Annotated in this window: 118 protein-coding genes and 4 tRNA genes (2 of these 122 only partly in view); 86 read left to right on the forward strand and 36 right to left on the reverse strand. The window is 63.1% G+C overall.

Features of this window, described 5'->3' with window-relative positions:
- Positions 1-708: the 5' portion of an FAD-dependent monooxygenase gene (locus ASD80_RS10375; protein ID WP_056232423.1), read on the reverse strand. The gene continues 462 nt to the left of window position 1, outside the view; 708 of the gene's 1,170 nt are visible here — the first part of the coding sequence; it begins with the start codon at positions 706-708; its stop codon lies off the left edge, out of view.
- Between the two features lie 106 nt (positions 709-814).
- Positions 815-1,060, reverse strand: a complete 246-nt coding sequence (locus ASD80_RS10380) for a zinc-finger domain-containing protein (protein ID WP_056232425.1) — start codon at positions 1,058-1,060, stop codon at positions 815-817.
- Positions 1,061-1,212: 152 nt separating this feature from the next.
- Here ASD80_RS10380 and ASD80_RS10385 point away from each other — a divergent pair, with 152 nt between their 5' ends.
- The 3 genes from ASD80_RS10385 (at position 1,213) to ASD80_RS10395 (ending at position 3,225) form a co-directional block, all read left to right on the forward strand.
- Positions 1,213-1,977 (forward strand): alpha/beta fold hydrolase, encoded by a 765-nt coding sequence (locus tag ASD80_RS10385; protein WP_056232428.1) that lies wholly within the window; start codon positions 1,213-1,215, stop codon positions 1,975-1,977.
- A gap of 86 nt (positions 1,978-2,063) precedes the next feature.
- The gene (gene cysE / locus ASD80_RS10390; protein ID WP_056232432.1) at positions 2,064-2,900 is read left to right on the forward strand and encodes a serine O-acetyltransferase; all 837 of its coding nucleotides are present in this window, start codon (positions 2,064-2,066) and stop codon (positions 2,898-2,900) included.
- A gap of 109 nt (positions 2,901-3,009) precedes the next feature.
- A complete protein-coding gene (locus tag ASD80_RS10395; protein WP_056232434.1) occupies positions 3,010-3,225 on the forward strand; it encodes a DUF3126 family protein in 216 nt (71 codons plus the stop codon).
- A 61-nt stretch (positions 3,226-3,286) separates the two neighbouring features.
- Here the strand turns inward: ASD80_RS10395 and ASD80_RS10400 are convergent, their stop codons facing one another.
- Positions 3,287-3,964, reverse strand: coding sequence for a hypothetical protein (locus tag ASD80_RS10400; protein WP_156460404.1), 678 nt, complete (start codon positions 3,962-3,964; stop codon positions 3,287-3,289).
- A 99-nt stretch (positions 3,965-4,063) separates the two neighbouring features.
- Here ASD80_RS10400 and ASD80_RS10405 point away from each other — a divergent pair, with 99 nt between their 5' ends.
- Positions 4,064-4,384 carry a DUF6949 family protein gene (locus ASD80_RS10405; protein ID WP_056232441.1) on the forward strand — a complete coding sequence of 107 codons (321 nt, stop codon included), beginning with the start codon at positions 4,064-4,066 and terminating at the stop codon, positions 4,382-4,384.
- Positions 4,385-4,529: 145 nt separating this feature from the next.
- Here the strand turns inward: ASD80_RS10405 and ASD80_RS10410 are convergent, their stop codons facing one another.
- From ASD80_RS10410 to ASD80_RS10420, 3 genes are all read right to left on the reverse strand, one after another.
- On the reverse strand, positions 4,530-5,123 hold the full coding sequence (locus tag ASD80_RS10410; RefSeq protein ID WP_082555195.1) for a transglutaminase-like cysteine peptidase: 594 nt from the start codon (positions 5,121-5,123) through the stop codon (positions 4,530-4,532).
- Between the two features lie 475 nt (positions 5,124-5,598).
- Positions 5,599-6,231 (reverse strand): PilZ domain-containing protein, encoded by a 633-nt coding sequence (locus ASD80_RS10415; protein WP_056232447.1) that lies wholly within the window; start codon positions 6,229-6,231, stop codon positions 5,599-5,601.
- Positions 6,232-6,359: 128 nt separating this feature from the next.
- Positions 6,360-7,013: a PAS domain-containing protein gene (locus ASD80_RS10420; RefSeq protein ID WP_056232451.1), complete on the reverse strand. Its 654-nt coding sequence runs from the start codon at positions 7,011-7,013 to the stop codon at positions 6,360-6,362.
- Between the two features lie 184 nt (positions 7,014-7,197).
- Between ASD80_RS10420 and ASD80_RS10425 the strand changes: the two genes are divergently transcribed.
- Positions 7,198-7,935, forward strand: coding sequence for a rhomboid family intramembrane serine protease (locus ASD80_RS10425; RefSeq protein WP_056232454.1), 738 nt, complete (start codon positions 7,198-7,200; stop codon positions 7,933-7,935).
- 113 nt (positions 7,936-8,048) lie between these two features.
- Here ASD80_RS10425 and hisI read toward each other — a convergent pair whose 3' ends face one another.
- Positions 8,049-8,501, reverse strand: a complete 453-nt coding sequence (gene hisI / locus ASD80_RS10430) for a phosphoribosyl-AMP cyclohydrolase (protein ID WP_056232457.1) — start codon at positions 8,499-8,501, stop codon at positions 8,049-8,051.
- Positions 8,502-8,585: 84 nt separating this feature from the next.
- Positions 8,586-9,209 (reverse strand): GTP cyclohydrolase I FolE, encoded by a 624-nt coding sequence (gene folE, locus ASD80_RS10435; protein ID WP_056232461.1) that lies wholly within the window; start codon positions 9,207-9,209, stop codon positions 8,586-8,588.
- A 147-nt stretch (positions 9,210-9,356) separates the two neighbouring features.
- Here folE and ASD80_RS10440 point away from each other — a divergent pair, with 147 nt between their 5' ends.
- The 8 genes from ASD80_RS10440 (at position 9,357) to ASD80_RS10475 (ending at position 16,965) form a co-directional block, all read left to right on the forward strand.
- Complete coding sequence (locus ASD80_RS10440; protein ID WP_056232462.1) at positions 9,357-9,809, forward strand: iron-sulfur cluster assembly scaffold protein; 453 nt, start codon at positions 9,357-9,359, stop codon at positions 9,807-9,809.
- Positions 9,809-10,120, forward strand: coding sequence for a membrane protein insertion efficiency factor YidD (gene yidD, locus ASD80_RS10445; RefSeq protein WP_056232464.1), 312 nt, complete (start codon positions 9,809-9,811; stop codon positions 10,118-10,120). The genes ASD80_RS10440 and yidD overlap by 1 nt, the downstream gene beginning before the upstream one ends.
- Before the next feature lie 244 nt (positions 10,121-10,364).
- Positions 10,365-12,347, forward strand: a complete 1,983-nt coding sequence (gene thrS / locus ASD80_RS10450; protein WP_056232466.1) for a threonine--tRNA ligase — start codon at positions 10,365-10,367, stop codon at positions 12,345-12,347.
- Complete coding sequence (locus tag ASD80_RS10455) at positions 12,347-12,577, forward strand: hypothetical protein (protein ID WP_056232468.1); 231 nt, start codon at positions 12,347-12,349, stop codon at positions 12,575-12,577. The genes thrS and ASD80_RS10455 overlap by 1 nt, the downstream gene beginning before the upstream one ends.
- 140 nt (positions 12,578-12,717) lie before the next feature.
- A complete protein-coding gene (arfB, locus tag ASD80_RS10460; protein ID WP_056232470.1) occupies positions 12,718-13,149 on the forward strand; it encodes an alternative ribosome rescue aminoacyl-tRNA hydrolase ArfB in 432 nt (143 codons plus the stop codon).
- Positions 13,150-13,205: 56 nt separating this feature from the next.
- Complete coding sequence (locus ASD80_RS10465) at positions 13,206-14,552, forward strand: UDP-glucose dehydrogenase family protein (protein ID WP_056232472.1); 1,347 nt, start codon at positions 13,206-13,208, stop codon at positions 14,550-14,552.
- A gap of 9 nt (positions 14,553-14,561) precedes the next feature.
- Positions 14,562-15,572 (forward strand): NAD-dependent epimerase/dehydratase family protein, encoded by a 1,011-nt coding sequence (locus ASD80_RS10470; protein ID WP_056232474.1) that lies wholly within the window; start codon positions 14,562-14,564, stop codon positions 15,570-15,572.
- Complete coding sequence (locus tag ASD80_RS10475) at positions 15,562-16,965, forward strand: hypothetical protein (protein ID WP_056232476.1); 1,404 nt, start codon at positions 15,562-15,564, stop codon at positions 16,963-16,965. The genes ASD80_RS10470 and ASD80_RS10475 overlap by 11 nt, the downstream gene beginning before the upstream one ends.
- Before the next feature lie 153 nt (positions 16,966-17,118).
- On the opposite strand, the gene ASD80_RS10480 is transcribed toward ASD80_RS10475, so the two are convergent.
- On the reverse strand, positions 17,119-18,927 hold the full coding sequence (locus tag ASD80_RS10480; RefSeq protein WP_056232479.1) for a hypothetical protein: 1,809 nt from the start codon (positions 18,925-18,927) through the stop codon (positions 17,119-17,121).
- Positions 18,928-18,997: 70 nt separating this feature from the next.
- Between ASD80_RS10480 and ASD80_RS18745 the strand changes: the two genes are divergently transcribed.
- On the forward strand, positions 18,998-19,831 hold the full coding sequence (locus tag ASD80_RS18745) for an LCCL domain-containing protein (protein WP_156460405.1): 834 nt from the start codon (positions 18,998-19,000) through the stop codon (positions 19,829-19,831).
- Between the two features lie 173 nt (positions 19,832-20,004).
- Here the strand turns inward: ASD80_RS18745 and ASD80_RS10490 are convergent, their stop codons facing one another.
- On the reverse strand, positions 20,005-20,988 hold the full coding sequence (locus tag ASD80_RS10490; RefSeq protein ID WP_056232483.1) for a hypothetical protein: 984 nt from the start codon (positions 20,986-20,988) through the stop codon (positions 20,005-20,007).
- A gap of 164 nt (positions 20,989-21,152) precedes the next feature.
- Here ASD80_RS10490 and ASD80_RS10495 point away from each other — a divergent pair, with 164 nt between their 5' ends.
- The 4 genes from ASD80_RS10495 (at position 21,153) to ASD80_RS10505 (ending at position 24,245) form a co-directional block, all read left to right on the forward strand.
- Complete coding sequence (locus ASD80_RS10495) at positions 21,153-21,725, forward strand: nitroreductase (RefSeq protein ID WP_056232769.1); 573 nt, start codon at positions 21,153-21,155, stop codon at positions 21,723-21,725.
- A gap of 98 nt (positions 21,726-21,823) precedes the next feature.
- Positions 21,824-22,627 (forward strand): transglycosylase SLT domain-containing protein, encoded by an 804-nt coding sequence (locus ASD80_RS10500; protein WP_056232484.1) that lies wholly within the window; start codon positions 21,824-21,826, stop codon positions 22,625-22,627.
- 174 nt (positions 22,628-22,801) lie between these two features.
- Positions 22,802-22,954 carry a hypothetical protein gene (locus ASD80_RS18750; protein ID WP_156460406.1) on the forward strand — a complete coding sequence of 51 codons (153 nt, stop codon included), beginning with the start codon at positions 22,802-22,804 and terminating at the stop codon, positions 22,952-22,954.
- Between the two features lie 109 nt (positions 22,955-23,063).
- Positions 23,064-24,245 carry a DUF2336 domain-containing protein gene (locus tag ASD80_RS10505; protein WP_210168428.1) on the forward strand — a complete coding sequence of 394 codons (1,182 nt, stop codon included), beginning with the start codon at positions 23,064-23,066 and terminating at the stop codon, positions 24,243-24,245.
- A gap of 42 nt (positions 24,246-24,287) precedes the next feature.
- On the opposite strand, the gene ASD80_RS10510 is transcribed toward ASD80_RS10505, so the two are convergent.
- Complete coding sequence (locus ASD80_RS10510) at positions 24,288-25,064, reverse strand: NAD kinase (RefSeq protein ID WP_056232488.1); 777 nt, start codon at positions 25,062-25,064, stop codon at positions 24,288-24,290.
- 293 nt (positions 25,065-25,357) lie between these two features.
- Between ASD80_RS10510 and ASD80_RS10515 the strand changes: the two genes are divergently transcribed.
- The 11 genes from ASD80_RS10515 to ASD80_RS10565 all read left to right on the forward strand — a co-directional run bounded on the left by ASD80_RS10515 (position 25,358) and on the right by ASD80_RS10565 (position 37,098).
- Complete coding sequence (locus tag ASD80_RS10515) at positions 25,358-25,921, forward strand: transglutaminase-like cysteine peptidase (RefSeq protein WP_056232490.1); 564 nt, start codon at positions 25,358-25,360, stop codon at positions 25,919-25,921.
- A 317-nt stretch (positions 25,922-26,238) separates the two neighbouring features.
- Positions 26,239-26,631, forward strand: coding sequence for a hypothetical protein (locus ASD80_RS10520; RefSeq protein WP_056232493.1), 393 nt, complete (start codon positions 26,239-26,241; stop codon positions 26,629-26,631).
- 386 nt (positions 26,632-27,017) lie between these two features.
- Positions 27,018-27,761, forward strand: coding sequence for a sugar transferase (locus ASD80_RS10525; RefSeq protein ID WP_244488977.1), 744 nt, complete (start codon positions 27,018-27,020; stop codon positions 27,759-27,761).
- A gap of 302 nt (positions 27,762-28,063) precedes the next feature.
- Positions 28,064-29,125 (forward strand): GDP-mannose 4,6-dehydratase, encoded by a 1,062-nt coding sequence (gmd, locus tag ASD80_RS10530; RefSeq protein ID WP_056232496.1) that lies wholly within the window; start codon positions 28,064-28,066, stop codon positions 29,123-29,125.
- Entirely contained in the window at positions 29,125-30,066 is a 942-nt protein-coding gene (gene fcl / locus ASD80_RS10535) for a GDP-L-fucose synthase (RefSeq protein ID WP_056232498.1), read from the forward strand. The genes gmd and fcl overlap by 1 nt, the downstream gene beginning before the upstream one ends.
- On the forward strand, positions 30,063-31,025 hold the full coding sequence (locus tag ASD80_RS10540) for an NAD-dependent epimerase/dehydratase family protein (RefSeq protein WP_056232500.1): 963 nt from the start codon (positions 30,063-30,065) through the stop codon (positions 31,023-31,025). The genes fcl and ASD80_RS10540 overlap by 4 nt, the downstream gene beginning before the upstream one ends.
- Positions 31,022-32,290 (forward strand): glycosyltransferase family 4 protein, encoded by a 1,269-nt coding sequence (locus ASD80_RS10545; RefSeq protein WP_056232502.1) that lies wholly within the window; start codon positions 31,022-31,024, stop codon positions 32,288-32,290. Before ASD80_RS10540 ends, ASD80_RS10545 begins: the two co-directional genes overlap by 4 nt.
- A gap of 39 nt (positions 32,291-32,329) precedes the next feature.
- Positions 32,330-33,403: a polysaccharide pyruvyl transferase family protein gene (locus ASD80_RS10550; RefSeq protein ID WP_056232504.1), complete on the forward strand. Its 1,074-nt coding sequence runs from the start codon at positions 32,330-32,332 to the stop codon at positions 33,401-33,403.
- Positions 33,403-34,449 carry a glycosyltransferase family 4 protein gene (locus ASD80_RS10555; RefSeq protein WP_056232506.1) on the forward strand — a complete coding sequence of 349 codons (1,047 nt, stop codon included), beginning with the start codon at positions 33,403-33,405 and terminating at the stop codon, positions 34,447-34,449. The genes ASD80_RS10550 and ASD80_RS10555 overlap by 1 nt, the downstream gene beginning before the upstream one ends.
- A 23-nt stretch (positions 34,450-34,472) precedes the next feature.
- Complete coding sequence (locus ASD80_RS10560) at positions 34,473-35,711, forward strand: oligosaccharide flippase family protein (RefSeq protein WP_056232508.1); 1,239 nt, start codon at positions 34,473-34,475, stop codon at positions 35,709-35,711.
- Positions 35,712-35,772: 61 nt separating this feature from the next.
- A complete protein-coding gene (locus ASD80_RS10565; RefSeq protein ID WP_056232510.1) occupies positions 35,773-37,098 on the forward strand; it encodes a hypothetical protein in 1,326 nt (441 codons plus the stop codon).
- Here the strand turns inward: ASD80_RS10565 and ASD80_RS10570 are convergent.
- From ASD80_RS10570 to ASD80_RS10585, 4 genes are all read right to left on the reverse strand, one after another.
- On the reverse strand, positions 37,085-38,191 hold the full coding sequence (locus ASD80_RS10570) for an acyltransferase family protein (RefSeq protein ID WP_082555202.1): 1,107 nt from the start codon (positions 38,189-38,191) through the stop codon (positions 37,085-37,087). The genes ASD80_RS10565 and ASD80_RS10570 overlap by 14 nt on opposite strands.
- Before the next feature lie 15 nt (positions 38,192-38,206).
- Entirely contained in the window at positions 38,207-38,992 is a 786-nt protein-coding gene (locus tag ASD80_RS10575; protein WP_056232515.1) for a hypothetical protein, read from the reverse strand.
- A complete protein-coding gene (locus tag ASD80_RS10580) occupies positions 38,992-39,252 on the reverse strand; it encodes a spike base protein, RCAP_Rcc01079 family (RefSeq protein WP_056232517.1) in 261 nt (86 codons plus the stop codon). Before ASD80_RS10580 ends, ASD80_RS10575 begins: the two co-directional genes overlap by 1 nt.
- Positions 39,253-39,318: 66 nt before the next feature.
- The gene (locus tag ASD80_RS10585) at positions 39,319-40,131 is read right to left on the reverse strand and encodes a hypothetical protein (protein WP_056232519.1); all 813 of its coding nucleotides are present in this window, start codon (positions 40,129-40,131) and stop codon (positions 39,319-39,321) included.
- Positions 40,132-40,276: 145 nt separating this feature from the next.
- Here ASD80_RS10585 and ASD80_RS10590 point away from each other — a divergent pair, with 145 nt between their 5' ends.
- Positions 40,277-40,660 (forward strand): hypothetical protein, encoded by a 384-nt coding sequence (locus ASD80_RS10590; RefSeq protein WP_156460407.1) that lies wholly within the window; start codon positions 40,277-40,279, stop codon positions 40,658-40,660.
- A gap of 5 nt (positions 40,661-40,665) precedes the next feature.
- Here the strand turns inward: ASD80_RS10590 and ASD80_RS10595 are convergent, their stop codons facing one another.
- From ASD80_RS10595 to ASD80_RS10615, 5 genes are all read right to left on the reverse strand, one after another.
- The gene (locus ASD80_RS10595) at positions 40,666-42,795 is read right to left on the reverse strand and encodes a Wzz/FepE/Etk N-terminal domain-containing protein (protein WP_056232524.1); all 2,130 of its coding nucleotides are present in this window, start codon (positions 42,793-42,795) and stop codon (positions 40,666-40,668) included.
- An 80-nt stretch (positions 42,796-42,875) separates the two neighbouring features.
- Entirely contained in the window at positions 42,876-43,640 is a 765-nt protein-coding gene (locus ASD80_RS10600; protein ID WP_056232526.1) for a metallophosphoesterase family protein, read from the reverse strand.
- A complete protein-coding gene (locus tag ASD80_RS10605; protein ID WP_056232528.1) occupies positions 43,640-45,061 on the reverse strand; it encodes an O-antigen ligase family protein in 1,422 nt (473 codons plus the stop codon). Before ASD80_RS10605 ends, ASD80_RS10600 begins: the two co-directional genes overlap by 1 nt.
- Positions 45,058-45,753, reverse strand: coding sequence for a hypothetical protein (locus ASD80_RS18915; protein WP_056232529.1), 696 nt, complete (start codon positions 45,751-45,753; stop codon positions 45,058-45,060). Before ASD80_RS18915 ends, ASD80_RS10605 begins: the two co-directional genes overlap by 4 nt.
- A gap of 284 nt (positions 45,754-46,037) precedes the next feature.
- A tRNA-Thr gene (locus tag ASD80_RS10615) sits at positions 46,038-46,113 on the reverse strand.
- A gap of 295 nt (positions 46,114-46,408) precedes the next feature.
- Between ASD80_RS10615 and cysD the strand changes: the two genes are divergently transcribed.
- Together cysD and cysN are read left to right on the forward strand one after the other, a co-directional pair.
- Positions 46,409-47,317, forward strand: coding sequence for a sulfate adenylyltransferase subunit CysD (gene cysD, locus ASD80_RS10620; RefSeq protein WP_413813371.1), 909 nt, complete (start codon positions 46,409-46,411; stop codon positions 47,315-47,317).
- Positions 47,317-49,203, forward strand: coding sequence for a sulfate adenylyltransferase subunit CysN (gene cysN / locus ASD80_RS10625; protein ID WP_156460408.1), 1,887 nt, complete (start codon positions 47,317-47,319; stop codon positions 49,201-49,203). Before cysD ends, cysN begins: the two co-directional genes overlap by 1 nt.
- 96 nt (positions 49,204-49,299) lie before the next feature.
- Here cysN and ASD80_RS10630 read toward each other — a convergent pair whose 3' ends face one another.
- The gene (locus ASD80_RS10630) at positions 49,300-50,727 is read right to left on the reverse strand and encodes a mannose-1-phosphate guanylyltransferase/mannose-6-phosphate isomerase (RefSeq protein WP_056232533.1); all 1,428 of its coding nucleotides are present in this window, start codon (positions 50,725-50,727) and stop codon (positions 49,300-49,302) included.
- 186 nt (positions 50,728-50,913) lie between these two features.
- A complete protein-coding gene (locus ASD80_RS10635) occupies positions 50,914-52,131 on the reverse strand; it encodes an ROK family protein (RefSeq protein WP_056232535.1) in 1,218 nt (405 codons plus the stop codon).
- 223 nt (positions 52,132-52,354) lie between these two features.
- On the opposite strand from ASD80_RS10635, the gene xylF reads away from it, so the two are divergent.
- The 7 genes from xylF to ASD80_RS10670 all read left to right on the forward strand — a co-directional run bounded on the left by xylF (position 52,355) and on the right by ASD80_RS10670 (position 58,596).
- Entirely contained in the window at positions 52,355-53,401 is a 1,047-nt protein-coding gene (gene xylF, locus ASD80_RS10640; protein WP_056232537.1) for a D-xylose ABC transporter substrate-binding protein, read from the forward strand.
- Between the two features lie 113 nt (positions 53,402-53,514).
- On the forward strand, positions 53,515-54,834 hold the full coding sequence (locus ASD80_RS10645) for a sugar ABC transporter permease (protein ID WP_056232540.1): 1,320 nt from the start codon (positions 53,515-53,517) through the stop codon (positions 54,832-54,834).
- A 12-nt stretch (positions 54,835-54,846) separates the two neighbouring features.
- The gene (locus tag ASD80_RS10650) at positions 54,847-55,635 is read left to right on the forward strand and encodes an ATP-binding cassette domain-containing protein (protein WP_056232542.1); all 789 of its coding nucleotides are present in this window, start codon (positions 54,847-54,849) and stop codon (positions 55,633-55,635) included.
- A 51-nt stretch (positions 55,636-55,686) separates the two neighbouring features.
- Positions 55,687-56,367 carry a DUF1345 domain-containing protein gene (locus tag ASD80_RS10655; RefSeq protein WP_082555205.1) on the forward strand — a complete coding sequence of 227 codons (681 nt, stop codon included), beginning with the start codon at positions 55,687-55,689 and terminating at the stop codon, positions 56,365-56,367.
- Positions 56,368-56,429: 62 nt separating this feature from the next.
- Positions 56,430-57,557, forward strand: a complete 1,128-nt coding sequence (locus tag ASD80_RS10660) for an S-(hydroxymethyl)glutathione dehydrogenase/class III alcohol dehydrogenase (protein WP_056232546.1) — start codon at positions 56,430-56,432, stop codon at positions 57,555-57,557.
- Between the two features lie 62 nt (positions 57,558-57,619).
- Positions 57,620-58,090, forward strand: a complete 471-nt coding sequence (locus ASD80_RS10665) for an antitoxin Xre/MbcA/ParS toxin-binding domain-containing protein (protein WP_413813374.1) — start codon at positions 57,620-57,622, stop codon at positions 58,088-58,090.
- Positions 58,087-58,596, forward strand: a complete 510-nt coding sequence (locus ASD80_RS10670; RefSeq protein ID WP_056232548.1) for an RES family NAD+ phosphorylase — start codon at positions 58,087-58,089, stop codon at positions 58,594-58,596. Before ASD80_RS10665 ends, ASD80_RS10670 begins: the two co-directional genes overlap by 4 nt.
- Before the next feature lie 4 nt (positions 58,597-58,600).
- On the opposite strand, the gene ASD80_RS10675 is transcribed toward ASD80_RS10670, so the two are convergent.
- The gene (locus ASD80_RS10675) at positions 58,601-58,957 is read right to left on the reverse strand and encodes a cupin domain-containing protein (protein WP_056232550.1); all 357 of its coding nucleotides are present in this window, start codon (positions 58,955-58,957) and stop codon (positions 58,601-58,603) included.
- Between the two features lie 36 nt (positions 58,958-58,993).
- On the opposite strand from ASD80_RS10675, the gene ASD80_RS10680 reads away from it, so the two are divergent.
- The 3 genes from ASD80_RS10680 to ASD80_RS10690 all read left to right on the forward strand — a co-directional run bounded on the left by ASD80_RS10680 (position 58,994) and on the right by ASD80_RS10690 (position 60,962).
- The gene (locus ASD80_RS10680) at positions 58,994-59,545 is read left to right on the forward strand and encodes an AAA family ATPase (protein WP_056232552.1); all 552 of its coding nucleotides are present in this window, start codon (positions 58,994-58,996) and stop codon (positions 59,543-59,545) included.
- Entirely contained in the window at positions 59,538-60,002 is a 465-nt protein-coding gene (locus ASD80_RS10685) for a YaiI/YqxD family protein (protein WP_056232554.1), read from the forward strand. Before ASD80_RS10680 ends, ASD80_RS10685 begins: the two co-directional genes overlap by 8 nt.
- 78 nt (positions 60,003-60,080) lie before the next feature.
- Positions 60,081-60,962, forward strand: a complete 882-nt coding sequence (locus ASD80_RS10690; RefSeq protein ID WP_244488980.1) for a polysaccharide deacetylase family protein — start codon at positions 60,081-60,083, stop codon at positions 60,960-60,962.
- A 16-nt stretch (positions 60,963-60,978) separates the two neighbouring features.
- On the opposite strand, the gene ASD80_RS10695 is transcribed toward ASD80_RS10690, so the two are convergent.
- Both ASD80_RS10695 and rlmB read right to left on the reverse strand, forming a co-directional pair.
- On the reverse strand, positions 60,979-61,371 hold the full coding sequence (locus ASD80_RS10695) for a hypothetical protein (protein ID WP_056232556.1): 393 nt from the start codon (positions 61,369-61,371) through the stop codon (positions 60,979-60,981).
- A complete protein-coding gene (gene rlmB / locus ASD80_RS10700) occupies positions 61,368-62,123 on the reverse strand; it encodes a 23S rRNA (guanosine(2251)-2'-O)-methyltransferase RlmB (RefSeq protein ID WP_056232558.1) in 756 nt (251 codons plus the stop codon). Before rlmB ends, ASD80_RS10695 begins: the two co-directional genes overlap by 4 nt.
- 123 nt (positions 62,124-62,246) lie before the next feature.
- Here rlmB and ASD80_RS10705 point away from each other — a divergent pair, with 123 nt between their 5' ends.
- From ASD80_RS10705 to ASD80_RS10745, 9 genes are all read left to right on the forward strand, one after another.
- Positions 62,247-63,302, forward strand: coding sequence for a LacI family DNA-binding transcriptional regulator (locus ASD80_RS10705; protein WP_056232559.1), 1,056 nt, complete (start codon positions 62,247-62,249; stop codon positions 63,300-63,302).
- 140 nt (positions 63,303-63,442) lie between these two features.
- A complete protein-coding gene (locus tag ASD80_RS10710; RefSeq protein ID WP_056232562.1) occupies positions 63,443-64,330 on the forward strand; it encodes an ABC transporter permease in 888 nt (295 codons plus the stop codon).
- Positions 64,330-65,229, forward strand: a complete 900-nt coding sequence (locus ASD80_RS10715) for a carbohydrate ABC transporter permease (RefSeq protein WP_056232777.1) — start codon at positions 64,330-64,332, stop codon at positions 65,227-65,229. The genes ASD80_RS10710 and ASD80_RS10715 overlap by 1 nt, the downstream gene beginning before the upstream one ends.
- A 307-nt stretch (positions 65,230-65,536) precedes the next feature.
- Positions 65,537-66,961 carry an extracellular solute-binding protein gene (locus ASD80_RS10720; protein ID WP_244488981.1) on the forward strand — a complete coding sequence of 475 codons (1,425 nt, stop codon included), beginning with the start codon at positions 65,537-65,539 and terminating at the stop codon, positions 66,959-66,961.
- Between the two features lie 235 nt (positions 66,962-67,196).
- A complete protein-coding gene (locus ASD80_RS10725) occupies positions 67,197-68,366 on the forward strand; it encodes an ADP-ribosylglycohydrolase family protein (RefSeq protein WP_056232566.1) in 1,170 nt (389 codons plus the stop codon).
- A gap of 25 nt (positions 68,367-68,391) precedes the next feature.
- A complete protein-coding gene (locus tag ASD80_RS10730; protein ID WP_056232568.1) occupies positions 68,392-70,488 on the forward strand; it encodes an ADP-ribosylglycohydrolase family protein in 2,097 nt (698 codons plus the stop codon).
- 98 nt (positions 70,489-70,586) lie between these two features.
- Positions 70,587-71,645 carry an ABC transporter ATP-binding protein gene (locus tag ASD80_RS10735; RefSeq protein ID WP_056232571.1) on the forward strand — a complete coding sequence of 353 codons (1,059 nt, stop codon included), beginning with the start codon at positions 70,587-70,589 and terminating at the stop codon, positions 71,643-71,645.
- 151 nt (positions 71,646-71,796) lie between these two features.
- Positions 71,797-73,002 carry a CaiB/BaiF CoA transferase family protein gene (locus ASD80_RS10740; protein ID WP_056232573.1) on the forward strand — a complete coding sequence of 402 codons (1,206 nt, stop codon included), beginning with the start codon at positions 71,797-71,799 and terminating at the stop codon, positions 73,000-73,002.
- Positions 72,999-73,823 (forward strand): HpcH/HpaI aldolase/citrate lyase family protein, encoded by an 825-nt coding sequence (locus ASD80_RS10745; protein WP_056232575.1) that lies wholly within the window; start codon positions 72,999-73,001, stop codon positions 73,821-73,823. The genes ASD80_RS10740 and ASD80_RS10745 overlap by 4 nt, the downstream gene beginning before the upstream one ends.
- A gap of 150 nt (positions 73,824-73,973) precedes the next feature.
- Here the strand turns inward: ASD80_RS10745 and ASD80_RS10750 are convergent, their stop codons facing one another.
- The gene (locus ASD80_RS10750; RefSeq protein WP_082555207.1) at positions 73,974-75,116 is read right to left on the reverse strand and encodes an acyltransferase family protein; all 1,143 of its coding nucleotides are present in this window, start codon (positions 75,114-75,116) and stop codon (positions 73,974-73,976) included.
- Between ASD80_RS10750 and ASD80_RS18505 the strand changes: the two genes are divergently transcribed.
- Positions 75,115-75,516 carry a glycoside hydrolase family 108 protein gene (locus ASD80_RS18505; RefSeq protein ID WP_082555208.1) on the forward strand — a complete coding sequence of 134 codons (402 nt, stop codon included), beginning with the start codon at positions 75,115-75,117 and terminating at the stop codon, positions 75,514-75,516. The genes ASD80_RS10750 and ASD80_RS18505 overlap by 2 nt on opposite strands.
- Here the strand turns inward: ASD80_RS18505 and ASD80_RS10755 are convergent.
- From ASD80_RS10755 to ASD80_RS10780, 6 genes are all read right to left on the reverse strand, one after another.
- Positions 75,480-75,564 (reverse strand) — tRNA-Tyr (locus tag ASD80_RS10755). The two genes, ASD80_RS18505 and ASD80_RS10755, sit on opposite strands and share 37 nt — an antisense overlap.
- 194 nt (positions 75,565-75,758) lie before the next feature.
- Positions 75,759-75,832: transfer RNA gene (locus ASD80_RS10760), tRNA-Gly, on the reverse strand.
- A 162-nt stretch (positions 75,833-75,994) separates the two neighbouring features.
- Positions 75,995-77,215 carry a mannonate dehydratase gene (gene uxuA, locus ASD80_RS10765; protein ID WP_056232580.1) on the reverse strand — a complete coding sequence of 407 codons (1,221 nt, stop codon included), beginning with the start codon at positions 77,213-77,215 and terminating at the stop codon, positions 75,995-75,997.
- A gap of 62 nt (positions 77,216-77,277) precedes the next feature.
- Positions 77,278-78,561 (reverse strand): TRAP transporter large permease, encoded by a 1,284-nt coding sequence (locus tag ASD80_RS10770; protein ID WP_056232581.1) that lies wholly within the window; start codon positions 78,559-78,561, stop codon positions 77,278-77,280.
- 2 nt (positions 78,562-78,563) lie between these two features.
- Positions 78,564-79,085 (reverse strand): TRAP transporter small permease, encoded by a 522-nt coding sequence (locus ASD80_RS10775; RefSeq protein ID WP_056232583.1) that lies wholly within the window; start codon positions 79,083-79,085, stop codon positions 78,564-78,566.
- 57 nt (positions 79,086-79,142) lie between these two features.
- A complete protein-coding gene (locus ASD80_RS10780; RefSeq protein ID WP_056232586.1) occupies positions 79,143-80,123 on the reverse strand; it encodes a C4-dicarboxylate TRAP transporter substrate-binding protein in 981 nt (326 codons plus the stop codon).
- Positions 80,124-80,216: 93 nt separating this feature from the next.
- Here ASD80_RS10780 and ASD80_RS10785 point away from each other — a divergent pair, with 93 nt between their 5' ends.
- Entirely contained in the window at positions 80,217-80,921 is a 705-nt protein-coding gene (locus ASD80_RS10785; protein ID WP_056232588.1) for a GntR family transcriptional regulator, read from the forward strand.
- Positions 80,922-81,032: 111 nt separating this feature from the next.
- On the opposite strand, the gene ASD80_RS10790 is transcribed toward ASD80_RS10785, so the two are convergent.
- Positions 81,033-81,620 carry a HupE/UreJ family protein gene (locus ASD80_RS10790; protein ID WP_156460410.1) on the reverse strand — a complete coding sequence of 196 codons (588 nt, stop codon included), beginning with the start codon at positions 81,618-81,620 and terminating at the stop codon, positions 81,033-81,035.
- A 297-nt stretch (positions 81,621-81,917) separates the two neighbouring features.
- Here ASD80_RS10790 and ASD80_RS10795 point away from each other — a divergent pair, with 297 nt between their 5' ends.
- Positions 81,918-82,310 carry an MAPEG family protein gene (locus ASD80_RS10795; RefSeq protein WP_162247348.1) on the forward strand — a complete coding sequence of 131 codons (393 nt, stop codon included), beginning with the start codon at positions 81,918-81,920 and terminating at the stop codon, positions 82,308-82,310.
- Between the two features lie 56 nt (positions 82,311-82,366).
- Positions 82,367-82,442 (forward strand) — tRNA-Trp (locus ASD80_RS10800).
- Positions 82,443-82,485: 43 nt separating this feature from the next.
- Here ASD80_RS10800 and ASD80_RS10805 read toward each other — a convergent pair.
- Both ASD80_RS10805 and ASD80_RS10810 read right to left on the reverse strand, forming a co-directional pair.
- Positions 82,486-83,340, reverse strand: a complete 855-nt coding sequence (locus ASD80_RS10805; protein WP_056232593.1) for an NAD-dependent epimerase/dehydratase family protein — start codon at positions 83,338-83,340, stop codon at positions 82,486-82,488.
- Positions 83,341-83,390: 50 nt separating this feature from the next.
- The gene (locus ASD80_RS10810; RefSeq protein ID WP_056232595.1) at positions 83,391-83,672 is read right to left on the reverse strand and encodes a hypothetical protein; all 282 of its coding nucleotides are present in this window, start codon (positions 83,670-83,672) and stop codon (positions 83,391-83,393) included.
- 255 nt (positions 83,673-83,927) lie between these two features.
- On the opposite strand from ASD80_RS10810, the gene secE reads away from it, so the two are divergent.
- The 11 genes from secE (at position 83,928) to ASD80_RS10865 (ending at position 97,279) form a co-directional block, all read left to right on the forward strand.
- A complete protein-coding gene (gene secE, locus ASD80_RS10815; RefSeq protein ID WP_056232597.1) occupies positions 83,928-84,125 on the forward strand; it encodes a preprotein translocase subunit SecE in 198 nt (65 codons plus the stop codon).
- Positions 84,126-84,165: 40 nt separating this feature from the next.
- Positions 84,166-84,696: a transcription termination/antitermination protein NusG gene (gene nusG, locus ASD80_RS10820; protein ID WP_056232599.1), complete on the forward strand. Its 531-nt coding sequence runs from the start codon at positions 84,166-84,168 to the stop codon at positions 84,694-84,696.
- Positions 84,697-84,835: 139 nt separating this feature from the next.
- Entirely contained in the window at positions 84,836-85,264 is a 429-nt protein-coding gene (gene rplK / locus ASD80_RS10825; protein ID WP_056232601.1) for a 50S ribosomal protein L11, read from the forward strand.
- Between the two features lie 4 nt (positions 85,265-85,268).
- Entirely contained in the window at positions 85,269-85,961 is a 693-nt protein-coding gene (gene rplA, locus ASD80_RS10830; protein WP_056232602.1) for a 50S ribosomal protein L1, read from the forward strand.
- 308 nt (positions 85,962-86,269) lie between these two features.
- Positions 86,270-86,791, forward strand: a complete 522-nt coding sequence (rplJ, locus tag ASD80_RS10835; protein ID WP_056232604.1) for a 50S ribosomal protein L10 — start codon at positions 86,270-86,272, stop codon at positions 86,789-86,791.
- A gap of 71 nt (positions 86,792-86,862) precedes the next feature.
- Positions 86,863-87,237, forward strand: a complete 375-nt coding sequence (gene rplL, locus ASD80_RS10840) for a 50S ribosomal protein L7/L12 (RefSeq protein ID WP_056232605.1) — start codon at positions 86,863-86,865, stop codon at positions 87,235-87,237.
- 350 nt (positions 87,238-87,587) lie between these two features.
- Positions 87,588-91,730, forward strand: a complete 4,143-nt coding sequence (rpoB, locus tag ASD80_RS10845; RefSeq protein WP_056232607.1) for a DNA-directed RNA polymerase subunit beta — start codon at positions 87,588-87,590, stop codon at positions 91,728-91,730.
- Positions 91,731-91,808: 78 nt separating this feature from the next.
- Complete coding sequence (rpoC, locus tag ASD80_RS10850) at positions 91,809-95,993, forward strand: DNA-directed RNA polymerase subunit beta' (protein WP_056232609.1); 4,185 nt, start codon at positions 91,809-91,811, stop codon at positions 95,991-95,993.
- Between the two features lie 125 nt (positions 95,994-96,118).
- Entirely contained in the window at positions 96,119-96,562 is a 444-nt protein-coding gene (locus tag ASD80_RS10855) for a YdeI/OmpD-associated family protein (protein ID WP_056232611.1), read from the forward strand.
- A 179-nt stretch (positions 96,563-96,741) separates the two neighbouring features.
- Entirely contained in the window at positions 96,742-97,008 is a 267-nt protein-coding gene (locus ASD80_RS10860) for a BrnT family toxin (RefSeq protein ID WP_056232612.1), read from the forward strand.
- A complete protein-coding gene (locus ASD80_RS10865; protein WP_056232614.1) occupies positions 96,989-97,279 on the forward strand; it encodes a BrnA antitoxin family protein in 291 nt (96 codons plus the stop codon). Before ASD80_RS10860 ends, ASD80_RS10865 begins: the two co-directional genes overlap by 20 nt.
- A 379-nt stretch (positions 97,280-97,658) precedes the next feature.
- On the opposite strand, the gene ASD80_RS10870 is transcribed toward ASD80_RS10865, so the two are convergent.
- On the reverse strand, positions 97,659-98,126 hold the full coding sequence (locus ASD80_RS10870) for a YbjN domain-containing protein (protein ID WP_056232616.1): 468 nt from the start codon (positions 98,124-98,126) through the stop codon (positions 97,659-97,661).
- A 520-nt stretch (positions 98,127-98,646) separates the two neighbouring features.
- Between ASD80_RS10870 and rpsL the strand changes: the two genes are divergently transcribed.
- The 20 genes from rpsL to rpsH all read left to right on the forward strand — a co-directional run.
- The gene (gene rpsL, locus ASD80_RS10875) at positions 98,647-99,018 is read left to right on the forward strand and encodes a 30S ribosomal protein S12 (protein WP_056232618.1); all 372 of its coding nucleotides are present in this window, start codon (positions 98,647-98,649) and stop codon (positions 99,016-99,018) included.
- Between the two features lie 12 nt (positions 99,019-99,030).
- Positions 99,031-99,501 (forward strand): 30S ribosomal protein S7, encoded by a 471-nt coding sequence (rpsG, locus tag ASD80_RS10880; protein WP_056232623.1) that lies wholly within the window; start codon positions 99,031-99,033, stop codon positions 99,499-99,501.
- Positions 99,502-99,513: 12 nt separating this feature from the next.
- On the forward strand, positions 99,514-101,604 hold the full coding sequence (gene fusA, locus ASD80_RS10885; protein WP_056232624.1) for an elongation factor G: 2,091 nt from the start codon (positions 99,514-99,516) through the stop codon (positions 101,602-101,604).
- A 54-nt stretch (positions 101,605-101,658) separates the two neighbouring features.
- Positions 101,659-102,849 (forward strand): elongation factor Tu, encoded by a 1,191-nt coding sequence (tuf, locus tag ASD80_RS10890; RefSeq protein WP_056232626.1) that lies wholly within the window; start codon positions 101,659-101,661, stop codon positions 102,847-102,849.
- A 68-nt stretch (positions 102,850-102,917) separates the two neighbouring features.
- The gene (gene rpsJ / locus ASD80_RS10895) at positions 102,918-103,226 is read left to right on the forward strand and encodes a 30S ribosomal protein S10 (RefSeq protein WP_056232628.1); all 309 of its coding nucleotides are present in this window, start codon (positions 102,918-102,920) and stop codon (positions 103,224-103,226) included.
- A gap of 84 nt (positions 103,227-103,310) precedes the next feature.
- Complete coding sequence (gene rplC, locus ASD80_RS10900; protein WP_056232629.1) at positions 103,311-104,012, forward strand: 50S ribosomal protein L3; 702 nt, start codon at positions 103,311-103,313, stop codon at positions 104,010-104,012.
- On the forward strand, positions 104,013-104,633 hold the full coding sequence (rplD, locus tag ASD80_RS10905) for a 50S ribosomal protein L4 (protein WP_056232631.1): 621 nt from the start codon (positions 104,013-104,015) through the stop codon (positions 104,631-104,633).
- A complete protein-coding gene (locus ASD80_RS10910) occupies positions 104,630-104,923 on the forward strand; it encodes a 50S ribosomal protein L23 (RefSeq protein ID WP_056232633.1) in 294 nt (97 codons plus the stop codon). The genes rplD and ASD80_RS10910 overlap by 4 nt, the downstream gene beginning before the upstream one ends.
- 18 nt (positions 104,924-104,941) lie before the next feature.
- Positions 104,942-105,781: a 50S ribosomal protein L2 gene (gene rplB, locus ASD80_RS10915; protein WP_056232635.1), complete on the forward strand. Its 840-nt coding sequence runs from the start codon at positions 104,942-104,944 to the stop codon at positions 105,779-105,781.
- Between the two features lie 3 nt (positions 105,782-105,784).
- Positions 105,785-106,063: a 30S ribosomal protein S19 gene (gene rpsS, locus ASD80_RS10920; RefSeq protein ID WP_056232637.1), complete on the forward strand. Its 279-nt coding sequence runs from the start codon at positions 105,785-105,787 to the stop codon at positions 106,061-106,063.
- Between the two features lies 1 nt (position 106,064).
- The gene (gene rplV, locus ASD80_RS10925) at positions 106,065-106,445 is read left to right on the forward strand and encodes a 50S ribosomal protein L22 (RefSeq protein ID WP_056232639.1); all 381 of its coding nucleotides are present in this window, start codon (positions 106,065-106,067) and stop codon (positions 106,443-106,445) included.
- Complete coding sequence (rpsC, locus tag ASD80_RS10930; RefSeq protein WP_056232641.1) at positions 106,445-107,185, forward strand: 30S ribosomal protein S3; 741 nt, start codon at positions 106,445-106,447, stop codon at positions 107,183-107,185. Before rplV ends, rpsC begins: the two co-directional genes overlap by 1 nt.
- Before the next feature lie 15 nt (positions 107,186-107,200).
- Positions 107,201-107,614 (forward strand): 50S ribosomal protein L16, encoded by a 414-nt coding sequence (gene rplP, locus ASD80_RS10935; RefSeq protein ID WP_056232643.1) that lies wholly within the window; start codon positions 107,201-107,203, stop codon positions 107,612-107,614.
- A gap of 11 nt (positions 107,615-107,625) precedes the next feature.
- On the forward strand, positions 107,626-107,820 hold the full coding sequence (rpmC, locus tag ASD80_RS10940) for a 50S ribosomal protein L29 (RefSeq protein WP_056232645.1): 195 nt from the start codon (positions 107,626-107,628) through the stop codon (positions 107,818-107,820).
- A gap of 12 nt (positions 107,821-107,832) precedes the next feature.
- Positions 107,833-108,090 (forward strand): 30S ribosomal protein S17, encoded by a 258-nt coding sequence (gene rpsQ, locus ASD80_RS10945; protein ID WP_056232647.1) that lies wholly within the window; start codon positions 107,833-107,835, stop codon positions 108,088-108,090.
- Complete coding sequence (gene rplN, locus ASD80_RS10950; RefSeq protein WP_056232649.1) at positions 108,087-108,455, forward strand: 50S ribosomal protein L14; 369 nt, start codon at positions 108,087-108,089, stop codon at positions 108,453-108,455. The genes rpsQ and rplN overlap by 4 nt, the downstream gene beginning before the upstream one ends.
- Positions 108,455-108,766: a 50S ribosomal protein L24 gene (gene rplX, locus ASD80_RS10955; RefSeq protein ID WP_035102637.1), complete on the forward strand. Its 312-nt coding sequence runs from the start codon at positions 108,455-108,457 to the stop codon at positions 108,764-108,766. Before rplN ends, rplX begins: the two co-directional genes overlap by 1 nt.
- Entirely contained in the window at positions 108,759-109,316 is a 558-nt protein-coding gene (gene rplE / locus ASD80_RS10960) for a 50S ribosomal protein L5 (protein WP_056232651.1), read from the forward strand. Before rplX ends, rplE begins: the two co-directional genes overlap by 8 nt.
- A gap of 30 nt (positions 109,317-109,346) precedes the next feature.
- On the forward strand, positions 109,347-109,652 hold the full coding sequence (gene rpsN / locus ASD80_RS10965) for a 30S ribosomal protein S14 (protein ID WP_056232653.1): 306 nt from the start codon (positions 109,347-109,349) through the stop codon (positions 109,650-109,652).
- Positions 109,653-109,664: 12 nt separating this feature from the next.
- Positions 109,665-109,850, forward strand: the beginning of a protein-coding gene (rpsH, locus tag ASD80_RS10970; protein WP_056232655.1) for a 30S ribosomal protein S8. 213 nt of this gene lie beyond the right edge of the window; only the first 186 of its 399 coding nucleotides appear in the window; it begins with the start codon at positions 109,665-109,667; its stop codon lies beyond the right edge, outside the window.

Raw genomic sequence — 109,850 nt, forward strand, 5'->3', positions numbered from 1 at the left:
GGCGAACAGGGCCAAGTTTACCTGACCCCGATGGGGGAGGGGATAAGTGACCGCGTGAACGTCTCTCGCGAGGAAAACCGAAACCCGGTCGAGCGGCAATTTGTCTTTGATTGCAGAGGCTTGCAGCAGGGTACGCCAGGCGGCGCTGGATGTGTAGCGCGCCGGTGGGCCGCCGATTATTTCGGTGCGGGTGCGGGAATGGACGCCGTCGGCGCCGATGAAGGCGTGGCCGCGGCTGGTGCGGGTCTGGCCATTGGCCTCGTCGATGGACACGGTGACGCCGCGGGCGTGGGAGACCACGTCCCAATTGCGGGTGCCGAAGACGATATCGATATTGGCGAAGCGCCGGCAGGCCTTGTAGAGGGCATCGGCGAGATCGGCGCGGTGCATGACGGCATAGGGGGCGCCGAAACGCTGCCGCATGATGGCGCCAAGCTCCAGCGTCACCAATGGGACGGAACCGCAATGGGGGTAGATATCGATGCCCGATGGTTCGAGGGTGCGGGCGGAAATTGTCTGGTCCAGGCCGAGGTTGTCGAGGATTTTCCGGGCGTTAGGGCTGACCTGCAGGCCGGCGCCGAATTCGGAAAGGGTGGCGCTACGCTCGAGGATAACCACGGACGCGCCAAACTTGGCCAGCGCCAGCGCCAGCGTCATGCCGGTGATTCCCGCACCGGCGATATAATAGGTGCGGCCGGTGCCGGGCATGGCTTAGAGCGCCGGCCGTTCCGACGAAATCGGAACTGGCGCTCTGGCCTTTTGTTTTCGCATCGGATTTGTCCGAAAACCGCGTCGCACTTTTCGGTCCGATGCTTTAGGCCGCGTCGGCGTGAAAGATGGCGGAAAGCGGGTTGGCGGTACCGGGAGCCAGGCGCGAATTGAACACGTAATGCGTTGAACAATAAGAGCAAATCGCCTCATTGTCCTTGCCCATGTCGATATAGATATGGGGGTGATCGAAGGGCGGCAGGGCGCCGACGCACTGGAATTCCCTGGAGCCGACCTCGATCTGGCGAAGGCCTTCGGTATTGTGGAAATGGGGCGTGGTGCCGTGGGCCATGGCGAGAAAAACCTGTTTGATTTGGCCGGACCATATGCCAAGGACGGGGGCAAGGAAAGGCCCCGGAGACACTCTCCGAGCCAGTCCACACAACACCGCATCTGGCGGCTTAATGCTAACACACTGTTAGCATCGACGAGCGGAACCTGCGCATGGCGAGTTTTCAATCCGAGGGCCTGACACTGGCCTACGAGTCCTTTGGTTCGGGGCTTCCCGTGCTCTGCATTCATGGCTTTGCCTCGAGCGGCAAGGTTAACTGGATCGACACCGGATGGGTGGAGACGCTGACCGGGGCCGGCTATCGCGCCATCGTGCTGGACAACCGGGGGCACGGGAATTCGGACAAGCCGCATGACCCCGAGCGATACTATCCGGGGGATATGTCGCGCGACGGCGTGGCGCTGCTCGACCATCTCGGCATCGAGCGCGCCGCCATTCTGGGCTATTCCATGGGCGCGCGGATAAGTGCCTTCCTGGCGTTCGAACATCCCGAGCGGGTGGCCTGCGCCATTTTCGGCGGCATGGGGATGAACCTGGTCAACGGGCTCAGCGATGGCAATGACATCATTGCCGGATTGCGGGCGCCGACGCTGGGCGAACTGACCCACAAGACGGCGCGGCAGTTCCGCATTTTCGCCGACCACACCAAATCGGACCGGGAGGCGCTGGCGGCGTGCATGGAGACGTCGCGCCAGCCGATGGCGCGGGCGGATGTGCGGCGGATCAACGTGCCTGTGCTGGTGGCTGTGGGCGAGACCGACGAAATGGCCGGGCCGCCCGGTCCGCTGGCCGAATTGCTGCCGCAGGCGGAGGCCTTTGTTATCCCCAAGCGCGATCATATGCGGGCGACAGGCGACAAGGCGTTCAAGCAGGCGGGGCTGGGCTTCCTGGGCAGGAATTTCGTCTCGGACAGGTAAATGTGAACCAAACCGTGCGTCCGGGCTTTGTCCCGGAGCATCGAATGGCTTATATCGGTATTTCTCGATGAAGCGGAGAATGCGCCATGTCCAGCAGCGCCCGTAAGCCTGCAGAGATCAAAGCGGTCGATCCCGTCTGGGAGGCCGTGCGCGCCGGGGCGCAGCAGATCGTAGCGGCCGAGCCGTCGCTGGCCAATATGGCGATTTCCGCGATTCTCAATCACGACTCGTTCGAGCAGGCGCTGGCCCATCGGCTGGCGGCGCGGCTGGACCATGACGATGTATCGGCCGATCTGATCCGCCAGGCTTTTGCCGAGACGCTCATCGATGCACCCGAGATTGCGATCAAGGCGCGGGTGGACCTGGCGGCGACGCTGGAGCGCGATCCGGCCTGCCACCGGGCGATCGAGCCGCTGCTGTTCTTCAAGGGCTACCAGGCGATCCAGACGCACCGCTTTGCCCATGCCATGTTCAGGGCGGGGCGGCGGGACTTCGCGCTCTATCTACAAAGCCGGGCCAGCCAGGTGTTCCAGGTCGATATCAATCCGGCGGTGCCGATGGGCAAGGGCATCATGCTCGATCATGGGACGGGCCTGGTGATCGGCGAGACGGCGGTGGTGGGCGACAATGTGTCGATGCTGCAGAATGTGACGTTGGGCGGCACCGGCAAGTCCGACCAGGACCGCCACCCCAAGATCGGCAATGGCGTGTTGATCGGGGCGGGGGCCAAGGTGCTGGGCAATATCGTGATCGGCGACTGCTCGCGCATCGGAGCGGGCTCGGTGGTGCTCAAGGACGTGCCGCCGCGCGTGACCGTGGCGGGCGTGCCAGCCAGGGTGATCGGCGAAGCCGGCTGCGCGCAGCCGGCGCTGGTCATGGACCAGATGGTGCTGGTTCACGATCTGGCTTCGCCAACTGAGTAGCAAGGCAGCCAAGCAGCTTGTTCCCGCTAAAATGGCACCGGTCAGGGGTTGTATGCGTTGTCAGGGTGACTAGATTGCCGGCTCAACGCAAATCAGCAGGACACCGACAGTGAACCATCCCGAGATCATCAAGCTGCAGAAGTTCCTGCAACTGAAGTTCAACAACAAGAACATCGACGTGCGGCCGCGCGCGAAGCTCAACGATTCCGTCGAGGTGTTCATTGGCGATGAATCGATCGGGCTCATTCACGTGGACGACGAAGACGGCGACAAGTCGTATATCTTCAACATGTCGATTTTGGACATCGACCTGGATGAGGTCTGAAAGTGTCCCCGCGAGAGCGGGGATTTCTTTTTGGGGATCTCTACCCTCATAAGCCGATCTCTCACCACGCGCCGATGGCGGTGAGCCAGCGTTGCATTTCCCCGTCGAACTGGCGCCAGGATTGCAGGACGGTGGCGTCGAAGGTGTAGACGGCGGCGATGCCGCTGGGCAGGTAGACGGTGCGGACGCATTGGGCGACCCCGTCGGTGGCCACCGGGGCCACGCATTTGGCGACGAAGGGATTGGGCGAGAGCGCGTCGTACCAGACGCTTTCGCCGGCATAGCCGTTGCTGGCCAGCATCGGCTTGCCCACCAGGCCCGGCACGCCGCCCAGGGTTTCATCGGCAAACTGATGCAGGTAGACGCGGTCGAGCAGGCTGCTGCTGGCGCGGGCGCGGCTGCGTGGCAACAGGGTGACGCCGACCGGCAAGGGGGTCTCGACGCCTTCGGGGGCGTAGAGGATGCGCAGGTCGATCTGGCTGGTGAAGCCGTCGCGGATCTGCTCGCCATAGCGGAACCAGGATGTGGGGATCGCCAGCTCGCGTCCTGAAATCGTCTGCGAGATGGTATCGGCGTCATCGAGCGATGGCTGCGGGACGCGGCTCGATCGGCCCAGTTCATCGATGAGATAGGCCATGCCCACGGCGAGCAGCAGCACCAGGACGGCAATGCCGGCAAGATTGTAGGCCAGCGAGGCAGGGCCGGAATGGCGGCCGGCCGGAGCCGATTGCAAACTCATGTCCAGCGTTAACCAGTTCAGCCGAGGGGAGGTGACAGGCCATCAGGCGGGCAATATGCTTAATGAGGGGTTAATAGATGGCGCGGGGACGGACTGGGCATGACCAAGGAATTGCTGCTCGCGGCCTTCTTGATTGGCGTCGGCTTGTGCATAGCGGGGGCCGGAACGCATCTCTACCAGTGGCTTGCCCGGCAGCAGGCCATGCTGCGCTATGACGGCAAGAGCTTCGTCACCGCCATGGGCAACCTGGCGGTCAGCTTTGTCTGCGGGCCTTACATCATGCTGCAAATGGGCTGGCAGCATGAGGAGGACGGCACGATTTCGATGACCTCGGCGCTGGTTTCGGCGGTGGTGGCGTTCGGCTGGGCGTTTGTCACCGGGCTGCTGTTCATGGGGATTTATGTGGCGGTGCGGTTTTAGCGCCGCTGCTACCCAGGGATACAAACAATGAGGCCGGCTTCGGGTTGCGAAGCCGGCCTCATTCATCAGACCCCTATCAGGGATAGGCTTTGGGCGGGGTCCGGAAGGCGGCGGGAGTTGCGCTTCCCGCTTGTTCTTGTTGTGCTCAGTCGATCGCCGCCGTGGCGACGACGATCTCGCGGGTGTCGATCATGTCGACCCACTGGCCGGCATTGGCCTGGGACTGGCGCTTGATGAACTTGTAGGGGGTCTGGCTCCACAGATCGATCGAGCCGACCTGATTGTCGAGCACGAGATCGCCGCGATCGGTGCGGACCATCAGCACGGCATGGCCTTCGCCATTGGCCTGCTTGACCACGGCCATCAGCAGCGTCGAGGCGGGCCAGCCGGCATTGATGAGTTCGCGGCGCTTGGCCAGCGCATAGTCTTCGCAATCGCCGTAGCCGTTGGGGTAGGTCCAGAATTCGGCGACCTGGTAGAGTTCCTGGTCGGTGACCGGGACGATGGCCTGGTTGATGCCGGCATTGACGGAGAGCAATTGCTGCCACAGGCCCTCGGTCAGCGGTACGGCCGCGACGGGGTTGGCATTGGCGCGGCACTCGTCGGGGCGGCTCCGGCAGAATTCGGCATGGCCCACCGGAATTGAGGTGGTGCCGCCAACGGTCTGCACGAAAGCAACATTGGTGGTGTCGAAGGCCTGGGCCGGATTGCCGATGGCGAGTGTCATAAGGACACTCATGAGCGCGGCTCCCAGTCCTTTCCTGTTGAAACGCATTGTGTGATCTCCCTGATGGAGACCACGTTAGGCAGCGCAACTTAGGGCGATCGGAAAAGTGCCACGCAGTTTTTAAGCGTGTTTTATCGATTGGATTTGGATGGGGTTAACCATGGGGGCCTGCCCGAACTTCGGTGGCTCCCGTCCCCCCATCCTCATTCCCTCCTCCATCGCATTTTGGAAATTGAGAGACCACGACTCTCTCAGTCGACACCCTCCCCCTTGCGGGGAGGGATCAAGGGTGGGGGATGTTTAGCCCCGATTTATATCGTGGCTCCCAACACCCCCTCCCAGCCTCCCCCGTCAAGGGGGAGGTGCCGCCCGGTGGTGGTGGCGGAATGGTGCCAATCATATGCGATAGCCCTGCCCCTCAAGGGTGGGAAGGGGGTGGGCCACACCCAATGCATTTGGGAAAGCCAACAAGGGCCGTGCAGTCCCCTCAGTTCATGCGCAGGTTCTGCTGGATGACGGTCAGCATTTCCTGGGCCGAGGCGAATTCGACGGCAACGCCATTCTGGAAATGGCGGACGACGCGGGCGCGCATGCGGCCGAGCGTGACCGGCGTGCCCATGGCCGGACGCACATCGAGCTCGATGGCGGCGCCGGAGAGGGAAATGTCGATGATCTTGCAGTTGTAGCGGCGGCCATCGTCGAGGACGACGGTGGAATGGCGGATATCGGGGACGACGCGCTCGTGGCGGCGATCCTCGGGCAGGTTCAGCACATCCTTGTTGGCCAGCCAGGTGAGCTGGGCCGCCATCTTGTCGCGCTTGCGCGGCGAGGCGGCGATGTCCATCAGGAAGCCGCCTTCCATCTGGTTGAGGATGGTGCCCTCGATGCGGCCGACATGATCGACATAGGCGATGACCTTTTCACCGGCCACGCCGGCGACCGGGGCGATCACCACGGCATCGCCTGGGGACATTTCGAGGATCTGGCAGGGGAATTCGCGGCGGTCGGCCAGCATGTAGCGGCCGAGGACGGATACCTTCACACGCTGGAACTTGCCCGGTTCCGCGCGGGTGCGGACCGGGGCGATGTACTGGCTGGAAGGGAGGTCGTCGCTGAGCATTCGCCGGACCACTGACGCTTGTGTTTCCACAGCAAGCTAACGGGGTTTGGTTAACGCAAAGTATTGTGATGCGGGTATTTGCGCAGTTGGACACCGCGCAAATTGAAGAGATCGGGTAGAGGAAATACTTACTGTCGGCCGCCGTCGATGACAGCCAGGTGGGCGTAGCGGCGGGCGGTGCGGCCATAGACCACGGCGGGCATGGCTATGGGGGCGGCGCTGCCGGCGAAGCCCACGTCGTTGACCACGTTGGTCGCCACTTCACGCACCGAATCTTCCATCCCCATATCGTCCGGCCAGATCAGGCGCAGGCCGGTGATGCGCTGTTCGAGAATGGGCTGGACGCCGAGCCAGTAGGGCTCGTCCAGCGCCGTCATGGCGCCGAGCAGGCGGGTATGGGTCGAGCCGTTGTGACGCAGCGGCATCAGGATGGTCTCGAAGCTGACCTTGGTGTGGAGCGCGGTGGTGCCCTGAAAGGTCACCAGCGCCACCGCGTGATCCTCGGTGACGGCGCGGATCAGGGTTTCCATCGCGTCGTGATCGCGCTCGTGCCACAATGCCGAGAAGGAGCGGCCCTTGAGCTCGCGGCAATAGGCGGTGCAGAGGTGCGAACCGGCAAGGCGGAAGGAGAATTTCTCGCTCTCATCGAGCTCGAGAATGAAGGTATTGGCCAGGGCATCGCGGATGCGCGTGGGGTCGATATCCTTGCGGTCGGGGGCGCTGCGCGCACCACGGATGGAATTCCAGTAGTCGTAAAGCGTCCTGGTGCTCGTCTTTTGCATGGTTTTTTCTCGACCCGCCAAGTAGGGCGGGGCGCTCCCCCCTTGGAACGCAGCCGCCACAACCCGACTTTGGCAAAAGCGCGGGGCAAAAGCGCTCTTAAAGAACAGTTAAGGTTAACGGCCGCGGGCCAATGTGGAAAAGAACAGCGTAAGGCGCAGGGCGCCAGCGAGTCGGAGCGAAGTGATGAGTGAACAAGGTCAGGCGCCGGTAAATCCCCGTCAGCCGGGGCGGGAACCGGTCTTCCTGCTGCCGGGCGACGTTACGGCGGTCATCGGGGTGTTGGTGGCCATTCACCTGGCATCAACCCTGGTGCTTAACCAGGCGGGGCAGTTGCAACTGATATTCTGGTTCGCCTTTCAACCGCTGCGTATCATTGCGGGACTGGACGATATTTCGCTGGCCGTGCCGCTGATCTGGACGCCATTCACCCATGCGCTGCTGCATGCGGGCTGGGAACACCTGCTGGTCAATGCGGCCTGGCTGGCGATTTTCGCGACGCCGGTGTCGCGGCGCTACGGGGCAGGGCCGATGCTGGCGATCTTTTTCGTCTCGGCGGCGGCGGGCGCGGCGCTGTTCGCGGCGACGACGCTCTATTCGGGCTCATACCTCATCGGGGCGTCGGGCGGAGTGGCGGGGCTGACAGGCGCGGCCTGCCGGTTCATCTTCCAGCCGGTGATCGTGGCGCAGCATCCCGAGACGGGGGAGCGGGTGATCGTGGGGCGACGGCTGGCGAGCTTCGGCGACCTGTGGCGCGACAACCGGGCGCGGTTTTTCATCCTGATCTGGGTGGTGCTGAACGCGGCGGTGCCGCTGCTGCCGCTGGTTACGGGCATGCAGATGGCAGTTGCCTGGCAGGCGCATCTGGGCGGGTTTTTTGCCGGGATATTGATGGTGGGGCTGTTCGAGCGGAAGGCGGGGTAGGAGGATCGTGCCACGCCCTCCTTCGACAGGCTCGGGATGAGGGTGGTTCGACTCAGGATGAGGGTGGTTCGAGGTGCGAGCCCTTCGCGAGCCTCGAACCACGAGGGCGTGCCTCAATGGCCGTACACATCCCTGGGATCGAACAGCCTGGGTCGGCCGGTATCTTCCAGCGCAACCGTTCCGTCGCTGACCACTATCCGCCGGTAGAAGCAGCTCTTGCGGCCGGTGTGGCAGGCGGCGCCGCGTCCGGTCTGGTTGACCACGAGCACGATGGCATCCTGGTCGCAATCGGTGCGCAGTTCCACCACCTGCTGGAGTTCGCCGGAGGTTTCGCCCTTTTTCCAGAGCTTTCCGCGCGAGCGCGACCAGTAATGGGCGATGCCGGTTTCGAGCGTCAGCGACAGGGCTTCGGCATTCATGTGGGCCAGCATCAGCACGTCATTGCTGCCTGCTTCGATGGTGACGACGGTGACGAGCCCGCCCGTGTCGAAGCGGGGGGCGAAGGCGGTGCCTTCTTCAAGCTCGGCGTGGGAGAGGGGGGCGGGGTCGGTGAGGGTCAGGGCCATGGGGCTTCATACCGCTGCGGGACGGATTGATCCAGACGGAAGGCACTCAAGCCCGAGGGTGACGTGCGGTGGGTGTGGCACTAGTCAGCGCTTGCCGATCATGGCGAAGAAGCGGTCCTGCTCGACGCGGTCTTCGGCGAAGACGCCGGTGAAGCGGTGGGTGACGGTGGCGGCGCCGTGGGCGTGAACGCCGCGCATGGACATGCACATATGCTCGGCTTCGAGCATGACGGCGGCGCCGCGGGGGCCGAGATGTTCGTTGATGGCGTCGATGATCTGCGCCGTCAGGTTTTCCTGGGTCTGCAGGCGCCGGGCGAAAACTTCCACGAGCCGGGCGAGCTTGGAGAGGCCGACAACGCCGTCATGCGGCAGGTAGGCGATATGCGCCTTGCCCACGAAGGGCACCATGTGGTGTTCGCAATGGGAGCTGAAGGGGATATCCTTTACCAGGACAATATCGTCGTAGCCGCCGACTTCCTTGAAGGTCTTGGAGAGGATGGTCTTGGCATCCTGCTCATAGCCGGCGAAGAATTCGCCATAGGCGCGGGTGACGCGACCGGGGGTTTCGAGCAGGCCTTCGCGCGTCGGATCGTCGCCGGCCCAGGCCAGCAGGGTGCGGACGGCGGCCTCGGCCTCTTCCTGCGTCGGGCGGGCGGGGCGCCGGGCATCGGCGGGCAGGCTGTGCAGCGGGTTGACGCGGGCGTCCATCGGCGGTTCCTTTTCGCTTCGATGCGCATTGGATGCGCCAAGCGTGGATTGGTTCCCAAAGGGCACATACTTTGCGTGGCGGCCCGCTTCGGAGCCCCTATATAAGGGGTAGGCGCCAGAGCGACAAGAAACAGAATTGTGCGTTTGATGGAACTTAGCGATCTCTATTCCCAGAAGATCCTCGACCTTGCGGGCAATGCGCCGCAGCCTGGGCGGCTGGCGCAGCCCGATGCCAGCGCGCGCAAGGTGAGCCGGGTCTGCGGCTCGATGATCGAGGTGGATGTGCAGGTGCGGGACGGCGTGATCACCGGCTATGGGCACGAGATTTCGGCCTGCGCGCTGGGGCAGACCTCGGCGGCGGTGGTGGCGCGGGAAATTGTCGGGACACCGGTAGGCGAATTCCGGGAAATCCGCGAGAAAATGCACGCCATGCTCAAGGAAAATGGCGCGCCACCCACGGGCAAATGGGACGATCTGCGCTATCTCGAACCGGTGCGGGACTATTCGGCGCGGCATATGTCGACGCTGCTGGTGTTTGATGCGGTGGTTGAGGCAATCGAAAAAGCCGAGTCGATTGAATCGGTTGCGGCGGCAAGCTGATGGATCGAGTCATCGCCGGGTTCTGGCGCGTGGTGGACCTGCCGTTCAAATTTGCCGCCGTGCTGCTGATCAGCCTTTATCGCTATACGTTCTCGGCTTTCATGGGGCGGACCTGCCGGCATTTGCCGACCTGCTCGGAATATACGCGCGACGCGATCTGGCAATTCGGCTTCTGGCCGGGAGGCTGGATGGGGCTGGCGCGGTTCTGGCGGTGCCGGCCGGGGGGGACGCATGGCTATGATCCGGTGCCGGAAGCGGTGCCGGAGCAGGGGCGGTGGTACGCGCCGTGGGGGTATGGGCGGTGGCGGTAATGGTGCCACGCCCTTGTGGTTCGAGGCTCGCGAAGAGCTCGCACCTCACCATGAGGGCTACTTTGAACTCAGCGCTAACAGTAGCCCTCATGGTGAGGCGGGAGCGGAGCGACCCTCGAACCACGAGGGCGTGGCTTTGCGGCTGGAATTGCGCGGAAACCGTGCTAGACAGGCCGCCTTATCGGATTGAGCCGACACATAATCCGATATCACCCGCCAATTGTGGCGCTCTGGAGTATGAAAAATGACGATCAAGGTGACGTTCCCCGACGGTGCAGCTCGCGACTATGCGCGTGGCACGACCGGGACCACCGTGGTCGAATCCATCTCCAAGAGCCTGGCCAAGAAGACGGTGGCGATGCGCTGGAACGGCGTTTTGTCCGACCTGTCGGATGCGCTGGAAGAAGACGGCCGCATTGAATTCGTGACGCGGGACAGCGGGTCCAAGGACGTGCTGGAACTAATCCGGCATGATGCGGCGCATGTGCTGGCGGAAGCCGTGCAGGAGCTGTGGCCGGCAACGCAGGTGACGATCGGGCCGGTGATCGAGAACGGCTTCTATTACGACTTCAAGCGGGACGAGCCGTTTTCGGAAGAGGATTTTCCGGCCATCGAGAAGAAGATGGCCGAGATCATCGACCGGGGGGCGGCCTTTACCAAGGAAGTGTGGACGCGCGACCAGGCCAAGGAATTTTTCCGGGCGCGGGGTGAGGCGTTCAAGGTGGAACTGGTGGATGCCATTCCGGCCGACCAGAGCCTCAAGATGTATAAGCAAGGCCAGTGGATCGACCTGTGCCGCGGGCCGCATATGCGGAGCGTCAAGGATGTCGGGCCGGCATTCAAGCTGACCAAGGTGGCGGGCGCCTATTGGCGCGGCGACAGCAACAATCCGGTGCTGAGCCGCATCTATGGCACGGCCTTTGCGACCAGGGACGAGCTGGATGCCTATCTGCATATGGTGGAGGAGGCCGAGAAGCGCGACCATCGCAAGATCGGGCAGGAAATGGACCTCTATCACTTCCAGCCGGAAGCGCAGGGGTCGGTGTTCTGGCACCCGAAGGGCTATGTGCTCTATAACCAGATGGAGGCCTATATCCGCCGCCGGTTGAATTCGTCGGGCTATGTGGAGGTGAAGACCCCGCAGCTGATGAGCTCCAAGTTCTGGGAGGCTTCGGGCCACTGGGGCAAGTATCGCGAGAACATGTTCGTGGTGCCCGATGAAGTGCCCGGGACGGAAGAGGAAGGGCCGGTTCTGAGTGGCACGGGCGAGCTGATGGCGCTCAAGCCGATGAACTGCCCGGCCCATATCCAGATCTTCAACCAGGGCATCAAGAGTTATCGCGATCTGCCTTTGCGCATGGCGGAATTCGGTTGCTGCCATCGCAATGAGGCGCATGGCGCGCTGCATGGGCTGATGCGCGTGCGGCAGATGACGCAGGACGACGCGCATATCTTCTGCCGCGAAGACCAGATCCAGAGCGAGACCGAGCATTTCGTGCATCTGCTCTATTCGGTCTATGGCCATATGGGCTTCGACAATGTCGTCATCAAACTCGCCACGCGGCCGGAAAAGTTCGGCGGCACCATCGAGCGGTGGGATGCGGCGGAAAAGGCGCTGGGCGATGCGCTGCGGGCGACCGGCTATGATTTCGAGATCGCCGAGGGCGAGGGGGCTTTCTATGCGCCCAAGCTGGAATTCCACCTCAAGGACGCCATCGGGCGCTCGTGGCAGGTGGGGACGCTGCAGCTCGACTATGTGCTGCCGGAGCGGCTCGACGCGACCTATGTGGCCGAGGATGGTTCGCGCAAATATGCCGTGATGCTGCATCGGGCGATTTTGGGATCGCTGGAGCGGTTCATCGGCATGATGATCGAGAACTATGCCGGCAGGATGCCGATGTGGCTGGCGCCGACTCAGGTCGTCGTGGCGACCATCGTGTCGGAGGCGGATGGCTATGCCGAAAAGCTGGTGAGCCAGCTCAAGGCGGCGGGCATTCGTGCCGAACTCGACATTCGCAACGAGAAGATCAACTACAAGGTGCGCGAACATTCGGTCGGCAAGGTGCCGCTGCTGTTCGTGGTGGGCAAGCGCGAGGCCGAGGAGGGTACCGTTTCCGTGCGCCGGCTCGGCACCGAGGGCCAGAAGGTGGAGCCGTTCATGGATGCGCTGGTGGCGCTGATGGCGGAAGCCACCGCGCCCGACCTCAAGGCGGCAAAGGCAGCCTGATGCCGCAGCGGCCGTCCAATCGCGAAATCAAGGCCCTGACGCATCTCGGCGAAGAGAATGCGTTGGGGCCGGGCGACTTCAAGGATATCGGCGAGAAGGTGTTTGCCGGCATGCTGAAGAAGGGCTGGGTGGTGGAGGCCGAGGGGTTGCCGGGAAAGTATCGGGCGACCATCAAGGGGCTGACGGTGCATGAAGGCGAGATTATTTTCGCCGGAAGGTATCGGAACTAGCGGCCGGAAGAGTCTTTGTTGGATACCCCCTCCTAGGCTCCCCTGAAGGGGGAGGAACAGATCGGGGATTGGGTTCGATTGTGCCACGACCTCGTGGTTCGACGGGCTCACCATGAGGTCTACTGAGGACTCGTTGCCTGATGCCTGATCCCATTGTCATCACCCGATCCATCGCCATCGATCCCTCCGAGATCGAGGAGACGTTCGTGCGGGCGGCGGGGCCGGGCGGGCAGAATGTCAACAAGGTGTCGAGCGCGGTGCAGTTGCGGTTCGATCTCAACAATTCGCCCAATATTCCCGAGGGGATGAAGCGGCGGGTGGCGGTGCTGGCGGGGAAGCGGCTGACCAAGGATGGGGTGATCGTCATCACGGCCAATTCGCATCGCGACCAGCCGATGAACCGGGCCGATGCGCTGGAGCGGCTGGTGGGTCTGCTGGTGGCGGGGTCGCATGTGCCCAAGGCGCGGGTGGCGACGCGGCCGACGCTGGCCAGTAAAAGGCGGCGGCTCGAGGGCAAGTCGATCCGCTCGGAGGTCAAGAAGCTGCGCGGCAATCCATCCGACACGCAGTAGCGACAGGGACGCGGGCCGCCGCTATCATGGCGGTGTAGTTGCAGGAGGTCACAGCGATGAAGATCGCCATTGCTGGCGCCGGTTATGTGGGGCTGGTGACCGGGGCATGCCTCGCCGATTTCGGTCATGATGTGGTGTGTATCGACAAGGACGCGGGCCGGATCGCGGCGCTGCGGCGCGGGGAAATTCCGATATTCGAGCCTGACCTGGCCGGCCTGGTCGGGACCAATCTGGGCGCGGGGCGACTGTCGTTTACCAGCGAGCTGGCGGGGGCGGTGGCGGGCGCCGAGGTGGTGTTCATCGCTGTCGGGACGCCTTCGCGGCGTGGCGATGGCCATGCCGACCTGAGCTATGTGCATGCGGTGGCGCGCGAGGTGGCGGCGAGCGTCAGCGGCTTTACCGTGGTCGCCACCAAATCGACCGTGCCAGTGGGGACGGGGGACGAGGTGGCGCGGATCATCGCGGCGGCCAATCCTGAGGCCGACGTGGCCGTGGTGTCCAACCCGGAATTTCTGCGCGAGGGCGCGGCGATCGAGGATTTCAAGCGGCCCGACCGGATCGTGGTGGGGGTCGAGGACGAGCGGGCGCGGGCCGTGATGACCGAGGTCTATCGGCCGCTTTATCTCAACCAGGCGCCGCTGGTATTTACCGGGCGGCGCACGGCGGAGATGATCAAATATGCCGCCAATGCGTTCCTGGCCATGAAGATCACCTTCATCAACGAGATGGCCGACCTCTGCGAGGCCGCGGGCGCCGATGTGCAGCAGGTGGCGCGGGGCATGGGGCTGGACAACCGGATCGGGGGCAAATTCCTGCATGCGGGGCCGGGCTTTGGCGGGTCGTGCTTTCCCAAGGATACGCAGGCGCTGGTGCGGATCGGCGAGGATTTCGGCAGTCCGATGCGGCTGGTCGAGACCACCATCGCCATCAACGAGCAGCGCAAGCGGGCCATGGCGCGGCGGGTGATCGCGGCTTGTGGCGGGGAGGTGCGTGGCAAGACCATCGGCGTGCTGGGGCTGACCTTCAAGCCGAATACCGACGATATGCGCGAGGCGCCGTCGATCGATATTGTCAGGGGGTTGCTCGACAAGGGCGCGCGCGTGGTGGCCTATGACCCGCAAGGGATGGCGGCGGCGCGGGCGCTGATAGAGGGGCTGGAGTGCGGCGAGAGCGCCTATGATGTGGCCGAGGGGGCGGATGCGCTGGTGCTGGTCACGGAGTGGAACGAATTCCGTTCGCTCGACCTGGCGCGGCTCAAGGCGGCCATGGCGGCGCCCGTTCTGGTGGACCTGCGCAATGTGTATCGGCATGACGAGGTGGCGCGGCATGGCTTTGCCTATACGAGCATCGGGCGGCCGGTGGGTGCGGGCGATGGCGGCGGGCTGGCCGATGCGGCGGAATGAGAGCATGACGTGAAGATATTCGTTACCGGGACGGCCGGGTTCATCGGGTTTCACCTGGCGCGGCACCTGCTGGCTGCTGGACATAAGGTGACCGGTTACGACGGGGTTACCGATTATTACGACCCGGCGCTGAAACGGGCGCGGCTAGCCCTGCTGGCGCGGGAGGACGGATTCGTTGCGGTCGAGGGCATGCTGGAGGATGCGGCGGGACTGGGCGCGGCCCTGGCGCGGAGCGAGGCGGAGATCGTGGTGCATCTCGCGGCGCAGGCGGGGGTGCGATACAGCCTCGAAGCGCCGCAGAGCTATGTGCAATCCAATGTGGTGGGCACGGGCAATCTGCTGGAGGCCATGCGGGCTGCGCCACCGAAGCATTTCCTGTTTGCCTCGACCAGTTCGGTCTATGGCGGGAATACCAAACTGCCTTTTGCCGAGACGGACCGGGCCGACGGGCCGGTGTCGCTTTATGCCGCGACCAAGAAGGCGGGGGAGGCGATGGTGCATTCCTATGCCCATCTGTTCGGCATCCCATCGACCTGCCTGCGGTTTTTCACGGTCTATGGGCCGTGGGGCCGGCCCGACATGGCGCCGATCAAGTTCGCCACGGCGATCCTCGAGGGGCGGCCCATCGATGTCTATGGCCACGGGCGGATGCAGCGGGATTTCACCTATATCGACGACCTGGTGGCCGCTATCGACAGGCTGAAGGACAGTGTGCCGGAACTGGGCAGGCCGGTGGCGCATGACAGCCTCTCGGCGGTGGCGCCGTTCCGGGTGGTCAATATTGCCGGGGGCAAGCAGACCGAGTTGATGGATTTCATCGCGGCCATCGAGGCGGCGCTGGGGCGGAAGGCGCAGCTCAACCTGCTGCCGATGCAGCCGGGGGACGTGGTGGCAACGCAATCGGACACGGCGCTGTTGCAGGCGCTGATCGGGCAATTGCCGGAAACGCCGGTGCCGGTCGGCGTGAGGCGGTTTGTCGAGTGGTTCAGGGATTATCGTGGAGTGCGTGATGCCGGGTAGCAGCCTCAAATTCGGGACGAGTGGATTGCGCGGGCTGGCAATGGAGCTGGGAGGGCAGGCGACGCGGCGCTATGTGGCGGCGTTCCTGCGGCATCTGGCGGCGCGTGGTCAAGGCGCGGGGCGGCGGGTGTTTATCGGGCGGGATTTCCGGGCGTCGAGCCCGGCCATTGCCAGGGATTGCGCGGCGGCCATTGCGGCGGCGGGCATGGAGCCGGTGGATTGCGGCACGATCCCGACGCCGGCGCTGGCGCTACATGCCATGGCGGCCGGTTGTGCTTCGGTCATGGTCACCGGCAGCCATATTCCGGCGGATCGCAATGGGCTCAAATTCTATCTGCCCGATGGCGAAATCAGCAAGGCGGACGAGGAGGGCATCATGGCGGCGCTGCGGGACGAGACCATCCCGGACCTGGCAGGCGGCGTGGCGGACGAAGCCGCGGCGGCAGAGGAGCGCTATGTCGCGCGCTTTGCCGGATTGCTGCCGGAGGGCGCTCTGGCGGGGTTGCGGATCGGGGTGTTCGAGCATTCCACGGTGGCGCGCGATCTGTTGAGCCGCATCCTGCGCGGTTTCGGCGCCGACACGGTCGGCCTGGGCCGAAGCGAGGCGTTTGTCGCGGTCGATACGGAAGCCTTTGGCGACGGGGTATTCGCGCCGCTGGCTGGCTGGGTGGCGGAGCACAGGCTGGACGCCATCGTGTCGGCCGATGGCGATGGCGACCGGCCGCTGCTGATGGACGGGCAGGGCGACTTCGTACGCGGCGACGTGCTGGGGCTGATCGCGGCGCGCTATCTGGGCGCGCAGAGCGTGGTGACGCCAGTGACCTCCAATTCGGGGATCGAGCGGACCGGGGCGTTTTCGCGGGTCGTCCGGACCCGCGTCGGCTCGCCCTATGTGGTCGAAGCCATGGCGGCCGCGCCGGGCTCGGTCATCGGGTTCGAGGCCAATGGCGGGACCTTCGTGGGCAACAATGTCAAGGCGGCGGGGGCGGCATTGCCGCCGCTGGCGACGCGCGATGCGGTGCTGCCACTGCTCTGCGCGCTGGGGCTGGCGGCGGCCAAGGGCCGGAGCGTGGCCGAGGTGGTGGCGGATTTGCCGTTGCAGCACGCGCTGGCCGACCGGCTGCAGGACGTGCCGAGCGATCGCAGCTCGGCGTTCCTCGCGCGGCTGGCGGCGGACAAGGATTATGCAATGCGGCTGTTCGCGCCGCATGGGATCGCGGGGCTGTCGCAGATCGACGGGCTGCAATTCCGCACCGATGCGGGCGACATGGTGCATTTCCGGGCGTCGGGCAATGCGCCGGAATTGCGGTGCTATGTCGAGGGAAGCAGCGAGGCGGTGGCGCGGGAACTGCTGGCCTGGGGCATGGCGGTGGCGGCGCGGGAGGTGGCGTAGCCGGGTGATGACGACAGAAGGAGGCTCGGGCCAGGACGCCCATCCGCCCTGCTGATGGCGCAGGCCGGGGACAGCGGGATTGGGACGTCCTGGACGTGATCTACCCGTCGCGGGGCGGGAATGGAAAGGGCCGCTGCGAAGCGGCCCTTTCGTTTATTTCGCGCTGGCGTCGATGGTGACTTTGCCGATGAGGACCGCGGGGTCGTCCTCGGCGGCCATGAAGTCCATCAGGCCGAGGCCCGGCGGCTGCTTGGCGGTCATCTCGATGGTCAGGTATTTGGCCTTGCCGCTGACGAAGGCATTGAGCGCGGCGCCGACCTTCTGGGCTTCCGCAGCGCCGGCCAGCAGGCCGATCACGGTGCCTTCGGCGAGCCCGGCGAAGACCGGGCGCATGGTGGCCGGGTCGGACCCTTGGTCGGCGGCAGCGCGCGCCAGGATGATGTCGGAGAGGCCGCTATCGGTCACGTCGAGCTTGAGGTTGCTGATGGCGACGCCCATGGCGGCCATCAAGGCCTGGTTCGTGTCGACACCGAACAAGGCCTCGGTGGCATTGGTAATGGTGCCGGCCAGCTTGACGGTGGCGAGGTCGGCGCCGGTGACGGAGATGTCGTCGATGGCGATGGTGTCGTCGGCCTCGTTCCAGGCGGCGTCGATGGTGAAACCGGCATCGATGCTGGTGACGCCCAGATCGATCAGCTGCTGCAACTGCTCGTCATCGGTGGTTTCGGGCAGTTGGACGAGGATGTTGCTCGCCGTGGTCAGGATATCGGTGGGAATGCCGTTGAGATAATCGGCGAGCGACAGGTCGAAGCTGCCGATGCTGGCCTGGATGCGTTCGCCGTCGGCGTCGGGATCGGGCACGTCGACAGCGACATCGCTGAACGAGAAGCCGGCGAAGGCGGGAATGAGCGCGCGGGCATTGGCTTCGAGCCAGTCCTCGTCAATCGCGGCGGGCGCCGCCTGGATGGCGGCGATCGGGGAGGAGAGGTCCATTTCCTTGAAGGTAATGTTGCCCACCTGCACCGAACCGTCGCCCTGGACATCGACATTCAGGCCGTCCAGCGAAATGGCGGGATAGACGCCGGGTTGCATGCCGCCCATGGTCATGCCGGCAATGCTGAAGTCGATCGCCTGGCCTTCATCGTCGATGCCGGAGCAGTCGAAGCCGCCGAATTCGGCAGGGGACGACTCGAAGGCGGTGAACATGTCCGCATACAAATGCAGGAGAGTCCCGACCTGCTCGGGAGAAGGATCATCGCCGGAGGTTTCGAGGGATTCGACCAGGGTCATGATCTCGCCGAAGGAATAGTTCAGCGGCCGCGCCTTGAATTCGGCGGCGCTCATCGCGCCGATGGTGCAGCTGGCTTCGGGAGATTGGAGGGTGCCGCCCGCGAAGCTGAAATCGGTATAGATGGTCTGGAGGTCCGTGCGGCCGGCGGCATCGACCAGGCCGTACATGCCGAGCACGCCGGCGATATTGAAGCTGGAGGCGGCGAGCGTGCCGAATTCGGCGCTGCCATTGTCGCCGGCCTGGATGCTCATGCCGGAGAGGCTGACCGAGGCGGCCGTGCCATCGGTAATCTTGGACAGGACCAGATCGGAGAAGGTCACCGTCGCCTCGCTGGCCTCGCCGTCGATAGTGGTGGTGGCGGAGAGGGTGATCTCGGGGATGGTGATGCTGTCGGCAGTGAGGCCGGCGAGTGCATCGGCATTGTCGACCAGATTGCCGCTGAAGATGGCGCGCAGGGTTGCTTCATCGACATTGGAATCGACGGCGTCGATGGTGGGAATGTCGACGCTGACCTCGTGGGTTGCGCCGGCGACCTCGGTTTGCGCGGGCGGGGTGCCCTTGTTCTTGACTTTCTGGGCCAAGGCACCGCCGGCCGGCAAGGCGACGCTCAAGAGGCAGGCTGTGGCAAGAATGCCCAGGCGCTGCCGGGATTTGGTGCTGAACGGCGTCATGGTGTTTCTCCCGCTTTCTCGTGGCTGCAATCTGGGGCATCGGCCGCGCCGCTTCAATAGGCAAACGCGCTTGTCAGCGGCGGCGCTCCGGGCAATATTGCGCGTCATCGTTTCCAGCCATGAGCATGATACCGTGTGGTTCGTTTCCGTTGCCAGGGTTCTGCCGGTCGTGGCCATGACGCTGTTGCTGGGGCAAGCCGCCCTGGCGCAGGGCAATGGGCAGAGTTCGGCGAAGCTGGGCTCGCCGGCTGTCGCGGCGCCCGCCCGAGCCCAGCCCGATCCGGGAACGCTGTTCGCCTTTTCCGACGCCATTGGGCAGGTGCGCCAATTTTCGGTGGTGGGCAGCAGGACGGGCAGCGTGTGGGGTGATGGCGTCTATACCAGCGATTCCGTGCTGGCGGCGGCGGCGGTGCATGCCGGGCTGCTGGCGCCGGGCGAGAGCGGTATCGTGTCGGTCGAAATGGTCGAGGGGCTGGACGCCTATGAAGGCGCCGAGCGCAATGGGGTGACCAGCCTATCCTATGGCCGCTGGAACGTGGCCTATCGGTTTATCGGCGTGGCCGCGATCAACGCCACGGTGGCGCTGCCCGATCCGGGTGACCTGTCGGGCTTTCGCGGCCAGAACGGGGTGGTGCTGACATTCGAGGTGACGGGCGAGGCGTCCGGCGCCGTATGGGGCGACGGGGTCTATACCGATGATTCCCGGCTGGCGGCGGCGGCGGTGCATGCCGGGCTGTTGCAGCCGGGGCAGACCGGGCTGGTCGGGGTGGAAATCCTGGCGGGGCAGGCGGCCTATGCCGGGGCCGAGCGCAACGGGGTCTCGTCGGGGGCCTACGGGAATTGGCCGGGCAGCTTCCGCGTGGTGCCGCTGAGCGGCAAGGCGACGAGCAAGCTCTCGAACTGAGATTCCGGTTTCAGAAACTCTGCCGCGTCCCTTCTTCGTCATTGCCCGGCTTGTCCGGGCAATCCATTGCTCCACATACGCTGGAAGATGGATCACCCGGACGGGCCGGGTGATGACGATGGTTGGGATACCGGGAGGAAACCCGCATTGTGGGCGAGCGGGATGGGCCAGCCTCAATAGACCGTCGTGAGGACTTCGATTTCGCGGGCGGACCCGGCCTGGACTTGGAATTCGCGGTTGAAGACCTGCCCGCCCTGCTTTGCCAGCACAAGGTATTCACCTTCGGCCAGAACGGTGGAGGGGAAGGCGCCGAGTTCGGAAAATACCGTGGCGCCGTCGGCGGTCTTGACCGTCCATTCGACGTCGGCGATGGCCTCGCCGCCCGGTTCGGAGACCAGCTTGAAGGCGATCTGGCTGGCATGGTGGTAGAGGGTGGCGTCGGTCAACTGGCCGGCCTCGACCCGCAGATCGGCGCGGACCACCGCATTGGTCGTGCCGAAATACGATACGATGTGGTAGGTGCCGGCATTGAGGGTGATGATGTCGTTGGGCTTGAGCCCTTCGGCCACCAGGGCGCGATCGGTCTCCTCGCCGGCGGTAAAGACGTCGAATTTCAGCAGGCCGACGGGAATGGCGATATCGCCGGTGACGGCGGAATTGAGCCGTAGCGCACCGGCATCGAGAACGAAGGTCTTCTCGTTGGCGCCGGGAACGACCGACAGCGCCTCGCTGGTCTGGGCCCGGCCATAGGCGAGGTGGACCACATATTCGCCGGGCGGCAGATCGACGGTGGGAGCGCCCAGGTCGGACTTGGCGACCAGGGCGAGCTCGCCGCTGGCATCGGGCTTGGTATCAAAGATGCGCCAGACCACGCCATCGGGAATGGGCGCGCCATCGGGGGTGATGCGGGCGGTGAGGGTGACCGGCTGCGGCACGGAGGTCAGGGCCGCGATGGCGTCGGTGGCCGGCGTGGCGGCGCCGGGCTCGACCGCGGGGGGCTGGGCGGGCGGCAGGCTATCGGGGTCGGGGCGCGGGCGCGGCATGGGCGGCATTTCGGCCGCCGCATCCTGCGCGAAGGCAACAGCGGGGACCGATTGGGAGGCAGGCGCCGCGATGGCCAGCACAAGCAGGAGGGCGAGTAGTGGTCGCAAGCGCATCGGGTCTCCGCCAGGCTGGCTGAATCAATTTGCGCCCTCTTAGGACGCGATTGGGGAAAAGCTGTGTCACAGACAACACGCGAAGAAAACACCCGATGGCGGCGGCGGTGGATTTTGCTCCGGCTTCTGGGTACTTGTCGGGCCAGCCAATGGAGAGTCTGCCCATGCCTGCCAATGCCGCCCTGCGTGACTATCTGCTGACCCGCCGCTCGGTCGGCATTGCCTTTCTGAAAGAACCGGGACCGACGCCGGCGGAACTCGAACAAATCCTGACCATCGGGACGCGAGTGCCCGACCATGGCAAGATCACGCCGTGGCGGCTGATCGTCATCGAAGGCGAGGCAAGGCAGCGGGCGGGCGAGAAACTGGCCGAGATTGCGGCGCGGAACAATCCGGATCTGGATGCGGCGGGGCTGGAGATCGAGCGGCAGCGCTTCCTGCCGTCGCCCTTGACCATCGGGGTGATCTTTTCGCCCAAGTCGCATCCCAAGGTGCCCGAATTCGAGCAGTTGCTGTCGGCGGGGAACGTGGCGTTCAACCTGGTCCATGCGGCCCATGCGCTGGGCTTTGCGGCCTCCTGGGTGACACGGTGGTATGCGTTCGACGCGGAAGCCGCGGCTATGCTGGGCGCGCGCGAAGGCGAGCGTTTCGTGGGCTTCGTGCATATCGGCACGCCGACGGCCGTCATCGAGGACCGGCCGCGGCCGGCGCTGGCCGACATCGTCAGCCGGTTGTGAACAGGTATTAACGCTTCGGTCGCATTGGTTAACAGACTGTTAGCGTTTGCCGCGCTCTACTCGCAGATCAATCCATCTGTGAGTCGAGCCACCAATTCATGGGCGTCCAGCCAATTTCCGTTCCCCAGAGCCTGGCCTATGTGCTGACGGCGGCCGGCGACCGGAACGGCGTGGATTTCGACTACCTGCTGCAGACCGCGATGCGCGAGAGCAGCCTCGATCCGCAGGCCAAGGCGCAGACCTCATCGGCGGTGGGCCTGTTCCAGTTCCTCGAAGGCACCTGGATGCAGGTGATGAAGGAGGAAGGCCCGCGCCTGGGCTATGGCGATATCGCCGATAATATCGAGCGCTCGTCGGACGGGGACTATTTCGTGCGCGACCCCGCCAAGAGGGCGGAAATCCTCAAGCTGCGGGAAGACCCGCAGATCGCCTCGGACCTGGCGGCGGCCTTCACCAAGAGCAATGGCGACTACCTGAGCCAGCGTTTCGGGCGGATGCCCAGCGCAGGCGAGCTCTATATCGCCCATTTCCTGGGCGCGCAGGGCGCCGAGCGGATGTTTACCGCCGGGCTGCAGGACCCGGACCAGGTTGCCGCCGATCTCTTTCCCAAGCAGGCCGCGGCCAACCGGTCGATCTTTTATGCCGATGGCCATGCCAGGACGATCCGCGAGGTCTATCGCGCCCTGGTGTCCAGGCATGAAGGCGGGGAGGCCAGCGCGCCCTTCGTGGCCCAGCAGATGGCCGGCCAGCCCGTGGTGCCCGAAGCGCCGCTGGTTCCTTCACGGTTTTCGCCGGAAAACATGTCGTTTACCGGGTTGTTCAAGAACGAAATCGAGGATTTGCCGGCCACCGGCACGGGCGGCGAGGGAGGGGCGTTCTTCACGCAGCTCTATGCGCGTTAGCAACGATGGCGTGGCGCAGGCGTTTACCTATTTGTAGCCATTCTCAAAGAAGGGATGGGGCAAAGGGCAAGTCGATACAAAGCAATACAGGCGCATAGATAGAACCTTAACAAATAGATCGCGTAACTGGGGGCGTAGGGTAGAAAGCCTGTAGCCGACGCCAAGGAGGCGGAGATGAACCGGACCGTTGCCGTTGTGAGCGCCGAGCACCTGCTGCTGCCGCGTGGCTGGATCATCCTGGGCATGGCACTTTCGAGCTGGGCGCTGTTCGTGGCCCTGGCCGCGGGCATGAACCAGCTTTTCCTGGTGCTGCTTTCCTCGGTCTGACCGCGCCGGCCGTCTGCGGCCGGTTATGGTGAACCGTTCCTTAAGCCTTCCCTCCTAGGGTGGACTTCGCCGATGTGCGGAGAGTGGAATGGTTGCGTATCAGGAGTTCGTGTCACTGTCCCGATCGCTCGACAGCGAGGAACGTGGCAGCGCGGCTCACCTTTCGGCAATTGCCTATCTCAACCATGTGGGGCCGGCGGACGAGCAGGCCGCGCTTTATGCGGCGCTGATCGGGTTTCTCGACGATCCCTCGGTCAAGGTTCGCGCGGCGCTGGCCTATGGCCTGCTGCATTCGAGCGAAGCACCGCGCCCGATCATGCTGGCGCTGCTGCATGACAGCGCGGTGATCGCCCGCGCCGTATTGCAATATTCTCCGGTGTTGATCGATGCCGATCTCATCGGCCTCGTCAAGACGCTCGACCTGCCGATGCTGGTGGCGGTGGCCCAGCGCACGACAATGAGCCCGCGGCTGGCGGCGGCCATCATGGCGCGCGGTCATGACGCGGTCACGCTGCGCCTGCTTCGCCGGCGGGACATCGCCTTGGGCGATGCGCTGCTGAGCGACCTCGCCGCCACGCGGGCGGACCATGCCGAGATACGCGGCGCGCTGCTGGCGCGAACCGACCTGCCGGCGGCGGCGCGGCTGCTGCTGGTGCACAAGGTGGGCGAGGTGCTGCGCGGCGCACGGATCGTCAAGGGCGCGGTGGCCGAGGACCGCCTGAACCGCATCCTGCGCGATTGTGGCGACACGGCCCTGTCGGCCATCGGCGAGCGCGAGGCGCTGCGGACGGCCGGCGCCGGCTATGTGTCCGAGCTGATCGGGACCGACCGGGTCAATACCAGGATATTGCTGCATGCGGTGGTGACGGGGCATGTGATGTTCTTCGCCGCCTGCCTTGCCGAGCTGGCACAGGCGCCGCGCGACAAGGTTTTCGGCCTGCTGGAAAATGGCAGCCGGGCGGCGCTCAACGCCCTGCTGGTGCGTTGCGGACTGGGGGAGGGGGTGCGCAACCTGCTCGCCCGGCTGGTCTTGCATGCGCGGACCAGCGACCTGGCCGACGACGCAGCGGCGCGCCACTATGTGGTGACCGCGCTGACCGAGGAACTGATCGCCGAGCATGGCGGGGTCATCCCCGAGGATCTGGAAGAGGCCTTCGCCTATCTCAGCGAACAGAACATCCTGCTGGCCCGCAAGGCGGCGCGGGGCGTGATGGCGGCATTTGCCGGAGAGGCCAGCGGAGCGATGGCGCTGCCTGGAATGGAGCCGCGGCTGGCGCTGCCGGCGGCCTAATGGCGGCCTCATGCTTCGCCGGTGGGTGGGGCGATATCCGGACTAAAACCTGAACTGTTCGCTCAGTACGCGCTCTTCCAGGCTAGTGCCGGGGTCGAAGAGCAGGGTGACGGCGTGGCTGCGGTCTTCCCGGACGGTGACTTCGAGAATGTTCTGGAACTCGACATTGTCGGCCACGGCGCTGACCGGGCGCTTGGCGGCCTCGCGGGTGATGAACTTGACCTCGGCCCGGTTGGAGAGGATGGCCCCGCGCCAGCGGCGCGGGCGGAAGGGCGATATGGGGGTCAATGCCAGCAGTTGCGCCTCGATCGGCAGGATGGGGCCGTGGGCCGACAGGTTGTAGGCGGTGGAGCCGGCAGGGGTCGATATCAGCACGCCATCGCAGACCAGCTCGTCGAGCCGGGTCTCTCCATCGACGATGATCTGGATCTTGGCCGCCTGGTAAGTCGAGCGGAAGAGCGAGACCTCGTTGAGGGCCAGCGCCTCCTGGGTGTGCCCCGAAGCATCGAGCACCTGCATCGACAGGGGATAGATGCGCGTGCGCTGCACGGCGGCGAGGCGGCTATCGAGGCCATCCTCGGAAAAGGTATTCATCATGAAGCCGACCGAGCCGAAATTCATGCCATAGACCGGAATATCCGATCGCATGACGCGATGCAGCGTCTGCAGCATCAACCCGTCCCCGCCCAGCGCCACCACGACATCGGCCGCGTCGATGGGATGGTCGCCATAGCGCGCTCTGAGGCGGGCGGCGGCGGCATCGGCATCGGAGGTGCCGTTGGTCACGAAACAGATGCGATCAGTGGGCTGGCTGGACAAGGATGCGCTCCGCTCGGGGTATCGCGCCTGCCTATCATGCGGCGCGCAACGGGGCCAGCCGCCAGCCGGCGGGCCAGGGCCGCCGGGCCTGCGGCATTTGATTCAAGTTTGACACGAGCTTGAGCCGAATTGCGACGCCGGTTTCAACCCGCCGGTCGGTGCCCTGGCCTATCAGGCTGAGCCAGTCGGGACCGGAATCCCGGCAATTGAATAAAATTGTATCGAATTTTCGAATTCGACAGCAATTTGGCGCGCGCATCCTGGTGACATCAACTCATCAGGGATGGCCTAAAATGAACCTCAAGCTCACGGCAGTCGTGACTGGCCTTGCAATGGCAGTCAGCCTGTCCTCCATCGGCGCCGCCGCCGCCTACACGCCCAGCAAGGTCTCCAGCTTCGACCTCGTGACCCGGACCGCCGCCATCACGCCGCTGTCGCTGCAGTTCTTCTGCGCCCAGAACAAGAGCGAATGCGCGGGAGGCGGCCGCGGGCAGGTCACCATGTCCCCCAATCTCATGGCGGTGCTGAAGCAGATCAACGGTCACGTGAACCGCGCCATCACGCCGGAACGCGATACGGCCGATGTCTGGGAACTGAACCCGACCAGCGGCGACTGCGAGGATTATGTATTGTCCAAGCGCAGCGCGCTGATCCGCCAGGGCGTGTCGGCCGGCGCCCTGCGCATCGCCTATACCCATACCCGCCGTGGCGAACCCCACGCGGTGCTGGTGGTGCGAACCAGCCAGGGCGACTATGTGCTCGACAACCTGACGAACTCGATCAAGACATTGCGGGCCTCGGGCTACAATATTCGCACGATGTCCTCGCCCAACCCGACCCGCTGGACTGCCGGCTGACCATTGCGTCCTGGCGATTGCCCCCGGATTACTTCCGGGGGCAATCTTATTTCGGCCCCAATGGCCTGCAAGAAACGCATGACAGCTAACCTTTCCATGCGTGGCAAGCATGCCCCGAAAACCTTTTTCGGAACTGTTTTCCAGGAAAATTGTTTAGCGTCATAGAGTTGAGTTGACGAACGGTCGCAGGGTTGCTGTTTACCTTGATGGCGCTCCGCTGTTGCCGGGCCGGTAAACGAAGCTTAAACAATCGTTGACTACAGGGCTCGCGACAAGCTAAAAATGGCTTTGCGGCCAGGGATTTGAGGAAGATTAACATGCGTAAGCTGATCATGACTTTCGCGACGGCTGGTGTGCTCAGCGTGTCAGCCTTGTCGGCCGCCAATGCGGCCCCGGTGCCGGGTTTCGAGGCTCTGTACCAGGCGGCGTTCGCGGCCTGCACGCCCACGGGCGGCGTGGCGGCCAACCCGGCTGCCTGCGAAGCGGCAATCAACGCCTACTCGGCTGCGCTCATCGCCGCCGGCGTGGCGCCCACGGTGGCCTTGGCTTCCTTCACCGAACTGCGCGCAGAAGTGACTGCCGCTGGTGGTGGTGACGCCATCGAGGCGCTGTTCGAAGAATTGCTGCCCGAATCCGGTTCGGTTGCGCCGCCTCCGGGCGACACGCCTCCGGCCAATGATGGCAGCGGCACTCCCGCCAGCCCGACCTGATTGCAATACGGTTTTTAAAAGAGGCGCGATGCAAGTCGCGCCTCTTTTTGTTTGTGCCGGGCCGGCTTTTGCGGCGCTGCTGCCTCCGGGGGGTCTGCCATGAGGCAGGCGCATAGCTTCGGATTGGCATATTTTTTTGAGAAATCGTGGCTCTTTCGTTCCGAGTGCCACCCTTTTGTCGTGATTCTGGAAGTATTTTCTGAGTGTCATTAATGATGACACGCGATGTCATTGGGCGGGGCTTGGAAAAAGTTTAAAGTTTGGTAACCTAGTTTTGCGGCGTTTGAACTTTAGACAGTGAGTGGCTGTCCAGATTTGTGAGTATTGCAGTGAACAGTTTTGCGCACTCCGAAAGTCAAACCCCTTCTGCTTCACTCGGCGAAGCCGTGATCACTGACGGCACGTCGCTCGGCGAGCTCGATTTCAACTGGGCGTCAAAGCGCGCGCTGGGCTCTACTCAGAGCGGACTGACTTTATCATGGTCGCATGGCGCACCCGAAGCGGCGCCGGTGTCGACGATGCGCAATGCGCAACTGGTGGGCAAGCGGCTGTTCGATATTGTCGGCGCCTCGCTGGCACTGCTGCTGCTGCTGCCGCTCTTCGTCGTGGTCGGCATCGCCATCAAGGCGACCAGCCGCGGGCCGGTCTTTTTCCGCCAGTTGCGGGAAGGCCGGGGGGGCGCGCTGTTCACGACGCTGAAATTCCGCTCGATGAAGCTCGAAGACTGCGACGATACCGGCGTCACGCAGACGCGGAAAGATGACCCGCGGGTCAGCTCGATCGGCCGGTTCCTGCGCCGGACCAGCATCGACGAGCTGCCGCAATTGCTCAATGTGGTTGTGGGCGACATGTCGCTGGTCGGGCCGCGCCCCCATGTGCGCGGCATGGAAGCGGGCGGCAGGCCCTATCGTGAGCTGGTGCCCTACTACGACGCCAGGCTGGCCATGCGCCCCGGCATTACCGGCTGGGCCCAGGCGAACGGGCTGCGCGGCTCGACCGCCGATGCGCGGCTCGCCATCAGCCGCATCGATCACGACATCGCCTATATCCAGAATTTTTCGCTCTGGCTCGATGTAAGGACCCTGATCGACACGGTTCGCCACGAGTTCATCGGCGGGTCGGGCGAATAAGGTCGACTGCTTCACCTGTAACCATCGCATATCCCCAAGGATGCTGGACAAGGCGAAGGGGCCGGTCACCCCTTTGCATGCGGCCGGAACAGTGTCGGGAAGTATCAATTTGCCTTCAATACAGTGTGTGCCGGAAGGTTGTCGGGACGTTTCTTTGGCATGTGCAGAAGACCAGTGTGAGCAGTCACCAAATAGGAACCTTGTCTCGATAGTGTCAGGAAAACGTCATGGCGTGCCTGCTGAAATGGCATCCAGTGACAGAGCGGCGTCGCTGCGAAGCAGCACGGTATTGGAGTAGCTGAATGCGTAAAGTTGCGTTGGTAACGGGTATTACCGGGCAGGACGGGGCCTATCTGGCTCAGTTGCTGCTCGACGAAGGATATGTGGTGCATGGGGTCAAGCGCCGCTCGTCTTCGTTCAATACCGGGCGCATCGAGCACATCTATCAGGATCCGCACGATCCCGACCCGCGGCTCATTCTGCACTATGGCGATCTGACGGACGCGACCAATCTCATCCGTATCGTGCAGGAATGCCAGCCGGACGAGATTTACAATCTCGCGGCGCAAAGCCATGTGCAGGTTTCGTTCGAAACGCCTGAATATACTGCCAATTCCGACGGCATCGGCACGCTGCGGCTGCTGGAGGCCATTCGAATACTGGGTCTGCAGAACAAGACGCGCTTCTACCAGGCGTCCACATCCGAGCTGTATGGCCTGGTGCAGGCGGTGCCGCAGAGCGAAACCACGCCTTTCTATCCGCGCTCGCCCTATGCGGCGGCCAAGCTCTACGCCTACTGGATCGTGGTGAACTACCGCGAGGCCTATGGGATGCATGCCAGCAACGGCATTCTGTTCAACCATGAAAGCCCGCTTCGCGGCGAAACCTTCGTGACCCGCAAGATTACCAGGGCGGTTGCGGCCATCAAGCTAGGCCGGCAGGAACGCCTCTATCTGGGCAATCTGGATGCGCAGCGGGACTGGGGCCACGCGCGCGAATATGTTCGCGGCATGTGGCTGATGCTGCAGCAGGACAAGCCCGACGACTATGTGCTGGCGACGGGCGTCACGACGCGGGTGCGCGATTTTGTCGGCTGGGCCTTCGAGGATGTCGGAATCGATATCGAGTGGCGCGGCGAAGGCGTCGACGAGAAGGGCTATGATATGGACACCGGCCGGTGCCTGGTCGAAGTCGACGCGCGCTATTTCCGACCGACCGAAGTCGAACTGCTGCTGGGCGATCCGAGCAAGGCGCGCCAGCAACTGGGATGGGAACACCAGACTTCGGTTCGCGAGCTGGCGGCCGAAATGGTGCGGGAAGACCTCAAGGTTATGCAGACCTCGCCGGTCATGAAGGAAGCCTGATGTATCGGCTTGAGGGACGAAGGGTCTGGGTGGCCGGACACCGGGGCATGGTTGGCAGCGCCGTGGCGCGGCGGCTGGCCTCTGAGGGTTGCGAGATCGTTTCGGCGGATCGCAATATGGTGGACCTCAAGCGCCAGGCGGATGTGGAGGCCTTTGTCGGCGATGCCAGGATCGATGCCGTGGTCGTGGCGGCGGCCAAGGTCGGTGGAATCCTCGCCAACGAGACCCAGCCGGCCGAATTCCTCTACGACAACCTCATGATCGAAGCCAATATCATCGAGGCGGCCCATCGGGCGGGCGTGGATCGCCTGCTGTTTCTGGGGTCGTCGTGCATCTATCCGAAATTCGCGGCGCAGCCACTGACCGAGGATGCCTTGCTGACGGGGCCGCTCGAGCCCACCAATGAATGGTATGCGGTGGCCAAGATCGCCGGCATCAAGCTGTGCCAGGCCTATCGCGCGCAGTATGGACGCGACTACATTTCGGCAATGCCCACCAATCTCTACGGTCCGGGCGACAATTTCGACCTCCAGTCCAGCCATGTCATGCCGGCGCTGATCCGCAAGGCGCATGAGGCCAAGCAGGCGGGTGCCAGTTCGATCACGGTATGGGGCACCGGTACGCCGCGGCGGGAATTCCTGCATGCGGACGATTGCGCCGATGCCCTGGTCTTCCTGCTGCAGCAATATTCGGCGGCGGACCATGTCAATGTCGGCTTCGGCGACGATATCAGCATCCTGGACCTTACCCGGCTGGTCTGCGAGGTCGTCGGCTTCGAGGGAGAGATCGTCCACGATCTTACCAAAAAGGACGGAACGCCCCGGAAACTGATGAGCAATGCCCGCCTGCGTGAATTGGGCTGGGCGCCGCGGATTTCCCTGCGGGACGGAATTGTGGAGACCTACAACTGGTTCCTCGCCAATCAGGAGCGTTGGCAATGAGCCATACGGCAGTCATCTTTGGCGGGTCCGGCTTTTTCGGCACCCATCTCGCCCGGCAACTGGCTGAAGACCCTGCGGTGGAGCGCATCGTGCTGGCGGATATGCGCGAGCCGCGCTTTGCCCATGCCAAGGTCGACTTCGTGCATTGCGACGTGCGCGGGCCCATCGACATCGCGGTTGCGGGCGAGGTGGTCATTTACAATTTCGCCGCCGTGCATACCACGCCCGGCCATGAAGACTGGGAATATTACTGGACCAATGTGCGGGGCGCGATCGAGGTCTGCCGTTTCGCGGACCGGGTCGGAACCACGCGGCTATTCTTCACCTCGACGATGGGCATTTACGGGCCGCAGGAAGACCGTGTCGATGAGGACACGCCGCCGCTGCCGGTGACGGCCTATGGCAAATCCAAGCTGCTGGCCGAGAAGATTCATGAAGACTGGCAGGCGCGCGATCCGCAGCGGCGGCTGGTGGTGATGCGGCCCGCAGTGACCTTCGGGGAAGGGGAAAGGGGCAATTTCGAGCGCCTGGCCGGCCTCCTGCGCAAGGGGCGCTTCGTCTATCCGGTTCGCAAGGACACGATCAAGGCCTGCGCGCCGGTCGAGGAAATGCCGCGATGCCTGGCCTATATGGCCAGCTTCGACGAACCGGTCATCCGGTTTATCTTCGCCTATCCGGAACGGACGACAACCGAGGATATCAACAAGGCCTTCCACGACGCGGCGGGCTACCGACTGCCTGGCATCGTGGTGCCGGGATGGCTCATCTATACGGCAGCGTTCGGTTTTGAAATTCTGGGTAGACTGGGGTTGCGCACGTCAATCAACCGGGCGCGCGTCCGCAAGCTTGTCCAGTCCACCAATATCTATCCCAAGGAGCTGGTCGAGCGCCAATGGCGCTTCGAGTTGCCGCTGACCGAGGCGCTGCGGCGCTGGAACGAAACGAACGGTTTCCGATGACACAGACTTTCGACGCCACCTTCAAGATCGTTTTCCACGACTATGGCGGGCATGCCTTTACCGCGCATATCGCCCGTGAAATGGCGCGGCGCGGCGTGCGGACGCATTACATGTCGTTTGGCAGCTTCGCTACGCCGAAGGGCAAGGTGGACGGGCGAGGCGGCGATCCGGAATTGTTCAGCGCCGAGCAGTTGAGCATTTCGGCACCCTTCGACAAGGAAAACCTGATCCGCCGGCGGCAGCAGCAGATCGAATATGCCCGCGTCGCGGCGGCCAAGGTGCTTGAGCAAAAGCCGGATGTCGTCTTCTCGTCCAATTCGCCGCTCGAAGTGCAGCAGCACCTGATGCGGGCCTGCCGCACCATCGGCGCCAAGTTCGTGTTCTGGGTGCAGGACATCCATAGCGAGGCCATCGGGCAAATCCTCGGGCGCAAGAATGCCCTGCTGGGCCGCTTGGCCGGTTCCTATTACCGGATGCTCGAGCGCCGGCTGCTACGGCAGAGCGACGGCGTCATCGTCATCTCCGAAGCGTTCAGGGATATGCTGGGCGGCTGGGGGCTGGACGCTGCGCGCATGACGGTGGTCGAGAACTGGGCGCCGCTGGAAGACATACCGGTATTGCCGCGCGACAACGACTGGGCCTTGCGCCACATGCGCGCCGACCGCACCCGCATCGTCTATTCGGGCACCATGGCTCGCAAGCACAATCCGGACATGCTGCTGCATCTGGCGCGGAACCTCGACGTGGATGTCCACCTGTTCTCCGAGGGCGTCAACGCGGACTATGTGCGGCGGAGCGCGGCGGAGCAGGGGCTCGACAATGTGTTCGTCCAGGGCTGGGTGCCGGTGGATGACCTGCCCGGCATGCTGGCGGGTGCCGATATCCTCTACGCCGTGATCGAGCGCGAGGCGGGGGCATTCTCGGTGCCCTCCAAGGTGTTGTCGTATCTGGCGGCGGGCCGGCCGATCCTGGCGTCCATTCCGGCGGAGAACCTTTCCAGCCGCAAGATTGCCCGGGCCGAGGCGGGCCTGGTATCCTCGCCCGACGATGTCGAGGCGCTGCTGGCCGATGCCCGCACGCTGCTGGCCGATGCCCAACTGCGCCAGCGCATGGGGGCCAATGGCCGCCGTTATGCCGAAGCCGAATTCGACGTCACCGCCATTGGCGAGCGGTTCGTTACCATTATCGAAGAGGCCATGGGGCAGCCGCTGAACCAGCCATCACCGCAACCTGTTGCGCCGATCGGCGCCCGCTCTTCCGCCTGATCCGGCAGCGACCTGCCACTATCGAGGGTATTCATACATATGTCTTCTGCACCGCGCGTCGCGCTCGTGTCCGGCTTCTGGGGCCAGAATATCGGCAACGCCTTTTTCAATGTCGGCGGCCACTGGATTTTGCGCCAAATCTTCGGCGAGGATAATGTCGCCTTCATCCAGGACCAGCCCGGCTACCGCACCTTCCACAAGCAGGAAACCGGCAATCCACACAACGACATCGAGCTGCTGCGCTTCCTCGATGTCGACTACATCGTCATGCAGGGCCCGCTGATGACGGTGTCGCTGGAAAAGCTGTGGCGGCCGACGCTGGAAGCTCTCACCGCGCGCGGCACCAAGATCATTCTGCTCGGCGCCGCCTTCTTCAAATATACCGAGGCCGAGTTTACGGCGGTCAAGGCATTCCTGGCCGAGTTCAAGCCTGCCGTTATCAGCACACGCGACAGCCGTTCCTACGAAGTGCTCAAGAGCTGGGAGACCGATATTCCGCTCTATGACGGCATGGACAGCGCCTTTTTCGTGCCCAAGGCGTATAAGCCATTCGACTTTGCCGTCGACCGCTACCTGGCGCTCAATTTCGACCGCTTCCCCGAACCCGATATCAAGCTGGCGTCGACGCGCGACACGGCGGCGACGCATGCATTCGAGCATCGCGGCAAGTGGTGGAACCTGCACGTTCCCAAGCTGCAGGACTATCTCTCGCACAAGGGCAAGGCTGTGGCCTATCTGGGGCACCTGCTCGACCGGCGCAAGCTGCCGACCGAGGTGGATGGACTGATGGTCATGCGGCCCGAGCACCGGGTCAATCCGCATATGACTCGCAAGATTTACCAGCATCCCAACGCCGTCGCCTCGGACGAGCCCTGGACCTATTTCAACATCTACGCCAATTCCGAATTCGTGCTGGCCGACCGCGTTCATGCCTGCGTGGCGGCGTTGGCCTATGGTCGCGAGGCCATGCTGTTTACCCCGTCGCCTCGCCAGGCGCTGTTTGCGCGCGTCGGCGCGACGGATATTCGCGCGCGGCCGGTCAGGCTCGACATGGACTGGCTGGAACAGGAGCGGATGGATGAGGTGGCGTGGCTGAAGGACAAGTTGAGCTGATGACCCGATCGCCGGCGATCCATTTCGTCTGCGTCACGCCGCCGCCAGTCACCGGCATGACCAATGTTTCCGCCGCAATGGCCATACGTCTGGCCGAGAAATATCCGGTCGTCGGGTACCGCATCAATCGGCCGGAGGGGATATCAAATCGCCGCTGGTCGGCGACCAAGCATGTCCGGCTGATTGCCGGCGCAATGCAGGCCGCCCTGCGGGCCCGCAACGGGGACTATGTCTACATGACGCCCGATTCCGGGAATGGGCTGATCGGCAGCCTGATCATGCTGGCGATGCTGCGCATCATGGGCCGGCAAGTAGTCATGCACCATCACGTGTTCAGCTATCTCAACGAAACGTCCCTGGTCAGCCGGCTGTTCTTCCGGATCGCGCGGCATGGTGTGCGGCACATCGTGCTGTGCGGGCGCATGGGCGAGCTGATGCAGAGCCGCTATGGCGGCGGGTTCGAGGTGGTGGTGCAGTCCAACGCCGCACTGGTGGGTGCCGCTGCCAGCCGCCCCGAACGCCTGGCGCTGCGAACGATCGGCTACCTGAGCAACATCACGACCGACAAGGGCATCGACACGTTCCTGGCGACCGCCGAGCAACTGGCCGATCGCTATCCCGATCTCAAGGTTCTGATCGCCGGCCCCGCCGCCAGTGAAGCGGTGCGGGGGCTGGTCGAGCAGTTCGTGGCAAAGAATACGAAGAACCGGCAATATCTCGGGCCGGTCTATGGGGCGGACAAGGCGAAGTTCTTCGAACAGGTCGATGTGCTGCTGTTTCCGACGCGCTACAAGAACGAGGCCGAGCCGCTGGTGATCTTTGAAGCCGCGCGCGCCGGAACCCTGGTGATCGCCAGCGATCGGGGGTGCATCTGTGAGCAGATCGCCGACCGGGATCTCGTCGTTCCCGACGCTGACGACTTCGTGCAGCGCGCGGCGGGGCGTGTTGGTACGTGGATCGACGATCCGGCCGCTTTCGCCACGGCGTGGCGCACAACCGAGTCGATGCGGACGCCGCCCGACCTACCGGCGCTGCCGATAGGATGAACATGCTGACCAGGATAAGGCGCATGGCCGGAAGCAGGCTGGCCGGCAACCTGCTGGCCATCTATCTGGCGCGGATGGTCAATATCATCATACCGCTGGCCATGGTGCCGATCTTCGCCCGCGTGCTGGACCCGGCCACGTTCGGCCTGACGCTGCTGGCGCAGGCGCTGGGCCTGTGGATCGTCCAGGTCGTCGAGTTCGGCTATGATTTCAGCGCCACGCGGCGCCTCGCACGGGCCGACTGGTCGGAGGACGGCTGGAAGCTCATCGTCCGGGACACACTGTTCGGGCAGAATGTGCTGGTGCTGCTGTGCCTCGTGGGCTCCCTGGCCTTCCTGTTTCTGGTGGAAGGGTTTGCACAGTCGCCGCTGATCCTGCTGCTGGCCTGGGCCTATGGGGCCATGGCGGGCTATACGCCACGCTGGTATTTCTATGCGCGTGAGGAATTGGCCGGGTTCACCACGGTTTCCATATTGGGCAGGGCGGCGGGGGCCGTGGTTTCGGTCCTGGCGGCGATCTTCACCCGCAGCGGCGAGGGGATCATGTTCGGCTATGCGCTGGGCAGCCTCATTCCACTGGTCTGGTGCCTGTGGATCATCCTGCCCAGCATACGGCACCTGCCGCTGGATATGCGCGCCGGATTCGAAACGCTGCGCGAGGGCGGCGGCATTTTCGCGTTCAAGATTTCCAAGATGGTCTACAGCCTGGGCGGCGTAACGGTGGTGGGTATTCTCGCAACGCCGGCCGTTCTGGCGCAATATGCCTCGTCCGACCGGCTGGTGCGCGCGGGCATCAACCTGGCCACGTCGTTCACGATCGCCTTTTTCCCGCGGCTGTCCCAATTGGTGGAAACCGACCGCGCGGCCGCTCGCCGGATGTTCCTGACAATCACGTGCTTGTCGGTGGCGATGATGACGGTCGCGGCCATCGTGGTCACGTTCAACAGCGAACTCATCGTCGCGATCATCCTGGGGGATGGCTATGAGGCGGCGGCGCCCGTGCTGGCACTGCTGATCTGGGTGGCGCCGCTCAACATGTACCAATTCAGCGTGGGTACGCAGTGGATGATTCCCCTGGGCATGGAGCGTGCCTTCTCGGCTATCATCGCCGGCGCCGCCATCGTCTATGTGGGGCTCGCGCTCTGGGCCGTGCAGCATGGCGGGGAAGTGCTGGCGCAGGCCAATGTCGCGGCCGAATTCGTGCTTTGCCTGGCGCTTACCGGATATGTGATGCTAGTGCGCCGGCGCGGCGGCGACGCGTAAACCAAACGGTGGCTATCCTGTGCTAGACCAGCCGTTCCGGTAAAAGAGCCCGAGAGCCCAGATGAACTATGTGCTGGCCGTTGTCATTCTGCTGATCTGGCTCGCAGCCGTCCTGCGCCAGCGCCGGCTGTTGCCCGGAATCGTGGTTGCCTCGATTCTGGCGGTCAATATCCTGTCATTCTACCTGATCCAGTTCCTCCAACTGGCCGACCTGATCCACATCGAGCACAGCTATAAGTATAAGAGAATTTACCTGGGGGATGAGTATCCGTTTCTGCTGACGGTGGGGGGACTGCTGGTTGCCATTTGCGCACCGTATATCCTGGGTGCAGTCGATAGGCCGAAACAGCTTGATGGCGCCGGGGGGCAACCCTCCATGAGCGCAAACCAGCCCGTGCTGATTTTTGTTCTGGCTTGTTTTATCCTGACGATCTTTCACGCGATAACGACAAATCTAGCGTTTCTCGGCGAATACACGATATATCTGCAGTTTCGTGACCCCGCGAACTTGAATATCACCAATGATCTTGTCGCATTTTTTCACGGCAATATGGGCGCCGTGGGAATTCTATTGGGCGTGATCATTGCTACCTCCGGGCGGAAGTCGCTTTATACGGCATTCATGGCACTGTTTCCGTATTTCTATATCGTGGCATTTCAGGCCGCGAGCATCTCCCGCTGGCTCATCCTCCAGCTTGCCATTCCGGCTGTCATACTCGCATTCAGGACACGTTTCCGCTGGCCGCTGCTGGCGTTGATAATCCTGTCCATGGTGCCCCTTTATGGCTCGCTGCGCGTGGTGCGGGAAGACAACGTGCTCGGTGTCGACGCGCTGGTGTCCTCGATGTTCGATGGAACATCTGTAAACTCAGGCTTTATCGTCGACTCGATCGGCAATATATTTGGCGCTGGATTGAATGTTTCTGAAGCGCAAGGAAAGGTCGACGTAACTTTTCCGCTTAATTTTAACGTTTTGTCATTTTCTCCATTGCCGTCATCAATCGATGGATTTGACGACTGGCGTCAGTACACGCAGTGGATCAACATATACGGCCCATTCAACGTCTTTTCTGAACTCTATTGGATGGGTGTTGGTTGGTATATTTTGTTTGTTCTGTTGATGGTTGTTACCGTGCGATGGAATGACAAAGTCGACATGTTCCGGCGTGCTGGGCAGCTTACGCCTCTGCTTGCCGGTCTAGCGAATGTCTTGCTCTATTACGGCGTGCTGCTGACGACGCAATACCCTCTGCGAAGCGCAATGCGCTGGCCAGAGATTTCCGCCTTGCTCGCATTTTTGCTTGTGTCCCTCGCTTTGAGAACCCAGCGTCGCCGGACCGTTCGAGAGGCAAGACAAAATAGACCAGCAAACGCTAGGCCGGTTTAGCCCTCCGGGCCAGGGTGTGCTGTGCCATCGCTACCAGTGGCTTTTCCACGACGAGATGTACCGCGATGCAAAGAAGCACAGCAGCCAGCGAGGTCATCAGGATCACTATCCACATCGGACTTTCAGGGAATAATGACGCCCAAATGCCCAGTATTGCCGAAACAAAATGCAGGTGAAAAAGGTATATGGAGTAGGACGCGCTCCCAAGAAGCATGCCCACACGGCTTACTGTTCCAACCTCAATTTTTGATTTTATTGAGCAGAACATCAGAATTACGCTGATCGAGCCGGTCACCAAGACGCCCGGTACTGAGTTGAAACTCAGTTGCCAGAAGTAGACGGCCAGCGTCAGAATGGCAAATCCGCCTAACAAAATCGCGAAAAGCACACCACCCTGTAGCTTGATTTGACCGGATGGACGGAAATTCCAAAACAAGCCGAGGGCCAGCCCCATCCCAAACAGTATGTTGACGGGATGGGTTATGAAGTTGACCAGACTCATGCCCCAAGCTTCGTTCCCCCGGCCTACTTCGCCTACCAAGGGCCACGCGACAATGGGTGCAACTATCCAAGCCACGATTATCCAAGCCCTGCGTCTCGACCCTAAAAATGTCACAGCGAACAAGGTGTAAAAGAGCGCCTCATGGCGCAAGGTCCACACCACGTTGGGCTCGAGTTCACCAATGGGGAAAAGTGTGAGCGCTCGCAGCATGGGAAGTGGATCGAAATCCCCCCGGCCCAGCAGCTTGAGTGCCGCATATGCCAGGATCGCAACCCAAAGCAAAGGAATTATGCGAGCAAATCTCTTTTGAAAAAAAGCTCCCATCGAAATCTTCGGAGCATTGCTTTTATTCAAACTGATTACGGAAATAATAAATCCGCTAATAACAAAAAACAGATCCACTCCGACTGACCCGCTGTATAGGTATCCTCCAAGTATTTCTTTTGCGAAATATTTATCCAAGGCGGCAATTGCAGCTACGTGATTAACTACTACCGCAGTAGCAGCGATGCCTCTAAGATACTGTATCCCGACTATGTCTCGCTTAGGATCCATACTGTCTATAAGGGGGGCGCGAAACCAACGGAACATTTGTACCTCGTGCGATCACGGAGCGCCCACCGAAGTCAGATATGACCGAAGGGCTGACGTAGTTTGAACCACATTCGCACCGTCGAGGCACGACCCAAAGTGAGAAGCTGCTATCTGTTTTGTGCAGTGGTTGCCGCCGTTGGCGCCTGCCACCCAGAAGTTTGACGACGCTACCGTTGCTGAACCGTTCGGAGGGGTGGCTTGGTTTATGCCGTCCTTATGGATGCGATAGCTGACAGCACTGTTGCGCGCGAAAATTGTGTGTCCAACCGACGTTGCGGCCGCTGGCAAAATGGTGGGGGCAATGCCGTCGTTCATTCGGCCCGATATGGCGCTTGCGGCGGTGCGGGCGAAGATGCGGGCGTTGAGGTTGCCGATGTCGTTTTTGTCTTCGGCAACGTTGGTGAGGCACCAGACGCCGAGGTGGGCGTCGTTGAGGGTGAACTTGCCGCCGGCGGTGGCGGGATTGAAGCCGGTATCGAGATAGGCGTTGAAGCCGTTGCCGGTATAGCCGCGGTCCACTTCGAAGGCGGGGCCGTTGACCGGCGTCAGATTGTAGGCATCGGCCACCCAGTTGAGGCGTGCCGCCTGGGCGGTGTGGGCGGCCAGCATGTAGAAGGCGTCGAGCCGCGACCAGACGCCGGCCTGCTTGAGGCCGGCGATCAGCGTGTTGATCAGGCCCTTGCGGCGGGCGTCGGGCGGGGCAGCCATGCGGGCGAAAAGGGCCAGGGCTTCCGGCTCATAGGCCGGGCGGGAGCCCAGGGTGATGTCGAGGCCGAGGCCCGATCCGGTCATCGGCATCAGCTCAGCCCCACCAGATTGGTGGCGGTGCTGGCGGTGCCGATGCGGATGGCGCGGATCGGCAGGACGCTGCCGGCCGGAACGGCGGTGAAGGTAACGTCGGCGCCGCTCAGCAATCGTGCCGCCACATCGCCGGCGCCACCGACATAGATGGCCCGTGTCACCTCGGCAAGGTCGGCGGCGTCGCTCGGCACGATGGCGAAGCCGTGGGCGGCCGGTCCCTGGATGCTGGTGGCGTGGCCTTGGTATCTATCGGTCATTGGTATCCCCCTTATGTTCACGCATCAGCGTAACATCGGGGCAAAAGCGGGGGGATAAGTGGGCCGTCAGCGCGCGACGACGGTCAGGTCGGTGACCGTATAGGCATCTCCGTCGATGGCGACATGCCAATGGACGGTGTAGTCGGCGCCCGCCTCGAGGCCTTCGACCACGGTATAGAGCCAGCGCCGATTGTCGCGGCCGCGGAGAGGATAAAGGCGGACCGGGCCACCGGCAACCGGGGTGGTGAAATCGAGGCTATAGGTGCCGTCGGCCTCGGGCGCGTAGTTGGCCGGGCCCAGCAGCCATTGCAAGGCGACCGGATCGTAGATGCCAGTGCGGCGCAGATCGACCGGGCTGGTGGCGATGGCGGGCGAGCCGGCGAGTTCCATGCCGTTCCATGTCCATACCGAGCGGTCGGCCTCTACGGCGACCGGACCGAAGGCGAAGCCGGGCTCGCTGCCGTCGTCATCGTCGGCTGGTGGTTCGGGCCGCGGGGCAGGGGGCGGCGGCGCGGGTTCGGCGACCGCCGGCATGCTCGCATAAAGGGCCTCGGCAAGGGCTGCGACGCCGGTAGGGGTCAGCGGCCCGAGTGCGCAGATTTTGGCAATGCCGGCTTCGGCGCAGAAGGCGTTCAGCTCGCGAATGGTGGCGATGGTGAATTGGCCATTGGGCGCGGCGGAGCGAAACCCGCGCTGGCGCAGCTCGCCTTGCAGGACATGAACGAAGCTGTTCGGGTCGTCGGCGAAGATTTCCGCCAGCAGGGTGGCGCGCTCCCCCGGTGTTGCCGCCGCAGCCAGGGCCTGCTCGGCGGGCGATTGCGCCAGCGCCGGACCGGCACAGCAAGCAATGGCGGCCAGGATAGGTAGTAATGCGCGCATGGTGCCGTCCTCCGGAGCATCTTCCCAGAGAAGGTCGGACTAAACGCGGACACAGTCAACGGGCGCCAGTGCCGCCACGCGATTGGCGGTTGCCCGCCGGGGGCGCATGGCCGATATTCGGCGGGAATCAGCCGATGGAGCCGTCATGGTCTTGGGAATCAGGTTTCGGACCCGCGCGCAGCAACGAGACCAGCAGGGCGACCGGGCGCGCATGCAAAGCGTCCGCGACGCGGTGCTGGCGGCGCGGAACTCGGCGGAACGGGAGCGCGAGGGGCTGCGCCTGCGCATCGCCGAATGGTATGATCGGGCCGTCGCCATCATGGACACGTCGGGAGAATACGGCACGCGTTCTCCCGAGGATGAGAGCGAGATCAGTGCCGCGTCCAAGGAAGCGGCAGCGGCCGAGTTGCGCGTGCGCGAAATCGCCCGCTCGGTGGCGGTGTTCGACGACATCCTCGGCAAGCTCGATGAGGCCGAACAAGCCGCCGGGCAAGCGGCAGATGCGCCCGAGCCGGGCGGACAGGGCTAGAACCTTCAGTTGTCCTGGGCGTAGTAGCCGCCATATTTGCGCTCGTAGCCGCTGCGCGAAATGTCGACCTGATTGAGCACGACCACCGTCTTGGCTTGCTTGCGCGTGGCTTCGTCGAGATTGGCGAGCGCGCGGCGCGCGTCGGTCTGTGCGGTGGTGGCCCAGCGCAGCACGAACACGACCGCGTCGGCGAAACGCGCGATATAGCGCCCGTCGACCACCGGGGCGAGGGGCGGGCTATCGAGCACGATGACGGCGAAGGAATTGCGGGCGGCGGCAATCAGCCGGCCAAAGGCCGGGCCCGCCAGCAACTGGTCGGTGGGCAGGTCGCTGCGACGCGAGCCGACGATGAGCGTCATCTCGGTCAGATTGTCCTTGCTGACGATGTTCTGCACACCGACATCGCGCATGGCCTCGTCGGTGAGAAAGTCGAGCAGGCCCTGGGAGGATTCGAGATTGAGGTGGCGGTGGATGCTCGGCTTGCGCAGGTCGCAGTCGATCAGCAAGGTGCTGTAGCCGGCCAGCGAATAGGATCGTGCCAGGGCCAGGGCCGCAGTGGTCTTGCCTTCGTTGGGCGCGGTCGACGTCACCAGGATGACGCGGCTGCCGGTATTCTCCTCGTCGGGCCCGTACAAATCCTGATCCAGAACGGCGCGGATGCGCCGGATCGACTCGGCAAAGAGCGACAAAGGTGCGGTCACCATCATATTGGCGAGGCTTTCGCGTTCGGACTTGGCCCGTTCGCGCGGGACCGATGCCGCCACCTGCTGGTGCAATACCGATTCCACCTGTTCTTCGGTGGTGAAACCGCCGATCAGGTTTTCGCGCAGGAAGGCAAGCCCGCCGCCGAGGCCCAGGCCGGCCAAGGCGGCCAGCATGACGATGAGCGGTTTATTGGGGAAGGACGGGCGTTCCGGCGGCAGGGCCGGGGAGACGATGCGGCTGTCGGCGAGCTGCAGGTCGGCCTGGGCTTCGAGATCCTGGGAGCGCGCCAGCAGCGTCTGGTATTGGGTGCGGGCCAGTTCCGCGCCCTGCTGCAACTCGTAGAGGCGGGTGAGAACATCGGCCGACAGGGAGCTGCCCAGCACCTCCTGGCGCAGGCGCTGCCGCAGCGTGTCTTCCTGGGTCTGGTTCTGGGTGACCGACTCGCGCAGATCGCTGACCTCGCTGGTGGCCGTCTCGCGCAGCCGGTTCTCGATGGCCGCCAGTTCGTCGCGCAGGTTCACGGCGGTCGGCGTGTCGGAGCCAGCCTGGCTCAATTGGTCGGCCAGATCCTGGCGCTGCCGATCCAACTCGTCGAGCGCGGAGGATTGGAGGGTCGAGACGATGGAACTCCAGTCCTCGTTCGCCAGATAGGTCGTTACGGCCTCGGCCGAGCGCTGCGACTGATCGCGCGCCGCCTGGAGCTGCGACATCTGCTGCTGCATCTGTGCCAGGTCGGTACGGCCGCTGTCCTCTATGATGCGCTGCATGTTGTCGGATACGAAGCTATCGAACTGGCCTTCCGAACTGACGATAGCCTCGCGGGCCTGCCCGATGCGGGCCTGCAGGACGTTGTAGGAAGCCAGGACGCTGTCCACCTTGGAGGCCAGTTGGTCGGCGATGTAGGACTCGGCGATGGCATTGGTGATCCTGGCGGCCTTTTCGGCCTGCTCGGATCGCACCTGCACGGAGATGAGATAGGTGAGTCCGCGGCGCTGCACGCTGACGGCGGAGCGCAGCTGGGACAGGGCCTGGTTCACCGCCTGCTCGCCCGAAGGCGGCGCGGGCGTACTGAGGCGCAGGAAGGTCAGGACGCGCGGCCACAGGCCGATCGATACGCCGAATTCCGGATCGGTGACCAGGTTCTCGTCGCGAATGGCGCGGAGCAGCACATTGTCCGAGCGGGCAAGTTCGACCTCGCTGTCGATACGGGCACTGTCGGCGGCGGAACTGTTCATCTGCGCTTCGGGCGCGAGCAGATTCTTGTTGCTTGGATCGACCAGAATCAGCGCCGAAGAGGTGAAGGTCGGCGTCAGCGTGAAGGCGACCAGCGTGGCCAGCGCGACGACAGCGACCACGGTCACGACAATCAGCCGGAACTGGCGGCGCAGCAGTCCGAAGATTGCCCGGAGATTAAGTTCGTTCTCGTCCATGTGGCGAATCCTGGGCTAGACGTGCTGGTAACGGGCCGGCTGTGGCGAGCCGGCAGGGTGGCGATGCCTCGGGCGGCGTGTCAATTGGTGAGAAGCAGGACGGGCTCTTGCGGACGAAGCCGCGCCGCGGTCAGCCTGCCAGTGGCAAAGGCGCCGGTATCGACACAGATGCGCCCAGGCAGACAGACTGCCTCCGCTGCGGGTGTATGGCCGTGGACAACCATGCGATCCTGGACCGGTGGCGCGTTGAAGAATTCGTCTCGTATCCAGAGCAGGTCATCCTCACTTTGGCGTTCAACCGAGTCAATGCCGGGCCGCAGCCCGGCATGAACAAACACCACACCAGGCAATGACAGTGTTAGCGGCAAATCCTGCAAAAAAGCAACGTGCTCCTGCGGGATATGGCTATCGACGATTGCTTTGAGTTCCTTGCGTCCGGCGCGGGTAACTGCGGACATGGAAATGCCATAGGAAGAAAGCGTCTCCAAGCCCCCGAACTTCAGCCAGTCATCATTGGGAGCAGGTGTTTCGAGAAAGCGCAGCATCATCGTTTCGTGGTTGCCGGCGAGGCAGATGCGCCTGAATCCCGTGGGCGGGGTCGTGGTGAGGCGGTCGAGCACACCGGCGGAGTGGTTGCCGCGGTCGACATAATCCCCCAGCATCACGATCCATTTCTCTCCGGCGATGCCGGCGGCGTCGGTGGCGATATTGCGTTCCAGGTTGCGCAATTCGTCAAGGCAGCCATGCACGTCGCCGATCGCGTAGACCACCTCGGGCCAATCGGCGGCGCTGAGATGGCTGCGGGCGCTCCGGGGGGCAGGGCGCCTGAAGGGATTGAACAGCATCAGATGGTGCCAGCCTCCCTCGACCCTTTCGGCCGGACGGTTGCCGTGCCGGCAGCCAGCAATGCCACGAAGGTAAAGGCTACAGCTTCGATCTCGAGACTGAAATCGAGCAGGGAGTGAACGCCGCAGACGGTGATGGCGGCCAGTGCAACCGTCTGGCTGGACCAGGAGCCGCGTCCGGCGCGGAGCGAGGCCAGCATGCGCCAGGCCAGCAGCGCCACGGCGAGAAGCGGAAGCGAGCCGACGACCAGGCCCAGCTCCGCCCAGAGCGAAAGGTAGGTGCTGTGGGCCTTCTGCCAGACGAGATCGAAGCTGACCGGCGCCTGATGAACCAGCGGGAAGGCCTGCTCGAACGCCCCGCCGCCGAAGCCGGTCAGTGGCCGCAGGCTGATCAGGTCGATGACCTGGGCATAAAGGGCGCCACGAATCTCGACATCGGAATCGACCGCGCCGAGGCGATCGACCAGCCGGTTGCCATAGGTGACGAAGCCGGCGGCCAGCACCACGGCGATGGCGGGCACCGCATAGAGTACGGCCTTGAGCCGCCGCATGCCCCAGGCGGTGAGCAGGGCGACCACCACGGACCCCGCCAGCGTGGCCGCCAGACCCATGCGGGATCCGGTAGCCATCAGCGTGGCCAGGAGGGTGATATAGGCAATGAGGTAGAGCACGATCCAGGAGCCGTTGCCCTGGATGCGGCCATCGTCCTCGTGGCGCTCGGCCTGCCGCACCAGGATGCGACCGATCTGCGTCAGGGCGATGACGGCGCCCAGGCCCAGATAGGTGGCGAAGCTGTTGCGGTTGACGAATGTGCCGGTCGCCACATGCTGGTAGCCCCATTTTGGCATGCCCAGAATGGTGTCGGCGGTCGTCAGGTTGTAGAGGCCATAGGCCGCATAGCCCAGCGCGACGATCAGCAGGCTCTTGAGCAGCAGGGACCGGCGCTGGTCGTTGACGCTGATCTGCAGCACCAGAAAGAACAGCAGGCCGAAGGTCAACTGGCGGATCAGCATCAGGATGGTGGCGGTGGGTGCCAGGCTGATGGTTTTCGACGGGACCGTCACGCCATTGGTCGTGATCTCGCCCAGGCCAAGAAACTGGGCGATGGGCAGGGTCTGCACGAAGAGAAAGGCGCAGACAGCCACAAACAACGCCACTGGCAGCCCCAGGGCGGACATGCGCACGCGGAACTGCTCGCGCTTGCGGCGCAGGATCAGCGTATAGACAACGCCGCCCAGGCCGATCGCCACGGCCCACAGCCCCCAGAAGAACGGTCGATTGCTGCCGAGTGGGAGCGGCGCAACGGCCAGGATGGTCAGCAGGTACCAGAACATGACGGTATTGACGCCGGCCTGGCCGGTGCCCACGGTCGAACCACGGGGCTCGCCGATGCCGGCCCTGGAAATCTCTATCTGGGTCATGAGGCGGACTTGCTTTGTCTGAGGGTAATCCGACGATTGAGCGAATTGACGAACTTTTGCTGCCGTTCGACGGGTAATTGTTCCACGATCGCCGTCACGCGTTCGCGGAAGCTCTCCTGGTCGAGATAGCGCTGGGCGATCGAGAAAATGCCCCGATCGCTCAGCACCAGCATGGCGAGGTCGGCGTCGTTGCCGCTGCGCGTTGCCGGCTCCAACCGGTCGTAGTGGGTCTCGGCCAGGTCGACGCGATGTTCGGCGACCCATTGCTCGCTAGGCGCCACTGCCTGCGCCGTGCGCAGGAAGGTGTTGAACTCGTCCCAATTCTGCTGGGCCGCCGCGACGACCGCGCCAGTCACCCAGGCATAGGCGTCGGTCGGACGCTCCGCCACGGCCGCCGCGACGATATCGCGGCAATGCTGTTGCAGCGCCGCCTTGCCTTCGGGCGACAGGGCGCGCATCTCGAAGGCATTGGTGTGCTGCATGGCGCGATTGCAGTCGGCCAGCGTGCTTGTCTGGGTGGAGGGGGCGAGGCCGGGGGCGTTGCTGGTTGCCGGAAGCGCCAGCAAACGGCTGATGCTGGTGGTGCCCGGCGCGAAATAGACCGAGGCCTCCAGATAGGCGGCCCATCCGCCGAGCATGGCCAGACCCAGGCTGAGGGCAAAAATCGCGGAACGGTTTATCTGACTAGCCATGGCCCGGCTTTCCTCGTGCGGCGCGATGATTGTGACTTAGTGCCATTAAAGTTTACTTGCTTCGAGTGGGGACGGGCCTTGCTGAGCACATTACTGCAAATATGACTAACCGATGGCCACAGCGAAGGATTTTGCCTGCAACCGCACCATCTCCGGCGCTCCGCCCGCTATCCCTAGTGTCCTGAGCGTATATGTTCGAGGGGCGGACATTCACAATGTGGTCAAGGCGGGAATGGGCGAAGCCACAAGGTGGTTGCACCGGTCCGCGTTCGCCTTGGAGGAATTGGTGCCGGCAGCAGGGTTCGAACCCGCGACCCCCTGATTACAAATCAGGTGCTCTACCAACTGAGCTATACCGGCGCGCCCTGCGTGTAGCATCGCCCATGGGGCGCGACAAGGCGCTGCCGGTTGATGTTTTCCAGGTATCCGACCCCGGTGCGGCGGAACTTTTTTTCTTTGGTGGGCCGGCGTCGCGCATTTTACGCCGCTGCCCGGCGCGGTGTCGGGTGAGACATGTTCGCGTCGGCTGGATTGACAGATATTTATGCCAAAGGCCCTTCGGCGGCGCGGCTTCGGGCGGTTTTGGGCTTGATGCGGGGCGGGCTCCGGCCCTACCAACGGGCCTGAATTTGTACCCGCCTGGAGCATGGACACAGTGACCACCGGCGCCCTGACGCATCTGCAAAGCCTTGAAGCCGAGAGCATCGAAATCCTGCGCGAGGTGGCGGCAAGTTTCGAGCGGCCGGTGATGATGTATTCCATCGGCAAGGATTCCAGCGTCCTGCTGCATCTGGCGCGCAAGGCGTTCTTTCCGAGCCGGATTCCGTTCCCGCTGCTGCATGTGAATACGACCTGGAAGTTTCGCGAAATGATCGCCTTTCGCGACAGCATGGCGGAGAAATACGGGTTCGACCTGATCAGCCACACCAATCCCGACGGGCTGCGCGACAATATCAATCCGTTCGACCAGGGCTCGTCGCGGTTCACCGATATCATGAAGACCCAGGCCCTGCGGCAGGCGCTCAATGCGGGCCGCTACGACGCGGCCATCGGTGGCGCCCGGCGCGACGAGGAAAAATCGCGCGCCAAGGAGCGCGTCTTCTCCCATCGCAATGCCAACCACGCCTGGGACCCCAAGAACCAGCGGCCCGAGCTGTGGCGCGTGTTCAATACGCGGCTCAATCCGGGCGAGAGCATGCGGGTGTTCCCCATCAGCAACTGGACCGAGCTCGATGTGTGGACCTACATCTATTCGGAGGGCATCGAGCTGCCTTCGCTCTATTATGCCAAGTCGCGCCCGGTGGTCGATCGCTCGGGCACGCTGATCATGGTCGACGACGACCGCTTCCGGTTCGAACCGGGCGAGGTGCCGCGCCAGGAAGTCGTGCGTTTCCGTACCCTGGGTGACTATCCGCTCACCGGGGCGATCCGCTCGACGGCGGCGACGCTGCCGGAAATCATCATGGAAATGCAGGCCAGCCGCACCTCGGAGCGGGAAGGGCGGCTGATCGACAGCGACAGCGTCGGCTCCATGGAGAAGAAGAAGCAGGAAGGGTATTTCTGATGAGCCTGCCGATGGCGACCCCCGATACCGACATCGACCTGTGGCTCAAGCAGCAGACCGATAAGTCGCTGCTGCGTTTCCTGACCTGCGGGAGCGTCGACGACGGCAAGTCCACACTGATCGGGCGGCTGCTTTATGACAGCCAACTCATTCTCGACGACCAGCTGGCCAGCCTGCGCAAGGAAAGCCACAATCGGATCACGGGCGATGAGGGGATCGACTTTTCGCTGCTGGTGGATGGGCTCACGGCCGAGCGCGAGCAGGGCATTACCATCGATGTGGCCTACCGGTTCTTTTCGACCGACAAGCGCAAGTTCATCGTCGCCGATACGCCGGGCCACGAGCAGTATACCCGCAACATGGCGACCGGCGCCTCCAATGCCGACCTGGCGCTGGTGCTGATCGACGCCCGCAAGGGCGTCCTCACGCAGACGCGCCGCCATAGTTTCATCCTGTCGCTGATCGGGGTGAAACATGTGGTGCTGGTGGTCAACAAGATCGACCTGGTGGACTACGACCAGGCGGTATTCGACCGCATTGTCGCCGAATACCGCGCCTTTGCCGAGCCACTCGGTTTCAAGACACTGGCCGCGGTTCCGGTGTCGGCTTTGCGCGGCGACAACATTCTGGCGCCGAGCGTCCATACGCCCTGGTATGACGGCACGGCGCTGGTGCCCTATCTCGAAAGCATCGACGTCAGCGAGGATCGCACGGCGGAAAAATTCCGCTTTCCGGTGCAGTGGGTCAACCGGCCCGACCTCGATTTCCGGGGTTTCTCCGGTACGGTTGCCTCGGGCAGCATTGCGGTGGGTGACGACGTGTTGATCGCCTCGTCGCGCCAGCCGGCGGCCGTCAGGCGCATCGTCACCATGGACGGCGACCTGGACCGCGCCGTGGCCGGGCAGGCGGTAACGCTGGTGGTCGACCGCGAAGTGGATATCTCGCGCGGGGATGTGCTGTCACGGCCGGGCGAGACGCCGGAATTTTCCAACCAGTTCCAGGCGCGGCTGATCTGGATGAATGAGGAATCGGCGTTTCCGGGGCGATCCTACCTGCTCAAGGTGGGCTCGCAACTGGTGCCGGCCACGATCACCGATCTCAAGTTCCGGACCAATGTGAATACGCTGGAGCACACGGCCGCCACCAAGATCGATCTCAACGAGGTCGCGACGGTCACCATCGCCACCGACAAGCCGATTGCCTTCGATCCCTACGCGGCCAATGCGCTGACCGGCGGTTTCATCCTGGTCGACCGGTTGTCCAATGCGACGCTGGGGGCCGGGACCATCGAGTTCGGCCTGCGCCGGGCGCAGAACCTGACCTATCAATCCTTCGACGTGAATCGCGACGTTCGCGCGCGGATGAAGGGGCAGGCGGCCCGGATCGTCTGGTTCACGGGCCTGTCCGGTTCGGGCAAGTCGTCCATCGCCAACCTGCTCGAAAAGCGCCTCACCGCCGAAGGGCGCCACGCCTATATTCTCGATGGCGACAATGTGCGGCATGGCCTCAACAAGGATCTCGGCTTCACCGAGGCGGCGCGCGTCGAGAATATCCGCCGCGTTGCCGAAGTGGCGCGGCTGATGGCCGATGCGGGGCTGATCGTGCTGGTGTCGTTCATCTCTCCGTTCGAGAAGGAACGACGGCTGGCGCGGGAAATTGCGGGCGACATCGACTTCACCGAAGTCTATGTCGATACCCCGCTCGCCGTGTGCGAGGCGCGCGACCCCAAGGGCCTCTACAAGCGGGCGCGGGCCGGCGAGATCAAGAATTTCACTGGCATCGACTCGCCCTTCGAGCCGCCCCAGGCGCCGGAACTGGTGCTGCATGGCGGCGAGCAGGAACCGGTGACGCTGGCCGACGCGTTGCACGACTGGCTCAAACTCTAAGATCATTCGGCGCTAAAGCGCGTCGCGATCGTTCAGATTCGCTCTTTGCGCTTTAGCTCTTTCTCGAAACTGGGGGCCACTTTCGGGAGACATGCTTTAGGCGCGGCCGAATTCGTCCTCGATGCGGATGATGTCGTCCTCGCCGAGATAGGAGCCGGTCTGCACTTCGATCAGCTCCAGCTCTATCTTGCCGGGATTGGCGAGCCGGTGGACGCAGCCCAGCGGCAGGTAGATGGATTCGTTCTCGCTGAGCACGGTGATGGCGCCGTCGATAGTGACCTCGGCCGTGCCGCGAACCACGATCCAGTGTTCGGCGCGGTGATGGTGCTTCTGCAGGCTGAGCTTCTTGCCGGGCTTGACGAACAGGCGCTTCACCTGGAAGCGCTCGCCGTTGAGCACGGAAGAGTAGCCGCCCCAGGGGCGATAGGCCGTCTTGTGGATTTCGGTCAGGCCAATCGTATCCTTGCCCGCCCGGAGCGTCTTGACCATGCCGCCAACCCTCTGCGCCTCGGAGAGGCGGCCGACATAGACGGCATCGTTGGTGGCGATGACGGCGATATCGTCGAGACCGCTGACGGCGACATGGGGGTGGTCGCTGACCACGAGGGAATTGCTGACGCCATCGAGCGTCACCGCGCCCTGAGTCAGGTTCTGGGCCGCGTCCCGCTTGGCATTCTTCCACACGGCGTCCCAGCTGCCGAGGTCCGACCAGCCGAAGTCGACAGCGACGACGGCCGCCTTGCCGGTCTTTTCGAAGATGGCATAGTCCACCGAGATATTGGGCGCGGCGGCAAAGGCGGCTTCGTCGAGGCGAATGAAATCGAGGTCGGTCCTGGCGTTGGATACCGCGCCGCGCGCCGCGGTCAGAGTGTCATGGGCCAGCGCTTCGCATTCCTGCAGGAAGCTGCCGGCGCCGATCATGAACATGCCGGAATTCCAGAAATAGCCGCCTTCGCCCAGCATCTGCCCGGCCCGTTCGGCATCCGGCTTTTCAACGAATCGGTCGACAGGATGCGCCCCGCCGCCGACCGTGGCGCCGGCCTTGATATAGCCGAAGCCGGTTTCGGGATGGGTCGGCATGATTCCGAACGTCACCAGATGGCCGGTGGCGGCTGCCCTGGCGGCTTCGGCTACGGCGACGCGGTAACCGTCGTCCACGGCAACGTCATGATCGGAGGGCAGGACATGCAGGACGGCATCGGCGCCAAACTGGTCACTGGCGAAAACGGCGGCGGCGGCGATGGCAATGGCCGTGTTCCGCGCCACCGGCTCTAGCAGGATGCCGGCCAGCGCCATGCCGAGCTCGGCTGCCTGCTCGGCCACGATGAAGCGATAGTCGGAATTGGTGATGACCACTGCAGGGGTATAGCGAGTGCTGTCGCCGACGCGTTCCAGCGCATTCTGGAACAGGCTCCTGGGTCCCGTCAGCGGCAGGAATTGCTTGGGCCGGGCGGCCCGCGATATGGGCCACAGCCTGGTTCCCTGGCCGCCGGCAAGAATCACGGGAACGATCAAGTTAGTCATAGCGGCTTTGCCCTAGCTGGTTGAGAGACGACATGCAGGCGCGAGGCCATTCGATACTATGTATGGCCAAATTTGTTGACTGAATGTCCATCGGTGGTTAACCGCGCCGCGGGCCGATTCATACGGCAATACAATAGGATTAATACGACGATACAATATATCCGCCTTCCGTTTGGCTGCCATGCGTCAGGCGAGCGCGGCGATATCGGACTGGTCTATCTCGTTCAGGGTTTTCATCAGCAGGCCCTTGAACACCGGCTCCTTCTCGTCGCGATGGGCGACGACCTGGGGCGGGCCGTTGACCCGGCAGACCAGGGCGCTGGCGAGTGCGGCGTTGATCTCGGCCTGCATCAGGCCGAAGGCGCGGGCGCCGGGTCCGACAATGAGCACATGGGAGGGGTCGAAGACCGCCATCATGCGGCTGAGCCCGAAGCCGACGGCGCGTCCGGCAATATTGAAGGCATGGGTGGCGGCACGATCCCCGGCTTCGGCGCGGGCGATCAGGCCGTCATATTCGTGGCTTGGCACGGCGGGAGCCGGGGTGGCGGTTTCGGGCACGGAATAGGCGGTGCGCAGCACGCCGTAGTCGGAAGCGTAGGCCTCGATACAGCCCCGCATGCCACAGCGGCACAGCGCGCCATTGGGCAGGTGGTTCATGTGGCCGAATTCAGTGGCGCCTTCATCGCCGCGACCCATGATCTGGCCGCGAAAGGTCATGCCCATGGCGACAGTCGAGCCGACGAAGACAGTGGCGACACTGGCATCATGCAAGGCCGGATCGAGCCAGCGCGCACCCTCGGCAAGCAGCCGTCCGCGCTTGTGCAGCGCCACTGGCACGGCAAAGGCCGATGCCAGTTCATGGGCGAAGGGCCGGTTGGCCAGGTGGGCGATCGGCGACCATTTGAGCCCGTCGCCGTCACGATCGAGGATGCCCTGCACCGAGATCGCCACACGACGGAGCCCCGCGGCTTCGACCGGGTTGCGAGCCTGGAGCTGGCGCAGTCGCTCGGCGAGGAAGACGGCAGGCGGCGCATTGGCGAAGGTGGTAGGCGTGACCGGGGATTCGATACGGTCGACCAGCACGCCGCCATAGTCGACCAGTGACAGGCGGGCGCGATTGACGTCGACCTCGAAGAGGGCGGCGGCGCCGATATGGCGGTTGAAGCCGACCAGGGTGGCCGGACGGCCGCGGCCGCGGCTATCGGATTTTTCCGCGGGCTCCAGCTCGGCGATGACTTGCTGATCGATGAGATCATGCGTGATGGCGGTGATGCTGGCGTGGCTCAGTCCGGTGCTCGCCGCCAGCGCGGTGCGCGACATGGCTCCCTGTATACGCAGGGCACCGAGCACCAGGCCCCGGTTCTGACGCCGGACGCTGTCGCTATCGCTGACGTTCCGCGCCAACCACTTTACTCCTCACACCGACGCAACACACCATTCCTCCGCCGATATCGCAATCTCTATTTATTTCGGGTTTCGAAATTGAAGTTGACTCACCTGAGGCCGGCATGCCACATGTTTTTTCGAGCAGTGAAATTAATGCTCAGGGCGCTGGTGGAGAGTGCCCGCTGGGGCGAAGCCACCGGCACGTATGCGGGCAGGGAGCTGCCCGCGAGGGAGGACAGACATGAACAAGTTTCTCGCGGTCTTGCTGTGCACGACCGTCATTTCGGGTGTGGCCGGCGTGGCCAGCTATGCTCAGGACGATGTTGTCGTCGGCGTGAGCTGGAACAACTTCCAGGAAGAACGCTGGAAGACCGACGAAGCCGCTATCAAGGCGGTGCTCGATGCCGCCGGCGCAACCTATATCTCGGCTGACGCGCAGTCGTCGGCTTCCAAGCAGCTGACGGATATCGAAAGCCTCATCGCCCAAGGCGCTGACGCGATCATCGTGCTGGCCCAGGACAGCGAAGCTGTTGGCCCCGCCGTTGCCGCGGCCGTTGCCGAAGGCATTCCGGTGGTCGGCTACGACCGCCTGATCGAAAACCCGGACGCCTTCTACCTGACCTTCGACAACAAGGAAGTGGGTCGTCTGCAGGCTGCCGGCGTCGCCGCCGTCCAGCCGGAAGGCAACTACGTCTTCATCAAGGGCAACTCGGCCGATCCCAACGCGGACTTCCTGTTCGAAGGCCAGATGGAAGTGCTGCAGGCCGGCATCGATTCCGGCGCGATCAAGAATGTCGGCGAAGCCTATACCGACAACTGGAACCCGGAAGTCGCCCAGGCGAACATGGAACAGTTCCTGACCGCCAATAACAACGAAGTCGACGCCGTCGTCGCTTCGAACGACGGCACGGCCGGCGGCGCCATCGCGGCGCTGGCTGCGCAGGGTCTGGCCGGCTCGGTGCCGGTTTCGGGCCAGGACGGCGACCATGCCGCCCTCAATCGCATCGCGCTCGGCACCCAGACCGTCTCGGTCTGGAAAGACGCTCGCGAGCTGGGCAAGAAGGCTGCTGAAGTGGCCCTCGAGCTGGCCGGCGGCACCGCGCTCGACGCCGTCACCGGCGTCGTGCCGTTCAATGGCGGGCCGAAGGGCGTTGCCATGAACGCGTTCTTCATTGCCCCCGTCGCCATCACCAAGGACAACCTGAACGTCGTCATCGACGCCGGCTGGGTGTCCAAGGACGTGGTCTGCGCCGGCGTGGCCGCCGGTTCGGTTGCCGCGTGTAACTGAGGCACAAACGTAATATCCTGACGAAGTACGGTGCCGCGGCGTTCGCGCTGCGGCATCGTCGTGACAGGACAGCACCGCCGGATGGCGGGGCAGCCCAGCGGGGGAGACGCACCTTGGCAGAACAACACGCCATTCCAACCAATATCCATCCGAGCCGGTTCGTGCAGAATCCGCTGCAGCGCTTCCTGATGGCAACCGAACTCGATACGCGCCTGCTGGGCATGATCGGGGCTCTGGCGATCATCTGGATCGGTTTCAACATCTTCTCGGGCGGCCTGTTCCTGACGCCCCGCAACCTGTGGAACCTGTCTGTGCAGACGGCCTCGGTGGCGGTCATGGTCACCGGGATGGTGCTGATCATCGTCACCCGCAATATCGACCTGTCGGTCGGCTCGATCCTGGGCGTTCTCGGCATGGTGATGGGCGTGATGCAGACCAGTATCCTGCCCAGCCAGCTCGGCCTGGGCCTCGGGCATCCGATGATCTGGGTGTTGTCGCTGGCGGCGGGCCTGGTGGTGGGTGTCGGTATCGGGGCGCTGCAAGGCGCCATCATCGCCTATCTGCGGGTGCCGGCCTTCATCGTCACGCTGGGTGGCTACCTTGTGTGGCGCGGCGCGGCCTGGTGGGTCACGATGGGCCGTACCGTGGCGCCGATGGATCCGACCTTCCAGCTCATGGGCGGTGGCCCGGATGGTTCGGTCGGGGCGCTGTGGAGCTGGATTGTCGCCGTTATCGCATGTGCCGCCATTCTCATTGGCCTCTACTGGGGTCGGCGGCAGCGCCTGCGCTTCAACTTCCCGCTGCGGCCGATCTGGGCCGAGGCCGCGCTGGCCGTCATCGGATGCGGGCTGGTCATTGGCGCGGTCCTCGTGGCCAATGCCTATCCCTGGCCGGTGCGCATTGCCGAAAGATATGCCGAGGCCAACGGCATTGCGGTGCCCGAAACCGGCTTATTCATTTCTCATGGCATCGCCATTCCGGTGCTGATCGCCCTCGGCGTCGGCGTCGTGATGACCTTCATCGCCACCCGCACCCGGTTCGGCCGCTATGTGTTCGCCATGGGCGGCAATCCCGAGGCGGCGGAGCTGGCCGGCATCAATACGCGCTGGGTCACGGTCAAGATATTCATGCTGATGGGGGCGCTTTGCGCCATCGCGGCAGCTATCTCGTCGGCCCGTCTCAACGCGGCGACCAATGCGCTGGGCACGCTGGACGAACTCTATGTCATCGCCGCGGCGGTGATCGGCGGCACGTCACTGGCCGGGGGCGTCGGCACGATTGCCGGGGCGCTGCTGGGTGCGCTGGTCATGCAGTCACTGCAATCGGGCATGGTGCTGATGGGGCTCGACAGCCCGCTGCAATCCATCGTCGTCGGTGCGGTCCTCGTCTTCGCGGTGTGGCTCGACACGCTCTACCGCCGCAATAAACACTAGGGAGTCCTTGCCATGCTGGACGCCAGAACACCTCTCGTCGAGATGAACGACATTTCCATTGCCTTCGGCGGCATCCGGGCCGTGGACCGTGCCTCGATCGACCTGTTCCCGGGTGAAGTCGTGGGCCTGCTCGGGCATAACGGCGCCGGCAAGTCGACGCTGATCAAGATCCTCTCGGGCGCCTACAGACGCGATGCCGGCTCGATCCGCATCAATGGCGAGGATGCCACGATCAACAATCCACGCGATGCCAAGGCCTATGGCATCGAGACCATCTACCAGCAGCTTGCCGTGGCCGACAATGTCGATGCCGCCGCCAACCTGTTCCTGGGGCGTGAGATCACCACGCCGATCGGTACGCTCGATGATGCGGCGATGGAATCCAAGGCCCGCGAAGTGATGGGGCGGCTCAACCCAAATTTCCGCCGCTTCAAGGAGCCGGTGAAGGCGCTTTCTGGCGGCCAGCGCCAGTCCGTGGCCATTGCCCGCGCCATCCTGTTCAACGCCCGCATCCTGATCATGGACGAGCCCACCGCGGCGCTCGGGCCGCAGGAAACGGCGCAGGTGGGCGATCTCATCAAGCAGCTCAAATCCGACGGTATCGGCATTTTCCTCATCAGCCACGATATCCACGACGTCTTCGACCTGGCGGATCGGGTGGTGGTGATGAAGAACGGCCAGGTGGTGGGCAGCGCCCGCACCGGGGATGTGACCAAGGACGAAGTGCTGGGCATGATCATCCTGGGCAAGGTGCCGCCGGGTGCGACGCCGGGGCCGGGCGCGCAGAACGGGCTGGTTTGACGCTATCGGGCCGGCGGCGCACACTACGCTGTCGTCTCCTGGTAGTCTCAAATGCCCAAGAACCGCTTCTCCGTGTTGTTGCGCCGCATGTCACACAGGCACAGGCTGTTCTATCAGGCGTGTGGCGTGGGGCTCGCGGCCTTTTTGCTGACGATCTGGCTGGTGCCGGCCTATGCGGTCGGCATTTCCGGCAATGCGTTTTTCCTGTGTTACCTTGGCATGGTGGCGAGGAAGCTGCCGAAGCTGACGCCGGAATTTCTCACCAGGCATGCGCGTGAAGAAGATGCCCCGGTCGGCGGCATTTTCTTCATTGCCGTGGGTGTGGTGGTGGTTTGCGTGGTTTCCCTGTTCCTCGCCCTCAATGGCGGTGACTATCCCGATATCGGCGAGGTGGTGATCTCGGTGGCCTCTGTGCTGCTGGGATGGTTTGCCTTCCACACCATGGCAGCGCTGCATTACGCCTACGAATATTACGAGGCGCCCGAAGAGGCGGCTGGCGATACCGAGGTTGCCGGAGGCCTGAGCTTTCCCGGCGACGAAGAGCCTGATGGCGTGGCGTTCCTCTATTTTTCCTATGTGCTGGGCGCGGCCGTTGCGACCTCCGATATCAAGGTGACGTCGAACAGCATGCGGCGGCGCGTCATTGCCCACAGCACGTTTGCCTTCTTCTTCAATACTGTGATCCTGGCAGCCACGGTGAATGTGGCGCTGACGCTGGGCGGAGGACAGTAGGGCTCGGTTGCCCGCAAGGCAGGCCTGTGCCAAGTCATGGGGAACCGAACAGGAGAATCCCCATGAAGACCCGCGCCGCCGTTGCCTTCCAATCCGGCAAGCCGCTCGAAATCGTGGAGGTCGACCTCGATGGCCCCAAGGCCGGCGAGGTGATGATCGAGATCAAGGCGACGGGTATCTGCCACACCGATGACTTCACCTTGTCGGGCGCCGATCCCGAGGGGCTGTTCCCGGCCATTCTGGGACATGAAGGCGCCGGGGTGGTGGTGGATGTGGGGCCGGGCGTGACCAGCGTCAAGAAAGGCGATCATGTCATCCCGCTCTACACGCCGGAATGCCGCGAATGCTATTCCTGCCGCTCGGGCAAGACCAATCTCTGCACCGCCATCCGCGCGACGCAGGGGCAGGGTCTGATGCCGGACGGCACTTCGCGTTTTTCGTTCGAGGGTAAGCCGATCCATCACTATATGGGCTGCTCCACCTTCTCGAACTTCACCGTGCTGCCCGAGATTGCCGTGGCGAAAATCGATGCCTCGGCGGCCTTCGACAAGGTCTGCTATGTCGGCTGCGGCGTCACCACCGGCATCGGCGCGGTGATCAACACCGCCAAGGTGGAGATCGGCGCTACGGCAGTGGTGTTCGGGCTGGGTGGCATCGGGCTCAATGTGATCCAGGGCCTGCGGCTGGCCGGCGCCGACTTGATCATCGGCGTCGACATCAACAATGACAAGAAGGCCTGGGGCGAGCGGTTCGGGATGACGCATTTCGTCAATCCGAAGGAAATCGGGGAGGACGTGGTGCCCTACCTGGTCAATCTGACCAAAAGGCGCGGCGACCTGATCGGCGGGGCCGACTATACCTTCGACTGCACCGGTAACACCGCGGTTATGCGTCAAGCGCTGGAATGTAGCCATCGCGGCTGGGGCAAGTCGGTGGTGATCGGGGTAGCAGGCGCCGGCAAGGAAATCTCCACCCGGCCGTTCCAGCTTGTCACCGGCCGGACCTGGATGGGCACCGCCTTCGGCGGCGCCAAGGGCCGTACCGACGTGCCCAAGATCGTCGACTGGTACCTCGACGGCAAGATCGAGATCGACCCGATGATCACCCATACGCTGCGGCTCGAAGACATCAACAAGGGCTTTGAGATGATGCATTCCGGCGAGAGCATCAGAAGCGTGGTGGTGTACTGATTGACATTTTGCGACATGCGGCGTAATTATTGCGACACATGACGGAGGTTGTTATGCACGGTCTGGCCGAAGCTGCCCAAATGCCCTTTGTGAATGAGCCGGCGCGGGCCTCCAGCCTGCTGGGCGGCAAGCGGCTGCTCAAGCAAGTGGTGCATGACGGACTCGATGCCCATCAGCTTATCGCGGCCGGGCTACCCGGTGAGGCGTTGCGCTATCTCGAGGGGCAGTTGACCGTGCTCGATGCCATGGCCTTTGAAAAGGCAATCGGCATGAGCCTGCGCACGTTGCAGCGCCGCCGTGCCGATCCGGGCCAGCCGCTCAGCGTCGAGCAGAGCGGGCGGGTGTGGAAATTTGCTGAAATACTGGCCAAGGCCAGCGAGGTCATGGGCAGCCAGCGCGATGCCGAGGAATGGCTGAATGAGCCGGCAATCGGGCTCAATGGCCACAAGCCCCTCGACCTGCTGACCACGTCGGCGGGTGCGGAACTGGTCGAGACCTTTCTCGGCCGGATCGAATATGGGGTTTATGTGTGACGGCACCGCTGCCCGGGGCCCTCGGCGGAACCGAGCTGGTTGGCTGGCGCCTGGACGCCAGCCAATTTGCCGCGACCTGGGATAGCGGGGAGGGCGCCTACAGGTTTGGCGGGCGGTGGAGCAGCGCCGGCGTTCGCGCGGTCTATTGTGCGCTCGACGCCTCAACGACAATCCTGGAAGTCGCCGTGCATCGCGGCTTCAAGCGAATGGACACGATCCCCCATATCCTGACATCGCTGCATATTACCGACCCTGACGATGTGCATGTCGTCGCGGCATCGGCCCTGCCCAATCCGAACTGGTTGCGCTCGGGCCTGCCGAGTGCGGGGCAGCAGGCGTTTGGCGATGCGCTGTTGCGCGCGCATAAATTCGTGCTGGTGCCCAGCGTCGTGTCGCCCAATAGCTGGAACTTGGTCTTCGTCGCCGCCGTGGCCGCCGGTCGCTATGCCTTGCGGTCCCAGGAAGGCTTTGCGCTGGATACCAGGCTGCATCCGCCGGCCAAATAAGCCTCTATTCCAGCCACACAGTTTCAAAAGCCCCGGCCTCGTGAATGTCGATCTGCTCCAATGGTTCGGGCCCCAGGTTTTCGAATTTATGCGGCACGTTGGCTGGGCAGACGACGATCTGGCCGGCCGACGCTTCGATTGTCTCGTTCCCGACGGTGAACCGTACGTTGCCGTTGCGGATGATGAAGGTTTCGGGGTAGGGGTGTTGATGCAGGCGCGGCCCTCCGCCGATCTTTTCGGTGAAGACGAAGATCACGCTGATGCCGGCGCCATGGGCGCCGCCCTCGAACTCTCCCCGCCAGTTGCCGATGCCCGCCGTGGCATCCGCCCACGCGGCCTTGTCGATCACCTTTCCCCGCATCGCTTTTTCTCCTTCGTCATGTCACGAGGACGCATCATGACTCATCACGCCGACAATCTCTTCATCGTCACTGGCGCGCCCGGCGCGGGCAAGACCACTTTGCTCGCGGCCGCCTCGGCCGATGGCCTGCGCGTCGGGCAGGAAGCAGCGCGTGCCATCATCCAGTCCCAGGCGGCCATTGATGGCCCCGCCGTGCAATGGCGCGACCCGGCCATGTTCGCCGAGCTCATGCTGGATCGGGACATTCAGAGTTGGCAGGCCCTGCGGGACAGTGCCGGATCGGTGCTGTGCGACCGCGGTATCCCCGATCTCGTTGCCTATGCCCAAATGCTCAAGCTGAATGATGGTGCGCATTTTGGTCGCGCTGCCGCGCTCTACCGCTATAATCCGACAGTATTCTTCGCGCCGCCCTGGCGCGAGATATTCGCCACCGATGCGGAACGCATCGAAGGCTGGGAGCATGCCCAGCGTATCTATGGGCCAATGCGTGACGTCTATACCGAACTGGGCTATCGCGTGGTGGAGCTGCCTAAGGCGCCGGTTGCCGAGCGGCTGGCTTTCGTGAAAGGCGTCATCGCTCATGCCTGAACCGACCATTTTCGTCGATGCCGACGCCTGTCCGGTCAAGGACGAGGCCATGCGCGTGGCCGAGCGGCTGGGGCTGGTGGTTACGCTGGTCAGCAATGGCGGGGTGCGGCCGTCGCGCGATCCGATGATCCGCGTCGTGGTCGTGCCGGCCGGCGCCGACGCAGCCGATGACTGGATCGTCGATGCCGCGCAGCCCAACGACATCGTGCTCACCGCCGATATTCCGCTGGCCAGCCGGGCCATCGACAAGGGCTGCCACGTGCTGGGCTTTACCGGCAAGCCGTTCACCCCGGCCTCCATCGGCATGGCGCTGGCCATGCGCGATCTCAAGCAGCATCTGCGCGAGACGGGGGAAAGCAAGGGCTATAATACCGGCTTCCGCCCGGCCGACCGGTCGGCGTTTCTCAGCGCGCTCGATACGCTGGGACGCAAGGCTAAATCATTGGCAGGTAAGTAGTTCTTAAGATTTCGCGAGGGGAATGTTAACCATAATCGCGAAAAGTGAGCTCAGTTTTGATCGTGCTGAGTTCAGGCCGTGTCGCTTTCGCGTTTTGTTATGGGTCTTGTGGTTGCGGGCTTGGCGCTTGGGGGCTGTGCCAAGCCGCCCAATCCGCACGTCATATCGGCGCGGGCCGGGAACAATGCAGCGCTGATTACCAACAGCATCCTGCCGGCCTCACAGCCCATCACGCAACAGCCGATGCCCGAGCGCATCTTTGCCAGCGGCAATCTCGGCGGGCGCACGCTTGCCGTGGCGTCCACCGCCGACATCATCCTGCGTCCCGGCGAGGTCATCCTGACATTCGATGATGGTCCGCGGCCAGGCAAGACCACCGAAATCCTCGCCACACTGAACGATTTTGGCGTCAAGGCGACATTCCTGATGCTGGGTTCGGCGGCGCAGGCCCATCCGGGGCTGGCGCAGCAGGTGGCGGCCAGCGGGCATACGGTAGGCAGCCATACCTTCGATCATGTCGATCTGGGCAAGCTCAGCCGGCAGGCCGCGCTGGACGAGATCGCCAAGGGCGAGCGGGCGGTGCAACTGGCTTTGGCCGGAGGCGGGCAGGATCTGTCGCCGTTCTTCCGCTTTCCCTACCTGTCGCAAACGGGATTCCTGCGCACCAACCTGATGCAGGGCAGCATGGTGATCCTCGACGTCGATATCGACAGCAAGGACTATTACAAGGACACGCCCGAAGTGGTCGCCGCCCGCACGATGGAGCGGCTTGAGGCGCGCGGCAGCGGGATCATCCTGTTCCACGACATTCACCAGCGCACAGTCGAGACGCTGCCATTGTTCCTGGCGCAGCTCGAGGAACGCGGTTATTCGGTGGTGCGGCTGGTGCCCAAGGATAACAGCGTCTTCGGTCGCGACCTGATCACGGCCGATGCGCCGCTGCTGCGGGGAACGCTGTAGGAGCGAGCGGAAACCCTCAGCCTTCTTCGTCTTCCTCGACATCGGTCAGGTAGACCGAAATTTCGATATCGATGCCGTGGTCGGCAATGGCCGCGGCCACATGGGCGGGGAGGCGGGCGGACATGGCTTCGCCTTGCTCGGGATAGTCGAAGGCGAGGTCGAGCACCGCCTTGCCAATGCGACGGTCTTCCAGCATGGCCGAGATGGCCGGGCCGGAACGCTCCGCCAGTTCCAAAAGGGCCCGCACCGGATTGCTGGCAGGCACGTCGACCTGGGCGTAAAAGCTCGCCTCTGCGTCTTCCGGCTCGTAGCGGCTGGAGAGCTGCTTCAGCGCCGCGTCGAGCGTATATTGGTCGATGGTAACGCCGGAAAGGCGCAGGGCCATGGCGAAGGGGGCGAACTGGCTCATGGGGTCCGCCCGGCAGTGGCCGCGAAAAGCGCGATGGCGGCGGCGTTGGAGACGTTGAGCGATTTGATCGGGCCGGGCATGTCGAGCTTGACCATCTCGTCGCAGAGTTCGCGGGTGCGCTGGCGCAAGCCTTTGCCCTCGGCGCCCATGACGATGGCCAGCGGCTGATCGTCGGTACGGGGCTTGAGCCGATGTTCCGATTCAGAATCAAAGCCAAGCACTAACATGCCGCGCTGCTTGAGTTTTTCCAGCGCGTCACCCAGGTTGCGAACCTCGATCATCGGCACCAGGTCGAGCGCGCCAGAGGCCGATTTGGCCATGACGCCGGTCTCGCGCGGCGAGTGGCGGGCGGTGGTGATGACCGCGTCGGCGCCAAAGGCGCAGGCGGTGCGCAGGATGGCGCCGACATTGTGCGGGTCGGTGATCTGGTCCAGGACCACGACGAGTTTGAGTGGCTTGATGTCGTCGAGGCCGAAGCGGCTCACCGGGTCGACTTCGAGTGCGGCGCCCTGGTGGACGGCGTCGTCGCCGAGCAGGCGGTCGAGCTCCCTGGGGGTGGTCTCCTTGACGGTGACCTTGCCGATCTCGCCGGTTTCCTTGAGCCGCATCAGGGCGTTAGGCGTGGCCAGCAGCACTTTCTTGATGCGGTTTTTATTGTCCAGCGCGGCGCGAACCGTGTGCAGGCCGTAAAGGTAGACCGGCCCGGAATCGGGATCGTATTTCGGCTTGGGCGGGAATTTGTTGAAGCTCATGGCGGAGGCGTAGCGCCTTTGCGGCGGTGGGGCAAGGTGGGATTGGTGTTGACAATTCGTGCTGGCGCGGTAACGTTCCCATGACGTACTGTCCGATAGAAGGCGGCGTCGCAGGGATGGGTCATGAGCAAGAGACGCAATCGCCGGCCGACCATCATCGATGTCGCTGAGCGCGCCGGGGTGTCCAAGAGCACCGCGGCGCGGGCGCTGACGGGCTCGTCCAACATTACCGAAGAGACGCGCGAGAAGGTGGTCAAGGCCGCCGCGGCCGTGGGCTATGAGCGCAACCACCTGGCGGTGGGCATGCGGTCCGGGCGTTCTGGCATGCTGGGGCTGGTCATTCCCGATATCACCAATCCGTTCTGGGCCGAGGTGGCGCGCGGGGCGCAGGACCAGGCGGCCGAGGCCGGCTCTTCGCTGCTGGTCTTTTCGTCCGACTGGGATGTGGCGAAGGAAGCCGCGCATCTGCGGGCCCTGCGCCAGGCGCGGGTCGATGGCGCGATCATCAATCCGGTGGCCGACAATTTCGACGATCTCGACCGGTTCGGGCTGCCTTTCGTGCTGATCGGCTCCAGCGCCGAGCGCTTCGTCGAGACGTCCAGCGTGGGCTCGGACATCACGCAGGGCGTGCGGCTGGGCATGGATCACCTGGTTTCCAAGGGGCATGGCGCCCCCAGCCTGATCGTCGGTCCCAAGAACCGACTGGCGCGAGTGCGCTTCCTGCGCGCGGTGCATCAACACTGCATCGAGCGGGATATCGACCCGGCGATCCTGGCGATGGAGGAGGGCGAGTATACGGTCGAAGGCGGCAAACAGGCGATGCGCCGGCTGCTGGCGCGCGACCATGTGGGGCATGTGTGTGTCTTCGCAGCCAATGACATGATGGCCATCGGCGCCATCATGGCGGTGCGCGAAGCGGGCCTGCGCTGCCCCGAAGACATTTCGGTCATCGGCTTCGACGGCATTCCGTCGGGCGAATTCGCCTGGCCGGGGCTGACGACGGTGGCCAAGCCGGGCCGCGAGATGGGCGCCCGTGCCGTCGAGGGCCTGTTCAGCGAGATTGAACACCAGCCGGAACACCGGCGAATCTACTTGCCGTGCCGCCTGATAGAGCGAGGCTCACTCGCCGACCTGTCGGCACATGCTCCCCAGCGCGTAGCCGGGGCAGGGAGGGTCTGACCATGGTTGCCAGGAACAAGCAACGGACCGGTGTTGCCCTTGCAGATGGGAACGTTCCCGCACGGGAATCCGCGCCGGGCGCTGAAACGGTTCGCATCGAGGGCGAATTGGCTAACACACTGTTAGCATCGAGAACGGGCATGCGTGAAAAGGTGCGGCAGTGGTGGCCCTATTACGCGATGATGGCGCCAGGGCTGCTGTTTTTCTTCATCTGGCACTATGTGCCGATCTGGGAGGCCAAGATGGCCTTCGAGAATGTGCGCATCATCCCGCCCAATATCTGGGTGGGGTGGAAGAACTTCCAGGTGCTGTTCGCCTCGCCGATCTTCTACCAGGTGCTGGCCAATACGCTGATCATTTCGGGCATGAAAATCCTCTTCGTGTTCCCGGTGCCGATCATGGTGGCTTTGCTGCTCAACGAAGTGCGCAGCGGCAAGCTGCGCGGGGCGGTGCAATCGGCGATCTACCTGCCGCATTTCCTCTCCTGGGTGGTGATCGCGGGCGTGTTCATCGCGCTGCTGTCGCCCACCGACGGTGCGGTCAACCAAATCCAGACGGCGATGGGGTTCGAGCCGGTCAACTACATGACCAATACCGGCACGATCCGCTGGGTGCTGGTGGTGTCGGAAATCTGGCGTTCGGCGGGCTGGGACAGCCTGCTCTATCTCGCCGCCATCTTCGCCATCGATCCGCAGCTTTATGAGGCCGCGGAAATGGACGGCGCCAATCGCTGGCAGAAAATCTGGCACGTCACCATTCCGGGCATCGTGCCGACCATCGCCACGCTGTTCATCCTCAATATGGGGATGTTCCTCAGCGCCGACCTCAACCAGATCATCAACATGCAGAACGCGGTCAATGCGTCGACCATCGATATCATCGACACCTATGTCTACCGCATGGGGCTTTCGACCGGCGAATATGCGCTGGCCACGGCGGCCGGCCTGTTCAAGGCGGTGATCGGCATGGCGCTGGTGCTGGTGTCGCATTTCGTCAGCAAAAGGCTGACCGGCAAGGGGGTGTGGTGATGGCCAGCCAATCGCGCCGCACCCCGCTGGAGCGGGTCGAATATGTGCTGATCGTCTCGACGCTGCTGCTGCTGGTGGTGTTCACGCTGCAACCGTTGCTGAACCTGCTCGCCCTGTCGCTGTCGGACCCCAGCAAGGTGGCAGGATTTTCGGGCCTGTCGATCTTCCCGGACGGGTTCTCGCCCGATGTGTGGCTGTTGCTGCTGCAGCATCCCAATGTGCAGCGGGGCATTTTCAATTCGGTCTGGATGACGGCGACCAGCGTCTGCATCGGGGTGTTCGGCACGGCGCTGATGGCCTGGGGCATGTCGCGGCCGGGCCTGCCGGGCCGGCGGCTCATCTTCATCCTGGTGCTGGTGACCATTGTCTTCGAGCCGGGCATCATTCCGGACTATTTCCTGATGAAGCGCATGGGCCTGCTCAACACGCCCTGGTCGGTCATCATGTATAAGGCGGTCAGCGCCTGGTACCTGATCATCCTCATCCGCTTCTTCGAGGAAATTCCCAAGGAGCTGCTGGAAGCGGCGGAGCTGGACGGGGCCAACCCGTTCCAGACCTTCTTCATGGTGGTGCTGCCGCTGGCCAAGCCGGCTCTGGCCACCATTGCCCTGTTCTACCTGGTGCTGCACTGGAACGAGTTCTTCCGGGCGATGATCTACCTCAACGACCAGAGCAAATGGCCGCTGCAGGTGGTGCTGCGCCAGTTCGTCATCGAGGGCGACAAGATCGCCATCGTGGGCGCCAACAACGTCAACAACAATCTGGGCCTGGCGCAGATCAACATCCGCGCGCTCAAGGCCGGGATGATCCTCATCACCATCCTGCCGATCCTGGCGATCTACCCGCTGATCCTGAAGTTCTTCACCAAGGGGACGATGTCGGGAGCGCTGAAGGGATGAGGATGGAACACAACATCCAGGAGCTTTCGCCTCCCTCCCCCTTGAGGGGAGGGATCGAGGGGGGGGCCATTGGTGGTCCACCGAATTACCCCCTCCCCAGCTCTGCTACGGCCCTTCGGGCCGAGCGGCGCTACCAGCCATTCGAGCATAGCTCTCATGGCCTCCGATCCTAAAATCGCTCCACCGGAGCGATTTTGCCTGCGGCCGGCCCGTAGCCCCTCAAGGGGGAGGGCCGCAGGAGCCGACAGATTCAACCAATTCCGCGCAAGCGGTGACGACCAAACCAATAACTAGGAGGAGACTACCAATGACTTTGAAAAGACTGCTTATGGCGACAACCGCCTTTGCATTGCTCGGCACTATTGCTGCCCCCGCCATGGCGCAGACCACGCTGCGGCTGGTCAGCAAGGACCTGCTGACCACCAACCCCGATGACGTCAAGGAAATCGAGGCCATCGAGGCAGCGCTCAAGGCGCAGGGCACCGATGTCGATATCCAGATCGTCGACCTGCCCGGTTCGAGCTATGCCGATGCGCTGGGCGTGATGCTGCTGTCGGGCGATATTCCCGACATCATGTATTTCCAGGGCGGCGACCAGAAAATGGCCGAACAGGGAATCCTGGAAGACCTCAATCCGTGGATCGAGAAGTCGGCCCACATCAAGGATGCGCTGTGGCCGCACAATGTGGACCGTCTCGCCAACTATCCTTACCTGCTCTACGTCTACCCGCCGCGTGCGCCGCAGCCGGTGATCCGGCAGGACTGGCTGGACAAGCTGGGCATGGAGCCGCCGACCACGGTGGAAGGCTATGAGGCCCTGTTCCAGGCCATCCACGACGGCGATCTCGACGGCGACGGCACTGCGGGCAATACGCTGGGCCTGACCGGCTATGGCACCACGGCCGAACTCGATTCCGTCTTCAACCAGGCTTTCGGGGTGACCGGCACCTGGATGAAGAATGCCGACGGCGCCTGGGTCAATTCGCGCGTCACCGACGCGGAAAAGGCCAAGATCGAATTCTATGCAGGACTGGCCGCCAAGGACCTGTTCGACAAGGAATTCGTGACCAATACCTGGGACGTCAAGGAAGACAAGTTCTACACCGGCAAGGCCGGGGTGATCTTCGGCTCCTCGCCGGAAGTCATCGACATCTATACCGGCAAGATGCGCCAGGCCCATCCGGGCGAAGAGATCGATCTTGCCCTGCTGCCGGCGCCTTCGGGTCCGGGCGGACAGGGGCTGGCCGCGGTGGACGTTTCCAAGGAATCGCGCGGCTGGGCCATCTCCTCGCTGTCGGAAAACAAGGAAGCGGCCTTTGCCGTGCTCGATTTCATGGCCTCCAAGGAGGGCCAGGATATCGACCGCATGGGCTTTGAAGGCGTGCATCACAACACCGATGCCAGCGGGGCGGTGACCTATACCGACCAAATCTCGACCTGGTATGCCCGCTTCTTCAACGCCGCCAACTGGACCTCGCCGACCCCGCTGCTGAGCCCGACCGCCCAGCAGGCGCTGGACAATCTCAAGAGCGACTTCACGCCGGACAATGCCTTTGTGTGGCCGGCCGACTATGCCGCTGACGTGGACGCCACCGAGCAGGTCTATCGCTCGTGGGTGGCCAAGTTCATCACCGGGGAAGCCAGCTTCGACCAGTGGGACCAGTTCGTCAGCGAGTACAACGCTGCTGGCGGTTCGCGCATGGCCGAATATGCGGCGACGGTGCTGAAGTAAGGACGACGTGAGCCGCTGCTGATGACGTGCCGGCTCCATCGCCTCCCTCCCCCTTGAGGGGAGGGAATGAGGGAGGGGGTCCTTCTGTGGAACACGGAACTACCCCCTCCCCAGCTCTGCTACGGCCCTGCGGGCCGAGCGACGCTACCCTCCCCTCAAGGGGGAGGGTGGGCCAGAGCCGCGGGTTTCGGCGGAGAATGCACCGGCATGGTGTGTAACGAATGATGAGAGCAACATGACCCAATCCCTGCGATCCCGAGTCCGCGCCATGCTGCATGGCATTGCCCTGGGCGATGCGCTGGGTGCGCCGGTGGAGAAGCTGTCGGCTGCCGATATCCGCCGGCGCTATGGGCGGGTGACCTCGCTCGATACGGAATGGCACAAGATGAACCTCGACGCGGCGGCGCGGAACGGGCGGGTGCGCGGCAATGGCATCGTGACCGACGATACGCTGATGACGCTGGCACTGATGGATATCTATGGTGACACCAAGCGGCATCTCGACGCCTGGGACATGGCCGATGGCATGGTGCGCGAAATCGCGTGGACGCCGCGCTGGGTGCCCGAATTGCAGCGCGAGGCGATGCTGATCGACCGGCTGTTCTATCCGGAGAAATGGATTTTCCAGCGGCACCAGCTGGCCAATTGCGACCCGCGCCAGGGCGGCATCGGCAATATGGTGAATTGCGGGGCGGCCATGTATATCGCGCCTATCGGCGTGGTGAATGCGGCCAATCCGAAGGCGGCCTATGACGAGGCGGTGGCTTTCGCCTCGGGGCATCAGGAGAGTTATGGGCTGGAGGCGGCGGGCGTGATGGCGGCGGCTGTGGCGGCGGCCTTCGTGCCGGGAACCGATATCGAGACCATTGTCGACACCGTGCTCGGGCTGGCCAAGGACGGCACACGCAACGCCATCGCCGATATTGCCGGGATCGCGCGGCAATTGCGCGGTACGGGCGCGGACCATGAAGCGGTCTGCGCAGCGTTTCATGCTGCCATCGCGCGCTATTCCGTGATGGGCGACGATGTGAACCACATGCCCGAAAAGGTCGGGCGGCAGACCGATGCGTATCGGCCGAGCCGGTTGCAGGCCATCGAGGAATTGCCGCTGGCGCTGGGCTTCTGCGTCTTCAACGGGGGCGCGTTCCGCGCCTCGATCGAGGACGGGATCAATTCGGGGCGCGATACGGATTCCATCGGGGTGATGGCCGGGGCGATCCTGGGAGCGCTGCATGGCGAGGCGGTCATCGCGGCGGAGGACCAGGCCCTGCTCGACAGCGCCAACCGACTCGACCTGGTGGGATCGGCCGATGCCTTTGCGGCCACTGCCACCGATATTCTTGCCGCCGACCGCGCGGCGGCCGATGCCCGCCGAACCGCGCTCGGCGCGCTCGGCATTGCCTGAAACGACGAAACCTGAAAGACGCCCTATGCTCTCGGAACTGCAAATCCTCGAAAAGATCTATGCCGGCTTTATCGGCAAGGCCATCGGCGTGCGCCTGGGCGCCCCGGTGGAGCCGACCATCTGGAGCTATGAGCGCATCCAGAAGACCTATGGCGAGGTGACGCAATATCTGCGCGATTTCAAGAATTTCGCGGCTGACGACGATACCAATGGGCCGGTCTATTTCATCCGGGCGTTGCGCGATTATGGGCTGAAGGCGACGGCGGCCGATGTGGGCCGGACCTGGCTCAACTATGCCGCCGAGGAGCATGGCATGTATTGGTGGGGCGGGTTCGGGGTTTCGACCGAGCATACGGCCTATCGCAACCTGCGGGCGGGGATTGAAGCGCCGCAATCGGGCTCGATCGCGCAGAATGGCAGCACGGTGGCCGAGCAGATCGGCGGTCAAATCTTCATCGATAGCTGGGGCTGGGTGAACCCGGGCAATCCGCAGCGGGCGGCAGAGATGTCGGCCATGGCGGCGAGCGTGGCGCATGATGGCGACGGGCTGAATGGGGCGCGGTTCTGCGCGGCGGCGATTGCGGCGGCGTTCGAGGCGAAGTCGATTGACGAGATCGTCGAGACGGCGCTGGGGACGGTCGATCCGGCCTCGACCTATGCGCGGGTGTGCCGGGCGGTGATCGATTTTTTCAAGGCCAAGCCGGATGACTGGCGGGCCTGCCGGGACATGCTCACGGCGGACTGGGGCTATGACCGCTATCCGGGCGTTTGCCACATCATCCCCAATGCCGGGGTGACCATCATGGCGATCCTCTATGGCAAGGGCGACCTGCCGCGCACGGCGGAAATCGCCACCATGGCGGGCTGGGACACCGACTGCAATGCCGGCAATGCCGCGGCCATCGTCGCCACCTTCCAGGGGCTGCATGAAGGCTGGGACAAGTATCGCCAGCCGATCAACGATTTCCTCGTGGCTTCGGGCATCGTCGGGTCGATCAATATCGTCGATATCCCGAGCTTTGCGCGGGAACTGACGGTGCTGGCGCTGCAACTGGCGGGGCGCGAGGTGCCCAAGTTGTGGCTGGAGGATTTTACCCGGCGCGGGTTGCGGTTCGATTTCGACCTGCCGGGTTCGACGCATGGCTTCCGCACCGAGGGCTTCAACCAGATTTCGCTGCGCGCTTCGACCGAGCGGCATGTCGAGGGCTCGCGCGGGTCGCTGGAAATCCAGCTCGACCGGCTGGAGCGCGGGCAGGGGGGGCGGGTGTTCTGGAAGCCGTTCTATCGACGGACCGACTTTGACGACGAGCGTTATCGACCGATGTTTACCCCGGTGGTGGATGCGGGACAGACTGTGAGCTTCAAGCTGTGGCTCGATCCTTGGAATGGCGATGGCAATCTGCGCGTGGCGCCCTATGTGCGGCGGACCATGAGCGGGGCCATCGAGGAGACGGGGGCGTGGGATGTGCCCTCGGCCGAGGGGTGGCAGGACTATAGTTTCGTGGTGCCCGAGGGCGTGGAAGCGATCGACGAGATCGGCATTTCCATCGAATATTTCGGGCGGCTCAAATTTCTGGGGCGGCTGTTCCTGGCCGATTTCAAGGTTGAGGGCGCGGGCCACACAGTGATCGAGCCGGAGGCCGAGGTGCAGGAATGGGGCGCGATTTCGCGCTTCACCTATAATCGCGGGCACTGGACGAAACAGAATGACCGCATCCATGGGCATACGTCCGGCGATGCCGATATGTGGACCGGGCATTATTATGCGCGGGACGTGGTGGTGAAGGCCGATATCCGACGGCTGTCGGGCGTGTCGCAACTGGTGACGGCGCGGGTGCAGGGCACCGGGCGGTTCTATGCGGCCGGCTTCGAGGGCGACGAGGTGGTGATCCTCAAGGAGGATTTCGGCTCGACCGTGCTGGCGCGCGCGCCGTTCAGGGCGGAGACGGGGAAAAGCTACCAGTTCGCGTTTGCTGTGCAGGGTGACAGGCTCAGCTTTGCGGTGGACGGCAAGGAACTCATTGCCGCCGGCGATGACGCCTACGACTATGGCATGGTGGGTGTCCGGCTGGCTTCGGCCGGGCGGATGAGCGTTGGACGGATCGAGATCGTCGAAAGCTGAGGGGAAGGCCCCCTCACCCGATGCTTCGCATCGACCCTCGGGTCAAGCCCGAGGGCAGGCCCTGTCCCCGGAGGGGAGAGGTAAGAAAGGAGAACAGCATGTCGGAAATCGAACTCAAGCAGGTCGGCAAACGCTATGGCGATGTGACGGTGCTCAGCGACATTTCGCTCGAAATGGCGGATGGCGAATTCGTCGTGCTGGTCGGGCCTTCCGGCTGCGGGAAATCGACGCTGCTGCGGATGATCGCGGGGCTGGAGGATATCTCGGCCGGCCAGATCACCATTGGCGGCAAGGTGGTCAACAACATGCCGGCCAAGGAGCGGGACATCGCCATGGTGTTTCAGAGCTACGCGCTCTATCCGCATATGAAAGTGGCCGACAATATGAGCTTTTCGCTGCGACTGGCGGGAACGTCCAAGGCGGAAATCCGGCAGCGGGTGGGTGAGGCGGCGGAAATCCTGGGCCTCGAAAACCTGCTCGACCGGTTGCCGCGCGAGCTATCGGGCGGGCAAAGGCAGCGCGTGGCCATGGGAAGGGCCATCGTGCGCAATCCTCGGGCGTTTTTGTTCGACGAGCCTTTGTCAAACCTCGATGCCAAGCTGCGCGTGAAGATGCGCGGCGAGATCAAGCGGCTGCATCAACGGCTGGGCAAGACCATGGTCTATGTGACCCATGACCAGACCGAGGCCATGACCATGGCCGACAAGATCGTGGTGCTGAATGGCGGGCATATCGAGCAGGCGGGGGCGCCGCTGGAGCTCTACAACAATCCGGCGAACCTGTTCGTCGCTGGGTTTATCGGTTCGCCGGAGATCAACCTGTTCGAGGCGCGTTACGAGGGCGGGAATTCGATCACCATCAGGGGCGGGCAGACCATGCCGCTCGGGACGCCGCTCGACGTTGAGGCAGGCACCGACATCGTCTATGGCGTGCGGCCGCAGCAGATCACGCTGGGAGCCGAGGGGGTTCCGGCCAAGGTGCTGGTGGTGGAGCCGACCGGGGACGCGCAGGAGGTGCTGGCGCGGGTGGGCGACGAGGATATTTCGGTGGTGGTGCGGGATCATGCGCTGCTGAGCCCGGACGAGGTGGTTCACCTGGTGATCGATCCGGGCAAGCTCTTCATTTTTGACAAGGCGACGGGGTTGAGGCTGCGGTGATGGTATCTGCGATGCCTCAGGTTCGTGCTCCCTCCCCCCTTGAGGGGGAGGGTTGGGGTGGGGGGTGGTTTTGTGATTCCCTGAGGGACCCCCACCCTCGGTCCCTCCCCTCAAGGGGGAGGGAGGCGCAAGAACCGGTGCGTCGAGCGCAATGACCTTCACCCGTAAATCCTTCGACCCCACCGCGACCGGCCCGCTGGCCGGCATTCGCGTGCTCGACCTTTCCCGGCTGATGGCCGGGAATATGCTCAGCCTGCAACTGGCGGATTTCGGGGCCGATGTGGTCAAGGTGGAACCGCCCGAGGGCGATCCGCTGCGGGATTGGCGGGATGACGGGCACTCGCTGTTCTGGAAGACCTATGGGCGCAACAAGCGGTCGGTGGCGCTGAACCTGCGGCAGGCGCCGGCCATGGCGGCTTTGTGGACGCTGGTCGAGACGGCGGATGTGTTCATCGAGAATTATCGGCCGGGGACGCTGGAAAAGATGGGGCTGGCGCCCGACAAGCTGCTGACGCGCAATCCCGACCTCATCGTGGTCAGGATTTCCGGCTTCGGGCAGACCGGGCCCTATGCGCAATATCCCGGCTTCGGCACGCTGATCGAGGCGATGAGCGGCTTTGCCGACCGCACCGGTTTTCCCGACCGCGAACCGGTGCTGCCGCCGCTGGCGCTGGCCGACATGGTGGCCGGCATCTATGGCGCCTCGGCGACGATGATGGCGCTTTATGCGCGGCAGGCGGGGACGGCGCGGGGGCAGGTGATCGACCTGAGCCTGCTGGAGCCGATGTTCTCGGTGCTGGGGCCGGAAGCAGCGATCCATGCCGTCACCGGCAAGGTGAAACAGCGGGCGGGCAGCGCGTCGAACACAGCCTCGCCGCGCAATGTTTATAAATGTGCCGATGGCAAATATCTGGCGCTGTCGGGCTCGACGCCGGCGGTGGCGCGGCGGATATTCGAGATTATCGGGCGACCCGACATGAATGACGATCCGCGCTTTGCCACCAATTCGGACCGGGTCAGGCACCGGGCGCTGGTGGACGAGGCGATTGGCGGCTGGTTTGCGACGCGCGACAGCGCGGAGGCATTGGAAACCATGCGGCAGGCCGGCGCGACGGTGGGGCCGATCTTTGATATTGCCGATGCCATGGCCGATCCGCATTTTGAACAACGCGAGATTATCGTCGCGGCGGAAGACGACACGTTCGGCACGTTGCCGATGCACGATATCGTACCGAAAATGTCGGCTACGCCGGGCGTCTGGCGGCTGCCGGCGCCGGAGCTGGGGCAGCATAGCGAAGCGGTGTTGCGGGAAGCCGGGCTCGATGCGGACGCCATTGCCGCGGCGGTGGCGCCATGATCCGCTCGCTGCTCTATGTGCCCGGCCATTCCGAGCGGTTTCTGGCCAGGGCGCATGAGCGCGGTGCCGATGCGATCATACTCGACCTGGAGGATGCCGTGCCGCCCGAGCACAAGCTGGCGGCGCGCGAGCGGCTGGCCGAGAGCGTGCCGGCGGTGGGGCGCAATGGTGCAAGGGTGTTCGTGCGGATCAATGCCGGCGAGATGGCCCGCGCCGATGCGGCGGCGGCCTGCCGGGCGGGTGCCGAAGGGCTCTATGTGCCCAAGGTGCGCGATGCAGGGACGCTGGCGGAACTGGCGACGCTGCTGCACGAACTGGAAGTGCCGCTGCGGCGTGAACCTATGGCTTTCGTGCCGGTGCTGGAAGACCCCGGCGCGGTGCTCGATGCCAGGCTGATCGCGCGGGCGCCGCGCGTCCTGGCGCTGACCACCGGCGGCGAGGACCTGGCGCTGGCGCTGGGCGGCACTCCGACCCCGGATGTGCTGCGCCTGCCCAAGCTGCTGGTGCATTATGCCGCCAAGGCCGAGGGCGTGCTGTCATTCGGGCTGCTGCGCTCGACCGCCGACTATGCCGACAGCGACGCCATCGCCGCAGCGGCGCGCGAGGCGCGGGAACACGGCTTCGACGGCGCATCCTGCGTGCATCCGGCGCTGGTGCCGCTGCTCAATGCGGGATTTGCGCCCAGCGCCGAGGACCGCGCCTGGGCGGAGCGTGTGGTGGCAGCGGCCGCCGGCGGGGCGGGGGCATTCTCGGTGGATGGAAATATGGTCGACGCCCCGGTCATCGCGCGGGCACGGGCGATCCTGGCGGTCGGCCGCTAAAGCATCGGGAACAGGTGGTGCGAGACACGAGGTGTGATGACCGCAGACTCCTAGTCTATGAGGGCAACATGGCGCTGGCTGGACTTAACGCCATAAAATTGTAGCCGTATTTCGCGTCGATCTTCAGGGCGGAGGCTTCCGCCGCCGATGCTACTGGCAGGAAGCCGCCGTGTTTTCTGATGAAGAAGGCCCTGACCTGATCAAAGGCCGTGGCGCCGCCAGGCGCTGCGCCGGCCTTTCAATCAGATGCCAGCTCACCGTAGCCACGGCGCCAACCGTGGCCAGCACCACCGCGAAATATGCATAGAGGTCGAAATGGTCTTTTGGCCATTGCGTCCACACCAGAACGATCACGGGAAGGTGCCAGATGTAGATGCTGTAGCTGGCATCTCCCATCCTAACCAACCATTTGGGGGGCGTCGCTCGACGGGAGCGCTCAAGGGCCATGCTGCCATAGAGAACTAGCGCCGATGGCATTCCGAATATGAGCACACGATAGGGCGAAACGTCCTCTACCCAACGACCGCCAGGCCAAACCAAAACTACTGCGGCCGAAAACCCGAGCAACCCGGTGAGGATGGCAGTGAGAGCAAAGCGATCCGTTCGCGTCACCAAGGCAGCCACCGCCGCCCCTCCCAGAAACTCAAGCATCGTCAAGTTTGTGGCCATGTCTTTCGGGATCATGTCCAGTTGGCCGAATATCACGATGGAGCAGATTATCAGTGCGATCAATGGAAAGCGCCGCGCGCTGGTTCCTGGCAGCGAAAGCCAGAGCACAGCCCCAACGATGAGATAGAAACGAATCTCCATTGTCAGGGTCCATGCGACCGAAAGGATGGGCGGAAAGTCGTAAAGCGTGATCTGTGCCAGTGCAGTCTGAACCGAGTAAAACTGGCTATCGTTAATTGCCATCATCGCCAGGAGGGCAATCCAAAATACCGGGTAGATTCGAAGAGCGCGCCTGATCAAAAAGGCGGAAGCGGCCTGTCGCCCGCCTTGGGCGTGGCGCGTCACTAGGTACATCACGGCACCAGATATGCAGAAGAAAAGATCCACGCCTGCATGAGCCGAAGGCGTGGTTACCCTCTCAATTATGAACGCCATCCAGTCGGGCTTTGGTCCGCCCGATAGAAGCAAGTGGCCGATAACGACCATTCCTGCGGCAGCGCCGCGCAGGGCTTGGATGGACTCCCACTTGTTCTGATTTATCGACATACGCGGAATATCGCACCACCTCCCAGGCTTTGACCAGTCGAATACCTCGACACCCCAATATCGATAGGAGACCACCATGGACCGCAATTTCGCGCGGGCGCTTTCGGCTGTCCTCAAGCAGGAGGGCGGCTATGTCGACCATCCCGCCGATCCGGGCGGGGCGACCAATATGGGGATCACGCACAAGACGCTGGCGCGCTGGCGCATGGTCTCGCCGTGGTGGAAGCTGCCCAAAAGCGCGGTGATGGAATTGCAGCGGCCGGAGGCGGCGAAGATCTATCGGGCCAACTATTGGGACGCTGTGCGCGGCGATGATCTGCCATCCGGGCTCGACCTGGCGCTGTTTGACTTCGCAGTGAACAGTGGGCCGGGCCGGGCGGTCAAGATGCTGCAAACCATCGTTGGCGTCACCGCTGATGGGCAATGCTGCGGGGAGGGCGATGGTGGAGGGGACTGGATTCGAACCAGTGTACGCTAAGCGGTCAGATTTACAGTCTGATGGATTTAACCACTCTCCCACCCCTCCACAACAACGTCGCCTGGGTAGGAAAACGAAGCGCCGGGGCGCATCGTCGGGCGGTTTATGGTGGTCCGATGACAGTGTGTCAACACCCGTTTGGCAAAGCCCCGCAAAAAACCGGCGAGGCGGCGCGGTTGTGGTGAACGGGCGGGCAAAACCGCGTTCCCTGCGGAACATAACGGCTGAGGACTGGGGGATTTTGGAGCGGGTAGCGGGAATCGAACCCGCATATTCAGCTTGGAAGGCTGCTGCTCTACCACTGAGCTATACCCGCAAGGTCGGTGACCGACGCGCTAGCCAATAGCCCGGCATGGCCGTGGCTGACAAGGCCTGTGATGACGGAAATGGCAGGTGGCCCATGCGTCGGCGGGGCCGGAGAGGTGGATTGCCCGGACAAGCCGGGCAATGGCGATGGATGGGAACGCCGGCGGGGCGGTCAGGCGTCGTAGCGGACCCCGGCGTGATCGAGCGTGCGGGTGATACCGCGCAGTTCGGCGAGGCCCTTCATGCGGCCGATGGTGGGATAGCCGGGCTGCGCGGTGGTGCGGCCGAGATCGTCGAGGATGTCCTGGCCGTGATCGGGGCGCATGGGAATCTGCCAGTCGGCGCGGCCGGTGGCCTTGCGGCGGCGTTCCTCGGCCAGGATGACCGCGATCAGCGATACCATGTCGGTATCGCCTTCGAGATGCTCGGCTTCGTGGAACGAGCCCTTGAGGGCGGCGCTCTCGCGCTTGACGTTGCGCAGGTGCAGGAAATGCACGCGGTGGCCCAGCTCGGCCATGATGGCAGGCAGGTCGTTGTCGGGGCGGGCGCCGAGCGAGCCCGAGCACAGGGTCATGCCATTGGCCGGACTGTCGACGGCGTCGAGGATGGTCCTGAAATCGGCGCGGGTCGACATGATGCGGGGGAGGCCGAGCAGGGCGAACGGGGGATCGTCGGGGTGGCAGCAGAGGCGCAGGCCGAGATCTTCGGCCAGCGGCACCACCTGTTCGAGGAAGTCGATGAAGTGCCGGCGCAAGCGGTCGGCGGAGATGGCGCCATACTGGTCGAGATGGGCGCGCATGTCATCGAGCGACATGGAATCGGTGGAGCCGGGCAGGCCCATGGTGACGCTGCGCGCCAGGATGGCCTTGCCGGCGTCGTCGAGCAGGGCGAAGCGGCCGGCAGCTTCATCGACGATGGCATCGGTATAGTCGGCGGCGGCGCCTGAGCGGGCCAGGATGTGGATGTCGAAGGCGGCGAAGTCGTTGATATCGAAGCGCATGCAGGTGCCGCCATGGGGCAGGCGCCAGCGCAGGGCGGTGCGGGTCCAGTCGAGCACCGGCATGAAATTGTAGCAGATCACCTCGATTCCGGCGGCGGCGACATGCTCCATGCTGGTGCGATAATTGGCGATATGGGTGCGCCAGTCGCCGGTCTGCTTCTTGATGTCTTCCGAGATCGGCAGGCTTTCGACCACGTCCCAGTTGAGGCCCGAGGGCGAGCCGTCCTTGCCGGTGGCGATCTGGTGCTGGCGGCGGGCGATTTCATCGGGCGTCCACACCGCCCCGTTGGGGACGTGATGCAGCGCCGAAACCACGCCTTCGGCGCCGCTCTGGATAATGTCGTCGATGCTGGTGAGATCCTGCGGGCCGAACCAGCGCCAGGTCTGTCTCATGGTAGACTCCGGAAAGAGAAAAAGCGGGTCGCGCCGGGAAGAACGCGACCCACAGTGGGAGATCAGCTTCCGAATGCCAGGCGCGGCAGCCACAGCACCAGATCAGGCACGAACAGCAGCACGGCGATTAGCGCGACGACGGCGGCGATGAAGGGGATCGATTCGATGGAATATTCCTCGATCGACACATTCATCAGCGAGCAGACCGCGAACATGGCCGAGCCGCTGGGCCAGGTCATGCCGCCCAGGGTGACGATGGACATCATCAGGATGCCGAAATGCACCGGGTCCATGCCGATCTGGGTGATGATCGGCACGAAGATCGGCGTGAGCAGCAGCACCATGACGGTGCTGTCCAGCGCGAGGCCCGCCACCAGCAGGAAGAGCAGGATGACCAGCACGATCATGTTGGGATCGGTGATGCCGGCCAGCATCCAGCCCGCCAGTTCCTGGGGCACCTGCATGTAGATGGTGGCATAGCCCACCATGCCGCTCATCAGGATGATGAGCATGATGAGGCCGACATCGGAGGTGGCCTGGCCGAAGCTCTGCCACACCTTTTCCAGCGTCAACTCGCGATGGGCGAAAAAACCGATGGCCAGGGCATAGACCACCGCGGCCGCGCCGACTTCGGAGGGGGTGAACAGGCCGCCGCGAATGGCCAGCACCAACGCCACCGGGAAGAGCAGGGCCCATTTGGCATCCCAGCAGGCGACAGCGAGCGCCTTGAAGGTGGGGCGCTCGCTGTCGGCGACCACGTATTTGCGGCGCTTGGCGATGACATAGGTGGTCAGCATGAGCACCAGCATCATCAGGACGCCGGGAATGATGCCCGCCAGGAACAGCCGGCCGATCGAGACATTGCCGACAAAGCCATAGAGGATGAGGCCGATGGAGGGCGGGATGGTGGCGGTGATGAGCGAGCCGACGGCGATGGTGGCGGCCGCGAAGCCCTTGCCATAACCCTTGGCGATCATGGTCGGCCCGAGGATACGGGCTTCCATGGCGGCATCGGCCACGGCCGAGCCGGAAACGCCGCCCATGAGGGTGGAGAGCACGATGGCGACCTGCGCCAGCCCGCCCGACATCCAGCCCACCGAAATCAGCGCCACCTTGAGCAGGCGCGCGGTGATGCCGCTTTCATTCATCAGGTGGCCGGCGAGCACGAAGAAGGGCACGGCCAGGAGCGGGAAGCTCTGGCTCATCGAGGCGATCTTCTGCACCCCGATGGACATGGGCATGCCCTGGGTGGTCATGAAGAAGATGAAGCCGGAAATGCCGGTCGCAAAGGCGACGGGCATGCCGAGGATCATGAGAATAACGAAGGCGATACCGATCAGGGCCATGGCTAAAGCTCCAGCGTGGGTGCGCTGGCTTCGATCTCGGCCTGCGTGCGGTTATAGATGAGCAGTTCCTGCTGGCGGCCACGGAAGGCGCGGATCATGTTGTAGACCAGCGTGGCGCCGATCAGCACGCAGCCCACCGGCACGGCGACGGTAACCCAGGCATAGGACAGGCTGCTGTCGCCGAAGGTGCGCTCGTGGTTGAGCAGGGTCAGCTTCCAGCCTTCCACGGTCAATACGGCGAGGAAGGCGAGAATGACGAGAGAGCAGACGAATTCGAGCCAGAAACGGCGCTGGTAGCCGAGGCGGGACACCAGCACTTCCATGCCCAGATGCGATTTTTCGCGCATGGCCTTGTTGGAGCCGAAGAAGCACAGCCAGATGAAGAGCAGTTGCGCCATGTCCACCGACCAGATCAGCGGATGGCCGAAAAACCGCAGGACGGCGGCGGTGAAAACCAGGCCGGTGATGCCGGCGAGCAGGGCGAAGCAGATCGCCAGCTCGAGTTGAGCCAAGCGCTTGAGCATGATTCATTCCGATGGGTGAGAGGTTGCGGGCTCCCGTGGGAGCCCGCTGGAGATGTATCAGGGGGCGTTGGCGATCGCCTGGAGCTCATCGCGCAAAGCGCCGTAGCCGAGTTTGTCGTAGACGCCGGCCGTGGCTTCCTTGAAGGGCGTGACGTCGATCTCGTTGACGGTCATGCCCGCCGCGACCAGGTCGGCCTCGATCTGGGCCAGGGCGTCCTGGGTGCCGTAGGAGGCGATGTCGCCGGCCTTGAGCGCTTCGTCGCGCAGCACTTTCTGCAGCTCGGCAGGCAGGCTGTCGAACCAGGGACCGGAGGTAACCAGGCCGGTGATCAGGTTGATGTGGCCGGTCTTGGTCAGCACCGAGGTCACTTCATCGAGGTTGGCGCCCTGGCCGGCGGGAAGCTGGGCTTCCACGGCGTCGATGACGTTCTGTTCCAGGGCCGAATAGACTTCGGCGAAGGCCATCGGGGTCGGCACGGCACCCATGGCGGACACCGTTTCGGTCCAGACCGGGGCGCCGGGGGTGCGCATGCGCACGCCGGCAAGGTCGGCCGGGGTGTGAACCGGCATCTTGGTCCAGAGGTGACGCTCACCCTGCCACCAGTTGAACGACAGGACCTGATGGCCCGAGGTGTCATGCAGCTTCTTCACCCATTCCTCGAACTTGTCGGACACCACGACCTTGCGGATGCCGTCATAGCCCGAAGCCAGATAAGGTGCGCCGAGCACGCCGAACTCGTTGACGAAGGCAGCGAGACGCCCGCCATCAACCACCACGGCGACCGGCGCACCGGCGCGGGCCTGCTCCAGCACGTCCTCATCGGGGCCGAGCTGGGAATTGGGGAACAGCTTGACTTCGATGGCGCCGTTGGATGCCGTGGCGACATTGTCGCGGAAGGCTTCGAGGCCCTTGTAGAGCGGGTCCGAGGTGGCGAGCGCGGTATTGACGCTCAGGGTATAGTCAGCCGACAGAGCCGGGGCGGCGTAAGAGATGATCAGGCCAGCAGCAAAAGCCGCGGCGAGCGGTGTGAATTTCATGTGGTTCCTCCCTTGCGGCCGGGGCCGCTACGAGCCGGGCATCTATGCAACGGCTATGGAGAAATGGTAGTATGGTAGTATACGGGAGTCAATATGACGATGATTTCGCCACTGTCTGACAGCATCAGTCCGCTCGCGCGGCCCGCTACCGTGGGCAACAAGGTGTTCGAGGCCATGCGCCAGGCGATCATCCAGTTGCAGTTGCGGCCGGGCGATCCGCTGTCGGAAGCCGAGATGGCGCGCCAGTTCGGCGTGTCGCGGCAGCCAGTGCGCGAAGCCTTCATCAAGCTGGCGGAGGTGGGGCTGGTCGAAATCCGGCCGCAGCGCGGAACCTCGGTGGTGATGATCTCCCGGCGCGAGGTGGAAAATGCCCGCTTCATCCGCGAGGCCATCGAGGTGGCAGTGGCACGCAGGGCGGCGGAGGTGGCTGATTCGAGCCATCACGGCATGCTCGACGGGCTGATTGAACGGCAGCGCCTGGCCAACCGGGCAGGCGACCTGGCCGAGTTCCTGCGGCTCGACGAAGCCTTCCACCAGGCCATCGCCCAGGCGGCCGACTGCGAACGGGCCTGGCGCCTGCTGGAAAATCTCAAGGCGCAGATGGACCGGGTGCGCTACCTGTCACTGGCGGACGCCACGCCGCTCGAAACGCTAATCGAGCAGCATGCCGTCATTGCCGACAGCATTCGCCGGCACGACGCGAATGCCGCTGAAGCCGGCATTCGCCAGCACCTGAGCGAAATCCTGACCTCGCTGCCCAAGGTCGCGGCGGCCCATTCGGACTGGTTCACGGCTTAGGGGCCGTATTTGCGGGAATGACCCGGTGATGGGCGGGGAGACCAACCGCGGCCGCCCCCATCCAGCGCTGCGCGCCATCGTCTCCCCGAGGGGAGAAGAATAGGAGTTGTGCTACAGCCAGCCGGCCAGAATGCCGATGCCGCCGAGGGCGAACAGGCCGCCTGCGAGCTGCGCGGCTGTCTTGCCGAAGCGACCGACGATCCGTGCCATGCCCGATGCCGCGAAGATGCCGGAGAGGTGGAGCAGGGCGGTGGCGGCAACGAAACCCAACGCATAGGTCAATCCTGCGGCGGTTTCGGGCATTTCGGCGCCATGGGCATGGCCGTGGAACACGGCGAAGACACCCACAAGGGCCATGGCCAGCGCCACCGGCATTGGGCGGCCGAGGGCGGCAGCGGCGCCGATGACGACGCTCGAAAGGGCAATGCCGAGTTCAACGAAGGGCAGGCCGAGTTGGGCGATGTCCAGCGCGAAACCGGCCACCATCATGCCGACGAAGCTGAGCGGCACCAGCCACAGGGCCCGCCCGCCCAGCACGACGGCGAAGACGCCCACGGCGACCATGGCCAGGATGTGGTCGATGCCGCCGATGGGATGCTCGAAACCGTGCAGGAATCCGGCCGTATCGCCGATGCCGGTATGGGCGAAGGCGATGGTTGGGGAAAGGGCCAGAATGGCCAGGGCCAGCAAAAGACGCATCGTCATCCTTCCGGGGTGCCTCGCCCCTGAGTGATCGTGTGGCGCCCGCCGAAACTTCCGTAAACTCGCAAGGTATTTATGGGCCGAGCCGCGGGCCGTTGTAAATGGTGATCCTATCGGTACTCGCGTGCGTTAGAGGGGTACTCCACTCTCGCGCAGGCGGGAATCCACTCTGGAGATGGTTGGGCAAGAATGGATTCCCGCCTGCGCGGGAATGAGGTTGCGGGTGTTGGAATGACGTTGCGGGTGTTGGATTGACGTGGCGGGTGTTGGATTGATGGACAAAGGAATTTCATTGTGTTGCTGATCATTTTTCTCGTTCTCCTGCTGTTGCTGGTGCAGGTGGCGCTACCGGGCCGCTACCTTACCGCCCAGGTGGGGAGCGCCGGCCAGATGGGGCCGCGCGACGACCTGCCCAAGCCCAGCCGCGACCTGGCGCGGTCGCGCCGGGCGCTGGGCAACCTGCAGGAGACGCTGCCTATCTTCCTTGTGCTGGCGGTGCTCTCCATCGTGCTGGGCGAGCAGGGCTGGCTATCGCTGGCGGGCGGGGCGATCTATTTCGTGGCGCGCATGCTGCATGCCTATTGTTACATGAAGGGCCTGGTGCCGTGGCGCTCGCTGAGCTTCCTCGCCAGCCTGCTCGGCAATCTTTTGCTGGCGATTCCGCTGCTGCCCCATCTCTGGGGCTAGTATGCCAAAGGGTCTTGCGAAACGCGCCTATTGCCATTAGACACACCCTCGCCTGAAGGGGTTTAGCTCAGTTGGTAGAGCATCGGTCTCCAAAACCGAGGGTCGTGGGTTCGAGTCCCCCAGCCCCTGCCAGGCACAATCATTGACATTGCCGGTTCTATCGTCGGTGGGGCCCTCAGCCCAGTGCCGCCCGGATATCGTCCGCCGGCGCGTAGCCGAGCCAGCGGCGGGCTTCGTCGAGGTTCCATGCCGTGCCGGCATTGTTGCTGACGCCGCTGACCACGATGGCGCGGGCCGGCCAGGGGTCGGACGGCGCGGTGAGGGCCTTTTCCACGACCTGCAGGAAATCGCGGTTGGACAGCCACATGCCGCGATACCAGGTGGTGGCGCGGGCCAGTTCGGCCGCGTCAGCCTCCGCGGGGCCGATGCGGCGGCCGCCACCATGCGGGTTGACGGTTTCCGGCCGGTTTTCGCCCGGCTGTACCCAGCCGATGCGGATGTTGACGCCGGTCAGGAGCGCATTGGCGGAACGGGCCATGACGGCACGTTCGCTCAGCAGCTTGGAACTGCCATAGGCGGTGGGGCGATGGAAGGCCTCGCCGTCGAAGTAGCGGGTGCCGGGGCTGGGTGGCGTTGTGGCGCGCAGGGTTTCGCCTGGCGGCAGGGGGCTGTCCTTGTAGCCGCCCATGACGTGGTTGGAGGAGGCGAAGACGAAGCGGCAGGGGGCGTGGCCGACATGCTGGAGCAGGTTGAAGGTCATGTCGACGCTTTGCGCCGCCTCCTGCCAGCCGGAATCGGGCTGGGCGTTCTGCGCGGCGAAATGGACAACTGCATCGGCGGCTTCCACCGGCTCGATCCAGAGCCGGTCATGCGGATCGCGCAGGTCGCCGGCCACGGCGCGGAACTTGCCCTCGTCGGCCATGGGCTTGGGGTCGATGCCCGTTATGGCGGAGCACCAGGCCGCGGCCTGCAGATGGCGGGTCAGCTTGCCACCGAGGTTGCCCCCGGCTCCGGTGATGACGATTTTCATTTGGCTCTCCTCGGGGAGGAGGCTAGCAAACAGCGCGCGCGGCGAACAGGCTACTCGGCGGCGACCGGCAGCTTGTCGGTGTGGCGGGCCTTGAGGCGGTTGACCTGGTGGGCGGCGTGGGTGAGCAGGGCCGTGCGGACTTCGCTGGTGGAAACGCTGCCGACATCGGCCTTGACCTTGAGGTCGAGGGGATAGCGCGAGACGTTGCCCATGAAGCGCTCTTCGATCAGCACGCGCACGACGCCGGTGACGCGCCCGGAAATGGTCTGGTGCGGGCCGAAATAGCGGACTTCGCAGCCCTTGACCTCGAAACTTGAACTATCAGAAGACATGCCACAGCCTCCCTCAGCCGCTTTCTCGTCACAATTGGATCAAATGCCATTGCGAGCGGGTGCGCAAGCCGGATTCAGGGGCTTCTTCACTAATCGTTAATAAATGTGATCGGGCGACGAGTCGCCGGCCCCGATCATTGTTGGCGGGGCCTGTTGCAATTGGGGCCAAGTTTCTCTAGATAGCCACATTCCAGCCGTGCGGGATTCCTGCGCGGCCTTTGGTTTTGCACCAAAAACCCAAGAGTAGATTCGCCTATGGCCCGCCCGAACCCGATCCAGTTCCTGCAGCAAGTCCGGCAGGAAACCGCCAAGGTCACCTGGCCGGGCCGCAACGAAGTCCTGATCTCGACGGTCATGGTCCTCGTGCTGGTTATCCTGGCGAGCCTGTTCTTCCTGCTGGCCGACCAGGTCATTTCCTGGGCTGTCGGGCTGATGCTTTCGATCCGCGCCTAAGCGGGTAACGAACACTATATTCTAGGAGCGGCGACGCTTTATGGCCAAGCGCTGGTACATCGTTCAGGCTTACAGCAACTTCGAGCGCAAGGTGGCGGAGGATATCCGCCAGAAGGTTGCGCAGAAGAAGCTCGAGCACCTGTTTGAGGACGTGATCGTGCCGACCGAGAAGGTCGTGGAGATCCGTCGCGGCCGCAAGGTCGACGCCGAACGCAAATTCTTCCCGGGCTATGTGCTGGTGAAGATGGACATGACCGACGAGGCGTTCCATCTGATCAAGAACACGCCCAAGGTCACCGGTTTCCTCGGCTCGGACAACAAGCCGATGCCGATTTCCGAAAAGGAAGCCCAGGCCATCCTGCAGCAGGTGCAGGAAGGCGTGGAGCATCCCAAGCCTTCCGTCTCGTTCGAAGTGGGCGAGAATGTGCGTGTGTCGGACGGTCCCTTCGCCAGCTTCAACGGCGTGGTGGAAGAGGTCGACGAGGAACGCGCCCGCCTCAAGGTGGAAGTTTCGATTTTCGGGCGGCCGACTCCGGTCGAGCTCGAATACGGTCAGGTCGAAAAGGTCTGACCAAACATCCGGGGAACCGGGTGAAGGACTGTGGAAGAGGATGGCGCACTGCCAGCGCCAGCTACACCTCAGACCACGGTGTCTAGCCAGCTTTAACTAGCTGGCGCCTAACCGGCCGATTGTGGCCAAGGAGACAAAATTGGCAAAGAAAATCGTTGGCTACGTAAAGCTGCAGGTGCCCGCGGGCTCCGCGACGCCGTCCCCGCCGATCGGGCCGGCTCTCGGCCAGCGCGGCCTGAACATCATGGAATTCTGCAAGGCCTTCAACGCCGCCACGCAGGAAATGGAAAAGGGTTCGCCCATTCCGGTCGTGATCACCGCCTATGCCGACAAGAGCTTCACCTTCGAGATGAAGCAGCCGCCGGTCACCTACTTCATCAAGAAGGCCGTCAACCTCAAGTCGGGCAGCAAGCTGCCGGGCAAGGAGTCGGCCGGCACGATCACGGTTGCCCAGCTCCGTGACATCGCCGCCAAGAAGATGAAGGATCTCAACGCCGACAATATCGACGCTGCCGTGTCGATGATCGCCGGCTCTGCCCGTTCCATGGGCATTCAGGTCGAGGGCTGATCAGATGGCACATATCGGTAAGAAGATCACCAAGGCCCGCGAGGGCATCGATCGCAACAAGCTGTACAAGCTCGACGAAGCCATCAAGATGGTGAAGTCGCGCGCCTCGGCCAAGTTCGACGAAACCATCGAAATCGCCATCAATCTCGGCGTTGATCCCCGTCACGCCGACCAGATGGTCCGTGGCGTGGTGAACCTGCCCAACGGCACCGGCAAGACCGTGCGCGTGGCCGTGTTCGCCAAGGATGCCAAGGCAGACGAGGCTCGCAAGGCCGGCGCCGATATCGTTGGCGCCGAAGACCTGATGGAAGCCATCCAGGGCGGCAAGATCGATTTCGATCGCTGCATCGCCACCCCGGACATGATGCCGCTGGTCGGTCGCCTCGGTAAGATCCTGGGCCCGCGCAACCTGATGCCGAACCCCAAGGTCGGCACGGTTACCCCCGATGTCGCCGGCGCCGTCAAGGCTGCCAAGGGCGGCGCCGTGGAATATCGCGTCGAGAAGGCCGGTATCCTGCATGCCGGCGTCGGCAAGGTTTCCTTCTCGGAAGAAGCCCTGCTGCAGAACATCAAGGCGTTCACCGACGCCGTGCAGAAGTCCAAGCCCGCGGGCGCCAAGGGCACCTACGTCAAGAAGGTTGCCGTGTCGTCCACCATGGGCCCGGGCGTGCATGTGGAGCCGGCTTCGGCTCTGTAAAGAATTTCGGGCGGCCGCAAGCCGCCCGGATTGCCTCCCGCAAGGGCGGCACAAGTCCTGTCCGAGACTGCCGGTGCTGATCGATCTGGGTCAGCTTAATGTCCACCGACGCCAGCATAGATGGGGTGAAGACCGGGATTTTCCTGTCCGGAAGGGCAGATAAGAGCGGTTCGAACCAGGCCAGTTGCCCTCGGGCAGCACGGTTGACAGGCATGTAACCGTTGCTCCTCTCCTTTCTCCGGAGGGTAGGGGGCAGCAATTGGCAATGGCCCGGCCGACTATCGCCGGGCTCAATGTGGAGACTAGCAGTGGAAAGAGCGGAAAAGCGTGAGCTTGTCGCATCGCTTCAGTCAGCCCTCTCGGGCGCTGGATCGATCGTCCTCGCGCAGAACACCGGTCTGACCGTGGCCAATCTGGAATCGCTTCGCCGTGAGGTGAAGGGTGCCGGTGGCTATGTGAAGATCGCGAAGAACCGTCTTGCCAAGCTTGCTCTGAAAGACACCGACCACGCCGACATTTCGGGCCTGTTCACCGGCCCGATCGTCATCGCTTATGCGGAAGACCCCATGACTGCGCCGAAGATTGCGGCGAAGTTTGCTGAAAAGAACGCGAAATACGTCGTTCTTGGTGGCGTGATGGGCAAGACCGCTCTTGACGCGAATAACGTCAAGGCGCTGGCGACCATGCCGTCGCTCAACGAACTGCGCGCAACGCTCGCCGGGATGCTCAAGCAGCCCGCGACCCGTATCGCGTCGGTCATCGTGGCGCCGGCTGGTGGTATCGCGCGCGTGTTGGCCGCTCATGCGGAACAGAGCAACAAAGCAGCGTAACCCCATGGTCCCGGTTCTTTATGGAATGTGGGACTGGTTTGAACTGAACACCTGAAAGAGAGATTTATCAAATGGCCGATCTCGCCAAAATTGTTGACGACCTGTCTGCCCTGACCGTTCTGGAAGCCTCCGAACTGTCGAAGATGCTGGAAGAAAAGTGGGGCGTTTCCGCCGCCGCTCCGGTTGCCGTTGCCGCCGCTGGTGGCGCTGCCCCGGCCGCTGCCGCTGAAGAAAAGACCGAATTCGACGTGATCCTCGCCTCGTTCGGCGACAACAAGATCAACGTCATCAAGGAAGTCCGCGCCATCACCGGCCTGGGTCTGGGCGAAGCCAAGGCTCTGGTCGAGGCCGCTCCGAAGGCCGTCAAGGAAGGTGTCAACAAGGCTGAAGCCGAAGACATCAAGAAGAAGCTGGAAGACGCCGGCGCCAAGGTCGAATTCAAGTAATTTCGACTTTTGCCTTGAAATCTGCGAAATGGCGCTCTATGTGCCATTTCGCATTCTCGTTTTCACGGGATGATTCGCCGGACCGATTGGATGGGTCCCTGGCGCCAATTTGCGGAATATATGACGATTTCGATGTCTGAGGCACGCTGACGTCCACGTTGCCCTATGGTTCTTCGACCATGGGGTGTTTGGCGTTTTCTGCCGTCCTTCCCTTGGCTTGGGAAGATTTACAGGCGTCGCTGAGCCCGAAACAACTGCCTATCAAGGGCATATATCCCGAGACCCGACGGCTGATAGTCGGATCTTTGGATATCTGCCTCCGAGACAAATCGCTAGATAGAGGAGCCCTCATGGCTACCACGTTCAACGGCCGCCGCAAGGTTCGCAAGTCCTTCGGTTCCATTCGCGAAGTCACGGAGTTGCCCAACCTGATCGAGGTCCAGAAGGCCTCCTATGATCAGTTCCTCCTCGTGGACGAGCCCAAGGGTGGCCGTCCCGACGAAGGGCTACAGTCCGTCTTCCGTTCGGTTTTCCCGATCACCGACTTTTCGAACACGGCATCTCTCGAATTCGTGAAGTACGAATTCGAGCAGCCCAAATACGACATCGACGAGTGCCGTGCGCGCGACATCACGTTCGCTGCCCCGCTCAAGGTGACGCTGCGGCTGATCGTGTTCGAGGTGGACGAGGAAACCGGCGCCCGCTCGGTCAAGGATATCAAGGAGCAGGACGTCTATATGGGCGACATGCCCTTCATGACGTCGAACGGCACCTTCATCGTCAACGGCACCGAGCGCGTCATCGTTTCGCAGATGCACCGCTCGCCGGGCGTGTTCTTCGACCACGACAAGGGCAAGACCCATTCGTCGGGCAAGCTGCTGTTTGCCGGCCGCATCATTCCGTACCGCGGGTCGTGGCTCGATATCGAGTTCGACGCCAAGGACGTGGTGTTTGCCCGTATCGATCGTCGCCGCAAGATTCCGGTCACCAGCCTGCTCAAGGCGCTTGGCATGGATGCCGAGGAAATCCTGAGCACGTATTACAACACCCTGCAGTACGAAAAGACCGACAAGGGCTGGCGCGTTCCCTACGACGCCGAGAAGTGGAAGGGCGCCAAGCCGTCCCATGACCTTATCGACGCCAAGACCGGCGACGTCGTGCATGAAGGCGGCAAGAAGCTTTCGGCCCGCCAGGCCAAGAAGCTCAGCGAAAACGGCCTGACGCACCTGCTGGCGGTCAATGAAGACCTCTATGGCATGTATGTCGCCGAGGACCTGATCAACATGAAGACCGGCGAGGTCTACATGGAGGCAGGCGACGAGTTCGACGAGAAGACCCTGACCAAGATGCTCGATCTCGGCTTCGACGAACTGCCGATCCTCGATATCGACCACATCACCATCGGCGCCTATCTGCGCAACACCCTGGCCGTGGACAAGAACGAGACGCGTGAAGACGCGCTGTTCGACATCTATCGCGTTATGCGCCCCGGCGAGCCGCCGACCGTCGATACCGCCGAAGCCATGTTCCAGTCGCTGTTCTTCGACAGCGAGCGCTATGACCTCAGCGCCGTGGGCCGCGTCAAGATGAACATGCGCCTCGAACTCGACGCGCCCGACACCATGCGCACGCTGCGCAAGGAAGATATCGTGGAAGTCGTCCGCACGCTGGTCGACCTGCGCGATGGGCGCGGCGAGATCGACGACATCGACAATCTCGGCAACCGTCGCGTCCGGTCGGTGGGCGAACTGATGGAGAATTCCTATCGCCTTGGCCTGCTCCGCATGGAACGCGCCATCAAGGAGCGCATGAGCTCGGTCGAGATCGACACGGTGATGCCGCAGGACCTGATCAACGCCAAGCCGGCGGCCGCCGCTGTGCGTGAGTTCTTCGGTTCCAGCCAGCTCAGCCAGTTCATGGACCAGACCAATCCGCTGTCGGAAATCACCCACAAGCGTCGCCTGTCGGCGCTGGGGCCGGGTGGTCTCACCCGTGAGCGCGCGGGTTTTGAAGTCCGCGACGTGCATCCGACCCACTATGGCCGCATCTGCCCGATCGAGACGCCGGAAGGCCCCAATATCGGCCTGATCAACAACCTGGCCACCTATGCCCGCGTCAACAAGTACGGCTTCATCGAGACCCCGTATCGCAAGATCGTGGACGGCGTGCTGACCAATGACGTGGTCTATCTCTCCGCCATGGAAGAGGCCAAGCACTACGTCGCCCAGGCCGATGCGCGGTTCAACAAGGACGGCACGCTGCAGGACGATCTGGTGGTGGCGCGCCATGCCGGCGATAACGGCCTGACGCCCAAGGAAAACGTCGATCTGATGGACGTTTCGCCCAAGCAGATGGTGTCGGTTGCCGCATCGCTGATCCCGTTCCTCGAGAATGACGACGCCAACCGCGCGCTGATGGGCTCCAACATGCAGAAGCAGGCTGTGCCGCTGCTGCGTGCGCATGCCCCGTTTGTCGGCACCGGCATGGAAGCCGTGGTGGCTCGTGACTCCGGCGCCGCCATTGTCGCCAAGCGCAAGGGCATCGTGGACCAGGTGGACGCCACCCGTATCGTCATTCGCGCAACGGAAGAAACCGATGCGTCGAAGTCGGGCGTGGATATCTACAACCTGATGAAGTTCCAGCGTTCCAACCAGTCGACCTGCATCAACCAGCGTCCGCTGGTCGTGGTGGGCGATCACGTCAATGCCGGGGACATCATCGCCGACGGTCCGTCGACCGAGCTGGGCGATCTGGCTCTGGGCCGCAACGTGCTCGTCGCGTTCATGCCGTGGAACGGCTACAACTTCGAAGACTCCATCCTGCTCAGCGAGAAGATCGCCATGCAGGACGTCTTCACCTCGATCCATATCGAGGAATATGAAGTGATGGCCCGCGACACCAAGCTCGGCCCCGAGGAAATCACCCGCGACATTCCGAACGTTTCGGAAGAAGCGCTGAAGAACCTCGACGAAGCCGGTATCGTGCATATCGGCGCCGAAGTGATGCCGGGCGATATCCTGGTCGGCAAGATCACCCCCAAGGGGGAATCGCCGATGACGCCGGAAGAAAAGCTCCTCCGCGCCATCTTCGGCGAGAAGGCCTCTGACGTTCGTGACACCTCCCTGCGCGTGCCGCCGGGCGATGCCGGTACCGTCGTTGAAGTGCGCGTGTTCAACCGCCACGGTATCGACAAGGACGAGCGCGCCATGGCCATCGAGCGCGAGGAAATCGAGCGCCTCGCCAAGGACCGTGACGACGAACAGTCGATCCTCGACCGTAACGTCTATGCGCGTCTCAAGGAGATGCTGTTCGGCAAGGCCGCTACGGCTGGCCCGAAGGGCTATGTCGTGGGCACCAAGCTCAACGACCAGATGTTCGAGGCGCAGCCTCGTTCGAAGTGGTGGCAGTTCGCGGTCGATGACGACAAGGTCATGACCGAGATGGAAGCGCTTCATGCCCAGTATGAAGAGAGCCGCCGTCTGCTCGAGCAGCGCTTCATCGACAAGGTGGACAAGCTGCAGCGCGGCGACGAACTTCCGCCGGGCGTGATGAAGATGGTCAAGGTCTTCATCGCCACCAAGCGCAAGATCCAGCCGGGCGACAAGATGGCCGGCCGTCACGGCAACAAGGGCGTGGTGTCGCGCATCGTGCCCGTCGAAGACATGCCGTATCTGGAAGACGGTACGTCGGTCGATATCGTGCTGAACCCGCTGGGCGTGCCTTCGCGCATGAATGTGGGCCAGATCCTCGAGACGCACCTGGGCTGGGCTTGCGCCGGCATGGGCAAGAAGATCGACGAGATGGTCCGCATCTATCAGCAGAAGGGCGACCTCAAGCCGCTCCGCAAGGAGATCGGCGAGCTGTTCGAGGGTGACGACACCGTCAGCGATCTGGACGACGATGGCCTGATCCGCCTCGGCGAACACCTCTCCAAGGGCGTGTCGATCGCGACCCCGGTGTTCGACGGCGCCAAGGAAGCCGATATCGTCGAGATGCTGGAACGCGCGGGTCTCAAGGGCTCTGGCCAGTCGACCGTCTATGACGGCCGTTCGGGCGAGCAGTTCGACCGGCAGGTGACGGTTGGGTATATCTATATGCTCAAGCTCGACCACCTGGTGGACAACAAGATCCACGCCCGTTCGATCGGTCCGTATTCGCTGGTCACCCAGCAGCCGCTCGGCGGCAAGGCCCAGTTCGGCGGTCAGCGCTTCGGCGAGATGGAAGTGTGGGCTCTCGAAGCCTATGGCGCGGCTTATACGCTCCAGGAAATGCTCACCATCAAGTCGGACGACGTGGCCGGCCGTACCAAGGTCTATGAAGCCATCGTGCGCGGCGACGACACGTTCGAAGCGGGCATCCCCGAGAGCTTCAACGTTCTGGTCAAGGAAATCCGTTCGCTCGGTCTCAATGTCGAACTCGACATGCGCGAGATCGAGGACGGCTCCGAAAAGGCCGAAGCGGAGCTCGCACCTCCTCAGGAAGCGGCGGAATAATCCGGCACTTTCTACCCCCATTCACTTCCTGAAGGAGCGGGCCCGATGGCCCCTCCGGATGGAAAGAGGAGAGAATTGATGAATCATCATTCCCACGTCATGGACCCGTTCAACCCGGCCGTTCCGGTGCAGACCTTCGACCAGATGAAGATCTCCATCGCGAGCCCGGAGAAAATCCTGAGCTGGTCGTACGGCGAGATCAAGAAGCCCGAGACCATCAACTACCGTACGTTCAAGCCCGAACGCGACGGCCTGTTCTGCGCGCGCATCTTTGGCCCCGTGAAGGACTATGAGTGCCTGTGCGGCAAGTACAAGCGCATGAAGTTCAAGGGCGTCATCTGCGAAAAGTGCGGTGTGGAAGTCACGCTGAGCCGCGTTCGCCGCGAGCGCATGGGCCATATCGAGCTGGCCGCACCGGTTGCGCACATCTGGTTCCTGAAGTCCCTGCCGTCCCGTATCGCGCTGCTGCTCGATATGACGCTGAAGGACATCGAGCGTATCCTGTATTTCGAGAACTATGTCGTGCTCGATGCGGGCCTGACGCCCTTCACCCAGCATGAGTTGCTGACCGAAGAGCAGTATCTCGATGCCCAGGACGAGTATGGCGCCGACAGCTTCACCGCCAAGATCGGCGCCGAAGCCATTCGCGACATCCTGCTTGCGCTCGATCTGGAAAAGATCGCGGCCGACCTGCGCGTGGAAATTGCTGAGTCCACCACGGAACTTAAGCCCAAGAAGCTCGCGAAGCGGTTGAAGATCGTCGAGCAGTTCATCGTTTCGGGCAACAAGCCCGAATGGATGATCATGACCGTCATTCCGGTCATTCCGCCCGAGCTGCGCCCGCTGGTGCCGCTGGATGGCGGCCGCTTTGCCACGTCCGATCTGAACGATCTCTATCGCCGCGTGATCAACCGCAACAACCGGTTGAAGCGCCTGATCGAGCTGCGTGCCCCGGACATCATCATCCGCAACGAAAAGCGCATGCTGCAGGAAGCCGTGGACGCGCTGTTCGACAACGGCCGCCGTGGTCGCACCATTACCGGTGCCAACAAGCGTCCGCTGAAGTCGCTCAGCGACATGCTCAAGGGCAAGCAGGGCCGGTTCCGCCAGAACCTGCTCGGCAAGCGCGTGGACTATTCGGGCCGTTCGGTCATCACCGTGGGCCCGAACCTCAAGCTGCATCAGTGCGGCCTGCCCAAGAAGATGGCACTTGAGCTGTTCAAGCCGTTCATCTACTCGCGCCTCGAAGCCAAGGGTTTCTCGTCGACCGTCAAGCAGGCCAAGAAGCTGGTCGAGAAGGAGAAGCCCGAGGTCTGGGATATCCTCGACGAGGTGATCCGCGAGCATCCGGTTCTGCTGAACCGCGCGCCGACGCTTCACCGCCTGGGCATCCAGGCCTTCGAGCCGATCCTGATCGAAGGCAAGGCCATCCGTCTGCACCCGCTCGTCTGCTCGGCCTTCAACGCCGACTTCGACGGTGACCAGATGGCCGTGCACGTTCCGCTGTCGCTCGAAGCGCAGCTGGAAGCGCGCGTGCTGATGATGTCGACCAACAACATCCTGCACCCTGCCAACGGCCAGCCGATCATCGTGCCGAGCCAGGATATCGTGCTGGGTCTCTACTACCTCTCGTTGATGAACGAGAAGGAGCCGGGCGAAGGCATGGCTTTCAGCTCGATCGCCGAGCTCGAGCATGCGCTCGACAACAAGGTCGTGACGCTGCACACCAAGATCAAAGGCCGCGTAACCTCGTTTGACGAGAACGGCAAGGAAACCACGGAAATCGTGGAAACCACGCCAGGCCGCATGCTGATCGGCCAGATCCTGCCCAAGCATCCGGCGGTGCCGTATGCGACGGCAAACCAGCTGATGACCAAGAAGATGATCTCCAAGATGATCGACACCGTGTATCGCGGTTGCGGCCAGAAGGAGACTGTCATTTTCTGTGACCGCGTCATGCAGCTCGGCTTCAAGAATGCCTGCGACGCCGGCATCTCGTTCGGCAAGGACGACATGGTTATCCCGGCCTCCAAGTATACGATCGTGGAAGCCGCGCGTAAGCAGGTCGAAGAGTTCGAGCAGCAGTACAATGACGGCCTGATCACCCAGGGCGAAAAGTACAACAAGGTGGTCGACGCCTGGGCCAAGTGCGGTGACAAGGTCGCCGAAGAGATGATGGACGCGATCCGCACGGTGCAGATCGACAAGGAGACCGGCCGTCAAAAGCCGATCAACTCCGTCTACATGATGAGCCACTCGGGCGCCCGCGGTTCGCCGGCGCAGATGAAGCAGCTTGCCGGCATGCGCGGCCTGATGGCCCGCCCTGACGGCTCGATCATCGAGACCCCGATCACGGCCAACTTCAAGGAAGGCCTCAACGTTCTCGAATACTTCAACTCCACCCACGGCGCCCGCAAGGGTCTGGCGGATACGGCGTTGAAGACCGCGAACTCGGGTTACCTGACGCGTCGTCTCGTCGATGTGGCGCAGGACGCGATCATCGTCTCGACCGATTGCGGCACCGATCGCGGCCTGACCATGGAGCCGATCGTCGATGCCGGCCAGATCGTGGCCTCCATCGGCCAGCGCGTGCTGGGCCGTACGGCTGCCGACGACATCTTCCACCCGTTGACCGGCGATCTGATCGCCGCCAAGGGCACGCTGCTGGAAGAAAAGCATGTCGACATCATCGAGGACGCCCGGATCCAGTCGATCCGCATCCGTTCGCCGCTGACCTGCGACATGCGCCAGGGCACCTGCGCGGCCTGCTATGGCCGTGACCTTGCTCGCGGTACCCCGGTGAACATGGGTGAAGCTGTCGGCGTCATTGCCGCGCAGTCGATCGGTGAACCCGGTACCCAGCTCACCATGCGTACGTTCCATATCGGTGGCACGGCGCAGGTGGTCGACAGCTCGTTCCTGGAAGCCGGCGCGGAAGGCAAGATCGCCATCCGCAATCCGAACCTGGCCAAGGTCGAGGGCGGCAAGCTGGTGGTCATGGCTCGTAACGTGTCGCTCGCCATTCTCGATGCCGACGGCAAGGAACGGGCCACCCACAAGGTGACCTATGGTTCCAAGCTCCTGGTCAAGGAAGGCGATGAGGTTCGTCGTGGCCAGCGCCTGGCCGAATGGGACCCCTATACCCGTCCGGTTCTCGCCGAAGTCGAGGGCGAGGTCGTGTTCGAGGATATGGTCGACGGTGCTTCCGTTGCGGAAAACACCGACGAGGCGACCGGCTTCACCAAGCGCGTGGTCATCGACTGGCGCGGCAACCAGCGTGGCGAAGGGCTCAAGCCCGCACTTGCCATTGCGCGTGGCGGCGTGGTGCAGAAGGTGGACCGTGGCGGCGACGCCCGTTACCTGCTCTCGGTTGACGCGGTCATCGCGGTCGAGCCGGGCGAGAAGGTATCGCCGGGCGACGTGCTGGCCCGTATTCCGCTGGAAAGCGCCAAGACCAAGGACATCACCGGCGGTCTGCCGCGGGTGGCCGAGCTGTTCGAAGCCCGTCGTCCGAAGGATCACGCCATCATCGCCGAGATCGATGGCACCATCCGCTTCGGCCGCGACTACAAGAACAAGCGTCGCGTCATCATCGAGCCGACCGAGGACGGTGGCGATCCGGTCGAGTACCTGATCCCGAAGGGCAAGCCGTTCCACCTGCAGGAAGGCGACGCCATCGAGAAGGGTGAGTACATCCTCGACGGCAACCCGGCACCGCATGACATCCTGGCCATCAAGGGCGTGGAGGAGCTTGCGCGCTACCTCGTCAATGAAATCCAGGAGGTCTATCGCCTGCAGGGCGTGCTGATCAACGACAAGCATATCGAGGTGATCGTTCGCCAGATGCTGCAGAAGGTCGAGATCGTGGATCCAGGCGATACCGGCCTGCTCAAGGACGAGCAGCTCGACAAGCTGGACTTCGACGAGCTCAACGACAGCCTCGTTGCCGATGGCAAGAAGCCGGCGACCGCCAATCCGGTGCTGCTCGGCATCACCAAGGCGTCGCTGCAGACGCGGTCGTTCATCTCGGCTGCCTCGTTCCAGGAAACCACCCGCGTCCTTACGGAAGCGGCGGTTTCCGGCAAGGCCGACCTGCTCGAAGGCCTCAAGGAAAACGTCATCGTCGGCCGCTTGATCCCGGCGGGTACCGGCGCCGGCATTTCCTCGGCCAAGCTGATCGCGTCCAAGCGCGACGACCTGATCCTGGACGAACGCCGCCGCCAGGCGTCGACCGTGCAGATCCCGGCGCCCGCCGCCGAGTAAGTGTCGTCAGTCATGTGAATGGGGAAGGGGCCTTCGGGCCCCTTTTCTTTTGCCCGCTTGCTGGCGGTCGTTTTCTTGCAGGCTCGCTCGTCGTCACTTACGAATGAGCACGAGGAGCATGCGCCATGAAATTCAAGACAACGATCCTGCAGACGGGCAACAATACCGGCATCGAGGTTCCGCCCGAGGTGGTCGAGGGGCTGGGCGGCGGCAAGAAGCCGGCGGTGGCGGTGACCGTCGGCAGCTACAGCTATCGCTCGTCGATTGCGGTGATGGGCGGCAAGTTCCTGATTCCGCTCAGCGCCGAGCGCCGTGCCGAATCCGGCATCAAGGGCGGCGATGCGGTCGAAGTGGAGCTAACGCTCGACACCACGCCGCGCGAAGTGGTCGTGCCGGAGGACCTCGACGCCGCAATGGCCGGGGATGCCGTGGCCAAGGCGTTTTTCGAGACGCTGTCCTACAGCAACAAGCTGCGCCATGTGCTGTCGATCACCGACGCCAAGACGCCGGAGACACGGCAGAGGCGGGTCGACAAGGCGATGGAGATGCTGCGGGCGGGCAAGAAGTGATGATTTTTAGGGAGTCATTCCCGCGAAAGGGGGCTCGGTTGGCGATGTGGCGAGGAAACGGAGGTTCCCGCTGATCAGCCAACTCCAATAGAAAAGGCCCGCTTAGGTGGGCCTGAAAGGATTTCTTTCTGTATATACAATTTTCTTGACGCTTTGCTCTGAAAATTGTATATACGATTATGGAAATCGAATTCGACCCCGCCAAGGACGCAGTGAACATCGCCAAGCATGGCGTATCGCTTTCCCGCGCTGCCGATCTCGAAATCCTCGCGTTCATCGAAGATGATCGCAACGAGTACGGCGAAGTTCGCTACCGCGCTTGGGGCCTGATCGATGGCAAGAGTTATTGCCTCGCTTTTACCCATCGCAATGGCGCTGTCCGCGCTATCAGCCTTCGCCGAGCTCACAGAAAGGAGATGGATCGCTATGCCCCGCAGGATCAGTGACAAGGAAATCCGCGCCGCACAGGAGCCGGAAGCCTTCGACCATGACAACCCGGAGTGGACCGAGGCTGATTTCAAACGAGCAAAACCCGCCAGTTCGCTACCCGCCGACATTTTGAAGGCATTCCCTCGAACGCGCGGCCCACAGGCTGCACCTAAAAAAGTGCCTATCTCGATACGCCTCACCCCAGAAGTGGTGGAACGGTTCAAGGCTGATGGGCCTGGCTGGCAGTCTAGAATTGACGAAGCGCTCAAGAAGGCTGTCGGGCTTTAGCTCGCGAGAGCTAGAGCATCCCCGGCCCTGCCTGTTGCAGGTTCTCGGATCGTCTTTCTTCCCGCCACCGAACACCGCCTGCCACATGTCCTGCTTGCCAGAGAAGCCCACTAGAATGGCGTTCACGTCTGCCGCCAACGCCTGCTCCTCGCTCCATCCCAGCGCAATCCTGGCCAGCCGGTTATAGAAGGCATCGATGGCGATTACTTCGGAGTTCCCGCTTTCGCGGGAATGACATCGTGGCGATTGAGGAGAATGCCGGCCCCGCCATCGTCATCACCCGGCTTCTCCGGGTGATCCATTTCTCAGCGCGGGGGCATGGATTGCCCGGACAGGCCGGGTAATGACGGTTGAGACCGGGTGAGATGGGCCAGGAAACCTAGTTATAGCCGACATGCTCGGCGAACTGACCGACGACCATGGCCCAGAGGCCGAACTGGGAATCGAGGTATTCGGCGGTCACGCCCTTGACCAGGTCGAGGTCCATTTCGACGCAGGCGTCGTCGTCCTGGTCGATATAGGCGCGGCTGAAGCGCTTGTTGTAGTTCCAGTCGTTGATCACTTCCAGCGTCGGCTTGAGATCGAGGAAGCCGAGATAGAAATTAAGATCCTCGCAATCGGCATTGTTGGTGCAGTTGCGGAAATAGATCTGGTAGGTGATGCCCTCGATCTTGCCGGTGATCTGGGGATCGCCGTTGCTCTGGGTGGTCAGCGTCGCGGCGCCATAGCCGCGCGCGGCATTGAGGATTTCGCTGGTATCGGCGCCGGTCAGCAGGGGCTGGGCGAAACCGGAGGAGGTCAGCATGAGCGCGATGGCGCTGCCGGCAATCATGGAACTGAGCTTCATCGTATTCTCCCCTGGAACCCCGAGCATCGTGATGCCTCGATCCTACACAATTCGCCGCTGGGGAGAAGCGGCACGTTCAGGATCGATATTGGGCGGGGAAGGGTGCCGCTTTTCCCATGCACCACTGCAAAAGCATTGCAAGTCCGTGCATGGCTCCCGCGCGGTTTTTTCACGAAAGAATCCTTGACGGGAGGGAGAGTCGGCTCTAAACAGCGCCTACCTAAGCGGTCGGTCGTGAATGTCACACCGGGTTCCTGCCATCTTGCGCGGGCATCCAGGACACTCAAACACACTGTCGGGTAACTAGACGAAGCAAATCCTTGTGCGCATGACTGCCCGGTTCATGGGTGGTCCGCTGCAATTAAGGCGCCGCCGTTCCCCTAGTCGGGTCGGGCGAGCGCCGTTTTGGTTTGCTTTTCTAGACCGCGCAGGAGCGCTTCCGGCTTCGGAAGGGCGACTAACAAGAACTTAGGGGCCGCTTATCGGCGGCACCGAAATTTTGGACGATGGAAAGAGCGCAATGCCCACCATTAATCAGCTGATCCGCAAACCACGCGCCAGCAAGCCAAAGCGGAACAAGGTTCCGGCAATGGAAGCAAATCCGCAGAAGCGCGGCGTTTGCTCACGTGTTTATACGACGACCCCGAAGAAGCCGAACTCGGCGCTGCGCAAGGTTGCCAAGGTTCGCCTGACCAATCAGCGCGAAGTCATTTCGTATATTCCGGGTGAAGGCCRCAACCTGCAGGAGCACTCCGTGGTCCTGATCCGTGGCGGCCGCGTTCGCGACCTTCCGGGCGTTCGCTACCACGTGCTCCGCGGCGTTCTCGACACGCAGAGCGTCAAGGACCGCAAGCAGCGCCGGTCGAAGTACGGCGCGAAGCGTCCGAAGTAAGGAGATAGAGTCATGTCCCGTCGCCACCGCGCAGAGAAGCGTGACGTTATCCCGGACGCAAAGTTCGGCGATCTCGTCCTTACCAAGTTCATGAACTCCCTGATGAAGGACGGCAAGAAGTCGGCCGCCGAAAGCATCGTCTATGGTGCCTTCGATATCGTCGAGGCCAAGGTCAAGCAGAACCCCGTCGAGGTGTTCCACACGGCCCTGGAAAACATCCGCCCGTCGGTCGAAGTGCGTTCGCGCCGCGTTGGCGGTGCCACGTATCAGGTTCCGGTTGAAGTCCGTGCCGATCGTCAGCAGGCCCTGGCCATTCGCTGGCTGATCGAATCCGCCCGCAAGCGCGGCGAGAACACCATGCGCGAGCGCCTTTCCGGCGAGCTCATGGATGCGCTCAATGGCCGTGGCCAGGCCGTCAAGAAACGCGAAGACACGCACCGTATGGCTGACGCCAACCGTGCCTTCTCGCACTACCGCTGGTAGTAGGAGCGCCCCATGGCACGCGAATATCCGATCAATCTCTATCGCAACTTCGGCATCATGGCTCACATCGATGCTGGCAAGACGACCACGACCGAACGCATCCTCTACTACACCGGCAAGTCCCACAAGATCGGCGAAGTCCATGACGGCGCCGCGACCATGGACTGGATGGAGCAGGAACAGGAACGCGGCATCACCATCACGTCCGCTGCCACTACGACCTTCTGGAAGGATCGCAATGGCACCATGCACCGCTTCAACATCATCGACACCCCCGGCCACGTCGACTTCACCATCGAAGTCGAACGTTCGCTGCGCGTGCTCGACGGTGCGGTTGCCCTGCTGGACGCCAATGCCGGTGTCGAGCCCCAGACCGAAACCGTCTGGCGCCAGGCCGACAAGTACGAAGTTCCCCGTCTCATCTTCGTCAACAAGATGGACAAGATCGGCGCCGATTTCTATCGCTGCGTCGAGATGATCGGTACGCGCCTCGGCGCCAAGGCCGTTCCCGTCCAGTTGCCGATCGGTGCCGAGAGCGAGTTCAAGGGCGTCGTCGACCTGATCGAGATGAATGCCCTGGTCTGGCGCAATGAAGAACTGGGCGCCCAGTGGGACGTTGTCGAAATTCCGGAAGACCTCAAGGACAAGGCCGCGAAGTATCGCGAGCAGATGATCGAGGCTGCCGTCGAACTCGATGACGATGCGATGGAAGCGTATCTGAACGGCGACATGCCGAACAACGACACCATCCGTCGCCTGCTGCGCCGCGGCACGATCGACACCAAGTTCTTCCTGGTGTTCGCCGGCTCGGCCTTCAAGAACAAGGGCGTGCAGCCCCTGCTCAACGGCGTTATCGACTTCCTGCCGTCGCCCGGCGACGTTCCGGCAATCCAGGGCATCGATGCCCGTACGGAAGAGCCGATCGAGCGTCATGCCGACGACAACGAGCCGCTGGCCATGCTGGCCTTCAAGATCGCCAACGACCCGCATATGGGCACGCTGACCTTCTGCCGCATCTACTCGGGCAAGCTCGAGCAGGGCATGATGCTCGAGAACACCGTCAAGGAAAAGCGCGAACGCGTGGGTCGTCTGTTCCAGATGCACTCCAACAGCCGCGAGCAGATCACGGAAGCCTTTGCCGGCGACATCGTGGCTATCGTGGGCCTCAAGGATACCACCACCGGTGATACCCTGTGCCCGCAGAATGCCCAGGTCATCCTTGAACGCATGATCTTCCCCGAGCCGGTTATCGACATCTCGGTGGAACCCAAGTCCAAGGCCGACCAGGAAAAGATGGGCCTCGCGCTCAACCGCCTGGCCGCCGAAGATCCGACGTTCCGCGTCAAGACCGACGAAGAATCCGGCCAGACCATTATTTCGGGCATGGGCGAGCTTCACCTCGACATCCTCGTCGACCGCATGCGTCGCGAGTTCAAGGTCGAGGCCAATATCGGCCAGCCGCAGGTGGCGTATCGCGAAACCATCACCAAGTCGGCCAATGTGGACTATACCCACAAGAAGCAGTCGGGCGGTTCGGGCCAGTTCGCCCGCGTCAAGCTGACCGTGGAGCCGTCGGAAGTCGGCAAGGGTCTTGAATTCGTCAATGCCGTCGTTGGCGGCTCGGTGCCGAAGGAATATATCCCCGGCGTCGAAAAGGGCGTGAAGTCGGTCATGTCGGCCGGTCCGCTGATCGGGTTCCCGATCGTGGACGTCAAGGTGACGCTGACCGAAGGCGCCTACCATGACGTGGACTCTTCGGTTCTGGCCTTCGAAATCGCCGGTCGTGCGGGCTTCAACGAAGCTCTGCGCAAGGCGGCTCCGAAGATCCTCGAGCCGATCATGAAGGTTGAAGTTGTCACGCCCGAAGATTACATGGGCGACGTCATCGGCGACCTGAACTCGCGTCGTGGTCAGATTCACGGCACCGAAGGTCGTGGTGTCCTCCAGGTCGTGAATGCCTATGTGCCGCTCGCGAACATGTTCGGCTACGTGAACAGCCTGCGCTCGATGAGCCAGGGCCGTGCACAGTATTCGATGACGTTCGATCACTACGAGCAGGTGCCGCAGGCGGTCGCCGACGAAGTCCAGGCCAAGTACGCCTAAACAATAAACTGAAACGCAAGGTTGGCCTCAGGCTAACGAATACGGAGAGAAACGATGGGTAAGGAAAAGTTTTCCCGCTCTAAGCCTCACTGCAACATCGGTACCATCGGTCACGTCGACCATGGCAAGACCTCGCTGACCGCAGCGATCACCAAGGTCCTGGCTGAAGCCGGCGGCGCTCAGTTCAAGGACTATGCGTCGATCGACAGCGCGCCGGAAGAGAAGGCACGCGGCATCACCATCAACACCTCGCATGTCGAGTATGAGACGGCCAACCGTCACTACGCACACGTCGACTGCCCCGGCCACGCCGACTATGTGAAGAACATGATCACCGGCGCTGCCCAGATGGACGGCGCGATCCTGGTCGTGTCGGCTGCCGACGGCCCGATGCCCCAGACCCGTGAGCACATCCTGCTCGCCCGCCAGGTTGGCGTGCCGGCGCTGGTCGTGTTCCTGAACAAGTGCGACATGGTCGACGATCCGGAACTGCTCGAACTCGTCGAGCTGGAAGTCCGTGAACTGCTGAGCTCCTACGAATTCCCGGGCGACGACGTTCCGATCATCAAGGGCTCGGCTCTCGCCGCTCTCGAAGATTCGGACAAGAAGCTCGGCCATGACGCCGTTCTCGAGCTGATGGCTGCCGTCGACTCGTACATCCCGCAGCCGGAACGCCCGGTTGACCAGCCGTTCCTGCTCCCGATCGAAGACGTGTTCTCGATCTCGGGCCGCGGCACCGTGGTCACCGGCCGTGTCGAACGCGGTATCGTCAAGGTTGGCGAAGAAGTCGAAATCGTCGGCATCAAGGCGACCCAGAAGACCACCGTTACCGGTGTCGAAATGTTCCGCAAGCTGCTCGACTCGGGCCAGGCCGGCGACAATATCGGCGCGCTGATCCGTGGTATCGACCGCACGCAGGTTGAGCGCGGCCAGGTTCTCTGCAAGCCCGGCTCCGTGACCCCGCACACCGACTTCACCGCTGAAGTCTATATCCTGACCAAGGAAGAAGGCGGTCGCCACACCCCGTTCTTCGGCAACTATCGTCCCCAGTTCTACTTCCGCACGACGGACGTGACGGGCATCGTGACGCTGCCGGAAGGCACCGAAATGGTCATGCCGGGCGACAACCTGAACATCAACGTTCAGCTCATCGTGCCGATCGCCATGGAAGAGAAGCTCCGCTTCGCTATCCGTGAAGGTGGCCGTACCGTCGGTTCGGGCGTCGTCGCGACGATCCTGAAGTAAGCCTTACTGAGACATTCGCGGCGCGCGAAACGGCGCGCCGCGATCCATTTTCGCCAGGATTTACAAAGATGAACGGTCAGAATATTCGCATCCGCCTCAAGGCGTTTGACCATCGCGTTCTCGACGCTTCGACGCGCGAGATCGTGTCGACGGCCAAGCGTACGGGCGCGCAGGTTCGCGGCCCGATCCCGCTGCCGACGCGAATCGACAAGTTTACCGTCAACCGCTCGCCCCATATCGACAAGAAGTCGCGCGAGCAGTTCGAGATCCGGACTCACAAGCGTCTCCTCGACATTGTGGACCCGACTCCCCAGACGGTCGACGCACTGATGAAGCTCGATCTTGCCGCCGGCGTCGACGTCGAAATCAAGCTCTGAGCTAACGAGTTTTCCGCGCGTATCAAACAAAGGGTCCTCTGAAACCATGACCCGGTACAGCGCCAAGAGAGAAGGTAATAACCGATGCGTTCTGGATTGATCGCACAGAAGCTGGGCATGACCCGCATTTTCGCCGAGGACGGCTCGCACGTCCCGGTGACGGTGCTGGGCCTGCAGAACTGCCAGGTGGTGGGCCAGCGGACCGCTGACAAGGATGGCTACGTCGCCCTGCAGCTTGGCGCTGGCCAGGCCAAGGCGAAGAACACGACCAAGGCCGAGCGCGGCCAGTTCGCCGTTGCCAAGGTCGAGCCGAAGCGCCACGTCGCGGAATTCCGCGTCGATGAAGCCAACCTCATCGAGGTCGGCGCGCAGCTTCAGGCTGACCATTTCCTCGAAGGCCAGCTGGTGGATGTCACCGGCACTTCGATCGGCAAGGGCTTTGCCGGCGGCATGAAGCGCTGGAACTTCGGCGGCCTGCGTGCAACGCACGGCGTGTCGGTTTCGCACCGCTCGATCGGTTCTACCGGTGGTCGTCAGGACCCCGGCAAGACCTTCAAGAACAAGAAGATGCCGGGCCATATGGGCGATCGTCGCATCACCACGCAGAACGTCAAGGTCGTCAAGACCGACGTGGAACGTGGCCTGATCATGATCCAGGGTTCGGTTCCCGGCGCCAAGGGCGCCTGGATCATGATCAAGGACGCGGTGAAGAAGCCAGCCCCCAAGGGCGCTGCCTTCCCGGGCTCGTTCAAGGCCGCCGCCGAAGTCGCGGGGGAAGGTAACTAAATGGAACTCAAGGTCACAACCCTCGACGGCAAGGCCGCTGGCTCGATCCAGCTCGCCGACGACGTCTTCGGTCTGGAAGTCCGCCAGGACATCCTGCACCGCATGGTTCGCTACCAGCAGCTCAAGGCGATGGCCGGCACGCATGACGTGAAGCATCGTTCGGAAGGCACGCGCACGGGCAAGAAGTTCGTGAAGCAGAAGGGCTCGGGCGGCGCTCGCCATGGCGATCGCAAGGCTCCGCAGTTCCGTGGTGGCGGTCGTGCATTCGGTCCGACCCCGCGCAGCCATGCCATCGACCTTCCCAAGAAGGTCCGCGCCCTGGCGCTGAAGCATGCTTTGTCGTCCAAGGCCAAGTCGGGCTCGCTGATCGTCGTCGACAGCGTGTCGCAGAAGGAAGCCAAGACCGCCGGTCTGCTGGCCACCTTCGGCAAGCTGGCCTGGACCAACGCGCTGATCATCGATGGTGCGGCGGTGGACCAGAACTTCGCTCTGTCCGCGCGCAACATCCCGCATATCGACGTGCTGCCGGTGCAGGGGATCAACGTTGTGTCGATCCTCAAGCGCGACAAGCTCGTCCTGACCAAGGCAGCGCTCGAAGCGCTGGAAGCGAGGTTCGCATGAACAAGCTCAGCGCTTACGACATCATCCGCAACCCCGTCGTGACTGAAAAGTCGACGATGGCGTCGGAAGCAAACCAGGTCGTTTTCGACGTGGCGATCGATGCCAACAAGACCGATATCAAGACTGCCGTCGAGCAGCTCTTCTCGGTCAAGGTCAAGGCAGTGAACACCCTGGTCCGCAAGGGCAAGGTGAAGCGCTTCCGTGGCAAGATCGGCACGCGCAACGACGTCAAGAAGGCGATCGTGACCCTCGTCGACGGCCAGTCGATCGATATTTCGACCGGCCTCTAAGGGAAGAGACAGAACAAAATGGCTCTGAAATATTACAATCCCACCTCCGAAGGCCGCCGTCAGCTCGTGACGACCGATCGTTCGGAACTGTGGAAGGGCAAGCCGGTCAAGACCCTGACCGAAGGCCTCAGCAAGTCCGGTGGTCGCAACAATCGCGGTCGCATCACCACGTTCCATCGTGGTGGCGGTCACAAGCGCACCTATCGCCTGATCGACTTCAAGCGCGTCAAGTTCGACGTCGTCGGTACGGTCGAGCGCCTGGAATATGATCCAAACCGTACGGCCTGGATCGCCCTGGTGAAGTACGAAGACGGCGAGCTCGCCTATATCGTGGCTCCCCAGCGTCTTTCGGCCGGCGACAAGGTCATCTCGTCGATGAATGCCGTCGACGTGAAGCCGGGCAATGCGATGCCGCTGGAACGCATGCCGGTCGGTACGATCGTCCACAATATCGAGCTGAAGCCCCGCAAGGGCGGCCAGGTCGCCCGTTCGGCTGGTGCCTATGCCCAGTATGTCGGTCGCGACCAGGGCTGGGCGATCCTTCGCCTCAACTCGGGCGAGCAGCGCCGTGTCCACGGTTCGTGCCTCGCCACTGTCGGCGCCGTGTCGAACCAGGATCACTCCAACACCTCGCTCGGCAAGGCCGGTCGGTCCCGTTGGCTGGGCCGCAAGCCCGTCAACCGCGGCGTGACCATGAACCCGATCGATCACCCGCATGGTGGTGGTGAAGGCCGTACCTCGGGTGGCCGTCATCCGGTGACCCCGTGGGGCAAGCCGACCAAGGGTAAGAAGACCCGCAGCAACAAGGCGACGGACAAGTTCATCGTTCGCAGCCGTCACGTGAAGAAGGGCAGGTAAGCCATGACCCGTTCAATCTGGAAGGGGCCGTTCGTCGACGGCTACATGCTCAAGAAGGCCGAGAAGGCCCTCGCATCCGGCCGCAGCGACGTGGTCAAGATCTGGAGCCGCCGTTCGACCATCCTGCCGCAGTTCGTCGGCATCACCTTCGGTGTTCACAACGGCCAGAAGCACGTTCCGGTCAACGTCACCGAAGACATGATCGGCCACAAGTTCGGCGAGTTCGCCCCGACCCGTACCTATTACGGTCACGCGGCCGACAAGAAGGCCAAGAGGAAGTAAGATGGGCAAGCCAAAAACCCAGCGCGCGCTCAAGGACAACGAGGCCAAGGCTGTGCTGCGCATGCTGCGCATCAGCCCGCAGAAGCTCAACCTTCTGGCCCAGTTGATCCGCGGCAAGAAGGTCGAGAAGGCTCTGGCCGAACTCGAATTCAGCCACAAGCGCATTTCCGGCCAGGTCAAGAAGGTGCTCGAGAGCGCCATTGCCAATGCCGAGAACAACCATGGCCTCGACACCGACGCTCTCGTCGTTGCGGAAGCCTTTGTTGGTAATTCGCTTGTCATGAAGCGTTTCACCGCTCGTGGCCGTGGCCGTTCGTCGCGCATCGAAAAGCCGTTTGCGCATCTGACGATCATCGTCCGGCAAGTTGAGGAGGCCGCATAATGGGCCAGAAGATCAATCCAATCGGCTTCCGCCTCGGCATCAACCGCACGTGGGACAGCCGCTGGTTCGCCAACAAGGGCGAATACGGCACGCTGCTTCAGGAAGACCTGAAGATCCGCACGATGCTGCTGGAAGACCTCAAGGCCGCCGCGGTGTCCAAGATCGTCATCGAGCGTCCGCACCGCAAGTGCCGCGTGTCGATCCATACGGCCCGGCCGGGCATCGTGATCGGCAAGAAGGGCGCTGACATCGACAAGATCCGCGCCAAGGTGAAGAAGTTCACCGACAGCGAAGTGCACATCAACATCGTTGAAGTGCGCAAGCCGGAGACCGATGCGACGCTGGTTGCCCAGGGCATTGCCCAGCAGCTCGAACGCCGCGTGGCTTTCCGCCGTGCCATGAAGCGCGCCGTGCAGACGGCGATCCGCATGGGCGCCGGCGGCATCCGCGTCAATGTTGGCGGCCGTCTCGGTGGTGCCGACATCGCGCGTACCGAATGGTACCGCGAAGGTCGCGTTCCGCTGCACACGCTGCGCGCTGATATCGACTACGGCACTGCCGAAGCCGAAACCACGTATGGCATCATCGGTATCAAGGTCTGGGTCTTCAAGGGCGAAGTCCTCGAGCACGATCCCACCGCTCATGAGCGTCGCGCCACCGAAGGCGCGGATCAGGGTGGCCAGCGCGCTGAACGCGAACCGCGCCGTGAGCGCGGCGACCGTGACCGCGAACGCGCATAAGAAGGTTAGTTCATTATGCTGCAACCTAAGAAGACCAAGTTCCGCAAGGCGCATAAGGGCCGCATCCATGGCGTTGCCAAGGGTGGTACGGACCTCGCTTTCGGCCAGTATGCCCTCAAGGCAACCGAACCCGAGCGCGTCACCGCTCGCCAGATCGAAGCGGCCCGCCGCGCGATCACCCGCGAGATGAAGCGCCAGGGCCGTGTGTGGATCCGCATTTTCCCGGACGTGCCGGTTTCCAAGAAGCCGACCGAAGTGCGTATGGGTAAGGGCAAGGGCTCGGTGGAATACTGGGCGGCCCGCGTCAAGCCCGGCCGCATCGTATTCGAAATCGACGGCGTCCCCGAGGACGTTGCCAAGGAAGCCCTGCGCCTCGGCGCCATGAAGCTTCCGATCATGACGCGGGTTGTCACCCGCATTGCCGACTAAGGACAACGAGCATGAAAGCCAGTGATGTGCGGGCCAAGACCGCAGACGAACTGAAGGATCAGCTCGTCGACCTCAAGAAAGAACAGTTCAACCTGCGTTTCCAGCGCGCTACCCAGCAGTTGGAAAAGCCCGCCCAGGTCAAGAAGGTCCGCCGCGATATCGCGCGGATCAAGACGATCCTCGGCGAAAAGAACGCAGCGAAGTAAGGAGCCGCGACCATGCCAAAGCGCGTTTTGCAGGGGACTGTGGTCTCCGACGCCAATGATAAGACGGTCGTGGTGCGCGTCGAGCGCCGCTTCACGCATCCGGTGATGAAGAAGACCGTGCGCCGGTCCAAGAAGTACCATGCTCACGACGAGGCCAATGTGGCCAAGGTGGGCCAGGTGGTCTGGATCGAAGAATGTGCTCCGATCTCCAAGAACAAGCGCTGGACGCTGGTTGTTGGCGCGGCCCAGCAGGAAGGCGCAACGTCATGATCCAGATGCAGTCCAATCTCGATGTCGCCGACAATTCCGGCGCCAAGCGGGTCATGTGCATCAAGGTACTGGGCGGTTCGCACCGCAAGTATGCCTCGATCGGCGACATCATCGTCGTGTCGGTCAAGGATGCCATTCCGCGCGGCCGCGTCAAGAAGGGCCAGGTCATGAAGGCCGTGGTGGTTCGCACCGCCTACGACATTCGCCGCCCCGATGGCACCGTCATCCGCTTCGACAAGAACGCCGCGGTTCTGATCAACAATCAGAAAGAGCCGATCGGCACTCGTATCTTCGGGCCGGTTCCGCGCGAGCTTCGCGCCAAGAACCACATGAAGATCATTTCGCTCGCACCCGAGGTGCTGTAATGGCTGCCAAGATCAAGAAGGGCGATAAGGTCGTCGTCCTGGCTGGCAAGGACAAAGGCAAAACCGGCCAGGTCCTGTCGGTCATCCCGACTGAAACCAAGGCGCTTGTCCAGGGCATCAACCTGGTCCGCCGCCACACCAAGCAGACCGCGTCGACCGATGCCGGCATCTTCACCAAGGAAGCGCCGATCCACCTGTCGAACCTCGCGATCGCCGACAAGGATGGCAAGCCCAGCCGCGTCGGTTTCCAGATCAAGGACGGCGTGAAGACGCGCGTCGCCAAGTCGACCGGAGATTCGATCGATGGCTGAGACAGCTTACGTTCCGCGTCTTCGTACCGAGTACGAAGGCAATATCCGCAAGGCCTTGCAGGAGCAGTTCTCCTACAAGAACGTCATGCAGTTGCCCAAGCTCGAGAAGATCGTGCTGAACATCGGGGTTGGCGAAGCGGTAAACGACACCAAGAAGGTGAAGACTGCTGCTGCCGAGCTCGAGAAGATTGCCGGCCAGAAGCCGGTCATCACCTACGCTCGCAAGTCGATCGCCGGCTTCAAGGTGCGCGAAAACATGCCGCTCGGTGTGAAGGTTACCCTTCGCTCCATCCGCATGTACGAGTTCCTTGACCGTCTGGTGAACGTGGCGCTGCCGCGCGTTCGCGACTTCCGCGGGCTGAACCCGAACTCCTTCGACGGTCGTGGCAACTACGCCATGGGTATCAAGGAACACATCATTTTCCCCGAAATCAACTACGATCAGATCGATCAGGTTTGGGGCATGGACATCGTGATCACCACGACCGCGAAGTCCGATGATGAAGCTCGCGCGCTGCTCAAGGCATTCAACTTCCCCTTCCGCCAGTAAGCGGACAGGGAAGGGAAAAAGGATCAGGACATGGCAAAGACCAGCTCCATCATTAAGAACAACAAGCGCGCTGCGCTGGCCAAGCAATATGCTGCCAAGCGCGCCGCTCTCAAGAAGCAGACCAAGGACACGTCCATTCCGATGGATGAGCGTTTCGCAGCCCAGCTCAAGCTGGCCGAGCTGCCGCGCAATTCCGCCAAGGTCCGCGTGCGCAACCGCTGCGAAGTCTCGGGTCGTCCCCGCGGCTACTATCGCAAGCTGAAGCTGAGCCGTATCGCTCTGCGTCAGCTTGGCAACCTGGGGCAGATCCCGGGTCTCGTGAAGTCGAGCTGGTAAGGAGAACCGAAGATGAGCTTTTCCGATCCGATCGGCGATATGCTGACCCGCATCCGCAACGCCCAGGAGCGCCGCAAGAATTCCGTTTCGACCCCGGCCTCGACCCTGCGTGGTCGCGTGCTGGATGTGCTCCAGTCCGAGGGTTTCATCCGCGGCTACTCGGAGACCAAGTTCGAGAACGGTGCCTCCGAGTACGAA

The sequence above is a fragment of the Devosia sp. Root635 genome (genome assembly GCF_001427605.1).
In the GTDB taxonomy this organism is placed as follows: Bacteria; Pseudomonadota; Alphaproteobacteria; order Rhizobiales; family Devosiaceae; genus Devosia.

Excerpts from the sequence above, each read along its gene's own strand:
- fcl (WP_056232498.1), top strand. The coding sequence starts at position 29,125 with ATGTATCGGCTTGAGGGACGAAGGGTCTGGGTGGCCGGACACCGGGGC.
- rplN (WP_056232649.1), top strand. The coding sequence starts at position 108,087 with ATGATCCAGATGCAGTCCAATCTCGATGTCGCCGACAATTCCGGCGCC.
- rpsN (WP_056232653.1), top strand. The coding sequence starts at position 109,347 with ATGGCAAAGACCAGCTCCATCATTAAGAACAACAAGCGCGCTGCGCTG.
- ASD80_RS10455 (WP_056232468.1), top strand. The coding sequence starts at position 12,347 with ATGCCGCAGCGGCCGTCCAATCGCGAAATCAAGGCCCTGACGCATCTC.
- ASD80_RS10415 (WP_056232447.1), bottom strand. The coding sequence starts at position 6,231 with ATGCTCAGCGACGACCTCCCTTCCAGCCAGTACATCGCCCCGGTCCGC.
- ASD80_RS10480 (WP_056232479.1), bottom strand. The coding sequence starts at position 18,927 with ATGACGCCGTTCAGCACCAAATCCCGGCAGCGCCTGGGCATTCTTGCC.
- ASD80_RS10810 (WP_056232595.1), bottom strand. The coding sequence starts at position 83,672 with ATGTCTTCTGATAGTTCAAGTTTCGAGGTCAAGGGCTGCGAAGTCCGC.
- rplV (WP_056232639.1), top strand. The coding sequence starts at position 106,065 with ATGGGCAAGCCAAAAACCCAGCGCGCGCTCAAGGACAACGAGGCCAAG.
- ASD80_RS10730 (WP_056232568.1), top strand. The coding sequence starts at position 68,392 with ATGCTCTCGGAACTGCAAATCCTCGAAAAGATCTATGCCGGCTTTATC.
- ASD80_RS10580 (WP_056232517.1), bottom strand. The coding sequence starts at position 39,252 with ATGACCGATAGATACCAAGGCCACGCCACCAGCATCCAGGGACCGGCC.
- ASD80_RS10600 (WP_056232526.1), bottom strand. The coding sequence starts at position 43,640 with ATGCTGTTCAATCCCTTCAGGCGCCCTGCCCCCCGGAGCGCCCGCAGC.
- thrS (WP_056232466.1), top strand. The coding sequence starts at position 10,365 with ATGACGATCAAGGTGACGTTCCCCGACGGTGCAGCTCGCGACTATGCG.
- rpsC (WP_056232641.1), top strand. The coding sequence starts at position 106,445 with ATGGGCCAGAAGATCAATCCAATCGGCTTCCGCCTCGGCATCAACCGC.
- ASD80_RS18915 (WP_056232529.1), bottom strand. The coding sequence starts at position 45,753 with ATGGCTAGTCAGATAAACCGTTCCGCGATTTTTGCCCTCAGCCTGGGT.
- rplC (WP_056232629.1), top strand. The coding sequence starts at position 103,311 with ATGCGTTCTGGATTGATCGCACAGAAGCTGGGCATGACCCGCATTTTC.
- ASD80_RS10560 (WP_056232508.1), top strand. The coding sequence starts at position 34,473 with ATGGCCGGAAGCAGGCTGGCCGGCAACCTGCTGGCCATCTATCTGGCG.
- yidD (WP_056232464.1), top strand. The coding sequence starts at position 9,809 with ATGGATCGAGTCATCGCCGGGTTCTGGCGCGTGGTGGACCTGCCGTTC.
- ASD80_RS10775 (WP_056232583.1), bottom strand. The coding sequence starts at position 79,085 with ATGCTCAAGCGCTTGGCTCAACTCGAGCTGGCGATCTGCTTCGCCCTG.
- rplD (WP_056232631.1), top strand. The coding sequence starts at position 104,013 with ATGGAACTCAAGGTCACAACCCTCGACGGCAAGGCCGCTGGCTCGATC.
- ASD80_RS10575 (WP_056232515.1), bottom strand. The coding sequence starts at position 38,992 with ATGCCGATGACCGGATCGGGCCTCGGCCTCGACATCACCCTGGGCTCC.
- ASD80_RS10720 (WP_244488981.1), top strand. The coding sequence starts at position 65,537 with ATGACTTTGAAAAGACTGCTTATGGCGACAACCGCCTTTGCATTGCTC.
- ASD80_RS10405 (WP_056232441.1), top strand. The coding sequence starts at position 4,064 with ATGACCAAGGAATTGCTGCTCGCGGCCTTCTTGATTGGCGTCGGCTTG.
- ASD80_RS10380 (WP_056232425.1), bottom strand. The coding sequence starts at position 1,060 with ATGGCCCACGGCACCACGCCCCATTTCCACAATACCGAAGGCCTTCGC.
- ASD80_RS18505 (WP_082555208.1), top strand. The coding sequence starts at position 75,115 with ATGGACCGCAATTTCGCGCGGGCGCTTTCGGCTGTCCTCAAGCAGGAG.
- ASD80_RS10650 (WP_056232542.1), top strand. The coding sequence starts at position 54,847 with ATGCTGGACGCCAGAACACCTCTCGTCGAGATGAACGACATTTCCATT.
- ASD80_RS10910 (WP_056232633.1), top strand. The coding sequence starts at position 104,630 with ATGAACAAGCTCAGCGCTTACGACATCATCCGCAACCCCGTCGTGACT.
- rpoC (WP_056232609.1), top strand. The coding sequence starts at position 91,809 with ATGAATCATCATTCCCACGTCATGGACCCGTTCAACCCGGCCGTTCCG.
- folE (WP_056232461.1), bottom strand. The coding sequence starts at position 9,209 with ATGGACGCCCGCGTCAACCCGCTGCACAGCCTGCCCGCCGATGCCCGG.
- rpsJ (WP_056232628.1), top strand. The coding sequence starts at position 102,918 with ATGAACGGTCAGAATATTCGCATCCGCCTCAAGGCGTTTGACCATCGC.
- rpsG (WP_056232623.1), top strand. The coding sequence starts at position 99,031 with ATGTCCCGTCGCCACCGCGCAGAGAAGCGTGACGTTATCCCGGACGCA.
- rlmB (WP_056232558.1), bottom strand. The coding sequence starts at position 62,123 with ATGAGCTTCAACAAATTCCCGCCCAAGCCGAAATACGATCCCGATTCC.
- ASD80_RS10660 (WP_056232546.1), top strand. The coding sequence starts at position 56,430 with ATGAAGACCCGCGCCGCCGTTGCCTTCCAATCCGGCAAGCCGCTCGAA.
- uxuA (WP_056232580.1), bottom strand. The coding sequence starts at position 77,215 with ATGAGACAGACCTGGCGCTGGTTCGGCCCGCAGGATCTCACCAGCATC.
- ASD80_RS10855 (WP_056232611.1), top strand. The coding sequence starts at position 96,119 with ATGAAATTCAAGACAACGATCCTGCAGACGGGCAACAATACCGGCATC.
- ASD80_RS10805 (WP_056232593.1), bottom strand. The coding sequence starts at position 83,340 with ATGAAAATCGTCATCACCGGAGCCGGGGGCAACCTCGGTGGCAAGCTG.
- ASD80_RS10685 (WP_056232554.1), top strand. The coding sequence starts at position 59,538 with ATGCCTGAACCGACCATTTTCGTCGATGCCGACGCCTGTCCGGTCAAG.
- rpsS (WP_056232637.1), top strand. The coding sequence starts at position 105,785 with ATGACCCGTTCAATCTGGAAGGGGCCGTTCGTCGACGGCTACATGCTC.
- ASD80_RS10780 (WP_056232586.1), bottom strand. The coding sequence starts at position 80,123 with ATGAAATTCACACCGCTCGCCGCGGCTTTTGCTGCTGGCCTGATCATC.
- rplP (WP_056232643.1), top strand. The coding sequence starts at position 107,201 with ATGCTGCAACCTAAGAAGACCAAGTTCCGCAAGGCGCATAAGGGCCGC.
- rplE (WP_056232651.1), top strand. The coding sequence starts at position 108,759 with ATGGCTGAGACAGCTTACGTTCCGCGTCTTCGTACCGAGTACGAAGGC.
- ASD80_RS10555 (WP_056232506.1), top strand. The coding sequence starts at position 33,403 with ATGACCCGATCGCCGGCGATCCATTTCGTCTGCGTCACGCCGCCGCCA.
- ASD80_RS18750 (WP_156460406.1), top strand. The coding sequence starts at position 22,802 with ATGAACCGGACCGTTGCCGTTGTGAGCGCCGAGCACCTGCTGCTGCCG.
- ASD80_RS10680 (WP_056232552.1), top strand. The coding sequence starts at position 58,994 with ATGACTCATCACGCCGACAATCTCTTCATCGTCACTGGCGCGCCCGGC.
- ASD80_RS10585 (WP_056232519.1), bottom strand. The coding sequence starts at position 40,131 with ATGCGCGCATTACTACCTATCCTGGCCGCCATTGCTTGCTGTGCCGGT.
- ASD80_RS10655 (WP_082555205.1), top strand. The coding sequence starts at position 55,687 with ATGCCCAAGAACCGCTTCTCCGTGTTGTTGCGCCGCATGTCACACAGG.
- gmd (WP_056232496.1), top strand. The coding sequence starts at position 28,064 with ATGCGTAAAGTTGCGTTGGTAACGGGTATTACCGGGCAGGACGGGGCC.
- rpsQ (WP_056232647.1), top strand. The coding sequence starts at position 107,833 with ATGCCAAAGCGCGTTTTGCAGGGGACTGTGGTCTCCGACGCCAATGAT.
- ASD80_RS10715 (WP_056232777.1), top strand. The coding sequence starts at position 64,330 with ATGGCCAGCCAATCGCGCCGCACCCCGCTGGAGCGGGTCGAATATGTG.
- ASD80_RS10420 (WP_056232451.1), bottom strand. The coding sequence starts at position 7,013 with ATGCAAAAGACGAGCACCAGGACGCTTTACGACTACTGGAATTCCATC.
- ASD80_RS10565 (WP_056232510.1), top strand. The coding sequence starts at position 35,773 with ATGAACTATGTGCTGGCCGTTGTCATTCTGCTGATCTGGCTCGCAGCC.
- ASD80_RS10725 (WP_056232566.1), top strand. The coding sequence starts at position 67,197 with ATGACCCAATCCCTGCGATCCCGAGTCCGCGCCATGCTGCATGGCATT.
- cysE (WP_056232432.1), top strand. The coding sequence starts at position 2,064 with ATGTCCAGCAGCGCCCGTAAGCCTGCAGAGATCAAAGCGGTCGATCCC.
- ASD80_RS10475 (WP_056232476.1), top strand. The coding sequence starts at position 15,562 with ATGCCGGGTAGCAGCCTCAAATTCGGGACGAGTGGATTGCGCGGGCTG.
- ASD80_RS10740 (WP_056232573.1), top strand. The coding sequence starts at position 71,797 with ATGACCTTCACCCGTAAATCCTTCGACCCCACCGCGACCGGCCCGCTG.
- nusG (WP_056232599.1), top strand. The coding sequence starts at position 84,166 with ATGGCCAAGCGCTGGTACATCGTTCAGGCTTACAGCAACTTCGAGCGC.
- cysN (WP_156460408.1), top strand. The coding sequence starts at position 47,317 with ATGAGCCTGCCGATGGCGACCCCCGATACCGACATCGACCTGTGGCTC.
- ASD80_RS10745 (WP_056232575.1), top strand. The coding sequence starts at position 72,999 with ATGATCCGCTCGCTGCTCTATGTGCCCGGCCATTCCGAGCGGTTTCTG.
- ASD80_RS10770 (WP_056232581.1), bottom strand. The coding sequence starts at position 78,561 with ATGGCCCTGATCGGTATCGCCTTCGTTATTCTCATGATCCTCGGCATG.
- ASD80_RS10400 (WP_156460404.1), bottom strand. The coding sequence starts at position 3,964 with ATGAGTTTGCAATCGGCTCCGGCCGGCCGCCATTCCGGCCCTGCCTCG.
- fusA (WP_056232624.1), top strand. The coding sequence starts at position 99,514 with ATGGCACGCGAATATCCGATCAATCTCTATCGCAACTTCGGCATCATG.
- rplX (WP_035102637.1), top strand. The coding sequence starts at position 108,455 with ATGGCTGCCAAGATCAAGAAGGGCGATAAGGTCGTCGTCCTGGCTGGC.
- rplB (WP_056232635.1), top strand. The coding sequence starts at position 104,942 with ATGGCTCTGAAATATTACAATCCCACCTCCGAAGGCCGCCGTCAGCTC.
- ASD80_RS10490 (WP_056232483.1), bottom strand. The coding sequence starts at position 20,988 with ATGCGCTTGCGACCACTACTCGCCCTCCTGCTTGTGCTGGCCATCGCG.
- ASD80_RS10550 (WP_056232504.1), top strand. The coding sequence starts at position 32,330 with ATGTCTTCTGCACCGCGCGTCGCGCTCGTGTCCGGCTTCTGGGGCCAG.
- ASD80_RS10675 (WP_056232550.1), bottom strand. The coding sequence starts at position 58,957 with ATGCGGGGAAAGGTGATCGACAAGGCCGCGTGGGCGGATGCCACGGCG.
- ASD80_RS10860 (WP_056232612.1), top strand. The coding sequence starts at position 96,742 with ATGGAAATCGAATTCGACCCCGCCAAGGACGCAGTGAACATCGCCAAG.
- secE (WP_056232597.1), top strand. The coding sequence starts at position 83,928 with ATGGCCCGCCCGAACCCGATCCAGTTCCTGCAGCAAGTCCGGCAGGAA.
- arfB (WP_056232470.1), top strand. The coding sequence starts at position 12,718 with ATGCCTGATCCCATTGTCATCACCCGATCCATCGCCATCGATCCCTCC.
- rpoB (WP_056232607.1), top strand. The coding sequence starts at position 87,588 with ATGGCTACCACGTTCAACGGCCGCCGCAAGGTTCGCAAGTCCTTCGGT.
- ASD80_RS10865 (WP_056232614.1), top strand. The coding sequence starts at position 96,989 with ATGCCCCGCAGGATCAGTGACAAGGAAATCCGCGCCGCACAGGAGCCG.
- ASD80_RS10710 (WP_056232562.1), top strand. The coding sequence starts at position 63,443 with ATGCGTGAAAAGGTGCGGCAGTGGTGGCCCTATTACGCGATGATGGCG.
- ASD80_RS10520 (WP_056232493.1), top strand. The coding sequence starts at position 26,239 with ATGCGTAAGCTGATCATGACTTTCGCGACGGCTGGTGTGCTCAGCGTG.
- xylF (WP_056232537.1), top strand. The coding sequence starts at position 52,355 with ATGAACAAGTTTCTCGCGGTCTTGCTGTGCACGACCGTCATTTCGGGT.
- ASD80_RS10500 (WP_056232484.1), top strand. The coding sequence starts at position 21,824 with ATGGGCGTCCAGCCAATTTCCGTTCCCCAGAGCCTGGCCTATGTGCTG.
- ASD80_RS10410 (WP_082555195.1), bottom strand. The coding sequence starts at position 5,123 with ATGAGTGTCCTTATGACACTCGCCATCGGCAATCCGGCCCAGGCCTTC.
- ASD80_RS10790 (WP_156460410.1), bottom strand. The coding sequence starts at position 81,620 with ATGCGTCTTTTGCTGGCCCTGGCCATTCTGGCCCTTTCCCCAACCATC.
- ASD80_RS10735 (WP_056232571.1), top strand. The coding sequence starts at position 70,587 with ATGTCGGAAATCGAACTCAAGCAGGTCGGCAAACGCTATGGCGATGTG.
- ASD80_RS10705 (WP_056232559.1), top strand. The coding sequence starts at position 62,247 with ATGAGCAAGAGACGCAATCGCCGGCCGACCATCATCGATGTCGCTGAG.
- rpmC (WP_056232645.1), top strand. The coding sequence starts at position 107,626 with ATGAAAGCCAGTGATGTGCGGGCCAAGACCGCAGACGAACTGAAGGAT.
- ASD80_RS10515 (WP_056232490.1), top strand. The coding sequence starts at position 25,358 with ATGAACCTCAAGCTCACGGCAGTCGTGACTGGCCTTGCAATGGCAGTC.
- ASD80_RS10630 (WP_056232533.1), bottom strand. The coding sequence starts at position 50,727 with ATGACTAACTTGATCGTTCCCGTGATTCTTGCCGGCGGCCAGGGAACC.
- ASD80_RS10570 (WP_082555202.1), bottom strand. The coding sequence starts at position 38,191 with ATGTTCCGTTGGTTTCGCGCCCCCCTTATAGACAGTATGGATCCTAAG.
- ASD80_RS10870 (WP_056232616.1), bottom strand. The coding sequence starts at position 98,126 with ATGAAGCTCAGTTCCATGATTGCCGGCAGCGCCATCGCGCTCATGCTG.
- ASD80_RS10540 (WP_056232500.1), top strand. The coding sequence starts at position 30,063 with ATGAGCCATACGGCAGTCATCTTTGGCGGGTCCGGCTTTTTCGGCACC.
- ASD80_RS10440 (WP_056232462.1), top strand. The coding sequence starts at position 9,357 with ATGGAACTTAGCGATCTCTATTCCCAGAAGATCCTCGACCTTGCGGGC.
- rplA (WP_056232602.1), top strand. The coding sequence starts at position 85,269 with ATGGCACATATCGGTAAGAAGATCACCAAGGCCCGCGAGGGCATCGAT.
- ASD80_RS10750 (WP_082555207.1), bottom strand. The coding sequence starts at position 75,116 with ATGGTGGTCTCCTATCGATATTGGGGTGTCGAGGTATTCGACTGGTCA.
- ASD80_RS10545 (WP_056232502.1), top strand. The coding sequence starts at position 31,022 with ATGACACAGACTTTCGACGCCACCTTCAAGATCGTTTTCCACGACTAT.
- ASD80_RS10595 (WP_056232524.1), bottom strand. The coding sequence starts at position 42,795 with ATGGACGAGAACGAACTTAATCTCCGGGCAATCTTCGGACTGCTGCGC.
- ASD80_RS10785 (WP_056232588.1), top strand. The coding sequence starts at position 80,217 with ATGACGATGATTTCGCCACTGTCTGACAGCATCAGTCCGCTCGCGCGG.
- ASD80_RS10385 (WP_056232428.1), top strand. The coding sequence starts at position 1,213 with ATGGCGAGTTTTCAATCCGAGGGCCTGACACTGGCCTACGAGTCCTTT.
- rplL (WP_056232605.1), top strand. The coding sequence starts at position 86,863 with ATGGCCGATCTCGCCAAAATTGTTGACGACCTGTCTGCCCTGACCGTT.
- tuf (WP_056232626.1), top strand. The coding sequence starts at position 101,659 with ATGGGTAAGGAAAAGTTTTCCCGCTCTAAGCCTCACTGCAACATCGGT.
- ASD80_RS10495 (WP_056232769.1), top strand. The coding sequence starts at position 21,153 with ATGCCTGCCAATGCCGCCCTGCGTGACTATCTGCTGACCCGCCGCTCG.
- hisI (WP_056232457.1), bottom strand. The coding sequence starts at position 8,501 with ATGGCCCTGACCCTCACCGACCCCGCCCCCCTCTCCCACGCCGAGCTT.
- ASD80_RS10695 (WP_056232556.1), bottom strand. The coding sequence starts at position 61,371 with ATGAGCCAGTTCGCCCCCTTCGCCATGGCCCTGCGCCTTTCCGGCGTT.
- ASD80_RS10590 (WP_156460407.1), top strand. The coding sequence starts at position 40,277 with ATGGTCTTGGGAATCAGGTTTCGGACCCGCGCGCAGCAACGAGACCAG.
- ASD80_RS10605 (WP_056232528.1), bottom strand. The coding sequence starts at position 45,061 with ATGACCCAGATAGAGATTTCCAGGGCCGGCATCGGCGAGCCCCGTGGT.
- ASD80_RS10465 (WP_056232472.1), top strand. The coding sequence starts at position 13,206 with ATGAAGATCGCCATTGCTGGCGCCGGTTATGTGGGGCTGGTGACCGGG.
- ASD80_RS10425 (WP_056232454.1), top strand. The coding sequence starts at position 7,198 with ATGAGTGAACAAGGTCAGGCGCCGGTAAATCCCCGTCAGCCGGGGCGG.